Source organism: Hymenobacter sp. BT18, from assembly GCF_012273015.1.
Classification (GTDB): domain Bacteria; phylum Bacteroidota; class Bacteroidia; order Cytophagales; family Hymenobacteraceae; genus Hymenobacter; species Hymenobacter lutimineralis.
Map to the genome: position 1 here is coordinate 3,807,737 of NZ_CP050954.1, position 115,343 is coordinate 3,923,079.

The window sequence follows — 115,343 nt, forward strand, 5'->3', positions numbered from 1 at the left end:
GCAGCGCCTGCTGCAGTATCCGTGGCTGTTCAACTTCGTGGCCAACCGTGCCGCCCGCAACCCCACCCTGGCTGAAACCATCAGCAACATGTTCCTGGACCTGGACCTGCGGGAACGGCTGCGCCGGCCCAGCTTCTACGTGAAGTTGCTGCTGGGGAAGTGAAAGGCTGTATAGTTGGATGGCTCAATGGTTTTCTGGTTGATTAGTTTTATCCGTCATGTAGGGGCGCAGCCGAAGCAGCTCGCGTGCTAACGTTGTAACAGTAATCCAGAGTCAGGATGCTAGCCGCTGCTTGTCTTTTTATGCAGCTGAAATGCATGATAGTCTAGACTCGTTCAGACCCTTCCCGAGCCGTTACCCAGCAAAAAGGCCCGCCTTAAGAGGCGGGCCTTTTTGTAATTTATCAGTTAGCCATTCAGGCCCTTACTTCTTGCCGTATTTGCGCAGGCTCTTGGCCGCGTCGGGGTTCAGCTTCACGGCCTGCTCCAGGTCGCGCTGGGCTTCCTTGGGCTTGTTGATGGACGCATAGCAGATACCCCGGTACTCGTAGGCATCGGCGTAGGCAGCATCCAGCGAAATGGTCTTGGCGAAGTCGCCGAGGGCCGATTTGAAGTTGCTCATCTGCATTTTGGCCACGCCGCGGGCAAAAAAGGCTTCCTTGTCGTCGGGGCGCAGGCGGAGCACCGACGAAAGGTCGTTCATGGCCAGCTTCGAGTCGTCGTTCTTCAGATAAGCCAGACCGCGGTTGTACAGCGCGTCCACATCACCGGGCTTTAGCTTGAGGGCCGCAGAGTAGTCTTTGATAGCCTCATCGTAAGACTTCAGCTGCAGGTGCGCTTTGGCGCGCGTCATCAGGGCCTCCACGTTCTTGGGGTCGGCCGTGAGAACTTTCGTGGACGTGACAATCTGCGCTTTGTAGTCGGAAGAGGTGAGCTTTTTGGGCGGCAACACCGCCGGATCGACCTTGGTGGGGGCTGCAGCCGGAGCAGCCGACGCGGCTACGGGCGTGGCAACCGGAGCTGTGGTTTGGGCTTGGGCGCCAAAGGCAAGCAAACCTACCAAGGAGCTGGTCAGGAACAGTGGGAACAGGTGCTTCATAGGGCGAGAACGGAAAAACTGAAAATCCAGAAAAATGGTACTTAAGGGAGGAGCGCGGGCGAGAGGGCAATTTTTACGCCAGTTATTTGGCCGGTGCGGAGATTAGCCGGATAACTTTCCCTCTTTATCTTTACCCCGGGTTTGCGAGCAGATGCTTTCAGCCCATTGTCTGTCTTTTTTCAGGAAGACAGTTTTCCTCAAAAGTACGGCAAGAAGGTCTTCTTCCGCAAGCAAATTTCCAACATATGGCATTGCAATTCGACGTGGTCGTGATTGGCAGCGGCCCGGGCGGCTACGTAGCCGCTATCCGGGCTTCGCAGCTAGGTTTGAAAGTAGGCGTGGTGGAGCGGGAGTCGCTCGGCGGCATCTGCCTCAACTGGGGCTGCATTCCCACCAAGGCCCTGCTCAAAAGTGCGCAGGTGTTTGAGTACCTCAACCACGCCGGCGACTACGGCCTGAAGGCTGAAGGCGTGGGCTACGACTTCGGCGCCGTGATTCAGCGCAGCCGCGGCGTGGCCGATGGCATGAGCAAGGGCATCAACTTCCTGTTCAAGAAAAACAAGATTGAGGTGGTGTCCGGCACGGGCAAATTGGTGGCCCCGGGCAAAGTAGAAGTAACCAAGGAAGGCGGCGCCAAGGAAACCGTGGAGGCCAAGCACATCATTCTGGCCACCGGCGCCCGTTCCCGCGAGCTGCCCGCCCTGCCCATCGACGGCAAGAAAATCATTGGCTACCGCCAAGCCATGGTGCTGCCCGAGCTGCCCAAGCGCCTCGTGGTAGTAGGCTCCGGCGCCATCGGCGTAGAGTTTGCCTACTTCTACCGCACCATGGGCTCGGAGGTGACGCTGGTGGAGTATCTGCCGCGCATTGTGCCCGTGGAAGACGAAGAAGTGTCTCGCCAGATGGAGAAATCCTTCAAGAAAATCGGGGTGAACGTGCTGACTTCGGCCGAGGTAACCAAGGTGGATACCAGCGGCGCCGGCTGCACCGTAACCATCAAAACCGCGAAGGGCGACCAGCAAATCGAGTGCGACGTGGTGCTGAGCGCCGCCGGGGTGGTTACCAACCTTGAGAACCTGGGCCTGGAGGAGCTGGGCATCAAGGTGGAGAAAGGCCGCATTATCGTGGACGACTTCTACCAGACCAACGTGCCCGGCGTGTACGCCATCGGCGACATCGTGCCTGGCCCCGCGCTGGCCCACGTGGCTTCGGCTGAGGGCATCATCTGCGTGGAGAAAATTGCCGGCCATCATCCCGAGCCGCTCAACTACCAGAACATTCCCGGCTGCACCTACGCCTCGCCCGAAATTGCCTCCGTGGGCCTCACCGAAGCCGAAGCCAAAAAGCAGGGCTACGACGTGCTGGTGGGCAAGTTCCCCTTCTCGGCCTCGGGCAAAGCCTCGGCCGGCGGCGTGAAGGACGGCTTCGTGAAAGTTATCTTCGACAAGAAGTACGGCGAGTGGCTGGGCGCCCACATGATTGGGGCCAACGTGACGGAAATGATTGCCGAGGTGGTGGTAGCCCGCAAGCTCGAAACCACCGGCCACGAAATCATCAAAGCCGTGCACCCGCACCCCACCATGTCGGAAGCCATTATGGAAGCCGCCGCCGCCGCGTATGGCGAGGTGATTCACCTGTAAAAGTTGCCTCCGCTTAAAACAAGAAGCCCCAACCGTTGCTGCGGTTGGGGCTTCTTCTTGTTTGGGCCGATAAGGGCAGGCCGGCACCTGGCAGCGAGCTTACTGCACCTGGTACTTCTGCTTGATGAAGTCGAGCATTTCCCGCACGTTCTCGTCGGTTTTGTTGGCCTCGATTTTCCAGAGGGCTTCTACCAGAATCAGCAGCAGTTTAGCTTCTTTCTCGGGCTCGGCGTAGCCCAGCTTCTCGAAGGCCTGGCGCAGCAAAGCCGGCACGGGCCGCATAAACCGCTCGTGCTGGCGGCGGGCCATGTCGGAGTCGGCCAGGCGGTACTGCAGCTTCCAGAAGAAGGGTTCTTCTTTCACCAGCTTGTAGGGCAGCTCAATTACGCTGTGGATGAAGGTGAGGGGGTCGGGCTCGTTCAGGCCGCCGCGGTTATCCTCGATAATGCGCTTATAGCCATTCTTCACCACGAACTCCAGTAATTGGTCCTTGGAGCCGAAATGCTTGAAAATAAGGGCTTCCGAAACGCCGGCTGCCTTTGCAATCAGCTGCGTGGACGCATTTTCGAAGCCTTTTTCTCCGAATAGCTGCAAAGCCACCTGAGCAATATGCTGTTTGCGGGTGCTCATGAAAAAATTCAGGTAAGTAAAACGTAATGGTCGAGCTTGGCCGCGGCATTCCGGGGCGTAATAAGCCCGCAAGTTCGGGCTTATCTGCCAAATACGACAGATTTTTTAATCGCAGAGACTTCTCTAGGCGTGAGGTGAGTAAACGCTTGTTAGGAACTATTAGTACAATTGCCGTTAGCCGGTAGGTAGGACAGCCTGCGGTTAGTGCCCGAGCCGCTTATCCCATAAGCCGGCTACCGGCGCGGAAAGCAGCCACCTTCGCCTGGATTTCCTCCAGCCCCAGGTTGTGCACGCTGCCCAGGTGGGTGGTCTGGAACTCCTTGTGCGGGACGTAGGAGCCATCTTCCACGGCCAAACCCACCTGCTTGTAGGCTGTGCGGAAGGGCGTACCGGTCTGGATCAGCTGGTTGATGTTTTCCACCGTGAACACGGCGTCATACTTGGGCTGGTTGAGCAGATTGGGCTTGATGCGCAGCTGGGGCAGGGCAAACAGCACGATGTCGAGGATGTCCAGAAACTGCGTCATCGGCTCGAACAGGATTTCCTTCAGAATCTGGAAGTCGCGGTGGTAGCCGCTGGGCAGGTTGCCGGTGGCCAGCATGAGCGTGTTGGGCAGGGCCTGCAGGGCGTTGCAGCGCGCCCGGATCAGCTCAAACACGTCGGGGTTTTTCTTGTGGGGCATGATGCTGGAGCCGGTGGTGAATTCCTTGGGCAGCTCCACAAAGGCCATGTCCTGCCCGTTGTAGAGCACCAGGTCGTAGCTCATCTTGGCCAGGGTGGCGGCCATGCCGGCCAGGGCAAAGGCCACGGTTTTCTCGGTTTTGCCGCGCAGCATCTGAGCCCCCACGCTGCTGACGGCCAGCTGGCCGAAGCCCATTTCCCGGGTAGTCTGCAGCCGGTCGATGGGGAAGGAAGAGCCGAAGCCCGCGCCCGAGCCCAGGGGGTTTTGGTCGGCTACGGTGTGGGCCGCTTCAAACAACGCCAGGTCCAGCAATAGGTGCTCGGCATAGGCCGAAAACCACAGGCCGAACGAGCTGGGCATGGCCGCCTGAAAGTGCGTGTAGCCCGGCATCAGGTCGGTTTTGTGCACTTCGGCTTTCTGCAACAGCACCTCCACCAACTCCAGGGTTTTGGCCGCCGCGCGCCGGGTGTAGTCTTTCAGAAACAGTTGAATGGCGGTCAGCACCTGGTCGTTGCGGGAGCGGGCGGTGTGGATTTTCTTGCCCGCGTCGCCGTAGTGCTCGGTCAGGTAGGATTCGATTTTGGAGTGCACGTCCTCGAAATCCTCGCCGATGGTGAACGTACCGGCTTCCAGCTGAGCGGCCAGCTCCTGCAGGCCCTGTTGGAGCTGCTGGTTTTCCTCGACAGAAATCAGGCCCGCGCCGACTAGCATGTTGGCCTGGGCCCGGGAGGCCTGCACGTCGAACTGCGCCAGGTACATATCCAGCTCCCGGTCACGGCCTACGGTGAACTGTTCAATCTTCTTATCGACGGCAATGCCTTTGTCCCAGATTTTCATGGTTGAATTAAGCTGTTAGCTGACAGCTGTTCGCTGTTCGCTTATGTTCTCGAAACGTATGCCCAAGGCCTTGCAGGGCGGTTCAGGAGGGTTTTGCGGAAATTTGCGGAAGGAGCCGCACAGCGGCGGAGAAAGTCTTGAAACGGAAGGAGAGCCAACAGCTAATAGCTACCAGCCATCAGCTAACCAATCACAGCTCCAGCCCGTCCAGCAGCTCCACGTACCCTTGCACGCCGGCCCGGATTTCGCTGAGCAGGATGTACTCGTTGGGGGTGTGGGAGCGGGCCGAGTCGCCGGGGCCGATTTTGACGGTGGTGAAGGGCATCATGCTCTGGTCGGAGAGGGTAACGGAGCCGAAGGTACGGCGGCCCAGCGCCATGCCGCGCTGCACCAGCGGGTGCGTGAGCGGAATGCGGGAGGAATTCAGGTGGGTGGAGCGCGGCGTCACGTCGGCCTTAATCTGACCGCGTACAATATCCACGACTTCCTCATTGGTATACAGCTCGTTGGTTCGCACGTCGGCCACGAAGGTGCAGCGGTCGGGCACCACGTTGTGCTGGGTGCCGGCCTGGATCTGCGTAACCGTCAGCTTTACCGGCCCCAGCAGCTCCGACACCCGCTCGAACCGGAACGCACGCAGGCGCTGCACATCGTCGAGGGCTGTATAGAGGGCATTTTCGCCTTCTTCGCGGGCGGCGTGCCCGGTGCGGCCGTGGGCCACGCAGTCGAGCACCACCAAGCCCTTTTCAGCTACGGCCAGGTCCATCTGCGTCGGCTCGCCCACAATGCCCAGGTCAATTTTCGGCAGCAGCGGCAGCAGCCGTCGGATACCGTTCGCGCCCGACACTTCCTCCTCGGCCGTGATGGCGCAGATGAGGTTGTAAGGCAGATTTTCCTGCTCGTGAAAGTGCAGAAACGTGGCCAACAGACTCACCGCCGAAGCCCCGGCATCGTTGCTGCCCAGGCCGGTCAGCTGGTCGCCTTCCACCACCGCGCCGAACGGGTCGTAAGTCCAGGACGCGCCGGGCTTCACGGTGTCGTGGTGGGAGTTGAGCAGGATGGTGGGCTTGGCCGGGTCGAAGTGCTTGGATACGGCCCACACGTTGTTGGCGTCGCGCTGCGGGGTGGCGCCATACTGCGTCAGAAAATCCACCAGCAAATCGGCCGTGCGGTCTTCTTCCCGCGAAAAGGAAGGCGTGCGGATAAGCTCCTGCAGCAGCCCAATGGCCGCCTCGGCCAGCTGTTCGGTTAGCTGCGGCATAGAATCGTTTTTACCGGCTCGTTGATGCGCAGGGCGTTTTCGATAACGACCCGCTCGACGCCGGCTTCCAGGGCGGCAAAGGCATTGTCCAGCTTGGGCACCATCCCGGCCGCAATGACGCCCTCGGCTTTGAGCTGTTGATACTCAGCGGCGGTGATTTGGGGAATGACGGAGGCGTCATCGTTGACATCTCGCAGCACGCCGTCTTTCTCAAAGCAGAAGTGCAGCTCCACCTCGTACTGCGCAGCCAGGGCCTGGGCCAGGGTACTGGCAATGGTGTCGGCGTTGGTGTTGAGCAGCTGGCCCGCGCCGTCGTGGGTGATGGCGCAAAACACGGGCGTTAGGTGCATTTCCAGTAGCTGACCTACGAATGCGGCGTTTACTGCATCGGCCGGCAGGTCGCCCACGAAGCCGTAGTCGATGTCCTTAACGGGGCGCTTCACGGCTTGAATGACGTTGCCATCGGCCCCGGAAAGGCCCAGGGCATTTATGCCTTCTGCCTGCAGGCCGGCCACCACCTGCTTGTTGGTTTTGCCGGCGTAGAACATGGTCACGATGTCGAGCGTGGCGGCGTCGGTGATGCGGCGGCCCTGCACCATCTGGGGCTCAATGCCCAGGTCGCGGAGCATCTGGCTGGCGCCTTTGCCCCCGCCGTGGACCAGCAGCTTGCGGCCCGGCACCTGGGCTAGCTCCCGCAGAAACTGCCGCAGCTGGCGTTCATCGTCAATGATTCCGCCGCCGATTTTAAAAATTTTCAGGCCTTCACGCATACAGTAGGAGGGAGAGGAAAATGGCCATAACGGTACTTTTTTGGCCTAAATCAGTGACTTTTCTGAAGAAAGATTTCAGGAAATACCGCCGGTAGGAATAATCTTTTTTGCCCCAGGAGCGGTAAAGTTTCCAAAAAAAAACATCTAGTATTGCAACGAATTCACGGTTTAAACGATTTAAACCGCGAAACACTCCCTCGCCGCTCCGCGGTAACCGTCATGATTCAACTCTCTGCTATTGCGCTTCTGCGACGACCTTGTCTGGTCGTGCGAATCATGCCAGCTTAACCGCTGGCTGCAATAGTACGTCCGGGTTCCGCCTCTACCGCGAACCGACGCCGGGTCCTCCCTCCGGAGCCCACCCCAAGAGACTCCTCACGAATCAACCGACCTTAGTCCGAGTGTAACTTCTAGTGTGACTTCTTCCGGCCTCCGGCCGGAACGCCCCGCTCCCTGGCCTGCCTGGCCCACCGCCCTTCCGGGTTTTTTCCTGCTTCCGGCCCTGCCGCCGGAGCCCTCAGCAGCCTCGCCTGCATCCTCCTTTTTTCGTCTTTCCGAGTCTGTAGCCGTATAACCCCGGCCACTAACCGAGTCCTGACCATGATTTTACGAGTCGCCAGTGCTGCCGATGCGCAGTATGTGGAAACCCTCTGTCAATGGTATGCCGAGTCCGCCAAAGCGCGGGGTGTGGGTATTGCCAAGCGTGACCCTAACTATCTGATAAAGAAGATGGAAAAGGGTGATTCCATCATCGCCTTTATCGATGACCAGCTAGCCGGTTTCTGCTACATCGAAACCTTCGAGGATGCCAAGTTCGTGGTCAACTCGGGCCTCATTGTGAACACCGAGCTGCGCAAGGAGGGCCTGGGCCGCGCCATCAAGCACCGCGTGTTTGAACTGTCGCGCACCAAATACCCTGCCGCTAAAATCTTCGGTATCACCACCTCCGCGGCCGTGATGAAGATCAACAACGAGCTGGGCTACCGCCCCGTCACCTTCCCCGAGCTTACCCAGTCAGACGACTTCTGGAAGGGCTGCTCCAGCTGCAAAAACTACGGCATTCTGATGGAGAATGAGCGCAAGATGTGCCTGTGCACCGGCATGGTGTACGACAACCTGGACGATAGTTTCAGCCAGCATACCATCGAAATTCTGTCGCAGGAGCGGTAGGGCACCTAGAAGTGAGAAGTCAGAGCTAAGCGTCGTGCTAACGAGCTGCTCTTACGCTCATGTCCGCCTTTCAACTTCTGCTTTCTAAGCTCTAACATCTCAGTTCTAAGCTCTCATTTGATGAAAAAAAAGGTAGTTCTCGCCTATAGCGGCGGTTTGGATACGTCCTATTGCGTTGTGTATCTGACGAAAGAGCTGGGCCTGGAGGTCCACACGGTCATCGTCAACTCGGGTGGCTTCTCGCAGGAGGAGTTGGCCGGCATCGAAAAGCGTGCCTACGAAATGGGCTCCAAGCGCCACGAAGTAATCGATGTGACCGAGCGGTTCTACCAGGAATGCCTGCGCTACCTGCTGGCGGGAAATATTCTGAAAAACGACACGTACCCGCTGAGTGTGAGTGCCGAGCGGATGTTCCAGAGCCTGGCCCTGGCCGAGTACGCCCGCGAAAACAAAGCCGACTACATTGCCCACGGCAGCACCGGGGCCGGCAACGACCAGGTGCGCTTCGACGTGGCATTTTCGGTGATTTCGCCCGACACGGAAATCATTACACCCATCCGCGACCTGGGCCTGTCGCGCCAGCAGGAGATTGAGTACCTGCAGCAGAATGGGGTGGAAATGAGCTGGGAAAAGGCCAAATACTCCATCAACAAGGGCATTTGGGGGACCAGCGTGGGCGGGGTAGAAACGCTGACTTCGCGCCAGGGCTTGCCGGAATCGGCCTGGCCGACCCAGCTGAGCAAGACCGAGCCCCAGGAAATCAGCATCACCTTTGAAGAAGGCGAGCCGGTGGCTTTGAACGGCAAGCAAATGAACCCCGTGGACCTGATTATCGCCCTCAACGAGCTGGCCGGTCAGTACGCCATCGGGCGCGACACCCACGTGGGCGACACGATTCTGGGCATCAAGGGCCGCGTGGGCTTCGAGGCACCCGCACCGCTGATTCTCATTAAAGGCCACCACTTGCTAGAAAAGCACGTTTCCTCGCGCTGGCAGCTGCTGCACAAAGACTACATCGCCAACTGGTATGGCACCTTGCTGCACGAGGCGCAATACCTCGACCCGGTGATGCGCGACATGGAAGCTTTCCTGGAGTCGTCGCAGGCGCGGGTGTCGGGGACGGTATACGTGACCCTGAAGCCTTACCAATTCGAATTGGTGGGTATTGAGTCGGACTTCGACATGATGCAGTCGAAGGTGGCCACCTACGGCGAGGAAAACAATGCCTGGGACTCGCGCGACGCGAAAGGCTTCATCAAGATCTTCAGCAACCAGCTGCGGATTCACGGCTCGTTCAACGATGAACATTAAGGTTGGCATCGTCGGCGGAGCCGGCTACACTGCGGGGGAGCTGATCCGCATTCTGCTGCACCATGCGTACGCGGAGCTGGGCGCCATCGTCAGCTCCTCCAACGCCGGCAACTCGATCTACCAGGTCCACGACGACCTGGTAGGGGAGACGGACCTGGTATTTACCTCGGAGCTGGCTGGTGATGAAGACGTAGTGTTTCTGTGCCTGGGCCACGGCAACTCCAAAGCCTGGCTGACTCAGCACGAACTACCCGAAACGACGCACATCATCGACCTCAGCAACGACTTCCGGTTGGAAGCTGACGCGGAGTTTGAAGGCCGGGAGTTTGTGTACGGGTTGCCGGAGCTGAACCGGAGCCGCATTCAGCAGGCCCAGAGCATTGCCAACCCCGGCTGCTTCGCTACGGCTATCCAGTTGGCCTTGCTGCCGCTGGCCCAGGCGGGTAAGCTGACGGATGATGTGCACGTATCGGCCATTACGGGCAGCACGGGCGCGGGCCAGAGCTTGTCGGAGACAGTGCACTTCTCGTGGCGCACCAACAACGTGTCTATCTACAAGCCGTTCACTCACCAGCATTTGGGCGAGATAGGGGAGAGCCTGGCGCAGCTACAGCCGCAGCTGGAAAGCGCCATGCACTTCATCCCGTACCGCGGCAACTTCTCGCGCGGCATCTTCGCCAGCGTCTATACGCCGTCGGATTTGACCCAGGAGGAAGCGCGGGAGCTGTACCAGCAGTTCTACGCCGATGCGCCTTTCACCACGGTTTCGGATAAGGAAATTCACCTCAAGCAGGTAGTCAACACGAATAAGTGCCTGCTGCACGTGCAGAAATTCGGTAAGCAGCTGCTCATCACTTCGGTTATCGACAACCTGGTGAAGGGCGCTTCGGGCCAGGCAGTGCAGAACTTGAACCTGCTGTTTGGTCTGCCGGAAACGACGGGGCTGAATTTGAAAGCGGGACTGTTTTAACCCATCAGAACGTCATTCCGAGCGTAGCGCAGCGAAGTCGAGGAATCTCGCCTGCTCTGACGTCCAGAATAGCATTGCAACATCAGCACGCGAGATTCCTCGGCAAGCTCGGAATGACGTACTTCTTCTGAGTTATGCCGAGCGTCTCTAAGTTCTAACCTCTCAGCTCTCACTTCTACAAACCATGGAGCTTTTCAACGTATATCCGCTCGTCAACATCACGCCGGTAAAGGCGCTGGGGGCGAAACTATGGGACGATAAGGGCCAGGAGTACCTGGATTTCTACGGCGGCCACGCCGTTATTTCCATCGGCCACAGCCACCCGCACTACGTGCAGCGCCTCACCGGGCAGCTGCAGAACATCGGTTTCTACTCCAACTCGGTGCAGATTCCGATTCAGCAGGAGCTGGCACGTAAGCTGGGCCAAGTGTCGGGCTACGAGGACTACTCGCTGTTTCTGTGCAACTCCGGGGCCGAGGCCAACGAGAATGCGTTGAAGCTGGCCTCCTTCCACACTGGCAAAAAGCGTGTATTGGCCTTCAAAGGCGCTTTTCACGGGCGTACGTCCGGCGCGGTAGCGGCTACCGACAACCCGAAAATTGTGGCTCCCTTCAACGCCGACCACGCCATTTCCTTCGTGGAGTACGACCTGGCGGCGGTGGAGCAGGTGCTGCAAGGCGGCGACGTGTGCGCGGCCATTATCGAGCCTATCCAGGGCGTGGGCGGCATCATCATGCCATCCGATGAGTTCCTGACTGGCCTAGCCGCGCTGTGCAAACAATACGGCGCGCTGCTGATTGCCGACGAGGTGCAGAGCGGCTACGGCCGCAGCGGCAGGTTCTTCGCCCACCAGCACGCTGGCATCCGGCCCGACGTTATTTCGGTAGCCAAGGGCATGGGCAACGGCTTCCCCATCGGTGGTATCCTGATTGCGCCGGAGCTGAAGGCGTCCTATGGTCTGCTGGGCACTACGTTCGGCGGCAACCACCTCGCCTGTGCCGCGGCGCTGGCCGTGCTGGAAGTTATTGAGCAGGAAGATCTGCTGCACCATGCTGCCGAGCTAGGCGCTTACCTGCGGCAGGAGTTGGTAGCCAACGCCGGGGCTGAGGAAATACGCGGCCGCGGCCTGATGGTGGGCATTAAGTACGACTTCCCCATTAAAGACGTGCGCGACAAGCTGCTCTCGGACTTCCACATCTTCGTAGGCAACGCCTCCGACCCAACGGTACTGCGCTTGCTCCCCCCACTGAACATCACGAAGGCTGAAGTTGACCGGTTCCTGCAGGCGCTATATGCCCTGACGGAGAAATCGGTAAACGTCATTCAGCAGGCCTCCGCGCTGGACTAAGGCGGTGTAGAGGCGCGACACTTCGCGTCTCGTCGGTGAACGGCCCGCTCTAATCCGCTGGCTTGTCTTCGTCAGCAACGATAGAGACGCGAAAAGTCGCTTCTCTACATCCCAAACACTATAGATGAACCAAGTAAAACTGATTCTGGAAGACGGCACCGAACTCGAAGGCGAGTCCTTCGGCGCGTATACCTCCGCGGCCGGGGAGGTGGTCTTCAGCACGGCCATGACGGGCTACCCTGAGAACCTGACCGATCCGTCCTTTGCCGGGCAGATCCTGGTGCTGACCTACCCGATGGTGGGCAACTACGGCGTGCCGGGCGAGGAACTCTACGAGTCCATTTCCCGCATCTTCGAGTCGGACAAGGTGCACGTGGCCGGTCTGGTGGTCAACTACTACTCCCAGGAGCACAGCCACTGGCACGCGGCCAAGAGCCTGGGCGACTGGCTCAAGGAGTACAACATTCCCGGCATCTGCGGGGTGGACACGCGCCTTTTGACCAAGAAGCTGCGCGAGAAGGGCGCCCTGCTGGGCAAAATCGTGGCCGAGGAAGATATTCCGATGCACGACCCGAACCTGGAGAACCTGGTGGCGCAGGTCAGCCCCGCGGGCGTGCAGCACTACGGCCACGGCCAGCACAAGATCGTGCTGGTGGACTGCGGCACCAAGACCAATATTATCCGCTGCTTTCTGGAGCGCGACGTGGAACTGATCCGCGTGCCCTGGGACTACGACTTCACCCAGCTCGACTACGACGGCCTGTTTCTCTCGAACGGCCCCGGCGACCCGAAGATGTGCCAGGCCACCATCAAGCACCTGCAGAAAGCCCTGCAACAGGACAAGCCCATCTTCGGCATCTGCCTGGGCTCCCAGCTCATGGGCCTGGCCGCGGGCGGGGACACGTTCAAGCTCAAGTACGGGCACCGCAGCCACAACCAGCCGGTCAAGCTGACCGGCACCCAGCGCAGCTACATCACCAGCCAGAACCACGGCTATGCGGTGGACCCCACCACGCTGCCGAGCGAGTGGACCATGCTGTTTGAGAACCTGAACGACGGCACCTGCGAAGGCATCCAGCACCAGACCAAGCCCTTCTTCTCCACCCAGTTCCACCCCGAAGCCGCCGGCGGCCCCCAGGACACGGAGTTTCTCTTTGATGACTTTCTCAAAGCGGTGGCCGCGTACAAGGCCGCCCAGTAGCATCACCCGATACCCGACAGCGCTTTTTTAACACGACCCTTCTCCCGGTCTGTTACCCAACCCCTAGAATGCACAAACCCAACAAAGTACTGATCCTCGGTTCCGGCGCCCTGAAAATCGGGGAGGCCGGCGAGTTCGATTACTCCGGCTCGCAGGCCCTGAAGGCCCTGAAAGAGGAAGGCATCCGCACGATCCTGATCAACCCCAACATTGCCACCGTGCAGACGTCCGAGGGCCTGGCCGACGACGTGTACTTTTTGCCCGTGACGCCCTACTTCGTGGAGGAAGTCATCCAGAAGGAGCAGCCCGACGGCATCCTGGTGGCCTTCGGCGGGCAGACGGCCCTGAACTGCGCCGTGGCCCTGTACCGCGCCGGCATCTTCGACAAGTACCAGGTGCGCGTGCTCGGCACGCCCGTGCAGAGCATCATCGACACGGAGGACCGCGACATCTTCAAGGACAAGCTCGACCAGATCGGCGTGCTCACCGCCCGCAGCGAAGCCGTGACGACGATGGAGGACGCGCTGGCGGCCGGGGAGCGGATTGGCTTCCCGATCATCGTGCGCGCCGCCTTCGCCCTGGGCGGGCTGGGCAGCGGCTTTGCCAACAACCCCGACGAGCTGCGCGCCCTGGCCCAGAAGGCCTTCTCCACCTCCGACCAGATTCTGGTGGAAGAGTCCTTGAAAGGCTGGAAGGAAGTCGAGTACGAGGTGGTGCGGGATGCTTATGACAACTGCATCACCGTCTGCAACATGGAGAACTTCGACCCCATCGGCATCCACACCGGCGAGAGCATCGTGGTGGCCCCGTCGCAGACCTTGAGCAACCGCGAGTACCATAAGCTGCGCAGCATCGGCATCCAGACCATCCGCCACCTGGGCATCGTGGGCGAGTGCAACATTCAGTACGCGCTGGACCCCTACTCGGAGGAATACCGCGTCATTGAGGTGAATGCCCGCCTCTCCCGCTCCTCGGCCCTGGCCTCCAAGGCCACGGGCTACCCGCTGGCCTTCGTGGCCGCCAAGCTCAGCCTGGGCTACTCGCTGGCCGAGCTCAAGAACAGCGTCACGCAAACCACCTCGGCCTTCTTCGAGCCCGCCCTGGACTACCTGGTGGTCAAGCTGCCGCGCTGGGACCTGGGCAAGTTCTCGGGCGTGCAGCGCCAGATCGGCTCGGCCATGAAGAGCGTGGGCGAGGTCATGGCCATCGGCAAAACGTTCGAGGAAGCCATTCAGAAGGGCCTGCGCATGCTCGACACGGGCCGGCGCGGCTTCGTGGCCAACAAAGCCGAGTCGCAGCTCGACCACGCCAGCCTGGACCAGCTGCTGAGCGAGCCCAACGAGGAGCGCATCTTCGCCATCAACGAAGCTTTCCAGGCCGGCTACGACGTGGACCGCGTGCACGCGCTCACGCGCATCGACCGCTGGTTTCTGCAGCGCCTCTACGGCATCTTCCAGCTGGGCCAAACGCTCGGCGAGAAGCGCCACAACGGCGGCCTTGACGCCCTGGATACGGCCCTGCTGCGCCAGGCCAAGAAGCAGGGCTTTTCGGACCAGCAGCTGGCCGTGCTGCTGCTGGGCCCGGCCGAGGTGAAGGCCAACGAGCTGCTCGTGCGCGCTCGCCGCCAGGCCCTGGGCGTGCGGCCCGTCGTCAAGCAGATTGACACGCTGGCGGCCGAATTCCCGGCCCAGACCAACTACCTGTACCTGACCTACCACGGCACCGAGCACGACCTGGAACCGGAAACCGACAAGTCGGTGGTGGTGCTGGGCTCGGGCGTGTACCGCATCGGCTCGTCGGTGGAGTTTGACTGGTGCGGGGTGAATGCGGCCCAGACCGTGAACGAGGAGGGCTACAAGTCCATCATCATCAACTACAACCCCGAAACCGTGAGCACCGACTACGACGTGTCGGACCGCCTCTACTTCGAGGAATTGAGCTACGAGCGGGTGATGGACATCCTGGACTTTGAGGCGCCGCAGGGCGTGATCCTGAGCACCGGCGGGCAGATTCCCAACAACATTGCCACCCGCCTGGAAGCGGCCGGCGCGCCCATCCTGGGCACGGCCGCCGCCCGCATCGACGAGGCCGAAAACCGCCACAAGTTCAGCTCCATCCTCGACGAGCTGGGCATTGCCCAGCCGCGCTGGAGCGAGCTGACCACCCTGGAGGCCATCTACGCCTTCGTCAAGCAGGTGGGCTTCCCGGTGCTGATCCGGCCGAGCTACGTGCTGTCGGGGGCGGCCATGAACGTGGTCTCGAACGTGCCGGAGCTGGAGGAGTACCTGAAGCTGGCCGTGGACGTCAGCGCCGAGTACCCGGTGGTGGTGTCCGAGTTCATCCAGGAGGCGAAGGAAATCGAGCTGGACGCGGTGGCCGACAAGGGGGAAATTGTTTCCTATGCTATTTCCGAGCACGTGGAGTTTGCCGGGGTGCACTCGGGGGATGCGACCATGTACTACCCGCCCCAGCGCGTGTACGTGGGCACGGTGCGCAAGCTCAAGGTCATTGCCGAGAAGATTGCCCGGCGCTTCCAGATCAGCGGGCCGTTCAACATCCAGTTCCTGGAGAAGAACCGCGAAATCCGGGTGATTGAGTGCAACCTGCGGGCCTCGCGCTCCTTCCCGTTCGTGAGCAAGGTCTCGGGCCACAACCTGATCAGGAAGGCCACGCAGGTGCTGCTGGGCGTGCCCGTGGCGCGCGACGCGAGCGAGCTGGTCTACGATTTGCCCTTCGTGGGGGTGAAGGCCTCGCAGTTCTCCTTCACGCGCCTGCAGGGGGCGGACCCGGTGCTGCGCGTGGACATGACCAGCACCGGGGAGGTGGGCTGCCTGGGCGACACGGCCGAGGAAGCGCTGCTGAAGTCCTTGCTGAGCGTGGGCTACCGGATTCCGGAGAAGACGGTGCTCATCTCCAGCGGCCCGCTGACCTCGAAGGTGGCGCTGCTGGAATCGGCGCAGGTGCTGGTGCAGAAGGGTTACCAGCTCTACGCCACGCACGGCACGCACAGCTTCTTTGCCGAGCACGGGGTGGCCAGCACCCTGGTGTACTGGCCCGACGAGCTGCAGGAGCCCAACGCGCTGAGCCTGCTGCGCGCGCGCCAGATTGACCTGGTCATCAACATTCCGAAGAACACGAGCAAGGGCGAGCTGGACAACGACTACAACATCCGGCGCACGGCCGTGGACTTCAACAGCCCGCTCATCACCAACGCCCGCCTCGCGAAAGCCTTCATCCACGCCTTCACTTCCCTCTCGCTCGAGGACCTGAAGATCAAAAGCTGGAACGAGTACAAGGCCCTGTAGACAGTTGACCGATTCCAAAGGGACGCCATGCGGATAAGCTCCGCATGGCGTCCCTTTGGAATCGTTCGTGTTGGGTCACGGAGCACTTACCAATCCCACTGGCGCGAGTTTAGCGTAGCGTAACTCGTGACCAGCCATGAGGTGGGGGTGTCCTTGCACTGCCGCACTAGCGGCAAGGCGGTTGATGGTTATCCACCTCGTTCAACAACTTCGTTCTACTGCGCGGCACAGCCTCGCCCGCATGATCGGCACGAGGTACGCTGCGCTAAACTCGCGCCAGGCTACATACCCTTTTCTCATGAAAAAATTCACCTCGTTCGCCGACGTACCCGACTACCGCGCCCTGCTGCACCAAGCGCTGGAGATTAAGCAGAACCCCTACGGCTACCAGCACGTTGGGCGCAACAAAACCGTAGGGCTTATCTTCTTTAATCCCAGCCTGCGCACCCGGCTCAGCTCCATCAAGGCGGCCTACAACCTGGGGGCGCAAGCCTGGGTGCTCAACGCCGGCGCCGACTCCTGGACCCTGGAAATGGCCGATGGCGCCGTGATGAACGGCGGCACGCAGGAGCACATCAAGGACGCCATTGCGGTGATGAGCCAGTACTGCGACGTGCTGGGCGTGCGCACCTTCCCCACGCTCAAGGACCGGGCCGAGGATTACGGTGAAGTAGTCTTCAACAAGATTCTGCAGTACGCCACCGTGCCCGTCATTAGCCTGGAAAGCGCCACGCTGCATCCGCTGCAAAGCTTCGCCGACCTGATTACGGTGGCCGAAACCAAAAAGAAAGAGCGGGTGAAAGTGGTGCTGACCTGGGCCCCGCACGTGCGCGCCTTGCCTCAGTGCGTGCCCAACTCGTTCTGCGACTGGTTCTCGGAAATCGACTGGGTGGATTTCGTCATCACCCACCCCGAGGGCTACGAACTGGACCCCAGGTTCACGAAAGGGGCGCGAATCGAATACGACCAGAAGAAGGCCCTGGAAGGCGCCGACTACGTGCAGGCCAAGAACTGGAGCAGCTACCAGCAGTACGGCCAGGTGCTGCAGAACGACCCGGCCTGGATGCTCACGCCCGAGCATATGGCCCTGACCGACAACGCTAAATTCCTGCATTGCCTACCCGTGCGCCGCAACGTAGAAGTAGCGGATGCGGTGCTGGATGCGCCCGGCTCACTCATCATTCAGGAGGCCGGCAACCGGGTATTTTCCATGCAAACGGTGCTGCACGAGCTGCTGAAGGAAAGTGTATAATTCGGGCACGGTATAACAATGGAAAGAAACCTGCGTTCAAGGCGAGGTCGAAATGGCCAGCGGGTCATTTCGGAAAGTTCACCTTAACCCTTACCCATGAAGAAGGTATTTGTCCTCGCCGCACTCCTCGTAACCGGTGCCACCGCTGCTAACGCACAAACCAGCACCACCACGACCACGACGGCACCCCAGCCTACGCAGAGCACAACCGTGCAAACCCAGACCGGGACAACTGTACCAGCCACCACGGGCACCGTGAATACCACCGTGACGACCACTCCGGCCCCCACCACGGCGCCAGCTCCGGCTCCGGCTACTACCGTAGAAACGCAGGCCGGTACGGGCGTTACCCAGTCGGGCGCTACCATGACGGATAAGCCAGCCGACGTGAAAGCCAAGGACAAGAAGAAGAAGTCGAAAGTGAAGGCTGACTAAGCTGCTTCACGCCACCTATTGCCGCACCGCCCAGCTGCCTTCCGGTAGCTGGGCGGTGTTGTTTTCCGGTGTCTGGAAAAGCGGCGGCCGATCTGCCAGGTCAGAATAGAAAGGCCAGTTGCTTGCCCACCGCTTCCTCCAGGGTTTCGAGGTTGGAAAGCGTAAGGCCCAGCAGGCGTACCCCTTTGGCTAGGGGCAGCACGCTGGCCGTTAGCTCCCGGCTTAGTTGCTCGGCCATGGCCTGGCTGCTAATCGGAGCCAGCAGCGTGCGGCTGCGGGTAATCTGCTGGAAGTCGGCGTACTTGACCTTAAGCGTGAGCGTGCGGCCCCGCACCTCCGCCCGCTGGCAGTAGCTCCACACCGAGTCCAGGCAGGGCTGCAGTCCTGAGAGTAGTTCCTCCGGCGTAGTCAAGTCCTGCTCGAAGGTGGTTTCCGAGCCCACAGACTTGCGCTGCCGGTCGGGGCGCACGGGGCGGTGGTCGATGGCGCGGGCAATGTGGTAGTAGTAGGAGCCGGCCTTGCCGAAGTGCTGGCGCAGGAACGTTTCCGTCTGCTGGCGCAGGTCGAGGCCCGAGAAGATGCCCAGTTGGTTTAGCCGCGCCGCCGTAGCCGGCCCGATGCCGTGAAACTCGCCCACCCGCAGCTGCTCCACAAAGGCCAGCCCCTGTGCGGGCTTAATCACAAACTGCCCGTTGGGCTTGCGGTAGTCGGAAGCCAGCTTGGCCAGAAACTTATTGTAGCTGATGCCGGCCGAGGCCGTCAGCTGAGTGTGGTGCAGGATGGCCGCCCTGATTTCCTGGGCTATCTGCGTGGCCGACTCAATGCCCTTCAGGTTTTCCGTCACGTCCAGGTAGGCCTCATCCAGGGAAAGCGGCTCTATCAGCGGCGTGTATTCCGCAAATATTTCCCGGATCTGCCGGGACACAGCTTTGTACACCTCAAACCGGGGCTTCACGAAAATCAGGTACGGGCACTTGCGCAGGGCCGTGCTGGAGGGCATGGCCGAGCGCACCCCAAACTGCCGGGCCTCGTAGGAAGCCGCTGCTACCACACCCCGGGCCTGGGAGCCGCCGACGGCCACGGGCTTCCCGCGCAGCGCGGGGTTGTCGCGCTGCTCCACGGAGGCGTAGAACGCGTCCATGTCGAGGTGAATAATTTTGCGGATAGCGGCGTCCAAACGAGCAGGGAAGAAGACCAGCCGCAAAGGTCGGCACCGGGCACACAGATGCCAAGCCACCGCCCGGCCTAGTGAGGGATGGTAGTGAATGCTTCCTGGTACAGCTTCTGGTCTTCGGTGCCCAGGCGCGCATCCAGAACTGCTTTTTCGCTCAGAAAGCGCGGGGCGTTGGGTTGCGCGAAGTCCCATTTGCCCACGTACTGCAGCTGACCCGGCTGCAGGGTAAACGAGTAGCGCCGGTCGGTAAGCGCGCCGCGTGCCGCTTTACGTAGCGCTTCGGTGCCGTAGGAATACTCATACCACTGCAGCACGTAGCGGCCCGGTGGTAGCGCTACGCAAAACTCGTTTTCAGGGCGGGTGCGCACGATGGGCTTCACGCTAATGCGGTAGAACTTGCCAGTGGTGAGGTTCAGCAGCCGCACGTATTGCGGCAGGCCCCCACTGCTAAACCCCAGCCGTTGGAGGCAATGGCCGTAGATAACGCCTTTGCCCGCGGGGATTTCGCCCTGATTGGTGCTCCAGCTTCGGGAAGGAAGCACAAGGGCCGGGCCCGGAAATAAATCCAGCGAATCGGCCGGCATACCAGCGGAGATATTATCAATGGAAAAGGTGACCGGTACGGTGAAAAAGACATTAACCGGCCGGCGGTTCTGGGTGCCCGGCTGCCACTGCACGGCTTGCAGGCGTTGGGCGGCCCGCAGAGCTTCGGCATCCAGGTCGGGCCGTAGGCCTTGCTTGATGGTGATGTTGGTGACGTGCCCGGTGGAATCAACCACAAAGGCCAACAGAACTTTGCCCTGAATACCGTCGCGCAGGGCTGTAGGCGGGTAGCGCAGGCTGTCCGTTACCAGCTTAAACAGGGCTTTGGGGCCTCCTGGAAATACGGGCATGGTTTCCTGGTAGCCCACACGGCGCCGCGTAGTATCAGCAGACTGCGCCAGGGTAGAGTAGCTGATCAGCAGCCCCAGAAAAAGGAAGTAGAAACGCATATAGCCCGCAAGATACCTCAATCCTGCACCGGCTCCAGGGGTATGGCGGCCGAATCGGGGGTAGCGCGCGGCTTGCGGCTCACCAGGAACACGCCCCCAAAAATGAGCAGGGCTTGCAGGGCCTTTACCAGGGTGAGGGTGTCTTTGCCAAGAGCCACGGCAATGCCCACTGCCAGGGCCGGCTGCAGGTAGATGTAGGCACCCAGCAGGGCAGGGGAAGCGTACTTCAGGGCCCAGTTATTCAGCAAGTAGGCCATAATGGTCAGGCAGATAACCATGTAGGCAATGGCTGCCCAGATGCCCGGCGGAAAGCTGGCGTAGTCGGGGGCCAGCACCTGTTGCCAGCCGGCCGGCACGGCAATGAAGGCACCAACCAGGAATATGCGCGCCAGCACCGTGAAGGGGTGGTACTTGCGCATCAGGGGCATTACCACGACCAGGTAGATGCCGAAGGCCGTGGCGTTGAGCAGAATGTATACGTTGCCGAGTAAGCCATCCTGCCCATTGGCCGCCACCGGGCCCCGGCTCAGAATGATGCTGGCCGCGCCCACAGCGGCCAGCGCAATGCCCAGCAGCCGGGGCAGCGTAATCTTTTCGCCCAGCAGCACCACCGAGGCCAGTACCGTAACGACCGGGGCAATGGTTTGAATTAGCGAGGCGTTGATGGGCGAGGTGAGATTCAAGCCCGAGAAGAACAGCAGCTGATTCAGGCCAATGCCCAGGATGCCGCTGGCCAGGGCCCGCAGGTTATCGGCGCGACCTTGGATACGGTCCTGCGGGGCTACAAGGCGGCTGAGCACCCCAAAAAACACGGCCGCGCCTACGATGCGCAGCACCACCAGCCCAAACGGGCCCATGTAGCGCGGCATCACGTCTTTGGAGATGCTGTAGTTGGCGGCGTAGATCAGGGCCACCACAAACAGGGCCGCGTGCACCTTCACTGAGTTTTTCATGCACAACGAAGGTAGCAGCCCGAACGGTAGCTTTGCTGACCTTTGCGCCCTGTTCGCGTATAGGAAGGCCCTGCAAGTACTTTTTCCTGTGTGGTTCCAGGCCCCATACCCAGACCGCGCTATTTCCTTGCCCTATGAGTACCGGTTCTCTTTTCGATGCGGATGCCCAGTCTGCCCCCCACGCCCGCATGGCTGCTCCCGCCCCGGGAGCCCCGCTGGCGGAACGTATGCGCCCCCGCACCCTCGACGACTACGCCGGCCAGCAGCACCTGATTGGGCCCGAGGGCGTACTGCGGCGCTACCTGCAGGCCGGCCGCCTGCCCAGCCTCATCTTGTGGGGGCCGCCCGGCGTGGGCAAAACCACCCTCGCTAACCTGCTGGCCCAGGAGCTGGGCAAGCCCTTTGCCTCGCTCAGCGCCGTGAATGCCGGCGTGAAGGACGTGCGGGAAGTGATAGAGCGGGCCAAAAAGCAGCGGGGCACCGTGCTGTTTATCGATGAAATTCACCGCTTCAGCAAAAGCCAGCAGGATGCCCTGTTGGGTGCCGTGGAGCAAGGCATCGTCACGCTCATTGGGGCCACCACCGAAAACCCCTCGTTTGAGGTTATTCCGGCCGTGCTGAGCCGGGCCCAGGTGTACGTGCTGGAGTCCCTGGGCAAGGATATCCTGATCGGCATCGTGGACAAAGCCCTGGCCGAAGACGAAGTGCTTGAGCAGCGGAACGTGCGCATGCAGGACTACGGGGCCCTACTCACCATTTCTGGGGGCGACGCGCGCAAGCTGCTCAACCTGCTGGAAATCGTGGTGGAAGCCAGCCGCCCCGACCCCGAAACCGGCCAGGTCGTCATCACCGACGAGGTAGTACAACAGCTGGCCCAGCAGCACCTGGCGCGCTACGACAAAGGCGGGGAAATGCACTACGACGTCATTTCGGCCTTTATCAAAAGCATCCGCGGCTCTGACCCCAACGCGGCCCTCTACTACTTGGCCATCATGCTGGAAGGGGGCGAGGACCCCAAGTTCATTGCCCGCCGCCTGCTCATTCTGTCCTCCGAAGATGTAGGCCTGGCCAACCCCAACGCGCTTATGCTGGCGCAAAGCTGCTTTCAGGCCGTGGCCGTGATTGGCATGCCCGAGTCGGATATTATTCTGGGCCAGACAGTGGTGTACTTGGCTACCTCGCCCAAGAGCAACGCTAGCTACAAGGCTATTCGGGAGGCCCGGGCCTTCGTGCGCCAAAACGGGCCCCAGCCGGTGCCCATTCCCCTGCGCAACGCGCCTACCAAGCTCATGAAGGAGCTGGGCTACGGCAATGAATACCAATACTCCCATGACTACCCCGGCAACTTCGCCTTCCAGGAGTTTCTGCCGGAAGCCCTCAGCGGCCGGCGCTTCTACGAGCCCGGCCACAACCCCGCCGAAGCCAAAGCCCAGGAGCGCCTGCGCCAGCTCTGGGGCGAGAAGTACGGATATTAGGTGAAGTAGTGAAATTGTGAAGTCCAGCATGCCCCTGGCGGCAGTAGTAGGCACCTGGCGGCAGACTTAGCCCGCGCAGCGGGCTAAGTCTGCCCGCCGAAGGATAAAAGCCAATCTCCAGACTGGCGGCCGCGCCAGCGGCCATCCGGCATCCTAAGGCGGGTTATTCAGCGGGGGAGACGCAACTGTGGGTCTCTGTGCCGTTTACAAACCCGCTATAATGGAGGTTAAATCTAATGTTAAATTCATGAAAGAGTTAATAAAAGATAGTGTGCTGCGCTATGCTCATGGGTTTTTATTGGGAAGTTTGACGGTATTGGTAATTGTAATTGGTCAATATTGCTTTGCTTTATTAGATCTGACGCCAACTGCTGGCTTTACTGTTGGTCTATTTTTTACTTATTTATTAAAAACATTGGCAGTTGCTTTTTTCGAAGAGTACTTGTTTAGAGTAGTCTTATTGAAGTACATTGGTATAATATTCAATAATGTATATTTTTCAGTCCTATCTGCTAGTATTATCTTTTCCATAGCGCATATTGGTAACGAGTATTACACAATAGCTGCATTTATATCTCATTTCCTTGGAGGTATCATGTATTGCTGTGCGTACGTTAAGACCAAAAATATTTGGCTGCCTTTTGGCCTGCATTCTGGTTGGAATCTTGCGCAGGTGATATTAGGAATGACCATGAATGGGTCTGATTATAGGGGTTTATTCAAAATAGATTTTTATCTAAGGGAGATATACCAAGGTGGTGATTATGGATTTGAGGGCGGTATTGTAGCTATAGTAGCCAGGCTTTTTATACTAGGGTATTTGCTATTTGTATACAAGGTGAAAGCAGTCAGCTCAAAGCCCATCTAGTGTAAAGATCTGTGGACGCTTGGCCAGGGATGACCCGGCCCACCCCAACAAACCTAGAGAGGCGCTGGTTGCCATCCACTCATGCTGCCCATTACCCGCCGCCTGCCCGCGTTGACCCGCCGAAACGGCCCGTTGGTTGATTTGCCAGAATCAGGGCCGCAAAGCCGCTACTTTTGTTAGCGTACCGAACTCGCTAACTTTTCCGATGAGACAATTCTTAAAGTATGTCCTGGCCACGCTCACGGGCCTTGTGCTGTTTGGCGTCGTAGCCTTTGTGCTGCTCCTGGGCTTCATTGTAGCCGCCGCTTCCTCCGAAAAAGATGTAACCGTAGCCAGCAACTCCGTGCTGGAGCTCAAGCTCGATAAGCCCATTGCCGAGCGGGGCTTCGAGAATCCGTTGTCCTCGATTACGGGGGGGCAGGCCACCACGGGCCTGGACGAGTTGAAAGCTGCCATCCGCCGCGCTAAAACCGATGACGACATCAAAGGCATCTTCCTGAACCTGGAGATGGTACAGGGGGGCATGGCCACGATGGAGGAAATCCGCCACGAGCTGGTCGAGTTCAAACAGGGCGGCAAGTTTGTGGTGAGCTACACCGACGCGCAGTCGGAGAAAAGCTACTACCTGGCTTCCGTGGCCGATAAGCTCTACCTGAACCCCCAAGGTACCCTGGAGTTCAATGGCCTCAGCTCCGAGACCATGTACTACAAAAACCTGTTCGACAAGCTGGGCATTCAGGCCCAGATTTTCCGGGTAGGCTCGTTTAAAAGTGCCGTGGAGCCGTTTTTCCGCACCAACATGTCGGATTCGGCCCGCCTGCAAACCTCGTCCTTCCTGAACTCCCTCAACGGCGCTATGCTGGCCGACGTGGCCAAGGCCCGCAAAATTGCTCCCAACCGCCTCAAAGTCATCAGCGACTCGATGCTGGTGCACAACGCCGACGACGCCAAGCGCCTGGGCCTGGTAACGGACCTGGGCTACTACGACCAGGCCACCGACTACATAAAGGGGAAGCTGGGCGTGGAGAAAGACGAGAAGCTGAGCCTGGTGTCTTTGAGCGACTACCTGAAAGCCGAGGATGAGGACGAAAACAGCAGCGGCAACCGCATTGCCGTGGTGTACGCCGATGGCGACATCGTGACGGGCAAGGGCGGCAACGAAAACATTGGCAGCACGCGCTTCGCCGAGGCCATCCGCAAGGCCCGCCTCGACAAGAAAGTGAAAGCCGTGGTGTTGCGCATCAACTCGCCCGGGGGCTCGTCCCTGGCTTCCGACATCATCTACCGCGAGGTGATGCTCACCAAGAAAGTGAAGCCCATCATTGCCAGCATGTCGGACGTGGCGGCCTCGGGCGGCTACTTTATTGCCATGGGCTGCGACACCATCGTGGCCAACCCCACTACCATCACCGGCTCCATCGGCGTGTTTGGGGTGCTGCCTAACATCGAGCCGTTCCTGCGCGACAAGCTCGGCATCACCACCGACCGGGTAACCACCGGCAAGTTCTCGGACTTCCCCACCGTGACGCGCGCCCTCACGCCCTTCGAGCAGCAGCAGTTCCAGAAAGAGGTAGACCGCATCTACGCCGACTTTACCACTAAGGCCGCCGCCGGCCGCCGCATGCCGGTAGAGCGCCTGCGCGGGTTTGCCTCGGGCCGGGTATGGTCGGGCACCGAAGCCAAAGCCCGCGGCTTGGTAGACGTGCTGGGTTCTTTCGACGATGCCCTGCGCATTGCCGCCCGCCGCGCCAACCTCAAAGCCGATGACTACCGCATTCAGAAGCTGCCCCGCCAGAAAACCTTTGCCGAAAACCTGTTCAGCTCCTTTAACGAGGAAGCCCGCCTGCGCATGGTGAAGTCGGAAATGGGCCCGCTCTACCCCATGTTCGAGCAGTACAAGCAGCTCTCGGAAATGAAAGGGGTACAAATGCGCGCCCCCTTCGTGCTGAACGTGGAATAGGTTTCTAGTTGCTGGTTGTCAGGAGGCGCCCCGACTGTCATCCTGAGCAAAGTGAAGGACCTTCTTTCGCCGGAACAATAGTTGTTCTTGCGGGAGAAGGTCCTTCGCTTTGCTCAGGATGACATACTTTTTCTCAACCTTGCGGTTTCTTGCCTGCGCCTGAATAACCAGCAACTAAAAACCAGAAACCCGAAACCCGAAACTCCCTTTGTGATGCAAGACCTCCTCGAAGCCGCCGAATACCTCCGCCAGCGCCTGCCCGATTTTCAACCTGAAGCCGGCATTATCTTGGGTACGGGCCTGGGCGCTCTGGCTAAAGAAGTGGCTGTGCAGCACCGTTTCAGCTACGCCGAGATTCCGCACTTCCCAATTTCTACGGTGGAAAGCCACGCTGGCGAGCTGCTGGTGGGCACCCTGGCCGGCAAGCGGGTGCTGGTCATGCGCGGGCGGTTTCACTACTACGAGGGCTATACCATGCAGCAGGTGGTGTTTCCGGTGCGCGTAATGAAGCTGCTGGGCATCCGGCACCTGTTCGTGAGCAACGCCAGCGGCGGCCTCAACCCCGACTACGACTACTCCGACTTGATGCTGCTGGAAGACCACATCAACCTGCAGCCCACCAACCCACTCATCGGCCCGAACCTCGACGAGCTAGGCCCGCGCTTTCCCGATATGATGGAGCCCTACGACCAGAGCCTGCTCGCGCTGGCCGAGGAGGCCGCGCAGGAGCTGGGCTTCACGCAGTATCTGCGCCGGGGCGTATACGCCTCCTTGCCTGGTCCCATGCTCGAAACGCCTGCCGAATACCGCTACCTGCGCACCATCGGGGCCGATGCGGTGGGCATGAGCACCGTGCCCGAGGTCATTGCCGCCGTGCACATGGGCCTGCCCGTGCTGGCTGTATCCGTCATCACCGACCTGTGCGCCCCTGGCAAACTTAAGAAGGTAGACATTGCCGACATCCTGCGCACCGCCGCCGTAGCCGAGCCCCGCCTTACTGCCCTGCTACAGCAGGTGCTGGAAAAGCTGTGATTTAATGTGCTGGGCTTCGCGAATGTGAGAAATGTGAAGAATGTGCTGATGTGAGGGAATAGGCTGCGCTAATGGGGAATGGGCGGAGGTGCACTCCGATGCTGGTGTGCACCAACGGAGCGTGAGGGCGCTGCCTTGTGGGCGGCTCACAACTCAATTGCAGGCCTTGCGCAACCGGGTTATGAGCCGGCTGCAAGTAGAGTTACAGGCGGCCTGTGACTCTACTTGCAGCCGGCTCATAACCAGATTTACAGGCCGCTGAGGAGCACCGCCCCGCTGTAGCCCCTTGGCGCAGCCTATTCCCTCACATCAGCACATTGCCCACATTCCCTTGACAGTAGCACATTCTCCACATTTCTCACATTAGCGAAGCCCAGCACATTAACCCCCTATTGCCGGGAGAAAATATGCTGCTCCAGCAACTGGTCTTTGTTGATGAAGCTGTATACCAGCGTGGTATTGTCAACGGTGCCCAGGTTATAGGTAGCCGTAGCGCCTTTGTGGTCGGTGATTTCCAGCAGCATGTTGTTCTGGCCCGTAAGCTTCCAGGTGCCGGTGGTGGTCGAGTTGTCGTCCAGCTGCGTTTGGGTGTAGGTACCGTCGCTCTTGAACTGTCGCTTGTAGCGGTCCTTGATATCGTTGCCTTTGGAGCTTGATTGGCCGCCTACGGCTACTTCATCCAGCCGCCAGGTGTAAAGCAGGGCGCTGGCCGAATAAGAAGGTGCCGGGTCGCAGCCGCAGGAAGTGTTTTCGCAGCTGCTCACCAGCCCAAATACAAAAAGAAAAACCAGCGCGAGGGAAAACGTACGGCTCATAGCTGCTACAAGGAAAAGGTGGATGCTACCTGCTAAGAGTCCGCCCGGCGTGGCTACGTTGCACCCCAGGCTATTTTATCACCACCGTGCGGCGCTGGTAGCTCAGCACGGTGAACACGCCCAAGCCGCCCTGTACCGTGCTTTTGATGCCGGCGGGCTGAGCAAAAGGGTTGCCGTTGGCCCCGCGCGCATCATCTACCGACTGCATAAAGTCGGCGTAGGCCTTATCCAGGTGGTAGAGCGTGACGACGAGCGTATCGTTGGGCGCAAACTCATAGCTGGTGCCCAGCGTAAATTCCCGCCCATTGTTCAGGCGGTCCTGCGGGTTGTAATCTACTTCCGGGTCTTTGGACACACTGTCGCGGTGAATCTGGAAGCGGTAGTAGTTGCCAGCCTCGGGCGGGTCCTGAAATCGTACGAGTACGTAGGCCTTGCGCTGCGCCTCGGGCTGGTCGTTGAACTTCCACTCCACCGTGTCGATGGGCACAATGGCGGGCATCGTGGCCGTGCCCGTAAGGTGGCGGCCCTGCTCATCCGTAACGTCGAGCGTGAATACGTCGCCGGGCCGGGCTTGCAGCGGCGCGCGGCCGCGGTGGGTATAGGCTTTCTGAGTGATTGGGTCGAGGGCAGGGGCGAACCGCAGCGTGTCGCGCCACCCCGCTGGCCCCCCTAGTATCACTTGCACCTGCTGGGGCAGGCTGGGGCTGGGGTCGGCCAGGTATTCCGTCGTTTCCGTCACGGTCAGTTGGGGCACTTTGCCGGGCTCCAGGTAGCACTCCACCACCAGCTGGGCGGGGTAGGCGGGAAGCTCCACGTCGATATCCTGCTGCAGGCCGCAGCTGCTGAGCAGGGCGCACAAGCCCAGCACGCCGAGGCCCCGCTGACCGCAGTGCGCCGTCCCTAAAATCCGTGAAATCTGCATAATCCGCATGAATCCGTGGTTCAGAATTTGAAATTATACGTCACCGAAGGAATAACCGGAAACAACGACACCTGCCGGGCCCGGTAGCCGATAACCTGGCTTTCGTCCTCGTTTTTCACTTGGTCGAAAAACACGAAGTAGGGGTTGCGGCGGTTGTAGGCGTTGTAGATGCTGAACGTGAGGTCTGATTCCGTGAACCAGCGTGTGGGCTTCATCTTCCAGACCACGCCCAGGTCCATACGGTGGTAGGCCGCCAGGCGGTAACCGTTGCGGTTGGGGTACACCGGCACGGCCGAGGCATCGTCGCCATAAATATCCTGAAAGATGAAACGCGCCAGCGGCAGGGTGGTGGGGTTGCCGGAGCTCAGGGTAAAGGAGCCCGTCAGGTTCACGCGTTTACTAAGCTGGTGCAGGCCGACCACCGTCAGGTTGTGGCGCCGGTCGTAGGTGGGATAGAATAGCTCCCCGTTGTTGATGCCCGACGTGCCGCGCTGGGCCGGGAAGCGCCGCTTGGTCCAGGAAAGCGTGTAGCCTACCCAGCCGGTGGTGCGGCCGGTTTTCTTTTCCAGGTAGATTTCGTTGCCGTAGGCGAAGCCTTTCCCAAACAGAAACTCCGCGTCCAGGTCGGGGTTCACGAACAGCTGCGCCCCGTCGCGGAAGTCAACCTGGTTTTTCGCCCACTTGTAGTACACCTCGTTGGTGAGTAGCCACTGGCCTCCCGCAAATAGAAAGCTCGCCCCGGCCGACACCTGCTGGCTGCGCTGGGGCTTCACGGACAGGCGCGAGGGGTACCAGATATCCGTGGGCAGGGAGGCGCCGGAGTTTGTAACCAGGTGCAGGTATTGGTACATCAGGGCGTAGTTGGCCTTGAGCGTGAGCTTGGGCGAAAGGGTGTAGCGGGCCGCCGCGCGCGGCTCCAGGCCGGCGTAGGCGTCGGTACCGCTGCGGAAGCCCGTCAGGCGCAGGCCGCCTTCCAGCTGCCACCGGTCGGAAGCCCGGAAGTTGTCGGTGGCGTAGAGGGCGCCTTCCTGCCCATCGTAGCCCACGTCGTCGCCGAAGCTCAGGCGCCCATCGGTGGAGCCGGCCTTCAGGCGGCCTACTCCAAAGCGGTGCTGGGTGCCCATGGCCCCAAAGCGCACGGTGTGCCGCTCGTTAGGCGTGTACTCAAAGTCCGTTTTGAGGGTGTAGTCCCGGATAGTGGACGAGAGGTTGAAGCTGAACTGGTCGAGCTTGTTGGCAATTTCGTACTTGTAGTGCGTGAACGAGGCCGAGGTGTTGGCGTACAGGCGTGGGCTGAACACGTGGTTCCAGCGGGCTGAGGCCACAGCATTTCCCCAGTTGAAATTGAAGTTGAAGCCACCCGTAGAGTTGAAGCCAAACTTATCCTGCCCGTAGTAGCCGCTCAAATACACCCGGTCTTTTTCGCCCAGGGTGTAGTTGGCCTTGGCGTTGAAGTCGTAGAAGTAGTAGTCGGGAATGGGGTTGAAGTCCGGGTCGCCCTCGTTGAGCTGGTTGATCCGGCGGGTAAAGATGTCGAAGTAGGTGCGCCGCCCCGACACCAGAAATGCGCCTTTGTTTTTCTTGAGCGGGCCCTCCACCGTAAGGCGGGAAGAAATAAGGCCCAGGCCGCCCGTCACGCCCAGCTTCTGGTTGTTGCCCTCGCGCAGCTTCACATCCACTACCGAGGAGAGACGCCCCCCGAACTGCGCCGGAAAGCCTCCTTTGTAGAGGTCCACGCTCTGCACGGCATCGGAGTTGAACACCGAAAACAGCCCGAATAAGTGATTGGGGTTGTACACCACCGCATCGTCTACCAGTACCAGGTTCTGGTCGGCCGAGCCCCCGCGCACGAACAGGCCGCTGGTACCCTCGCCGCCGTTTTGCACGCCCGGCTTCAGCTGCAGGGTTTTCAGGATATCCACTTCCCCAAACAAGGCGGGGAGTAGCTTGGCCTCGGTAGCCGTGAGCCGCTCCACGCTCATCTGGGTGCTTTGCTGTTTCTGCTCCAGGGTGCCGCTGGCTTCCACCACCACCTCGCCCAGTTCGTTGCCGGCCGGGGCCAAGCGAAAGTCCAGCTGCTGGCTATTGCGCAGGTTCAGGTCGCGCTTCACCGTCTGGTAGCCGATGAAGGATACCACCACCTGGTAGCGTCCGGCGGGCAAAGAAAGCGAATAGTTGCCCTGCTCATCGGCCGTGACGCCAGCGCTTAGCACCGGCACCGCCACGGTGGCGCCCGGCAGGATGCCGGCCTCACCCAGCACCCGGCCGCTCAGGGTAACCATGCGCTGCTGTCCCGTTGCCGGGCCAGCCCAAAAAGAAAGAAATCCAAAAAGAAGTGTTCCAAGAAGTAACGAAATCCGCATCAGCCCTAAGCTATAACCCACCAAACAGCCACAAAGGTAAACGCCTGGGCGGGGGTGGTTAGTATAGCAAACCCGGTTCCCCGGAAAAAGTCTACAAATACGGCTGCATGGCCTGCTGCAGCTGCTGAGCGGGCACTACGCCGGCCTGCCGCCACACGGGCTGCCCTTTATGGAACAGAATAAGCGTTGGAATGCTCTGCACCCGAAACTGCTGCGCGGCGGCCTGGTTACGGTCCACGTCTACTTTAATCACCTTGAGCTTGCCCTGGTAACTGGCCGCAACCTGCTGGAGAATCGGGGCCATGGTTTTACAGGGGCCGCACCAGTCGGCGTAGAAATCCACCAGCACGGGCATACCGGGGGAGTTGATAAGGTCGGCAAAGGATTTTTTAGGCATGGCAGGAAGATTTAAAACGAAAAAGCGTCCGGGGCTACGGCCCCAGACGCTTTGTTACGAGAAAAGTGAATAGTTATTTTCGATTTTTTTCCACCACGGTTACGTCATTAGCGGTTACGGGAAACTCAAACCGCCCACTCACCACGCGCTTACCAGCTACCTGGCACTCCCACACGTAGCGCCCGGGCTGGGCTTTGGCGGCTTCACCGGCCTCCGACTTAAAATAGTCTCCATTGGTGGGGTCGGCCGGGTACATCACGTCGGCCCCATTCTGGCCTTTTTCAATTTCCTTGGTGAGGATGTACACCTTGCCCGTAGCCTGGTTGGTGACCATGAATTTGGCAGTGTACGTTCCCAGAATTCCAAATTTATCCATGACACCCAGGCGGATGTAAGCGTCGGTAGATACCATCCAGGTTTGGGCCTGGGCCGTAGCCGGGCGCATAGCCAACATAACCAGCAAAAGGCCGGCTACGCGCAGCAGCTGCTGGAGCCGCGAAGAAAAGGCAAAAGTAGAGGTGTGCATGCTGAACGGAAGTATATGAGTGAAACCGCGAGGAAGAAAACAGAGCGTAGAAAAGAAGCTAAATCAGGTAAGACACGTTTGATTGGTGGGTGGATATCATCTCGTGTAATCAAATATAAACAGGAAGCGCGGGAATTATATCAACCACTCACTATTCTTTTTTGTGACGCAGGCGTATGGGGAGCCAAGAAAACCCCATTGCGGAAGCTGTTAACACGTAGTGCGTTGTGAAAAAAATGCGTTCAAATAACGTACCAGAAATAGTTGTGCCGGTCCGCCCGCATTCCGCCGAGGCCGTATGCCAGCTTTGCGAGCGGGAAGTGCAGCGCACTTCGCGGCATCATCTGGTGCCGCGGGAAGAGGGTGGGCGCCATGGGCCCACGGTAGCCCTCTGCCAACCCTGCCACAGCACCGTGCACACGCTGCTGCACAACAAGGTGCTGGCCCGGCGTTATCACTCCATCGACCTGCTGCGCCAAGCGGAAGAGCTGCAAACCTACCTGCAGTGGATTCGGCGCAGCCGGGTGGAGCGCATTCGCAACCGCCGCAAAAAGTGAAGTACGACGCGCCGTTGCCGCGCCTAGCCGCTATTTTAGCGGCTTACACGCCCGAAGTCCCTTGAACAACTACTTCGTTTCTTTTCAGCAGTTGCGCCGGCAGCCCACGATTGTGGTAGACAGCACAGGATTGGGCGCCGCCCTCACGCTGGCCCACTGGCGCGGAGCCGCTACGCCCCCCACCCTGCGCGACGATACCAGTGCCGGCTCGGTGCTCCGTGCTCTGCGGGCCGATAAAACGCTTGCTCAGGCGGGCCTGGCTGTTACCGCCAACCACTTCGACATAGATGGCTTTGTGGGCGTGTGGGCCCTGCTGAACCCGACGCTGGCCTTGCAGCACGGGGAACTGCTGCGCCTGGTAGCTACCCTCGGCGACTTCCGGGAGCTGGACTGGCAGCACCCGCTGGCCGACCACGCCCTGCAACTGGTGTGCTGGCTGAATGCTGAGGAAGAAACCCGGTTTTATGAGCCCTTCGGGGCCCCGGCCCGCCGCCGTCGGGAAGATGAAGCCTCGGCCGAGAAGTTTGCCTGGTTTCTGCCCCGCTTTGCCGAGCTACTCCAAAACCCCGAAGCGGGCCAGGCCATCTGGGAGCCGGAATACCAGCGGGTAAAGCAGGCCCGGGCCGTGGTGCACGGCCCGGCTACCACGGTAAGGCGCTACCCCGACGTTGGCCTGACGGTGGTGACCACGCCCGAACCCCTGCCGTACTACGCCCTGTTTGCGCCAAGCATCGGCACCGATATGGTGCTAAGCCTGTATGACGGGCAGCGCTACGAGTTCGAGTACAAGTACACCACCTGGATAGACCTGGAAAGCCGCCCCACGCTGCCCCGCCTGCCCCTCGATGGCCTGGCCAGCCAGCTGAATGCCCGCGAGCAAACGCCCCGCCGCTGGACCTTCGACGGCATTACGGATACGGGGCCGCTCCTGCGCCTGAGTGGCAAAGGCCTCACCAAGCCCCAGCGCTACGCCAACCCCACTCAGCGGCCCATCTATTCCTCGTCTATTCAGCCCGGGGCGCTTGAACAGGAAGTAGTGGCCTTTTTCCGGGCAGGCTACGCGGGCATTGAGCCGAAGCGGTACTGGACCTGGGCCGAAATCAGAACGGTAGGGCAGTAAGCACTACGCTACACTTCCTCCCCAAACCCCAGTACCTGCAGGGAGCTGATGCCGCCCGCGCCCTTGCGCACGCTGATTTGGGTGGTGACGCGCTCCTTCAGGGCCTCCACGTGGGAGATGATGCCGATGGTTTTGCCGGTGCCCTGCAGCATTTCCAAAGCCGAGAGGGCCACATCCAGCGTGTCGGGGTCGAGCGTGCCAAAGCCTTCGTCGATGAAGAGCGTGTCAATCTGCGTTTTGCGGCCCGCCAGTTCCGAAAGACCCAGGGCCAGGGCCAGACTCACTAGAAAACTCTCCCCTCCCGACAACGAGTTCATGGAGCGCACGGACCCGCCCTGGTACTCGTCTTGGATAAGTAAGTCCAGGTGCTGCTCGGGGCTGCGCTGGATGCGGTAGCGGTCGGTGAAGCGGTGCAGGTGGCGGTTGGCCAGGTCTACGAGGCGGGCCAGGGTGAGGCCCTGGGCAAACTCACTGAACTTCTTGCCATCGGCCGAGCCAATAAGCTCCGCCAGCTGCCGCCAGCGGCGAGCTTCCAGCTGCTGCTTTTCCAGAGCCGCCGCCAGCGCGGCGTGGCGCTCCTGCCCGGCGTGGTGGCTGCTCAGGCGCTCCTGGCGCTGACCCAGCTGTTGGTTGAGTCGCGCCAGGTGCTGATTGTGAGCCGTAAGCTGCTGGTCGATGCTTTCCAGGGGCTCCGGGGTGAGGGTGCGGCCTTCCTCGTGCTGCAGCAGCGCGGTGGTTTCCTGGAGAGTTTGTTCGGCCAGCGCGACGTCCTGCTCGTGGCGGTGCAACTGGTTGAGTAGGGTGCTGGCTTCGGCTTCGGCTAGCAGCAGCGCCGGCAGGGCGGCCGGGTCGGGGGTGAGGCCGGCGGCAGCAAGGGCCGCGGCCAGCGCCTGCTGTTGCTGCTGTTGCGCCTGCTGTTGCTGCTGGGTTTCCTGCTGGCGCTGCTGCAAGCTGTTGGCGGCCACTGTGCGGGCCGTTTCGTGGTGGTTTAGCAGCTGCTCGGCTTCCTGGCGCTGTTGCTCGGCCTCGCGCACGGCCGCCTCCAGCTGCTGCCGTACCCGGGCTACATCGGCATCGGGGAGCAACTCCTGACGCTGCTGCTGCTGCTGCTGGATGGCAGCGTGCTGGTCTACCAGGCCTTGCTTGCGAACCTTGAGCCACGCTTGCAGCTCCAGCTGATCGGCTTCGGCTTTGGCCGCTTCCACGCTCACGCCGCCCAGCGCCTGTTTAGCTTCATGGAGCTGTTTCGTTTTTTGGTCGAACTCGGCCATGCGCTGGCGCGCCAGCTCCATCAGGGCCTGCCCGTTTTCGGTGGTGAACGGTAAGCCGAAGTACTGGGCGTGGCTTTGGATGGTGGCCCGCACGGGGTGGACCTGGTCTTCGGCATCGGCCAGCTCCTGGGCCAGCTTACCAGCTTCCTCGCTGTAGGCCAGGTGCTGGCGGGCCGCGGCTTCCTGGTGCAGCTGGGCCTGCTGCACGCGCTGCTCGGCGGTCGTCTGCTGGTCGCGCAGGGTGCGCAGCGTCTGCACCAGGGCCTTGACGTGCTCGGCGGCGCTTTTCTCCGCCGTTTCGGGCAGCAGCTGAATGGTGGCAGCGGCAGCAGCTACCGGCTCGGGCCCGGTCTGCTCCAGCATAGTCACGTAAGTATTAAGCCGGTTGAAACGCGCCCCCAGAGCCCTGACCTGTTGGCTAAGTTTTTCCTCCCGCTCCCGGTCGCGCTGAAAAGCGTCTTCGCTTACGCCCAGCACGCCGGCCAGGTACGGGTGCTCGGTGGCCCCGCACACCGGGCAGGGCTGACCCGCTTCCAGCAGCAGGCGCGTATCGGCGTGGGAGAGGATAAGCTGCTGCATGTGCAGGCTGCGGCGCAGGTCGTCCCAATGCAGCTGCTCGCGCTCCTGCTCCTGCTGCAGGCTGGCCACGTGGTAGCGCAGGCGCCGTAGCCACTCGTCGCGGTCCTGGCTGGCTTCGGCCAAACGGCTGGTATGCGTTAGCAGCTCCTGGCGGGCCACCTCAGCAGCTTGCTGCTGGGTGGCGGCTTCGGTGGCGGCCTGTTGCTGCCGGAGCCGGGCTTCGTGCAGGCGCTGGCTTAGCTGGCCCAGGGCCGATTTCAAGCCGGCCCACTGCTGCAGGTTGGCCGAAAGCTCGGGCAGGTCGGTGGCCAGCTCACCGGCTACGGCGTTCAACAGCAGCCACTTTTCGGCTTCCCTGACTTGCTCCCCCAAAATGGCCGCCCGTTGGCTGGTCACTTCAGCCGCCGCTTTCAGGCGTTTGCACTGCTCGTTTCTCTCTTCGTATTCGGCCTTGCCCAGTAGCAGCTGCCGCCGGGCCTCGGCCATCAGCAGGTCCAGCTGCTCGGCTTCGCGCAGGCGGGGCTCCTGGTGTTTTTGCGCGGCGGTGGCTTGCTCATGTGCCTGACGGGCGGCATTGCGGGCGGTTTCGGCGGCGGTGCGGCGCGCCTCCAGCAGGGGCAGTTGCTCCCGGAGCTGCGCCGTTTCCCGCTCCAGGCCGGCCAGTTGCTCGGTGGCGCGGCGTAGCAGGGCGTAGTCGGTGGCGAAAGGAGCGGCCTGCTGATGCAAAGCCAGGCGCTGGCGCAGCGGAGCGAGGGCATCGGCCTGAGCCGTCAACTGCTGGCGGCGCTGGTGCGTGGTGTGCAGCTTCTCGCGCAGCTCCCGCAGGCGCAAGTGCCACTGGCGCGCCGCCAGCAGGTGCTCTTGGGTGGCCGTGGCGGCCGTGAGCTGCCGGGTAAGGTCCTCAACCTCCGCCTCCAGAAGCCCTACTTCCTCGGCCGACAGCAGTAGCACGCCCGCCAGGCCGGTGCGCAGCTGCTCTATCTGCTGGGTTTCGTGCTTGGCTCGCTCGAAGGCGGCGCGGGAAATATCGGAGTACTTCCGGGTGTCAGTGATTTTCTCCAGGAGCTGGGCCCGCTCCCCGGCCGGGGCTTTCAGAAAGCGGGTGAAGTCGCCCTGGGCCAGCAAGACCGAGCGCAGGAACTGCCGGTACTCCAGGCCGCTCAGCTCGGCTATTTTCGCCGGAACCTTCGACTTGTAGGTTTCCAGGAACTCCCAGGTTTCGGGACCGTCGGCGGCCGGTTTCCGTTCGCTCAGCTCCATGCGCGGGTCCTGCAGCTTGCCCTCAGGGCGCTTGCGGGCGCGGTACTGGCCCCACTTGCTGCGGTACTCCCGGCCATTGACCTCAAACTCCACTTCGGCCCAGCTTTCGCCCGTGCCGTGGCTCATTACCTGCTCGGGGCCGGTGCTTTCGTGGCGGGGTACCTGCCCGTAGAGGGCCAGGGTAATAGCGTCGAGAATGGTGGTTTTGCCGGCGCCGGTAGGCCCCGTAATGGCAAACAGGCCCGCATCTACCAAAGGGCTCTGACTGAAATCAACGGTATGTTCGCCGCGCAGGGAGTTGAGGTTGAAGAAGCGGACGCGGAGAATTTTCATGCAGGCAAAACGGCCGGGGAGAGTAGCCGGGGAAAAGGAGAAAAGTGTGGCGGGTAGGCTCCGGGTGGCGGCCGGGCATACCGCCCACGAAGTTACGCCGAAGACGGGGTTCCACGGCCTTTCCAGGTCATTAAGAAAGCAAACAGCAGCAACGTCAACTACAGCTTCCTATATTCCCGGCTTCAACGCTGTGCAAAAGCTTATGAGTCGCTACCGCGCTGCGCTCCTTCTCCTCAGTTTTCCAGTTCCTGACCCGGGCCCAAACACCCGACCTCGCCGGTCGGGTGAATCCGCTGCTGGGCACGGACTCCAAGCCCAGTCATGGCTCCGCCCAGGGCATGAGTTGCTAGCTGCCGCAGATGGGGGAGATGGATAGCAGGCATATCAGCACCGGGCCGGTAATCCCAACGCAACACAAAAGAATTAAGCTATGAAAAACTGGTATGCGCTTCTGAGCGGTGTAGCCGTGCTGGCCGCCTGTGCCACTACAAAACCTATTGCCCCGGTTGCGGCAGTAGCCGCCAAGCCCATTGATGCGGCCCTTTACCGCACCATTGCCCGGCAGGATAGTCTGATGTTTGTGGCCTTCAACCGGCACGATGTGGAACGGCTTCAAACCTTCTTCGCCGAAGACCTGGAATTCTACCACGACAAAGGTGGGCTGGCCAACTTCCAGCAAACCATGCAAGGCTTCCGGAACATGTTCGACCAGAACAAAACCACCGGCCTGAACCGCCAGCTAGTGCCCGGCACGTTGGAGGTATTCCCCATCAAGGGCTATGGGGCCGTAGAAACCTACCAGCACCGCTTCTGCCACGTGGAAAACGGCAAAGACGACTGCGGTACCTTTAAGAACATGATGGTGTGGCGCCTGAAAGACGGGCAGTGGAAAGTAACCCGCGTCGTCAGCTACGACCACTAACAAGCGGTTTGGGCAGCTGAAAACCATCAATAGGGAGTAGAAACGCCGCCTGGTACTCTTACGAGCTATTGAGCAAGCGTCTTAAAAATTACCTCAGGAGCTTTTAGGTTGCTACTGCTTCACCACCTTTAGATGGTAAGCAGCCTTGCCGATGGTTGCCTGCACGAAGTAGATGCCGGGGGCCAATGCTTGAGCGGGTTTGATAGCCAGCTCATGTTTCCCAGCGGGCAATTGGCCGTACTCCACCAGGCTTAGCTGGCGGCCCGTTACGTCCAGCACGCGCACCCGCACCGAGGCGCGGGCCGTGAGCGTGGTGCGCAGGGTAAGCGCCGACCCAAAGGGGTTAGGAAATACGTCGGTAGCGGTGGCCGGGCCGGCTGGCTGGGCCGCCGTTACGTTGCCGCAGCTGCCGGGCATGTTGGCATCCAGCCAGGCAAAGCGCCCCTTTATCCATTTTTTCAGGGCCGCAATTTCGCCCGGATAATCGGCCGGGATGGGGGAGGGGTTGGGCCACGTGTAGGTACCCAGAATAGGCCAACGCTGGAAGTGCCGCGTCTGAGCTTCGTCGAGGTGGGTGGCGGTGGAGTCGATGTAGGTGTTGAGGCGGTCCAGGCTGAGGGTACGCTGGCGCAGTTCTTTCCAGCGGCACTGCAGGGCAGCGGTGAAAGCCGGGTCCTGGAGCAGGCGGGTCCACCAGAAGGGAATCTGCGACGGGTCATCCCGGCACACGCTGTTGAAGTTGTAGGCCCAGCCGGTTTCCGAGTCGCCGCCGCAGTAGTCGGCATTCCACCAGGCCAGGTTGTAGTCCCAGGCGGGCCCAGCGTAGATCTTGCCCCCGTCGCTGCGGCGCTTTTTGTGTAGGTAGGTGCTTAGACGAAAGCCGTCTACGTTCTTGCTGATTTCATTCAGGATAAAGTAATCCACGAAGGAGCTGACGTCGATATACTTCGCGTAGCCGGTTTTGGGGTCGGCAAAGTCGGCCGAAGCCAGGGCCGTTTCCATTGAGTCGACGTAGGCCTGCAGGTACTTGGCCTGCTGGGGCTGAATCTCATCGGCCTTGGGGTACTCGTAGAGGAAGCGTGGGGTGCGGCCCGTGGAAGTGCGCTGCTTGGAGTCCCAGCCTTCGTTGCCGCCCGAGCCCGTGGGCTTGTCAATCTTGAAGATGTAGCCGCCCGTGAGCTTGTTGCCGGAAATATCCACCGGGTCAATCTTCTTGATGTTGACCCGGTTGGCGTCGCGCTTGATCTTTTCCATCATCACGTAGATGCCCTGGTACTGCCCGTTGAGCACCAGCTCGCAGTAGCGGGTGCGGGAGGCGTAGTGGCCCGTGTGGTTGGCTATATCATAGCTCAGCACGTTGCGCATGCCGGTTTTGTCGTTGTAGGGCGCGTAGAGCACCCAGGCATTTTCCTCGGGCATGCCCAGCACCACGGTGTCGTTTTCGGCGTTGGCCGTGTTGCGGGTTTCAATGCTGTAGGACTTCTGCGGAAACATCTGCGAGGAGCTGCCGCGCAGCTCAATGCCAATCTTGTTGTGGAAGTCGTTGTAGGGGTCGGCTAGGCGGTTGCGCTTGCCCGGACCGTTGTTGATGATGCCCATGTAGGCATCCACCTTGGGCTCGTCGGGGATAGTGCGGCCGTCGGTGTTAATCACCACAATGGGCAGATTGGACGATACAAAGCCGGGGGGCGTGGCGGGCTGGTTGCCGAACGTGAGCGTCCAGGACGTGACGCTGCCTACACTGCCGCTTTGCGCGTCGCGCACGCGCAGGCTCCAGGTACCATTGCCTTGCCGGTTGTTGTTGAACTGACCCAGTACACCCTCGGGCCGGAAGCTGTTCGTGAACGGTGGCGACCCCGCCTTCACGGAGTATGGCGCCGTAGCGGAAAAGCACGTGTTGGTATAGTTGGCCCCGCTGCCCCCGTTGCGCACCGATAAGTCCACCACCGTGCCATCGGGTCCCTGCAGCTGCACCACCAGGTTGCCCACGCTGGGGTGGGCAATGGTCACGCACACCGACTCCAGGCCAAACAGGTCGTTGAGGGAGGCGGCTGCTAGGTCGCTCACCGGCAGCGGAAAGCTCGTGGTGACGTTGTCGTCGGGGATGCTCCCGCCACTGGCGGTAAAGGTTTGCGCCGGGGCCGTCAGGCAGGCGGACAGCAGGCAAACCAGGAATAAGAGTTTTTTCATAGCGCAGAACAAGGCGAGAAAGATACGCCACGCCTGGTAAACACCCGTGATAATCAGCACAATTCCCGGTAGAAAGTCCCCCGGACCTTCGACAACCGCGGGAGGGCCGGGGCAACCTGCATGAGGAATGCCCCTTATCTTCGGTAGCGTAATTGGGCGATGGTAGCCGCCGCAAAAAGGCCTGACCGCCTGCCTGTGTTTCAACAGAGGTATTGTGGTCAGGCTTCGATTGTGCCCAACCTGGCCTTTCCACGCCCCGAAAGCAAGTACATGCCCATTACCGAAATAGCGGCTGCGCTGGAGGCGCTGGAAGCCAATCCGGCGCTTACCCACAAGTCCAGCTTTTCTAGCCGGGCCGAAGCCCAGGATGAACTGGAAATACGTGTCCTCGACCGGCTGGCTGACTTGCGGGCAGTTGGCGCAACAGCCGACATACGCCGCCTGAAAAGCCGGGCCAAAGCCCTGCAAGCCCGCTTTTGGGCCCTCGACCAAGAGATATTTGCAACGCTTCGGGCCACTATCCGGGCCGGGAGCTACTTCCCGGCCAGCCTGCGGGCTCAACTGCTGACCCTGGCCGGGAACATCAGCCAGGACGGCGCACCTGCCACCCACTACGACAGCCTCGATGTGCTGACTAATGGCCTGTTTCCGGTGCCCGCCCAGCTGCCGGCGCCCGAAGAGCGCGACCCGGAAATGGTATATTACCAGAAAACCCCGGCCCGCATTATCCTGGAACTGGCCGCCAAACTCACCCCGAAGGACGTGCTTTATGACCTGGGCTCGGGCCTGGGCCAGGTGCCACTGCTGGTGCAGCTGCTTAGTGGGGCCACTGCCCGCGGCATTGAAATTGAGCCTACCTACTGCCGCCACGCCCAGGCCTGCGCCCACGACTTAAACCTGCCGCAAGTGCAGTTTCAGTGCGCCGATGTCCGCACCGCCGACTACGCCGACGCCACCGCGTTTTACCTGTTTACGCCCTTCACGGGCCATATTATGCAGCAGGTGCTGGCCCAGCTGCAGGCCCTGGCCCGGCAACGGCCGCTGCGGCTCTTTTCCTACGGGCCGAGCACCGAGGCACTGCGGCAACAAGCGTGGCTGCAGCGGTTAGATTTGGGTACGCATTTGTACCAGCTAGCTGAGTTTCAAAGCACCCAGTAAAGACGCATACTGGCGGCTTAGCTGTTGCTGATATTTGTTCTATTATTTGACGGTGGTTTCTATCTTTTCAAGTCTATGAATCTGATAGCTGGTTTTGTACTAGTGACGATTTTAAGTAGCTGGACTGCCGGATCATCTACCGGATCCTATCCTGCTTGGCTGCGTCAGCACTACAGCTGCCAACATAAGTGGCAATATGTCTATCTTAATCCTGATACACAGGGGACGGTGGTTTATCATGCCAATGCTGATTTTTGTGTGGCTTAGAACCTACGGCATCCGTTACGCTCATCCGAATCACTACGGGTGATACCGTTAGAATAGTAGAGCCATGTAACACCCAGAGGAAGTTTACTGTCGGGCAGAGAATTATGGTTAAGTCGGAGCCTGGCAACGATTTCAGTTCTTTTCATACACCTGATGACCCCTAGGCTTGTACACTCAAGGCGACTTGCTACGGTACCGTAAAAGCAAAGTAGCAACTACTGTTGCGTTGAGCCGCTGTTGGGCTTGCAACAGCAGTTTGCACCAAATTATCTCATAGCAATGAATCCAAACGAAACTCCTGCTAACCAGTTGCTTTACCACGGCACCAAGGCCAAGCTGCAGCCTGGCGACCTGATTCAAGCCGGCTTTCATTCCAACTATGGGGCGCGGAAGCAGGCGGCCTACGTTTACCTGTCGGCCACTCTGGATGCGGCTACGTGGGGCGCAGAGCTGGCCGTGGGCGAAGGGCGCGGTCATATTTACCTGGTAGAGCCCACCGGCCCGTTCGAAGACGACCCCAACCTGACGGATAAGAAGTTTCCGGGCAACCCTACTAAATCCTACCGCACGCGGCACCCGCTGCGGGTAACCGGCGAAGTCACGGAATGGCAAGGTCATTCACCTGAACAGCTCCACGCCATGCGAACGAACCTGGAGCGGCTCAAGCAACAGGGAATCGAGGCTATTGAGGATTGATGCGTTAAGTAAGGGAAAACGGTATATCCTCACTTCTGTCATCTTGAGCGAAATGAAGGGGCTTGTCGGATCTGAGTACTTTGTTTAGGAGGTAATAAGGTCCTTCGCTTCGTTCAGGATGACAGACGGCGATAATCAACTTGCCAAGAATCGTTAGAAAAGGCTTTCTGAATAAGTTGCTGAGGCAATAATACTCTACCACGGTTCCTACCTTGCCAGCTTCAACGCCCTTCCTGAAGCCGATGAAACTACTGCCGCTCGCCGTCCTTCTCCTGGCCGCCCTGCCTTCCTTCGCCCAGAAGAACCAGCCAAAAGCAGCCAAGCCCACCCAAAACCTCGTGCAGTACGCCAAGCCCATCGTGGGGACGGCCAAGATGGGGCATACCTTTCCGGGCGCCACGGTGCCCTTCGGCATGGTGCAGCTCTCGCCCGATACCGACACGCTCAGCTACGAGCAGGACGGCAAGTACAACCCCGACGTGTACAAGTACTGCGCCGGCTACCAGTACCAGGACCCCACCATCGTCGGCTTCAGCCACACCCACTTCAGCGGCACCGGCCACTCCGACCTCGGTGACTTCCTCCTGATGCCCACCGCCGGCCCGCTGCAACTCAACCCCGGCACCGCCACCCAGCCCGAGCGCGGCTACCGCTCCCGCTTCAGCCACGCCACCGAAGTGGCCGAGCCCGGCTACTACCGCGTGAAGCTGGAAGACCACGGCATCATGGCCGAAATGACGGCCACCAACCGGGTGGGCCTGCACCAGTACACCTTCCCGCAGGCTACCGACCAGGCCCACCTCATCCTGGATTTGATGCACGGCATCTACAACTACCCGGATAAGAACGTGTGGACCTTCGTGCGGGTGGAAAACGACACGCTCGTCACCGGCTACCGCCAGACCAACGGCTGGGCCCGCACCCGCACGGTGTACTTCGCCCTGAGCTTCTCGCGGCCCTTCACCGACTACGGCAGCCGCAACTACGCCAAAAAACAGGCCTACCGCGGCTTTTGGGGCAAGTTCGATCAGACCAAGAACTTCCCCGACCTGGCCGGCGAACAGCTGCGCATGTACTTTAACTTTAAGACCACCGCGCCGGGGGAGAAGGTCAAAGTCAAATTCGCCCTCTCGCCGGTGAGCACCGCGGGCGCCCTGCAGAACCTGCGCACCGAAGCCCCCAGCTGGGACTTTGACAAGGTGAAGGCCCAGGCCCAGCAGCTCTGGCAGCAGGGGCTGAGCAAGGTGGTCATCGAGTCGCCGAAGCGGGAGGACAAGGAGAACTTCTACACGGCCCTGTACCACGCCTTCCTGAGCCCGACCACTTACATGGATGCCGACGGGCAGTACCGCGGCCTCGACCAGAACAACCATAAGGCCGAGGGCTTCACCAACTACACCACCTTCTCGCTCTGGGACACCTACCGCGCCCTGCACCCGCTCTTCAATGTGCTCCAGCCCAGGCGCAATGCCGACATGGTGCGCAGCATGCTGGCCCACTTCGAGCAGAGCGCCGAGCACATGCTGCCCATCTGGAGCCACTACGCCAACGAAAACTGGTGCATGATCGGCTACCACTCGGTGCCCGTGGTGGCCGACGCCGTGCTCAAAGGCAACGCGCCCTTCGACGCCAACAAGGCCCTCGACGCCTGCGTGACCACCGCCCGTACCCAGCGCTACGACGGTATCGGCTATTACCTGCAGCTGGGCTACGTGCCCGAGGACAAAAGCGGCTCCAGCGTCTCCAAAACCCTGGAATACGCCTACGACGACTGGTGCATCGCCCAGATGGCCCAGAAGCTCGGCCGCCAGGATATTTACCAGGAGTTCAGCAAGCGCGCCCAGAACTGGCAGAACGTGTACGATGCGAGCATCTCCTTCATGCGCCCACGCCTCGCCGACGGTTCCTTCCGCCCCAGCTTCGACGTGCTGAGCACCCACAACCAGGGATTCATCGAGGGCAACGCCTGGAACTACAGCCTCTACGTGCCCCAGGACCCCGCGGCACTCATCACCAAGATGGGCGGCAACCGCCGCTTCACCGAGCACCTCGACTCGCTGTTCACCATGCACCTGCCCGATAAGTTCTTCGCCGAAACCGAGGACATCACCCGCGAGGGCATCATCGGCAACTACGTGCACGGCAACGAGCCCGCCCACCACGTGGCCTACCTCTACAACTGGACCGACCAGCCCTGGAAGACGCAGGCCCGCGTGCGCATGATCCTGCCCAAGATGTACCGCCCCACGCCCGACGGCCTCGGCGGCAACGACGACTGCGGGCAGATGTCGGCCTGGTACATCTTCTCCGCCCTGGGCTTCTATCCCGTCGCGCCCGGCTCCCCGGAGTACGCCCTGGGCAGCCCCGCCGTGCACGGGGCCACGCTCAACCTGGAAAACGGCAAAACCTTCCGCATCACGGTGAAAAACCAGAGCGACAAAAACGTCTACGTGAAGGAAGCCCGCCTCAACGGCCAGAAACTCACCCGCCCCTTCCTCGCCCACGAAGCCATTATGAACGGCGGGGAGCTGGTGTTTACAATGGCGGCGCGGCCGTGAAGTAGAAACTTATTCAGTAATGACGACACATGAGGTATCATCAATTATTCATTTCCTTCGAAAATAGTACTAAAACGTACGCAGCAGTGACGGCACTGCTTGGTAAAACGCCTACTCCTAAAAAGACAAGTAAGTTCTCTCTCAATAATTATGACCTATGGCATTATCAAGTAGATACAAGTGATGAAGAGGAGCCATTTGACTTTGTTAATACTTTCTTGGATATACTTGAAGGTAAATACGATGCGCTGGTCGATTTAGGAATTCAGAGGAAGGATATTATTTTTTGGTTAGTTTATGAATATGATCAGCAATGCGCAATAGAATTCCATCCCCAAGAAATGATGCGTTTAGGTGTAAACGGTATTCACTTGAATGTAGATTGTTACCGAGTCAGTGCGAATTTAGTTCAGTGATTCTTATGCGCTTATATGGCGTGATTTAGCGCATCGTAACATGTGGATAAGCCTGTTCTCTCTAAAACCCTAATAGTATGACAACGCCTTATAAAATCTTTGTTCGCAAAACCAAGTGGCTGTGTGTTTCCTGGGCTGTTACGCTATTTTTTATTGGAGTTACGCTCTCATTCTTACTGCTGTATGAATGTGCTCTTAGCAATGAGTTTGATGGGCAGCTCAAAGTGTACCTTGAGTGGATCAGCTCAGCCGGTCTATTTATATCTGCAACACTAAGCATTAGCTTTTATCTATTTCGAAAAAAACATGAGAGACTGGGTACTTGGTGAAAGTAGGCATAGTACCAATTCATCAAATAGCCCCGCTGGTATCTGTTTAATGCATCGTGACTTTCAACCGTAAATTGTAACCGCTATAACGTGCTTCAAAAAAGCGTCATGAAGAAAATAGGTTTGGTGGGCGGCATTAGCTGGGTGTCGACTTTGGATTACTATAAATACATCAATGAAGAAGTAAACCTGAGACTGGGCGGCCTCAACGCTGCGGAGCTTATTATCTATTCGCTCAACTTCGCCGATGTGCAGAAAAAGACCTGGGAAGGGGCGTATGAGTTATTGCTTGGGGCCTGCCAGAGCTTAAAGGCGAGTGGGGTAGAGGCTATTGTGCTCGGCGCTAATACGGCCCACTTGTATGCTGACGAATTAGAGCAAGCGGTTCAATTGCCTTTGATCAGCATTGTGTCGGAAACTGCCCGGTATATAAAGTTGCAAGGCTTAAACACAGTCGGGCTGCTCGGGACCAAGTTTACGATGGAGAAGGATTTCTACAGGACGAAGCTAGAGCAACTGGGCCTGCAGGTAGTGGTGCCTTCGCTTCATGAAACCAGGGAGTATATCCAGCACGTGGTAAAAGAAGAGCTGGGACGCGGCGAAATAAAGCCGGAGTCTAAGGCAAGATTTATCGACATAGCCAACGAGCTGATGCAAGAAGGCGCGGAGGGTATTATTCTGGGCTGTACCGAAATTCCGCTCTTGATCAGTCAGGTTGATTTTGTGGTTCCGGTTTTTGACACGACGAAAATACATGCAGCGGCTATTGTGGACTATATGCTGTCTTAGCTGCGCCTGTCTGCTGCCCAAGGGACTTGGGTTTGAGCCAACCGAATTCGTGACCCGGTAGCAGGTGATGACTGGGCCTGCACAGCTGCTCACGCGAACGGCACATGAGTTGCCATCCTGACGGAAACACCCGCCTTACGAGTGAGCAAGCATTGCGCAGCCCTACATCCTTACCGCGCGTAGTTGGGTGCCAAGTGGCGAAGTGTCGTGCATCTTTGCTCTCTGTTTCCCGCTTTTTCCTGCCGCCATGGAGCACCCCCTGGATAACCCGATTTGGAATGCCCTGATAACGGGTAATCAGCCCCTGGCTATCGGCGGCGAGCTGGCTCGGGTGCTCCCGCGCGACGTGGGCGCTTTTGCAGGTCTGGCCGAGTACTCGCCCCGGGCCTTTGCCCGCTTGCACGAGCTGAGCCCAGCTGGCGCCCCTACCATTCTGTTCACGGCGGAGCCCATTACGCTTCCGCCGGGCTGGCAGCAGCGGCTACACCGGGAGCTGTTGCAGCTGGTGTATCCGCACGCGGAGGCTCCCGTAGTGGAGAGCAGCCACCTGGTGGCTTTGCAGGAAGAGCATATTCCCGCCATGCTGGCTTTAACGGCACTAACCAGCCCGGGGCCGTTTCTGGCCCGCACTATTGCTTTCGGCGACTACTACGGCATCTTCCGGGATGGGCAGTTAGTGGCTATGACCGGGCAGCGGCTACAACCTTCGCCCTACACCGAAATCAGCGCGGTGTGCACCCACCCGGCCTACCTCGGCCACGGGTACGCCAACCAGCTGGTGCGGCACCAGATTGGCCGCATCCTGGCAGCGGGGCACACGCCGTTTCTGCACGTGTATGAGGACAATTTGCCCGCTTACCCCTTGTATCAGAAGCTTGGTTTTCAGCTCCGCAAGCGCCTGCGCGTGTACGTCCTCGAGAAGCAGGCCCCGTAGCGGCCATAGCAGGCCTCAGGGCTTGCACGCCAGCACGTATTGCCGACCTGGGTTTACAGTCAGGCCTTTCCAAGCTGCGTTCCTGCATACTATTCAACCAGGCACCCTGTGTTCAGGGCTTGGTACGTCTCATGCCTTGGCTTGGCGGCAAGCGTAGATGAAACCGTATAGCTTGGCGTTGTCAACATTTGTCGAACATGGAAATCAATAAAATCGAGGACGTCATCCTTCCACGGCGGGTAATCGGGGTGGACGCGGGCTGGGAAGAAGAACTAGCGCCCATCATCGCAGCCTACGCCTACAACGGGTACGAGGAGCCAGCCGCGCCAGCCTCGGCGGCTGAAATCAACGCCTGTGAGCAGCGGCTGGGTACCACCCTGCCGGCAGACCTGAAGCTGTTCTACCAACGCTTCGGAGCCGCCAAGCTGACGGAAATCCTGTGTCCTCTCTCGGAGTTTGTAGCGGCTGGCGACAATGCTGCTTGGCTGGCAAATTACCCGGCTGAGGAGCAAGAAGTGCTAAGAGAACTGGTGGTATTCGGAGAATACCTGGGCAACGGCAATCTGTGGTGCTTTCACAAGCAAACCAAGGAAATCTACTACTTCGACCACGATACCCAGCCCAACGTCAACCGCATGTTTGCCACGTTCTTCGAGTACCTGCAGTGCCTGCTGATTCTTACCCAAGGTGAGCTAGGCAGCCACGTGGAAGGAGTGGAAAAGAAATGCGAAGAAATGGTTGTGGCGCTGATTGGGCGGGAGCGGGTGCAAAAGTGGCTGTACTATGGAGGCTGGGGGTGAGGTCCCTGCCATAGCTCACCGAAAAAACCTGCTTTCCGAAGCTCCGCTTTTCAGAGTAGCAAGTGCGTAATGCGGCCAGCCTCTGGCGCCTGCTACTTAGGATGGGTTTCGGTAGTGGGCTGCTTGTGTGCTTGGAATGAAACACGCAAAAGACCCGCCTCTGGCCCAGAATGGCTAAAGGCGGGGCTTGCAGGTCGTCAGGCGTGAGGCCTAACGGGTGGGGAAGAAGCCAGGGGCGCTGGTGGCTTTGTTCTTGTTGCGGTTGTAGAGGTAAGCAGCCCCGGCAGCCAGCAGGGCCCCGCCCAGCAACTTGCGGTTCATCCCTCCGGGCCGAGCGGAGGCGTCGTATGTTCCAGTGGCGGGATTTACGGCGGTGCGTCCGCCAAACAGGCCGGAGAGCAGGCCCCCCAGATTACCGCTCGGGCGGTCAGATCCGAATATGCTCATGATTGACAAGGGAAATGGTGGAAGCCTTATAACGCAGTCCACAACGGAGGGGTTATGGCAACTGCGCCGTCCGAAAGCCGCTTTCGGGTTTAAGGAAGCTAAGCGTAGAGCCCGTTAGGAGTACGGCCGGTAAATTGCCCAGCACAGACATGGTTTTGCTTGCAACCTGCCGAACTCCCAGTAGATTTAGCGCCGAAACTTCTGCTCAGCCCGATACTACCTATGAAAACCCACCTGCTGCTGGCTCTTCTGGCCTGCGCTACCGCTGCCTACGCCCAAACCGGCCCCGTCAAAGTAGAAGTAAAGCAGGCCGACGGCCGCTACGAGCTGCGGCGCGGGGGCCAGCCCTATTTCATTAAGGGAGCCGGCGGCGGGCAGTTTCCGGAGCGGGTGAAAGCCTACGGCGGCAACTCCCTGCGCACCTGGAGCACCGACAATGCCGATAAGGTGCTGGCCGAAGCCAACAAAAATGGCCTCACCGTGATGCTGGGCCTCGACGTGGCCCGGGAGCGGCACGGCTTCAACTACGACGACCCTCAGGCCGTGGCAGCCCAGCTGCAGAAGGTGCGGGCCGAGGTCATCAAGTACAAAGACGACCCCGCCGTGCTGTTCTGGGGCATCGGCAATGAGCTGAACCTGGAATACAAAAACCCCAAGGTGTGGGACGCCGTGGAGCAGATTGCCCGCATGATTCACGAGGTGGACCCCAACCACCCTACCAGCACCGTGCTGGCTGGCATTGAGCAGCCCGAAGTCGACTATATCAAGGCCAAGTGCCCCTCGGTGGATATTCTGAGTATCAACACCTACGCCGGGCTGGCGGCCATTCCGCAGCAGGTGCGCTCTATGGGCTGGACGGGGCCCTACGTGGTGGCCGAGTGGGGCCCCACCGGGCACTGGGAAAGCCCCGTGACGCCCTGGGAAGCCTCGGTAGAGGAAACCAGCAGCCAGAAAGCCGCCGTGTACCAGAGCCGCTACCAGGCCTCGGTGCAGAAAGACAAAACCCAGTGCCTGGGCACCTACGTGTTTTTGTGGGGGCAGAAGCAGGAGCGCACCCCCACCTGGTACGGCATCTTCACCGAAGACGGCAAGGAGTCGGAAGTGGTGGACGTGATGCAGTACCTCTGGAGCGGACAGTGGCCCAAAAACCGCGCCCCGCACCTGGCCTCGTTCACGCTCAATGGCAAGCAAGCTACCGACAGGGTATACCTGAGCCCCGGGAAAACCTACCCCGTAAAAGCCGCCGTAACGGACCCCGACAAGGACAAGCTGACCTACCGCTACGAGCTGCTGCCCGAAAGCACCGACCTCAAAACCGGCGGCGACCGGGAAAGCCGCCCGGCGCCCATAGCCGGCCTGATTCCCGCCGGGGCCAAAGCCGAAACTACCCTTACGGCCCCGCGCAAGGAAGGCGCCTTCCGCCTGTTCATCTACGCCTATGATGGCAAGGACAATGTAGCCACGGCTAATATCCCGTTTTACGTGAGCGGGAAGTAAGGTTGACAGAATTCATTAGGTCAGGCTTCATCTAGCGGACGCTGGGTGGAGCCTGACGTTTTTCTCGAAGATTACTCGTCTGAAACTCAGTTATCCTGGTTGATCAGGTTCACTACCAGTGTTACCATCGTGTCTTTGTCTTCGGGCTTGCTTTCCGCAATAAGCAGCGTAAGTGCGACCAAGGCGTTGTCGGCGAGGCGGCGGGAGCCGTCGGGGTGGTAGAGGCAGCGGTTTCGGTCGAGAAACCACACAAACAAGAAAGCCGCAATGCGCTTGTTACCATCCGAAAAGGAGTGGTTCTTCACCACGAAGTAAAGCAGGTTAGCCGCCTTTTCCTCCACGCTCGGGTATAGGTCTTCGCCGCCGAAGCTCTGGTAAATGCTGCGCACCGAGCTTTGAAAAGACGCATCTTTCTCGCGGCCGAACAGTACGCTGCCGCCAAACTGCTGACGCAGGCTGTGCACGGCTTCCAGGCCTGCTTCATAGGTTAGCTCAAAGGGCTCTTCCGTAGCAGTGCCGCGTACCTGCAGGCGCTGGTGGTCGTACTGGTCGAGCACGTCGAGGGCGCGGGCGTAGTCGCCCAGCACCCGCAGCAGCGCATCCGACTGGTCAGAGGTTAACTCCTGGTTGGTGGCTACTTCGCCTTGCAGCTGCACCAGCCGCTTGAGGTCGGCCAGCTGGCGGGCACTCTCACGCAGGCGCTGCTCGTTCAGCACGTAGCCCTGCACCAGATACTGGCGCAACACACCGGTAGCCCACTGCCGGAAGTGCGTCCCCCGCAGCGACTTCACCCGGTACCCGACCGATATAATCACGTCGAGGTTATAGTGCTTCACCCGGTAGTTTTTGCCATCGGCGGCAGTTGTCAAGGATTCCTTGACAACTGTTGTTTCAGCAAGCTCACCATCTCGGAAGGCGTTACGCGTGTGCAGGCTGACGTTTTGCTTGGTCGTATCAAACAGCTCCGCCATCTGGGCTTGCGTGAGCCATACGGTTTCGTTTTGCAGCTGCACTTCCAGCTGCGTTTCCCCGCTGGGTGATTGGTAAAGAAGGATATCAGAAGTAGCGGACATCTATAAAGTTGGCTAAGGTGATTGTCGAAAATAAAAAGTAAGCGCAGCCAAGCCGGCAACTAACAAGCTGATAACCGCTTGCCTGCTACAGGAACCGCACTGACTACGCCAGATTACATCTGCTCCAGCAGCTCGTCGAACGTGCGCAGCAACTCGGCGCGGCTGTCCTCCGGTTCGGCTTCGAGGCGCTGCTCAAATACTTCGCGCTCCGTGAAATCGTGCAGGCTCCGGGTGAGGGGCTCTTGCGTTTCGTCCTCCTCCTGGCCAAGGGCGCGTAGTTTCACTAAGCGGAAGTGGCGGCGGGCCAGCACTTCCAGCTGATGGCGGTCCAGGGCCTGAATAACCTTCAGCAGGGCATCGGCTACTTCCAGCTGCGTCAGCTCCGAGTGAATCTGCACATCGGCCCAGGCCGGCAGCAGAAACCCCGTGTTGTCGTAGGTGGTGAGTCCCAGCGTGACTTCCTCCAGGCTGCCATGAAACCGCACCAGGCGGCGGGCACCTGGTACCGGCAGGCTTTGCAGCTCGGCCAGCTTACCCTCCCGGAACTCCAGCAGCAGCACCTCTTTCGGGTGGTCGATTTCGGAAAATGAGAGCGGGATAGGCGAGCCGGAATACCGGATATGCTCGTTGCTGCCCACGCGCTGGGGGCGGTGAATGTGCCCTAGGGCTACGTAGTCGAAGATGCGGGGGAAGTGCTCGGCCGTGACCTGCCCCAGGTTACCCACGTGGATGGTGCGTTCCGAGTCGGAGGGGGCAGCACCGGCGGCGTACAGGTGCCCGGTGGCCAGCACGGGCAGGCCCATTTCCTTGAGCTGCCACACTTGCTCTACCTCGGCCAAGCGGGCGTAGTGGTCAGCAATGCCCTGCTTGATGCGGGCTTCGCGCTCCTCCGCCGTTTCGCCCGGCACGGAAAGGCGCACGTCCCGGTCGCGCAGAAAGGGCACGGCGCATACCACCAGGCCGGGTTTGCCGGCGGCATCGTCCAGCACCAGCACCTGATCCTCAAAGCAGTCGGGCACGCAGCCCACCACGTGCACGCGCAGGTGGCGCAGCAGCCGGGCCGGGGCATTGAGCGTGGCGGGGGAATCGTGGTTGCCGCCCACCACCACAATATCGCGGCAGCCCGTGCCGCGCATGTTCAGCAGGAAGGAATAGTACAGCTCCAGGGCTTGGTTGGAGGGCGAGCTGGTATCGAACACGTCACCGGCTACCACTAGCACGTCCACCCGTTGCGCGCGCACCGTTTCCACCAGCCAGTCCAGGAAATGGCGGTGCTCCTCGGTTCGTTCGTGGCCGCTGATAAAACGCTGACCCAGGTGCCAGTCGGCGGTGTGTAGTACGCGCATAGTCGGCAAAGATACAGCAGCTGCCTCTGGTTTCGCCCGTCTGGTGAAAAGCAAAAAGCCGGTCCGCAGGAGAATACCCGCAGACCGGCTCCAGTGCTGGTGTAGCTACCCGTTAGTGAACGGGTTGTGGCTGAAACGTGCTGATGGCCTCGCCCAGATCATACACGGGCACGGTGGCCGGTAGCGTGGCCTGCACAATGCTACTGCCCGCCGCCGAGCGGTAGCCGCCGGCGCAGTGAATCAGGACGGGCTTGTCGGTCGGAATTTCGTGGGCCCGCTCCCGCAGCTCAGGCAGCGGAATGAGCAGGCTGTTGTCGAAGACGGGCTGCTGGGCCTCGGTGCGGTTGCGGATATCCACGATGGTGAAGTCCTGGGGCTGGCGGCGCACGTGCTCCACGTCGGTGGCGGGGGAGGTGGCGGGCAGCTCCCGGGGCGTGAGCAGGGCGCCTTTGATGTTGCCCTCGTAGCCAATCTTAGCCGCTTTACGGATAACGGTGTCGAGGGCAATCTGCGAATCGGCAATCAGGTAGAACGGCTCTTGCGGGCCGACCACCGAGCCAAGCCAGGTTTCAAACTTGCCCCCATCCATGAGGTTGATGGCGCCTGGCAAATGGCCCACGCGGAACTGCGCGGCCGGCCGGGTGTCAATGAGTACAATGCCCGGCTCTAATGCCGCTCCCGCCTGCAGGCGCGGCACGGCCCGTACGCTGTCTTCGAAGGGCAGGGCGCCCTGCTTGTTCAGGAGCACGTCGTGGCCGAAGTACTTGGGTACAAATGGCTGATCTTCCAGCAGCACCCGGATAAACTCCTCCTCCGACATGGGCTGGAGGGCGTAGTTGGTTTTCACTTCCTTGCCGATGGTGCTGTCGAGGTCGGTGCTGGTAGTTTTGCCGCACAGCGAGCCAGGGCCGTGCGCCGGATACACCCGCGTAGTGGCGGGCAGCGTCATCAGCTTCTGGCGGGTGCTGTGGTAGAGCTGGGCCGCCAGCTTCTCGCGGCTGTGGCCACCTACCAGGTCGGCTTCGCGCAGGTCGGGGCGGCCTACGTCGCCCACAAACAGGGTGTCGCCGGTGAATACGGCGCGGTGCTGGGCAAACTCGTCGATGAGCAGGACGCTGATGGAGTCGGGCGAGTGACCAGGGGTATTGATGGCGTGCAGCTCCACCGAGCCGATGCAGATACGCTGTCCGTCGTCGAAAGTCTGGTGCGGGTACGTGGCTTTCAGCAGCTTGCTCACGTAAATGGTGCCACCGGTTTCCTGGGCTATTTCCAGGTGGCTGCTCACAAAGTCGGCGTGGGGGTGGGTTTCAATGATGGCTACGATCTTGGCATCGTGCTCATCGGCGAAATCGTAGTAGGGTTGGGGGTCGCGGGCCGGGTCGATAATGGCTACCTGGCGGCCGCTGCGGATGGCGTAGCTGGCGTGGGCTAGGCCTTTGTCGTAAAACTGCTGAATTTGTACCGAGGTGGTACTACTGGGCAGAGGACTCATGGAGTGTTGGATGTGGTGGATGGCCCGTGGCCGGCGAGGCATAGCTGGGGCATATGTTCAAATATAAGCAAGTGTGGTTTTGTTTGCACAGCCTAAACCTATTCCCGAGCAAAAGAAGGTGCTAGCATCCCCTCGACCTAAGAGACGGAAGAGGTCAAAAAATATTTTTTAATGGTTGTACATACAATTAATAAATGCCTGCTATCTTTGGCCTATAATGAACGACCAGAAGGATTCACCACACTGCAACTGTCTGTTCTTTTCGGCCAATGCTTTGGGTCGGTTGCTTACGGGCTTGGCCGATCAAGCATTCAGCACCACGGGCCTGGCTCCCAGCCTGGCTTTTGTCGTAATGAATGTCAACCGACAGCCCGGGATTCAGCCTTCGCAGTTGAGTGATATAATGAAGCTGACGCCTTCTACGGTTTCGCGGCTGGTAGAGAAGCTGGAATACCAGGGTTATCTGCGCCGCGAGGCGACGGGCCGCACCACTCAAGTGCAGCCCACCGATAAAGGACAAGCCATACAGCCGCAGTTGCAGGCTGCTTGGCGCAACCTCTATACCCGCTACTCTGATTTGATAGGAGTGGAAGCGGCCAAGCTGCTTACTCAACAGTCAAACGCAGCTATTCAAGCTCTGGAGAAAACGGAATAGTTTTTTGTTCTAAAACTTGTATGTACAACCAAACAAAAAATTTCACTCTTTTCCCTGTGTTCTCATGAAAATTGGAATTCTAGGTACCGGCGCTGTAGGACAGACGCTGGGTGCCAAACTACTCTCCTTAGGCCACGAAGTGATGTTGGGCGCACGCCAAGCGGGCAACGAAAAGGCCATAACTTGGGTGCAGCAGCATGGTGGTAACGCGAGCGAAGGAGCCTTCGAAGATGCTGCCCAATTTGGGGAGCTACTGATCGTGGCTACGCTGGGCACGGGCACCGTGGCCGCCGTAACGCAGGCTGGTGCAGCAAATGCGGCTGGCAAACCTGTTATTGACCTGACCAACCCGCTGGACTTTTCCCAGGGAATGCCTCCGCAGCTGTTCGTAGGGCTTACCGACTCGTTGGGGGAGCAGGTACAGCGGGCTTTGCCGGGGGCCTACGTGGTGAAGACCTTGAATCTGGTCAACGTAGCCCAGATGATAGACCCAGCCTCGGCTAATGGGGGCGGGGAGCCAACGATGTTTTTATGTGGAGACAATGCAGCGGCCAAACAACAGGTAACGGCGGTGCTACAGCAACTGGGCTGGCGCCGTATTACCGATCTGGGTGGTATCAAGGAAGCACGCGCTACTGAGCCTTTTGTCCTCCTGTGGGTGCGCTACGGTATTGTTCACAATACTTGGACACACGCCCTGACGTTCTAAAAAACTCTACTAAGCCTAGTACGCAAAACCCCTCCGATCCTTGTGGTTCGGAGGGGTTTTGCACGATTGAGGATAGGCGCACCCCTTGGCTACGATTGCGTTTTGCTCTTGGTCTTGCCCGCTTTCATTTTCTCCCGGCGCTGCTGTTGCTGCTCGTCACGGAGCTGGGCGTATTTAATATGCTGCTCAGAGGTCAGCACGGCCTTCAGTTGCGTGTCGTATTTCTCCTTGGCTGCCTTCAGTTCGGGCAGGGCTGCCCGGCGGTCAGTGCTGGTGGCATACTTCGTGCGGATAGCCTCGTTTTCTTGGCTTTGCGCCAGCAGGATGCCTTGTACTCTCGTGGCCTGCTCGGTGGAGAGAGCAAGCTCCCGGGTGAGGCGCTCCGTCATTCGCTGCGCCCGTAGCTCCGGGGTCAGGCGGCCGTGGTCCTGCCCACGGCCACCAGGGTAGCTGTTTTGAGCGGCGGGGGTGGGCGTGGAGGTGGTTTGCGCGGAGGCGGCCGCCACTGTGAGGGCCAGGGTGGTCAGCAAAACAAGCATCTTTTTCATGGAAGCGGAGTCTGTGGTTAGGTTTGTTGGCCGGTTAGAAGGCCCCGGCGCTGCCGGGTTTAATCCAGCCGGTCCGAAAATCCGGCTACTGGGCCTGCTCAAGTACAAAGCAGTCGGGGGAAACGGCTATATTCGGGCCATCTAGCCGTTTGCAGACGGCTTTTTCTGCTGATTTCATCATCTCTCACTCACCTCTTCTCTTTCTTTTCTCTTCTTTTCTATGGCAAATATTTTCGCCAAAAAGCCGCTGGCCATTCTGTTGGGCGAGGCCAACTCCTCCGGGGAAGGCACGCTGAAACGGACGCTGGGAGCGGCCAACCTGGTAGCCCTCGGCGTAGGCGCCATCATCGGGGCCGGCTTGTTTGTACGCACCGCCGCGGCTGCGGCGCAGGCATCGGGTCCGGGCGTCACGCTGGCTTTCATTGTCGCCGCTATTGGCTGCGCCTTTGCCGGGCTGTGCTACGCCGAGTTTGCGGCCATGATTCCCATTGCCGGCTCGGCCTACACCTACGCCTACACCACCATGGGCGAGTTTGTAGCTTGGGTTATCGGCTGGGCGCTTATTATGGAATATGCCCTGGGCGCCGCTACGGTGGCTATTGCCTGGAGTGAGTACCTGAACAAGCTCTTACAGGTCTTTGGCACCAGTATACCCTACGCCTGGAGCCATTCTCCGCTGGAGAGTGCCGCCGTAAATGGCGTAATGGAGCACGGCATCATCAACCTGCCCGCCCTTTTCATCATTGTGATGCTGAGCTTGCTGCTGATTAAAGGCACGCAGGAATCGGCTACGTTCAACTCCATTATTGTTGTGGTAAAGGTGGCGATTGTGCTGATCTTTATTGCCGTGGGCTGGCAGTTCATCGACCCCGTCAACCACACACCTTACCTGATTCCTGAAAATGCCGAGCCCGTGAAAAACGCGGCGGGCGAAGTGGTACGCTCCTACGAGGCCTGGAACAAGCACGGCTGGGGTGGTATCCTGGGCGGGGCAGCCATTGTATTCTTCGCCTTCATTGGCTTCGACGCTGTGTCGACGGCAGCGCAGGAAGCCAAAAACCCCAAGCGGGATATGCCCATCGGCATCCTTGGTTCGCTGGCGGTGTGCACCGTGCTGTATATCCTGTTTGGCCACGTGCTGACTGGCGTTGCCAGCTGGCGCGAGTTTGCCGACCCGGCCAAGGGCGGCGAGGCTTCGGTAGCGTATGCCATTAAAGAGCACATGCCCGGTTTCGAGTGGCTGAGCACGGCCGTGACGGTGGCCATCTTGGCGGGTTTCTCCTCGGTTATTCTAGTAATGTTGATGGGGCAAAGCCGCGTGTTCTTCTCCATGGCCAACGACGGGCTTATGCCGAAGGCCTTTTCGGAGCTGCACCCCAAGTTTCACACGCCTTACAAGTCGAACCTGGCCCTGCTGGTGTTCGTGGGGGCCTTCGCGGCTTTCGTGCCCGGCTCCCTGGCGGGTGATTTGACCTCGTTTGGCACCCTGCTGGCGTTTGTGCTGGTAAGCATTGGCGTCTGGCTCATGCGCCGCTCCGACCCCAACCAGCCCCGGCCGTTCCGTTCCCCGCTTTCATCGGCCAGCTTCCCGCTCGTGCCTATTCTGGGCGCCGTTATCTGCCTGGGCATGATTGCAGCCCTCGACTACAACACGCTCAAACTAGCATTTATCTGGATGCTGCTGGGCTTTGTGGTGTATTTCCTCTACGGCAAGCGTAACTCCAAGCTGCAGCAGGGCATTGTGGTAGTGCCCACCGAGATGGAGGAGCAAGCCTTAATCGAGCCCGATGTGAACAACAAGTAACCGCTTGGGGCGCTGCCCCGCAATAAAAGCCCCGGCCAAATCTTTGGTCGGGGCTTTTTTATGGTTGCTACCCAGCGGCGGCGTTGAATTTATTTGATCTGCGCCCGGGATTAGTGTGCAAGCAGGCGGAATAGTACATTGATGCAGATTTGACCTTTTCCCTTGAAAATCCTGCCCGTCCTTTTTGTACTGCTCCTGAGCGGGGTTGTGCGTGCCGGGGCCCAAAGGCTGAGTGCCCGCACCGACAGCCTGCAGCAACTCCTGGCCAAGTCCCGGCCCGATACCAATCGGGTGCGCCTGCTCACGCTGCTGGCTTGGAACCGCACCGACGATAATCCCCTGCTGGCCGTAGAATACGGCCAGCAAAGCCTGGCGCTGGCCCGCCAGCTGTCCTTCAAGCCGGGCGAGTGCCGGGCCCTGCTGATGATGGGCTGGGCCTTTCTGCGCAGCGGCAACTACCCCACGGCTGTGCAAACCCATCTGCAGGCCCGCAAGCTCGCCGAGTCTATTTCCTACCAGGGCGGTATTGTGCACGCCGATAATGGCCTGGGATATGCCCACCTCGAGCAGGGAAACTACGCCCTGGCCCTGCGCTATTTCTTTCGGGCTACGGCCCTGGCGCAGAAAATCCACGACGATGTGCTGCTGACGCCTATACCCGGTAATATTGGCTACGCCTACCTGCAAACCAACCAGCTCGACTCGGCCCTCTACTATACCCAGTGGGGCTATGCCCTCGACCAGCGGTTGCACGACTGGCACAGCGAAATCGGCGACTTATCTATTCTGGGCGACATCAAGGCCCGGCAGAACGACGAAGCCGCTGCTCGGGCTTTCTACCAGAAGTCCATTACCCGGGCCCAGGGCATGCCGGTTTCGTATGCCCTCTGCCGGTCGTACCTGGGGCTGGCTCGTTTGGCGCGCACCCGCGGGCAGATAAATCTGGCTAGCACCTACGCGCAACAAGCCCTGCAGGCCAGCAAGAAGGGGGGGTACGCCAAAGGCGTGTCGGAGGCCAGTAGCTACCTGGCCGCCATTTACGCAGCCCAGGGCAACAGCACCCAGGCCTACACCTTCCTGGCGGCTGCCAGCACCATTCGCGACAGTTTATTCAGCCAGGCGAAAGTGATGCAGGTGCAGGCACTCAACTTTAGCGAGCAGCTGCGGCAGCTGGAGCTCGGTGAGCAGCGCAAGCGGGCCCAGGTCGAGCTGCGTCAGCGTCTGTTGCAGGCTGCCTTGGCCGGGGTGCTGCTGCTGGCGGGGCTGGGGTACCTGCTCATCAGCCGCCGGCACCTGCGCCGGGAAGTAGAGTTTGCGGCAGAGCGGCAGCGCCTGATTCGGCAGCGCGCCGTAGCGGTGCTGGCTGCCGAAGAAAAAGAGCGCCAGCGCGTGGGAGCCGAGCTGCACGACGGGGTAGGCCAGCTACTCAGTGCTACCAAAATGAATCTGCTGGCCCTGGAACACCGGGTGGACCTGGTAACCGCCACCCACCGGGAGCTGTTTGCCAACGCGTTGCAGTATCTGGACGAATCGGTGCGCGAGGTGCGCAGCATTTCCCATAACCTGCTGCCAACGGCTCTGCTGCAAGCCGGCCTGATGCCAGCCGTAAAGAACTTGCTTAGCAATATCGCCAAGATTGATAGTCAGCTGCAGGTGCGCATGCAGGTATTTGGGGTAGAGCAAGGCCGACTGGATGTACTGGTGGAGGCCGTTCTGTTCCGGGCTATCCAAGAAGCCATCCAGAATATTCTAAAGCACGCCCAGGCCACCGAGATTGAAGTGCAACTCATCCAGACGGAGCAGGAACTGACGGTGATGATAGAAGATAATGGTGTCGGCTACAACGTGGCGGCCACCAGTCATCTGGCCGGCGTGGGGCTGCAGAACATTAGTACCCGGATGGCTTACCTGGGCGGCCGTGCTGATTTTGACACGGTACCCGGCCGCGGCACCACCGTAACGCTGGTAGTACCCACCCAGCAAAGCAAAGGCCATCAACGCGAGGTTCCCGTTCACGAAGTGGGCGCAAATGCAGCCAGCTAGGGAAGTACCTCTTGCGCAAAGGGGCGGCCGCCTGATACGCATGGAAATAAGGAAGCTGTAAGAGGTTTATTGACAAGGCATAAAATAGCCAACGAGTGGTATGCTTTTTCTGCTTCGGGAGTGGCAGCTGAAAGCCCTATGCAGTTCCGGCAGGTACCTGGGCATTAGAAATTTTCCCGCATTTCTCTGCCAAAAAGAGGTATATATACTTAGATGAATTAAAAAAATATTGATTTATATTAGCATTGTTCCAAAAGCAGCCGGCCCCTGGGTATTCGGCAGCGGCCTCTCATCCACACCTATTTCTGCTCTGTTATGGCCTCGAAAATTCTGTCTTTCCTTTGCCATGTGCCTGGGCTTACACCCGGCGCCTTTCCCTCGGTACCCGCACCTAAGTCGGCCGCCGAGCACCCGTCCCGCCGCTCTGGCACCCAACTACCGGCCGCCGGCCCGGTACACCGCAGCTCCACGGCCGGAGGCCACTTTGCCGCTATTTATGAGAATGAGCGGTTTGTACGCTTTAAGTACATGCAGGAACTGGGCGGCGAAACCCCGCTTCCCGGGTAAGCCGGCGCCTTTTATTCTCAGCGGCAAACGGGCCATTACGCTTCGCTTTGAAGGGAATGGCCCGTTTGCTTAAGCCAGGGTTTGACCGCGGCGCAGGGAAATCGGCTAACTTGGGGCCGATAATCAGGTTTGTGTGCACATGATTCGATTGATAGGCAGCCTGCTGGTTTGGCTCAGCGCGGTAACCGCAGCGTGGGCGCAGGCGGCACCCTTAGGCCCGGCCAGCAACGTCTGGTATGGGGTAGTATCGCGTAGCAGTGGTCGGGCCCTGGATATTGCCAGTGCCTCGCCCGAAAATGGCAGCCGGGGTGTTCAGTGGGAATTTACCCAGGCGCAAAGTCAGCAGTGGCGCTTTACGCCCGTTACGGCCAACAGCAGCTACTACCGCATAGAAGCCCGGCACAGCGGCAAAGCCCTGACGCTAGAGGGACCTGGAGATAACGCCGCCGTCGTGCAGCAGCCTTGGTCGGGGAGCTTATACCAGCAATGGCGCATAGTGGCGGCCGGGCCCGCAGGTTCATTTCAGCTGGTGTGCCGCGGTAACGACTTCAGCCTGGCGCTGGCCGCCGCCGATAAAGCCAACGCCACCCCAGTAGTGGGCCAGCGGGCCCTGGGCCGCGCCAGCCAGCAGTGGTGGCTGTTTCCGCTGAAGCTGACCGTAGCCACGGATCAAACCGCGTTGGGCGCGCCTCAGGCATTGGGCGCAGGCGTGAACAGCGCAGGCAATGAGCTGCAGCCGGTGCTCACCCCGGACGGCCTGACCCTGTATTTCGCCCGCAACCGTTTCGCCGGCAATACCGAGGGCAACACCGAATCGGCCGATATATGGGTAAGCCGCTCCACCGATGGGGGCGAAACCTGGGGGCTGGCGCAAAGGCTGGATGTGCTGAATACTCCGCAAAACAACGGCGTAATGGCCCTTGTGGAAAGCGGCAAAGCCGTGCTGGTGCGGGGGCGCTACGAGCGGGACGGCAGCTTCCGCGACGACGGCGTGTCGCGCGCCCCGCTGGCGGGCAAGCAGGCCCTCAAGCCCGAGCCCCTCGAAATCAGCAACTACTACTCCAACGGCACCTCCACCACCTTTTTCGCCCCGGCCGATGAGAAAGTGCTGCTGCTTTCCCTGGAGCGCCCCGATGCCTACGGGGCCAACGACCTATACGTGAGCCTGCCCGCCGGCAATGGAACCTGGGGGGAGCCCCGCAACCTGGGCAACGTTATCAACTCGCCCGGCTTCGAGTTTGCACCCTGGCTCACGCCCGATGGCCGCACGCTGTATTTCGCCTCGTATGGCCATGCCGGCTACGGCAGCTCAGATATTTTCGTGAGTCACCGCCTTGATGACTCCTGGACGGCTTGGAGTGCGCCCCAAAACCTGGGCCCTGGCATCAACGGCCCCGGCTTCGAGGCCTATTTCCTGTTGACGCCCGATGGCAAGCAGGCGTATTTCGCCAAGGCCCGCACCCCCAACGGGCCGGCCGACATCGTCCGCACGCAAGTTGGGGTGGTGCCCCCGCCCGACAGTACTTCCGTAGCGCCGCCCGCCCCGGAATTGGCGCGTGCTACGCTTACCGGCCGCGTATTGGATGCCAAAACCCGCAAGCCCATTACCGCCGCCATCAGAGCCGAGCGGCTGGATGGCCCCACGGCCGTGCTGGTGCAGGCCCGCAGTGAAGCCAACGGTGGCACGTTTCAGCTGTTGGTGCCCGCCGGGCGCTACCGGGTAGCCGCCACCGCCGGCGGCTTTCTAACGGCTACCGATACGCTTACCCTGACCACCAACCAAACCCGCGACTTTCTGGTAATGCCCGCCAGCGTAGGCTCTAGGTTAGAGCTGCCTACCCTCATTTTCGCCCAAGGGAAATACACGATGCTGCCCGCCTCCTTTACGGAACTGAACCGCTTGGCCGGGACGCTGCTGGATAACCCTACGGTGAATATCCGGCTGGAAGGTCACACGGATAATGTGGGCAATGCCGCCCTGAACGTGAAGCTCTCCGAGGAGCGGGTGCAGGAAGTGAAACGCTATTTGGTGCGGCGGGGCGTGGCCGAAAACCGGATCAGCACCATCGGCTACGGGGGCTCCAAGCCACGGGCCAGCAACGAGCGGGAAGAAACCCGGCGCCTGAACCGGCGCGTAGAATTCACGATTGTGAAATAGCAGACAACGTATAGCCTTAGCCCGACTGCCTATTGTGTCGGGCTATACAGCCTTTTCCTGCTTAAGTCCCTCTTTTCTACGACTGATGCGTGCTACCATTCTTCAGGAAATTTCGTTGCCCGACTTGCCTTCCGCCTCGGGGGTTGAAATAATTGGCGACGTTGCCTACGTCATCGGCGACGATTCCCCTTTTCTCTACCAACTCGCCTCCGCTTCGCTGACTGCCGGTGCAAGGCTTACCCTGTTTGAAACGGCGCACTTCAGCACCGGGCGCATCCCCAAGGAAATAAAGTTGGACCTGGAATGCCTCACGGCGCTGACCACCCCGGCGGGGGAAGCAGGACTTCTCGTGCTGGGCTCGGGAGCTACGGTAGCCCGTGAGCAGGGGTTCTGGGTGCCGTTACCGGGAGCATCGGGGGCAACCGCCAGCGTTTATCCACTCTCGTTAAGTGGTTTATATGCGGCCCTACGCCGGGAACTTCCAACGGGCATCAGCCTGAACTTAGAAGCCGCCGCCGCTAGCGCTACTGAGTTGCTGTTGTTCCAGCGGACCGTTGGCTCAGCCGCGGGTAATCTGCTGTTTCGGATGCCGCTGGCCGCTACCCTGGACTATTTACAGCACCGCGCCACTCAGTTACCCGACATCCAACGGCAGCACTACTTGCTTCCTTCTATTGACGGAAAACCTGCGGGTTTCTCAGGCGGCACTTGGTTCGCAAACCGATTATTTATAACGGCCTCGGTGGAAGATACCCAGGATGCCGTTCTCGACGGAGCTGTTTTAGGCTCGTTTGTAGGCATCCTCGACCTGACGAACAGAAGTGCGGACCCTCTGCCGCTGGTCTTGGCAAAACTACAGTTGCCTGATGGCATACCCTACCGGGGCAAAGTGGAAAGTGTGGCCGTACGTCGTCGGATTGCTGAGAATCGGTACGAACTGGTACTAGTAACGGATGATGATGCCGGGGGCTCTACGGCGGTGCTGGTAGAAATACAGCTGTAGGCAGAGCGCCGCCACAAGGGGTGAGCGGCTACGGGCACTACCGCACCATCTACTCACCCGAGTATGGCGTCGTTGTCGAAGCTCTGGCTGCCGCAGTTTCAGGGCCCTTAGCTGATGTAGCCTGGCGCCGCGTTAAACACAAAACCTTATGGCTGAAGGTTTATCTGTTTGAATTTAAAGAACTTGCCGTTGTTTGGATGCTTCAGGAGTTACGCCGCCAGATAAAGCCGTCCAGCACATAGTGGGTAGCTTGTGGCAGCGCCAATAAGGGCACCAGCAGGCTGAGGGCCAACGAATCGGACACGGGGGGCAGCTGCTGAAAAAGGCCGAACGCTCCCGCATGCTCGCGCCACACCAGGCCGTCCCAGATGCCTTCTTCCAGGTAAGCCAGCCCAAACAATAGTCCCAGCGCTAGGGCTATACCGTAGCGGCGCTGCCACCAGCTTTGGGCCCTGGCAGGCGTGTGGGAGGCTGGCTGGCTGGTAGCCCAGATAAGCGCTAGGTACGGAATGCCGTGTGCCACCACATTGAGCAGGGTGAAAGCCAGGTCGCCGTTGAAGAGCACGATACCGACGTACCACGAAGCCGCCGTACCCAATAGCAGCAGATTGCGCGGCCGGTTGAATTGCCGGGTGTGGTGCCACCGGCGGATTTCCTTCACCAGATACGCTACCAGCAACGCGACATACAGCGCGGTCAGTAGCCCGCGCGCCGCTGGCCAGTCGTACTGCACAAAGTCGCTGGTCACAAACCAGTTGAAGTTACGGGGGGGCGACAGATGCCACCAAAGCAACGGGTAAAGCGTGGCCGCATACACCAGCACCGTATCGAGGCGGCGGCTGAAGAGTGAAGTGGTTTCGTGGCGGGAATAGAGGCGCAGGAATCCGTACTGCTGCCGTACGAAATGGAAAACGGCCGCGTATGCCAGCACCCGCCAAAACCACAACCCCGCCACCCAATGCAGTGCCACGCCTGTTGCGTAGCAGGTCAGTGGCACCAACCAGAGCAGCGTACGGAAGCGCCGCCGCCGTACCGGGTCGAAGTAGGTGCGAAACAGGGTGCTGTAAACGTGGGCCACGTCAATAAACACTACCAGGATTACCCAGGCCCACACAGGCATCTGGGCAGACGTGCGAAAAACGGGCGGCACGAGCACCACGGCCAGCAATGCCAGAAACGGCGGCCCCAGAATCCAGAGCCCATCAAACGCCGCCGACCGAATCCAGGGCTGGCGGCTGGCAGCTGGGGCTTTAGGTGTCAGGAGGGCTGATTTCATACGGCAGCTAGCATTTCGCGGGTGGCGCGTAGCCCTTGGTAGAAGGCTTCCTCGAAGATAGACATGCCACTGTAATCGGAGTGAGCAAAGAAAATGCGTTGCCGCAAAGGCTGAGCGAGAGCAGCCCGTTCGGGGCCCCACAGGAAACCCGGAATAGGCGCAACCATGCCGTGACCCCATACCCAGACTTCCACGCGCTGCACGTAAGGAGTAGCGCCAGGGTGCAGGTGCTCCAGCTCGGCCAGAACGCGGGGCAGCCACTCGGCGTAGGTGGTCTGGTAGGCTTGGCGGCGCGCCACATCAGGCGGCGCGTCGGAAAGAGGCCAGTATACCGTAATTACCTTGGGCCCGTCGGCGGAAAGGCTGAGGTGCTGATGATTAGCATTCACATAGCCCACCGAAGCTCCCCCATAGCCTACATTGTCCCAGCTCAATGGCTGGCCGGGGCCCTGCGGCAATCCAGTAACGGTGAGGTTGGCTACCAACCATGGCGCATGATGCAGTGGCTGTGCGGGGTGCACGGCGCCCTGTACGCCGGCCAGTAAGCGTTGCGCCACAAACTGTGGAACGGCCAGCAGTACCTGCCGTGCCCGAATGCGCACGGTGCGCTGAGCTGCTGCATTGTAGGCCAGCACTTCTACCCCTGTCGGCGTTTCCTGCAGCTGGCAGGCCACGATGCGCGATAAAATAGTGCCCTGGCCCTGCTGGCGGAGCTGTTCAACCAAAAAACCATTGCCTTCCGGCCACGCTAGCACATCGGCGGCGGTGGCATTGTGGGCGCGACCTTTGCGGGCGGCGAAGTAGTGCAGCCCTGCCCACGCCGACACCTGCGCCGCCGTGGCCCCGTAGTCGTCCCGGCAGCTGTAGTCGAGGTACCAGCGCAAGTAAGGCGACGTGAAGCCTTCCTGATCGAGGTAGGCGGCAAAGCTTTGCTGGTCAAGGCGGCGGAACTGCGCATCGGTGGAGGAGTGGTCGAGCGGAATGGCAAAGGCGTCGCGTCCGTCGGTGCCCCGGGCCTGCTTCAACTCGCCAATAAGCTGGAAGAAACGCGCAATCTGAGCCCGGTCGGCGGCCGGGACGCCCACCTCCGGTACTAGTCCCTGTTGCCAGTGGCCATTCAGCAGCAGCCGTTCTTCGGGGTCGTGGCAAAGGTGGTACTCATTGTAGATGGGTAGGCCGGAAGTACCATCGAAGCCCGTAACCACCCCCGATTCTCGAAGAAAACCCAGTAAGTCGTGGTTGCGCGCATCGGGTACGGGCAGGTAATGAGCGCCCCACGGGTAGGCCGAAACCTGATTCTGGCCGCTGGCTGCGTTGCCACCGGTCCGGGCTTCCAGCTCCAGTAGTAGCGGCTCGTGGCCGTGCCGGGCTAGCTCGCGCCGGGCCGCTAAGCCGGCCACGCCGCCGCCCACAATCAGGAGGTCAGTGCTTAGCTCCTGGCTGGGAGCAGGCAAGCGGCCGGGCGTCCGCAGCAAGTGCCCCACGGCATGGTCGGCACCCCGCAAGCCGCCCTGGATGTGGTTGGTGGCGGAGCCGGCCGGGCTGCAGCTTTCCAACAGCACACCTGGCCCCAGCACCAGCCCCGCCACCCCCACGCCCGTTCGTGCCAGGAATTCCCGACGGCTAGGGTTAGTTAGGCTGGACGAGGGGGAGGGCTTGGGCGGCATCGTATAAGAAGGTAATCTGAAAAGGCTGCCCTGCCGGGGCGCAGCCAAAGTATGACGGAACTATCTAGCAGTCTGATCAGTGCACGTAGGGGCCCCAGTCTTCCTCAAAATAACGCACCAAGGCCTGATTATTGAGCTGGTTGATATCGGTGGGCACTTCGGCCATATCGGGCGGAAAGTCCAGCATCTGGCGGATGGTGACGGGCGTGACGTAGCGCAGGTCGCGCGGCAGCGGCCCGGCATTGGGGCGCCAGTGGCCGTTTTCGCCGGCCAGCACGAAGCCCCATTCGCCAAATGACGGCACGTAGCAGTGGTACGGAATGGTGTGGAACCCAGCGGCCTGCAGCGTATGCGCAACACACCAAAACGACTGCCGCGCCACGTATGGCGAGGTACTCTGCACCACCAGTTTGCCACCTGGGGCTAGCAGCCGGTGCAGCTCCTGGTAAAATGCCGCTGAGTACAACTTGCCAATAGAATAGTTGGCCGGGTCCGGGAAATCCACAATCAGGCAGTCGTAGCGGGTCGTATCCTGGCGTACCCATTGGTAGGCGTCGCCGTTGATAACCTGCACCTTCGGGTTGAAAAAGGAGCGTTGGTTGAGGGAAGTGAGCAGCTGGTTTTGCTTGAACAGCTCAGTCATGCCCGCGTCGAGGTCTACCAGCCGAATCTGCTGCAGCTGCGGGTATTTCAGCAGCTCGCGCACGGCCAGCCCGTCGCCGCCGCCCAGCACCAGCACGCGGCGCGCATGCGGGAGAGCCTGCATGGCAGGGTGTACCAGGGCTTCGTGGTAGCGGTACTCGTCCTGGGAGCTAAACTGCAGGTTGCCGTTCAGGAACAGGCGCAGCTCGCGCTGGTTTTTGGTGAGTACAATACGCTGGTAGATGGTGCTTTTGGCATAAATCACCTGGTCCTGAAAAGCCAGCGTTTCGGTATAGCGCTGGATGCGGCCGGCGTAGCCAAACGTAACAGCCAAGGCCAGCAGCGCCGCGCCCATCAGGCTGGCGAAGGCCCGACGGTAGGGCCGGGTTTCCGGAAAGCGGTACAGCGCCACGGCAGCCACTACCACGTTCAGGGTTCCAAACAGGAGCGAAGTCCGCATCAGGCCCAACTGGGGTACCAGCACCAGTGGGAAAATGAGGGAAGCCAGCAGCGCCCCAATGTAATCGACAGTGAAAACTTTGGAGACCAGGTCTTTGAACTCGAAGCGGTTTTCCAGAATCCGCATCAGTAGCGGAATTTCCAGTCCCACCAAGATGCCCGTCAGGCCCACTAGCGCATACAGAATCAGGCGGAAAGAGGCCACGTACTCGAACAACACGAAAAGCAGCGGCGCTGAAAAGCCACCAACTAGGCCCACCAGAATTTCGAGCCAGATAAACCATTTCAGCAGCGGCCCGCCCAAGTAGCGCGACAGCCACGATCCTACCCCCATCGAGAACAGGTAGGCCCCGATGATCGTGGAAAACTGCGTGACCGAGTCGCCGAGCAGATAGGAGGCCAGCGTGCCCGCAATCAGCTCGTAAATCAGCCCGCAGGTGGCAATAACAAACACCGACCCCAGCAGCAGCACCGACTGGGCTTCCTGCCGCGCCGCGCCGCGCCTGGCCCGCTCCGGTGTGCCGGGTGAAGCAGGCGCCGGAGCTTCGGCGGCGGCATTAGCCATGAATAGCGGAGCTGATAATCAGAGCCACGGCAATCATGAAAGCGGCCGCCACAATAGCCAGGGCGGTGTTGTGCTCTTCCACGATTTCCTTCCAGAGCATGCGGGGGGTGAGCTTTTCGATGATAATGAACGACACGACCAGAATCACGATGCCCAGCACCGAGTAGATGATGGAGGCAGCAATGAGCTTAAAGTTGAGGTATTCCATACGAGTGGGGAAATTCACTATTTATGATAGAAGCGGGCGTGGCCGCTCCGTGCCGTAGACGTGCGGGCACCTTCCGGATTTTCGTTGTCGTCGCCGAGCAGGCGCCGGCCTTGGAGGCCAGCCCACACAAACACGCCGTAGGCGAAGAGCGCCACCAGCACGTAATAGCGGATGGAAAGTAAGGAGCGCAGATAATTCATGCAGCGGTGCTGTTTGAGAGCTAAGATTCGTCTTGAGGACCGTAGTTGCTGTTGGCCCAGCGGTTATGCTCGTGCGAGTGGCGACGCAGGTACTGAATGACGGGGTACACCGCCAGCAGCAGCAGCAGTACCACCGCATTCGACTGCAGCGGCGTGTGCTGGCTGACGCCGAGATGCAGGGGCAGGTCCTGGCCGTTTTCGGAGACGGGGTAAAGCGTAAGATGATACCTGCCCGTTGGAATGTTTGCCAGCGTGGCATCCTGGTCCTGCGAGCCTTCACTCCAGCTTTCGCCGTCTTCCACGCCCGAGTAATACTCCAGGCTTTTCGTGAATTCGTAGCGCTGGCCGGTGCGCTCGTTCACCAGCGTCACGGGCACCTCCAGCCACTGGTTGGCCAGCGACGATGTTAGCGCAAACTGCAGTGCCGCCGGCCCCTCTATCTCAAACGCCTTCGAAACCAGCACCCGGTTGCTGCCCGCGGCCACTGCCTCCGCGTTGGCGCCGGTCGGCACAGTTTCGCGGCCGGTAGAGAAGTCCTGCAGTAGTACCTGTTTTTCGGGTTTGATGAACAGGAGCGCCAACTGCGTAATAATCACCAGCAGTGCCATGTTCAGGCTGAATGAACGCAGCGCCGGCCACGAATTCTGAGCCGGCGCCGGCTGGATGGCGCCCACCCCCGTGCGGAAGGGCATGCGTTGGTTGGGCACCTGAAAACCTTCGGCTACTTCCGAGGGCTCTATGTGCAGGGCTCTGTACCAGTGCGCGGCCTGGTGGCCCTGCTTCTCGCGCACCAGCATGTGGGGCGGTGCAATGTATTCGGTGACGGTGAGCTTACTGTCCTCATGGATTTCCCAGTCAAACTCACCTTCTGCATAGAGCGTAACCGGCGAGTAAGAGTTGTAGATGTCGTAGCTGGTATCCTCATCGAGGATTTGGGCCCCGCGGCTGGTGGCTCGTCCAGAAACTTTGTAATCACGGCCGGCAGGGCCCACCAGCATCCAATGGCCCTCGTACATGGCCAGTTGAGCTTGAATACCGGTTTCCTCGTGGCGCAGCATGTATTCGTGCCACTGGTAGATAGCCTGCTTTTCCTTGCGCAGCATCCAGCCCAGCACGCGGTACTGCTGCCCGCGCAGCGTACCCACGGCCCCTAACGGGAGCACTGGCTTCTGATTACCCTCAAATTTGCCCAGGCTTACCGGCGCGTTGTCGTCCTCCGCTTTGAAATAGGCGTGGCAAGCAGGGCATACAAAAAAGGTGCTGTTCTCCTGGTCGAAGTACGGCACTTGGTGGTGGCATTTCGGGCAGGGCACATGGGCCGGGGCAGCGGAGGTAGCGGGTACATGGCTCATCGGCGCACTTCGGTTTTACTTTGCTCGACTCCGCCGAAAAAGTCCAGCGTGGCGGCATACAACTCCCGTGCCCGGTCGGCATTGTCGCGGCGGTAGTTAGATAGAAACACGTCGAAGGTGGCCTGCCCATGCTCCGGCCAGGTATGAATGCTCAGGTGTGACTCAGTGAGGCCAATAACGGCCGTGAACGAGCCATTGGGAAACGTGTGGTACACTTCACCCACCTTGGTCAGACCCAGTGCGGCAATCTGCTCATCGAAGAAGCGCTGGCAGGCCGCCGCATTGGTCAGCACACCGGCGGGGGCAGCAAAAGTGGCCAGCACGTGCAGGCCCGGCGAATAAACAGACATTCAGGATACCACAGCTACAATAGAGAGGCCGCCCGCATGAGCCGACTGGCACCCGACAATATTACACTGATGCCGGCCAACCACGCAATGACCGGGAGTGTATTTGTTCAGCTATCCAGCGTCCGGCCGAGCGGCCAGCACCCTCAAACAAGGATTTTCACCTGGGCCGTTACCTTTCCGCCCCAACGCATTTGCCCAAGCCGCTTTCCTAGGAAAATTATCCGAATTGAAGACGATTTTCTCGGCTAATGAGCTGTTTTCGAAAGTATTTACTGCGGCACCCAGATGCAGCAGATTATAGAAAATTTCAGCTGTTATATACAATCGGGGCGGATTTGCCGGCAGCCATAGCCGCCGAATGCGGACAACTGCAACTGAATGTTATGAACCCGATGGTCGGCTTTGCGCTGTTCACGAGTGGCTCCTATGAGACCAATGCCTGCCGTACCCTGCGCGAAAATTTCATAGCAGGTAGCACGGCTAATGCCCAGCGCAGAGAAAAAACATCGTCACGCAGGTCAACCCTGTGCTGGGTTACGAAGGCTCGGTCAGAATTGTAAATTATACCGTAATAATCAGTTTATGAATGAAATGTGTTGCTATAACAGAGCTGCAACTGCTGGCCCAAGCTTAGTGAAATGAGACCTGCACACGCAAGAACTTGGTCCACCTCGACTTTATTTAGTTTCCTAGATCCAGGGTACAGTAAAAAAGCTCTTAGCGTAAACCAAGAGCTTCTTTATTGTACCCGGAGCCGGGGTAGCCTCGGGCCTCAAAACCGAGATACTAACCCGTTGATTTACTGCGAGTATCTTCTGAATTACGTTAAGTCATTTTCAAATAGGTGGCGTACCAGGTGGCGTAAGGTCTTTACATCCATTTTTTACCCGCCACCGGGTGGCGTTTACTGCAGCCGGTACTGCTCGCTTGAACGGCTGCCAATGCGGTCCATCATTTCCACGAGTCGGCCGCGCACGTCGCTCGAATCCCGGGCCATAACTTCCAGCAGCCCCGCCACCCGATCAAACGCTTCTTCCCGGTTGGCCGGTACCCGCGTCGTCAGAATCCCGCGCACCTCCCAGATTTCCCAGATGGTTTCGCGTGGGATAAGGTGCGGCGAGAAGTAGGAGTTATCCGACAGTAGCTCCACTTCCTGGTCATTTTCGCTGATGGGGCGGGGAATGCGCTTTACCATCACCGAGTCCTCCGTGACCACCACGTACACGTGGCGGGGCTTAACCATGCGCCAGTCGTCCATGCAGCGCGCAATGACCACGTCGCTGGTCCACAACGTCGGCTCCATGCTCGAGCCTTCCACTTCAAAGGCCCGGTGCGACTTGCCCGAGAACTGCGGCAGGGCCAACAGCTCCAGGTCCATTTCCTGCAGCACCTGAGGCTTTTCCCGCGACAGCTGGTAGCCGGCCTGAGCAGGAGTAGGCACGAGCATAATGCCCTCGTCGCCGGCCATGTTCAGCGTGACCACCGCCGGGGCATTCGGTCCCCCGTGGCGGTAGCTGTGCTTGGCCGCAGCCGGCTCCTTCTCAACTGCTGATACTGGTTCTTCCTGGTCTTCCAGCGCCGTTTTCAGCATCTCGCCCTCACCAAGTAACAGCCAGCCGGGGTTGATTTCCGGGTAGGTCTCCAGCACCTCTACCAGCGTATCGAACCCGGGCTTGAACTTGTGTCCAATAAAGTTGTATAGTTTCGTTGGGCGGTCATGTCCAAGTTTCTTTGCAGCGCCGTACACAGAGTCGCCATAATGCTCTATTATCGCCGATAGACGGTCACCAATCTGCTTTTGCTCTTCCATTATGCTGCTCGGTGCTATTAAAACTTATTTGCTAGGTCAAACTTATTTTTGTAAACTTGTTTGCCTTTAAGACCAAAGATAAACAAATAGCAAACAAAATGGAACATGTAGCAAAGAAAATTTCAGAGCAGCGTCACCTGTTCGGCAAGCGCAGCAATTACACGGCCCGCATCCTGGCCAACTTGGAAGCCAAGGGCAAAGTGTTCACGCGCCAGCAGGTCTACAATGTGGTGTCCGGGCGCTACTTCAACCTAGACGTGGCCGAGGCCTTTTTCGAGGAGCTGGAGGCCGAGTTAAAGCGCCGCGCCGACCTCGAAGCCCTGGCCAACCGCCAGATTCCCACTTCCAACCGCGCGCAGATGCCTGCTTAAGCTATGCAAGTAGCCCTGCTAGTCCCCGAACAGGAGTGGCGGCAGCTGCTCTCCGACGTGCAGCGCCTCAAGGAAACCGAGGCTGCCCCCAAACTCCCCGCGGCTGCGCCCGCCCCGCCCGACCGCATCCTCACGGTGCGCGAGGCTGCCCACTACATGCGCCTCAAGCCCGAGGGCGTGCGCAACGCCCGCCGCGCCGGCCGCCTTACTGGCTTGCGTCTCAACGAAAAGGAGTGGGGCTTCCGCCAGTCGGAGCTCGACCGCTACCTGTCCCGCTACAACCGCCGACCGCTCGACGCACCCTCCGCCGGCTAACCGCCCCTGTCATGTCTCTGCTATTCTCCATTGTTGGGCCCGACGCCACGTCGGCCCGCTCGCTTATTCGTGTCCACAAAGCTCGGGTCCGCTACCAGCAGCTTACCTGCGAGTTCACCGAGCAGCGGGCCGACGACACCCCGCCCCGGGCCTTTTCCCTTACCTGCCAGGAGCTCGTGCACCCCGACTTGCTTCACCGCCTGGCCCACTTGGTGCCGCACCTGTGCCTGCTTACCGAGCAGCTAACCGAAACCCCCGACTACTGGCCCGGCGACGAAGCCGAGCCCCTGCCCGCGCACTTCAGCGCTTTCACGGTCGTTGGCTTTACCATCGGCAACGGTGGGGGAGGCGTCACGCTCGTTGGCCAGCGCCAGCTCGCCGGCGGCAAGGTGCTCAACCTCACGTCCCCTTACGTGGCCTTTCACGACGAGCAGGCCGGCTACGCCTACGCCGGCCTGCTGGAAAGTACCCTGGAGCAAGCCCTGCAGGAAGTGGAAGCGGCCCTGCGCGGCAAGTGCACCGACTACCGCCAGCTCGATTTGTTCGCCCCGCCGGCCTCCCCTTTGCGCATCTGCTAAGCATGAAAGCCCCCGCGTTTCTGTTCTACACGGGTGACTTTCTCAGCTCGCCCGACGTGCAGCTGATGGAAGCCCACGAGGTGGGGGCCTACTGCCTGCTGCTGTTCAACTCCTGGCAGTCCGACCACCCTGGCTACCTTCCCGCCGACGAAGGGCGCCTGCGCCGCACCGCCCGCCTCTCCGTCGCGCAGTGGGCCGAAAGCCGCGAGCTGCTGCTCAGCAAGTTTCCCGCGGTGCCCCACGACCCCACGCTGCGCTACAATCCGCGGCTGCTCAAGGAAGCCGAAAAGCAGCGCCACCACCGCGAGCTGAAGTCCCTGGCCGGCCAGGCCTCCGCCGCGAAGCGCGCCGCCCAGCCAACATCCGCTGCCCGTAACGCAACACCTGTTCAACCGCTGTTGCCCTCCCGCACTGCATCGACCGTCTCGCAAACCTTACAAGCAACAGCCGCACCTGATAAGTCAACACCTGTTACCTCTCTCGCCGGCACTTGTTCCGAAACAGCCCAACAGCCGCCCAACCTTTCAATTTCACTTTCAACCCTCTCTCCACTACGTTCCGAGAGGGCGGCAGGGGCCGCCGCGCGCACGCCCAAACCGGGAAATAAGTTGTCAGGTACTTCGGTTCAGAAGAAGGGCACGGCGACCAAGTCGGAAGTTCCGCCCGCACTAGCAGCTGTGCAGGACTATGCGGCCGCGCAACATCCGGCAAGTCCCGGGGCGGGGGAGGAGGCTGCGGCTTTTTTCGACCACTTCCAAAGCAATGGCTGGCGCGTGGGCGGCAAAACCCCCATGGTTGATTGGCGCGCCGCTTTTCGCAATTGGATGCGCCGCCGTGCCCACTTCCAGGCGCCCGCTGGCACTGCGCCAGCTACGCCCACCCGGGCCCGCACCGCCCCCAAAGCTGCCGATCCTTCCCGCTGGAGCTAACCCGCTATGCCTGCCACTTCCAAGACTCTTCCAGCATCCGCGCTGCCTGCTGAGCAGCCCAACAGTGAGGCCCTGCACGATCTAGCGCTAGAAGCCGCCGTGCTCGGGGCAGCCCTGCTCGAAATGCCCGTGCAGCGCACCCTGCTGACTACCCTGCCCGATGAGCAGGTTTTCTTTTCCTTCGCTCACCAGCAAGTGTACCTGGCTATCCGCGACCTGACGCAGGCCGGCCTGCACGCCGACCTGCTCACCGTCGTCCAGCAGCTGCGCACCCGCGGCACCCTCCGCCGGGTCGGCGGCCCGGCCTTTGTCGTTGGCCTGACGCAGAAAATCAACTCCGCCGCCCACTTCGAAACGCACTGCCGCATCCTGCAGCAGCACCACGCCCGCCGCGTTGTTATCCGCGCCGGCACCGAGCTGGCGGCCTACGCCCACGACCCCAGCCGCGACCCCCTGGAGTTGCTCAGCACGGCCCAGTCTCACCTAACCGGCCTGCACCGGGCCCTCGAAACCCGCCCCGGCCAAACCGCCGCCGCTGCCTTCGACACTACCTTTGAGCACCTGGCCCAGGCCGTGCAGCAGCCCGGTGGCCTTACCGGCATTCCCACCGGCCTCGCTCAGCTCGACGGCCTGACCGGTGGTTGGCAGCCCTCCGACCTCATCATCCTGGCCGCGCGGCCGGCTATGGGCAAAACGGCTGCTCTGCTGCACTTTGCCCGCACCGCTGCTCTCGACCACGGTTACCCTACCGCCATCTTCTCGCTTGAAATGCCCACCCTGCAACTCATGCAGCGCCTTATTGCCAGTGAAGTACCGGGCTACAGCAATTCCGACCTGCGCCGGGGCCACTTACCCGGCGGCTTAGCCCAGGTTGCCCACGTGCAAACCCAGGCCCAGCGCCTGCGCACCCACGGCCACCTGCTTCACCTCGACGACACGCCTGGCCTGAGCCTGCAGCAGCTGCGCGCCAAGTGTGCCCGTCTCCACGCCCAGCAGCCGCTGGGTCTGGTGCTGGTCGACTACCTGCAGCTCATGCGCGGCGACACCCGCGGCAACCGCGAGCAGGAAATCAGCAGCATCAGCCGCGGTCTGAAGCAGCTGGCCAAGGAACTTAATGCCCCAGTCATTGCCCTGTCCCAGCTCAGCCGCGATGTGGAGAAGCGGGGAGGGGAGAAGCGACCTATCCTTTCGGATTTGCGGGAGTCCGGCAGCCTGGAGCAGGACGCCGATTGCATCATCTTTCTGTGGCGCGGCGAGTACTATAACATCGCCGAATACCAGGACGGCACGCCTACCCGGGACACTGTCTTGTTTGATGTTGCTAAGCATCGCAATGGCCCCACCGACGAATTGATTGCTGGATGTATACTTCGACGGGGACTGTTTAAAGATTTACTCAGCACTTAGTAAGTCAGGGGTTGTTTATTAACTAATATCTATAATATTAAAAGTCTAAATATGGAAATTCATGAGCAACAGATTATATCCAACTTGGGAACAACTAGAGGCTGTACACAACCCTTTGACCCCAGGAGAAAAGGCGCTAATTCGCTATTTAGACAAGTATTTGCCCGTTGATAAACAATGGAACGAAGATAAGCCATTAGCTCATTATAGCGGCTGGCTCATTTTTGCACAGCCATACTTCAACGGTACCAGGCCCGACGTTGTGATTCTAAATCCTTCCATTGGCATGATGATTTTTGAAGTTAAGGACTGGGAATTATCAAATTACGCTTGGTGCGAGGGCAATTTTTGCGTTGATACCGCTCATGGTTATCAGCGGATAAAAAGCCCCATCAAGCAGGTAAGGCATTATCGTGAGAAGCTCATAAGCCAATTGGTCCCCGCCATTGGCGAACAGATTGACCGCGAACAGGACAAAGAAAATCAGCCCAGCTTTGGGCTCATTAAAACAGCTGTTTACTTTCATAAAAGCACAACAGCTACTGCCCAAAGCCTTTTCGGGCCCAAAAAGCGAAAAGGACAGACAGATCAACAGTTTGTATCTGAGAAAGTAAACTATTTCAAATATGAGCCTGTGTTTGGGTTCGATAGCCTCAGGGCCGGATTACTTGAAGATATTGTGCCCGATGTTTACCGTAAGGGTAGCTACTTCTGGCAGCCAAAATGGAATGAGGAAATCCTCTTCTGGATGCGCCCTCCCCATCACAGTATTGAACAGGGTACGCCGCTTAGCCTGCGAGGGAATCAATTTAAAGTGGCGGAACCGCGGTCTGGGCATCACAGGGTTAGGGGAGTAGCTGGCAGTGGAAAAACGCAAGCATTAGCGTATCGTGCGGGTAAATTGGCTTCCCAGGGCTACAATGTGTTAATTATTACTTACAATATCACGTTGTGGCATTACATCCACGATATGATCAAACGCGCTCCGTTTTCCTTCTCAATGGAACGGTTTACGTTGGTGCACTTTCACGGCTTTTGTAAAGATCGGCTTAACGAACTAGAGCAGGACTGGCCTAGCTCAGATGGGTTTAAAGACTTGCAGGTATTCTTTCAAACCGGTGTGCCTGATGCTGTCATTCAAGCTATAAACTCTGTTGCGCAAAGAGGAGGCGCTGCTTTACCCAAATACGATGCAATCCTAATCGATGAAGGGCAAGATTATCATTTCGAATGGTACGACATGCTCACCAGTCATTTCCTCAGTGACCGTGACGAATTATTAGTGGTTTGCGACAAAAAACAAAACATTTACCAGCGTGAACTGCTCTGGCTGGATAAGCGAGTTAACCGTGTAGGGCTAGAAAAATTTTCCGAGGAATACATTGATCTAAAATCTTCGCACCGTCTTCCCCCATCGGTTGCAGAAATCACCAACGAGTTCAGCGAAACCTTCAACCTAAACCAAGACCTTCGTGCCGTCAAGCTAACCGATAAGCCCAGGTTGCTTGATAATCAGCACATTATTTGGCTTAATATCGAGGGGCAACGGTGGTTAGAATACATTCATTTTGCTTTTCTGCGTCTAAAGCGCGCCCAGTACCATCCTTCCGATACCGTCATCCTGCTGCCTTCCCACGAAAAAGGTTTTGAGGCCGTAATGTTCTTTGAGAACCTGAAGGTGGGCGTGAATCACGTGTTCGAAAACGAAATGGAAAAAGGCTACCATCCCAACAAAAAGGCTTTTTGGCCTGGGGACGGTCGCCTTAAAATGTCTACCATTCACAGCTTTAAAGGGTGGGAGGCAAAGAATGTTGTACTGTTTATCGACCACACGTCCGAGCCCGAATCCCAGCTTAACGCTATTGTTTATACAGCTCTTACCCGCACTCGTGAAAACCTCATTGTGTTGAACAACCACCCGCGGTATATAGAGTTTGGGGAGCGGTTACCGAAGCATTGGGAGAAACAGCAGTAATAGTGTGGCCTTTGTCATGTGTACCTTGGAAGCCAAGCACTTTTTAGCTAATGATTGGAGCGGCATCACGGCACACGAATTACATCAACGTAGGCACCCTTTTACGTCATAGTAGTAAAGCAAACTCGGTATCTTAGAGCACATTAAGCAGAGAGTTTTTCTTTAGGCGTGGCCAGTAATTTACTTTTTCGACTATAAAGGCCTCGCCACCACCCGCGACACCTCTTCTTTATTGCCAGTTAACGCCCTTGTTAGCACCGAATCGGTGCTAACAAGGGCGTTAACTGGCAATAATCTGCGCAATGGAAGCTTAATTAGTTTTCGTTAGGTATTAATATTAAGACTTACACGATTTCTAAACCTCGAAATTGAGTACAGTGCCGTTGTCCTCAGATAATTGCAAATTTTTGTCGGTGAGATGAGTAATTTTAAATGAAGATAAATTATTCTCAATTTCGATATGCAAACGGCTTGAATCACCTTGTGGATGCTGCCACCTGCCTATTTGTCTAATATCGCTATCTTTTTGCTCTCGAATTAATGTGTTTAGTTGGGAGCCGCTGTTCTGAAAATAATATATTTCAGGAGATGTGCTATTCTTTAAATGCCATTTTCTTCCAAATATAGATGGCGAGATATCGCTAATGTTCATTGGGTCAAGTGAGGAATTACTAACGTGTTCAGTTTTTGTTTGTGTAATATTTGGTACTCCAACATTGCTCTGTTCAGTATTTGCAGCGCTTTGAATATTTTTAGTGGACTCCTCGTCATTCAAAGCAGCGCTATATGCTTGTGGTGAACTTTGTATAGTATTAGTACTTGCATTGTTGTAATTTAATGAATTTGTGGGATTGTTAATAACAGTGTTTTGAGTTGGTGCTACAGATAGATTAGATGTAAAGCTTATGTTGGCCAAGGTTTTTTGTTTGTCTTTTTCTGACTTATGCCAATCATTTAGCATTTGCTTGGCCAAGCTGTTTTGAATAGCGGCAGTCTGTTCAAGTATCTTCTGCCCAAGTTCAATTTCCTTATCTTTTCTTATCTGCTCAAGCTGAGTTGCAATGTTTAATTCAGCTTGCTCTCTAACTAGCTCTCTGTCTTTTAAAATATTTAAATTAGTCTTTAATGCTAAAGCAAACATTTGCTCATGCGTGTAAAGCTGGTGGTCATATTCTCCAATAGGAGTTGCGAGTTTGACTATTGTGGGAAGAATTTCGATTACGAAAAACAATATTCTGATAAACCACAAAAAGAATAGCATTGACATGTTGTCCTTGTCATGAGCTGCATTTTCCATAGAAACAAACTGGCTGATAAAGCCGCGTTTGTTCAGTTGCTTGTCATAAACAGAGTTAATGGAGTCGTTGCGTGCTTGAATTTTTTCACGCTCTATTTCAGCTTTCTGGCTGGCTGTTAGAGCGTCGTTCTGATTTTTTGCAGCATCAGCTCGAAAATTGTCCGCTTTTTTCCGCGCCTCAGATCGTAATTGACCTGCCTTGTTGCGGGCAAGGTTAGCTGCGACGTTTATCTTGTTATATACGGCTTTAGCTTCTTGGTATTTCCTTGCAGCTGGACCTTTGCGCGAGAAGTAACCCTCAATCCATTTTCCTGTTGAAGCATCCGTATGAGGTTGTACGTATGTTTTAGCCCTAGCTCTATCTACCACTGTAGCTTGATTCTGGCCTTCTTTTTCTTTGTCTCTGGCAATAGATTCTTGCGTTTCCGCTTCGGCTATTAGTGCAGGTACTCCAGGCACCTGCGAATCTGCCATGCTTAGTTGTTGATTAGCAAGTTTTGCCCGCTCAGCCTCGGCTTTCTTCCTTGCTTCAGCATCATTAATACCAGAATTCTTCTCGACCGTACCGCCATATTTCAGTTTTGAATTCTGAATATCTTCTAATGCCTGCTTTTCAATCTCAGGTTCAAATATTTTTAATTCGAGAGGAATAGAAATCATAAAAGCTAGCAACCCTGCCAAAAGCATTCGGGTGACTAGGGGAATAAAGAAAGGCTGTTTGGTGACGGTCGGATTCTTTTTCAACGTAACAACCATGCTGCGGTCGATACTGAAAACAAGCAACCCCCACACCAAACCAAAAATTACGCTTGCAACCCAATTGCCTTCATGTGTTGTAGGGTCAAGAGTGAAAGTCCAGGCTGCAAATCCTCCAGACAATGCAGCCAGTAGGCAAGTCATAAATATGGTGAATCCAATACTAGCTTGCCGGTTGTAGTCAGTTGGACATTCTTTTAGAAGCGAGATTTCAGCCCCAGAAAAGAGCCAACACAAATATTGGAGAGCAGAGTAATTCATCAGAATTTTTAATTTTAAGCTAAGAGTGTATCCAATTCACTGCGCGTAGCAATAGCCAAAGCGTAACTACCACGTCGTGCAGCAATTATTCCATAAAGCGGCACCAGGAGAAGCAAGGCAATGACGCAGCGTAGTGCCCAGTGAAGGATGCTGATAGAGCTGGAGCTAGCAATGGATTCAACCGCAACAGTATGAAACAAGGCACGCCCTAATGGCCATTCTATAAGACCAGATAGCAGTAACAAGATGAGTCCTGCTACGCTAGCTCTGCGACCAAAATGCAACCCGGTATTCACCCAACGTAAAGCCTTGCGAAAATACATTACAGCAATCAGTAGCGTTACAGGAAGTATTACCATTCCCCATCTCCCGATTATAAATCCACAAGCTACGGCTGCGGCAATTCCTGTTACAAGAGCGGCACCCAATACGCTAAGCCCTAGGCTAGCATAGCGGGCCCGGTCTGTGTAGGCATGAGCCAATAGAGTAGGTTCCGCACCAGCTAGCCATGCTAATGCCAAGGAAGGGGGAGGCAGGCTACGCATTTGCGTCTGACTTTTCTGACTGAGAAAGCATGCGGTTTACGGCAGCGCCGAGTGCTTTACGCAACCTCGCATATACATTACCCACCGGCCAAGTAGATGCTCCAACTGGAGCCGGTGGCAGTACTTGCTCCTCAAAAATTAGGCGCCGAGCTTGTGTTGGGTCATGAGTTTGCCAGTGACCCAGGATTGGTGGAGGAGAAAGGCTGATGCGTGGAATTTCAGGCAGAGTCATCCCCTCAAAACGCGGGAGCCCCTGCACCTGAATGCTCAGGGGAATGCTGCGCGTTTCAGATACTGCGTTCCGCGCAACCAGTTCATAAATGGTAGAATGACCAGGGCTTACGTCACAATAGGTCTGACCAGTTACGTCTCGACCTTCTGGGTGTAAAATAAGCTGTTCAGCATGACTGACTTGCCAGCTAAGGCGCACGATTACCGACGCCATGGTTGATACTTTGTCGCTGGTAAACCGCTGAATTTTTACCAAAGGGACCACTTCTACCGTTGCTTGCGCTGCCAGTCGAGTTCGTCCATCCAGCGCAATAATTTCCAGTTCATAAGTACTGGTACGAGTAGGGCGTATGTCAAAAGCCGTCTTACCCGTTACGTCACGCGTTGAGCCATCAATTCGTAGTAATAACTTCTGATAGTGCTGTACCGACCAGCGTAGCTCTGTAGGTTGTCCGGGCTTAATCTTCGCGTGTGCTGGCCCAAAACCATTCAATACCGGTCTAGGATAAACCTGTACCTCACAACTACTCTGTGCCGCCACACCAAAGGCAGAGTCAGCCCTAATTATATAGCGAGTCGCGCTGTTGGGGTTGCAGTCTATGTACGACGCAGTCTGCGCCAGTAATTGCCCTGGGCTGTCACCAACATAAATAGTTGCAGCTCGGTCTACTACCCAACTTAATCTAACAGGTTCGCCGGCCAGTACAGTGGATGGCTCAGCAGTAAACCGCTTGATATCCGGCGGACGTTGATCTGTGCGAACTGTAAACGACTGCGAGGTCTTATGTCCTGTAAAGCTCGTCGCCTCCAGGGTAAACATCGTGTCTCGAGTGACACGTACAGATACATCTTGCTTGCCCGTTACTTCCCCATAGGGGGAGAGCTTTAAGGAAATAGCATTGCTTACCTGCCACTGAATGCGTACCGGAGAGGCATCATTCACTACTTGTGGCGTCACTATAAACGATGTAATAACAGGGGCAGCAGTCAGTAACTCATGCAGAGCCAGAAACCATTCCTCAGCCGAAGGCCTAAGATCTGGTTGATGTATTCCTGCTTCAAAGCATCGATTGAATAAATCAGCTACTACTGCAGGATAATCATGCAGCCCACGGTGTGGGTGCGGTACCACTGCAAAGGCCGCACGTTGCTGTCCATGCGGGTATAGGCCATGCTGGATAGCCCCTGTAACATCGGTTATAGCCTGGTTATGAAAGCTCCCTGCAAAAGGGTGCAGTCCTACTAGCAGCCGATAAAGGATAACTGCCAGCGAAAAATTGTCCCAGCTTAGCTGCCGGATTTTTTCTTGACGTAGTGCTTCAGGAGGGGTGTATTCTGGAGTGCACAGCTTACCTGCATAAAGTAAATGCCCCCGCTCAGTGACCTGAACGGAGTCTAGGTCAATGATACTAACCAATCCCTGTTCGTTTACGAACACGTTTACCGGCTTCATATCTACAAGCACGTAGCACTTTTTGCGCTGCAGCGCGGCCACTGCGTGGCATAGGTTCCGGCAGATACTTAGTCGAAGTCGGCGGGCGTCAGCTGTACCATGCGCGAAACGTTGCCATTGGAAACCAAGTGAGCTGTCAAGCTTGCCAAGACACAGGGTTTCTAGTTCGACACCTTCTGCCCTAGGCATCACCAAGCCTGCAAAGTCCCCATCATCATATAAGGCCGCTGTCGGCCATATCAAGTAGGGGTGCCCGCTAGCCACGTCCGCCGTTGCTGGCGGGTTTGCAATCAGAAAATTTATCTTCTCCTCTTGCTGCTTTGTTCGCTTTTCGGGCTTGTACAATTTGCCCACTCTAGGGCCTTTTCCCGCACCCTGCTGCACCGAATGCACCACTCCCTCGCCGCCTCGCCCAATAGGTTTAACGGACAGCCGTACGGCGTTGCCATTTTTGAGGGTAATATTCATAATTTATCGACGGTGCTTCTTCGACTTGGCTTTTTTTGCCGAACTCGAGTTGGACTTGCCACCGCGTTGCACCTTAATGTTTCTAACTAGTTGCTTTGGAGCAGTAAAGCCAATTGGGCTATCTGTCTCAAGAATCATCGGGTGTACCGGCTGAGGTTGTATAGACTCACTCGAGACAACAACTTCCTTTACAGGCTCTGGTGCTTCCTGATCTATTCGTTCTTCTACTTCCGCTGGAGCTGGCGCAGTGCCAACCGTTCCAACCAGATCTAGATTGACTGCCAGAATAATAGTCTTGTCGTCTGGTTCATCAGCTAGCCGCTGTGTCCCACTCTTGAGTAATTGCTCCCAGAGCTGATTAATCTCAGCCGCGGTTTTCCCTTGTTTATGAAGGCCAATGAGGGCTTTTACATTGGGGTCGAAGAAAGGCGGGTAAGGTTCATTTAGTGCTTCGTAGCGGTTGGCCTGCTCATCAAAGCGAGAAAGTGCAAATGTGGCCATTTCACAGCCATCCGAAAGCAACGCAAAAGCTCGGAAGGTGCCGTTAAATACATTGGCTCCCACAAATTGCTCTACCCGATCAGCCCCCCAGATGTTAGAAGTAAGGAAGACGGTCGCATTTACTTCTTCCCCACGGTAGGGCGTCATAATTGCTTGCCAGCTCCCATCCGGTCGTTGAGCTGCAGCCCGACCATCCCCAACATTCGTTACGAGGAGTCCCTGGGGGCCAAAAACAACAACGATGATTGTGGCGCTTAGTGAATGAAAATCTAAGCTTTGTGATTCGGCATAGTAGCGCAAATCATCAACTACTTTCTTTAGTGTATCCTGGGCCATGCTAGCCCAGGCGGTTGCGTTAGGTAATTGCTTGCCATCCGCCCAACCCTGCTGCCGGATCAGGTCACAAAACAACTGACTCGCCTTCACGGCGATTCTAGCTGAGCCCCGATCTGAGTTGGCACATGAACCCGCACCATCCGACACTACTGCCACGCCCCACGCTGGATTTTCCGGCAGCAGTTGCAGCGCGTTAGCATCCTGACAGGGCAGGCCATGCTTGATGTGACCCTGTCCTATAACAGAGCCTTTCGCTACTAACCAAGGGCTAGTAGTTTCAGCCAAATTTGTCATCTAAACCGGCGTCTGCGAGAATGAGCCTCCCGACCATGCGTCTACCGGCGCGAACTGCACCTGCTGGCCGGTACCGGAACGTGATACTTCGCTAAGGCTGTTGCTTAGCCACTGAAAGAATGCACCAAAGTTCAGGCCATCTAACTTAAGGGGGTGAGATGGAGCACTGATCTTGTTGAGCACGGCCCCGTTGGCACCTTCAGTACCTACCGCGAAGAGAGTGAATTTTTTGCGGTTAAGGCCATCCTGTATTTCAGCGGCAAGGCCGTTGACATCCTGACCTGGATCAGGTCCTCCATCCGTCATCAAAACGATGAACGGACGATAGTATGGTAGCCCTTGTGCTTTATAATACTGTTTACGCTCGTCAGTCTTAGCAATAGCAGCTCGCATACCGTCTACTAGCTTAGTAGAGCCTTTGACAGACAAGCGTGGCATCTGCATTTCGCCAATGAGTGAGGGTTCCTGCACACAGGTAACTGTGCTATCAAAGGTGATGACACAGACTTCAACTCGATTTTTAGCTACTCCGTCTCTTTGTAGTTCTGCAGCAAAATCTTGTAAAGCCTTGTTCAGTGCGGTAATGGGTGCGCCCCCCATGGAGCCCGATGTGTCAAGACATAGTACACACAAGCATTTCTGCTCATAGTTAGAAGGTGTGTCACCACCGAAAGTAATGGGTTCGTTCATAGTTGAGTGTTTATGAAAATAGAAGTCTCAAGCAATATATTCAATTATTGGAAGTAGATATACTTATTTATGATCAATCAGTATGAGCACAATAGTGAAGCTGTTCGTTGATACTCATTAACAAGCCGAATTTTGAGGTGCGAACTAACGTAGACGGCTTTTGCTTGATAGTGTAATACCAGTTTCTTTTATAGTATGTAATTCCTTTTGTGATCTGTATCAGTTGCCCAGAATAGTATGAATGTTATAAAAATTATATCAATTTTTGTACAAATTAAAGATTAAGCTCTTGCTTATAAAGTGCAGAAGAATGCTCCTTGCCGTATAGAAACTATCTTATACATTAGGTGCTCGTTTCTATTCAAAAGTATCATGTTATCCAAGAAAGACCTCTCCGAGCGCGACATCTGTACCAAATTCATCACTCCCGCGCTTGAACAGGCTGGCTGGAATAAGCTAAGTCAATTCCTGGAGGAAGTCTCCTTCACCGACGGCAAAATCTACGTTAAGGGCAAGCTCACCGCTCGTGGCAAAGCCAAGCGCGCCGACTACATAATCTACTACAAGCCCAACATTCCCATAGCGGTAGTTGAGGCCAAGGATAACAAGCACTCCGTCAGTTCCGGCATGCAGCAGGCCATGGACTACGCGGCCATCCTGGACTTGCCCTTCGTCTTCAGCTCCAACGGCGACGGCTTCGCTTTTCACGACAAAACCGTCTCCGAAGGCCCCCTGGAAACCTCCCTAGGCCTCGACGAATTTCCTTCGCCCGAAACGTTGTGGGCGAAATACAAAAAGTACAAGGGCTTGGAGTCCCCACTCGCCGCCAAGATGGCCGAGCAGGCTTACTACTCAGATGGCAGCGGCCGGCGCCCCCGCTACTACCAGCAAATTGCCATCAACCGCACCATCGAGGCCATTGCCAAGGGTCAAGACCGCATTCTGCTGGTAATGGCTACTGGCACTGGCAAGACCTACACGGCCTTTCAAATCGTGCACCGGCTGTGGAAGTCAGGTGCCAAGAAGCGCATCCTGTTCTTGGCCGACCGCAACGCCCTCATCGACCAAACCAAGCGCGGCGACTTCAAGCACTTCAAGGACAAGATGACCGTGGTCCAGAACCACCAGGTAGACAAAAGCTACGAAATCTACCTGGCCCTCTACCAGGGGCTGTCCGGCTCCGAAGAAGCCAGCAACGTCTACAAGCAGTTCAGCCCGGATTTCTTCGACCTCATCATCGTCGACGAGTGCCACCGCGGCAGCGCCCGCGAAGACAGCAACTGGCGTGAGATTCTGCGCTACTTCAAGAAGGCTTCTCAGATCGGCCTCACCGCCACCCCGCGCGAAACCACCGAAGTCAGCAACATCGAGTACTTCGGCGACCCACTCTATACCTACTCGCTCAAGCAGGGCATCGACGACGGTTTCCTGGCACCCTATAAAGTCGTACGCATCGGCATGAACGTCGACTTCGACGGCTGGCGTCCCGAAGCCGGCAAAACCGATATTCACGGCAACGAGGTCCAGGACCAGGTCTACAACCTCAAAGACTTCGACCGCAAGCTCGTTATTGAGGAACGCACCCAGCTGGTGGCCCGCAAGGTGTCGGAGTTCCTCAAGGGCTTCAACCGCCTGGCCAAGACCATTGTGTTCTGTGTCGACATCGACCACGCCGAGCGTATGCGGAAGGCTCTCGTCAACGAGAACCCCGACCTGGTGAAAGCCGACCACCGCTACGTCATGCGCATCACGGGCGACAACGAAATCGGCAAAAAGGAGCTCGACAACTTCATCGACCCCGAGCAGAAATACCCCGTCATTGTCACCACGTCCGAGCTGATGACCACTGGCGTCGATGCTCAGACCTGCCAGTTGATTGTGCTCGACAGCAACATCAACTCGATGACCAAGTTCAAGCAAATCATCGGCCGGGGCACCCGCATCAATGAGGAGTACGGCAAGATGTTCTTCACCATCCTCGACTTCCGCCAGGCCACTAACCTGTTTGCTGACCCTGATTTCGACGGCGACCCCATCCGCATCAAAGAAGTTGACGAGGATGATAACCTCGAACCCGAAGGTGCCGGAGAAGGAGGGGAGGAAGATGATAACCAGCCAGTAATCGATATCGAAACCGGTGAGGTAGTTGACTTCCCGGAAGAGGAGGACGAGGAAGAAGAGGACGACCAGCTTGGCTCTGATGGCCCCGGCATCCGCCAGCCCGGTGGAGGTGGCCCCAATCCGCCCCCACCACCAGCCTACAAAATCTACGTCAACAACGTGGACGTGTCTGTGCTTATGGAGCGCGAACTCCACTTCGACCAGCACGGCAAGCCCATAACCGTCAAGCTCACCGACTACGCCCGCCAGCAGATCAAAGAGCAGTTCCCCACCCTCGAAGAGTTTCTCACCACCTGGCAGGCTACCGACCGCAAAGCGGCCATCCTACAGGAGTTGGAAGAACAGGGTGTGCCCGTTGAAAAGCTGCAGGCCGCAGTCAGCTACGACGTCGACCTGTTCGACCTCATCTGCCACGTAGCCTACGACCAGCCGCCCCTCACGCGCAAGGAACGCCTCAACAACGTGAAGAAGCGCAACTACTTCACTAAGTACGGCGAGCAGGCCCGCAAGGTCCTCGAAGCCCTGTCGGAGAAATACGCCGACAAAGGCCTGGAGGAGCTTGAGAGCATGGAAGTGCTCAAGGTTTACCCCCTCACCAAGCTTGGCTCGCCCCTGGAAATCGTGAAAGAGTTTGGTGGCAAAGCCAAATACCAGCAGGCTATTCAGGAGCTGGAACAAGAGCTATACCGCTTGGCCTAAGCACACTATATAAACCTCCATCTACGGCGATATAAGTAGTGTTAGCCGCCGGTGCTGAGTATTTGCCTTGGCCATGGTGTAGGTGACAAATACCCCATTTATATTCGGCAAATGTGCAGGCAGTTTGCCTGCCTTTCCTGCTCGACTTCTCTTCTTTTTTGCATGTCTAACTTATCCTCCCTCTACAAGTCCATTGAGAAAATCATGTGGACGGACACCGGCCTCAACGGTGACGCCCAGCGCATCGAGCAATTCGCCTGGATGCTGTTTTTCAAAATTTTCTCCGACAAAGACCAGGAGCTGGAGCTCATGGACGAAGCGTATCAGTCGCCCATCCCCGCCGAGTACCGCTGGGACGCCTGGGCCGCCAACGACGAAGGCATGACCGGCGACGACCTGCTCGAATTCATCGACCGCGACCTGTTTCCCACCCTGCGCGGCCTCGACGTGAGCACCGGCAACCGCCGCGCCCTCATCGTGCGCGAAGTATTCGCCGGCAACAACAACTACATGAAGTCGGGCGGCAACCTGCGCAAGGTGCTCAACAAGCTCAACGAAATTGACTTCAACCGCGCCAAGGACCGCCACGCCTTCGGCGACATCTACGAGAGTATCCTCAAGGGCCTGCAAAGCGCTGGTAAAAGCGGCGAGTTCTACACGCCCCGCGCCGTTACGCAGTTCATCTGCGACACGCTGGCCCCCAAGCTCGGCGAAACCATCCTCGACCCCGCCTGCGGTACCGGCGGTTTCCTCACCGCCGCCGTCGAAACCCTCAAGGCCCAGGCTACCTCCGTGGCCGACCAGCAGGAGCTACAAAAGGTGCAAGGGTGGGAGTATAAGCCGCTGCCGTTTCTGCTGGCTACCACCAACCTCATTCTGCACGACGTGGAAGTGCCGAATATTAAATTCGGCGACGTGCTGGGAAGGCCCCTGACCGACTACAAGCAAAAAGACCGGGTCGACGTAGTACTGGCCAACCCTCCCTTCGGTGGGGTGGTGGCTAACGGGAATGAAAAGAACTTCCCGGATAACTTCCGCACCAAGGAATCGGCCGACCTCTTCTTGGTCCTCATCATGCGCTTGCTTAAGGAGGGCGGCCGTGCTGGCATGGTACTGCCCGATGGCTCGCTCACCGGCGAGGGCGTGAAGCAGCGGGTGCGCAAAAAGCTGCTCGAAGACTGTAACCTGCACACCATCGTGCGCCTGCCCAACTCCGTGTTCCAGCCCTATGCCACGGTGGCCACTAACCTGCTGTTCTTTACCAAGGGCGCGCCCACCAAGGAAATCTGGTACTACCAGCACCGTTTGCCTGAGGGCCAGAAGTCTTACTCGAAAACCAAAACCATTCGCCGCGACGAGTTTCAGCCCATTGAGGATTGGTGGAACAACCGCGAAGAAAGTGAAATAGCTTGGCGCGTGCCCATCCAAACTATTATCGATAGAGGGTATGATTTGGACATTAAGAACCCACACCAAGCCGAGGAAACACACGAGTACACCAGTGCTGAGCTTTTAGAGCTGCTGGGCCAGAGTTTCGCCAAGAGTAAGGCGTTGTTGGACACTATAAAAAGTGCATTGTAATGACGGCTGCTGAGAGATACCGACAATTAGAAATCAGTCCGAGCGTACAGGTAGCCAGATGGATTTTCAACAACCGTTTGAATAATGCTCCCAAACTACCTTTGCGTGAGGTAGTTGAAGATATTAAAACGGGTAAGACGCCCTCAAAAAACGAGAATAAGTATTACGAGAATGGGGTTTTAGATTGGTTCAAGCCATCTGAAATAGGCGAAGGCAAGTATCTAAAGAGTGCCAAAGACAAGCTTTCACAGCTTGCCGTGGATACCAAACAGGCAACCATCTACCAGCCTGGCACCTTGTTGGTCACAGCTATTGGGGACATCGGGCGGCTGGCCATTACAACAGACGTTGCTTCATCCAATCAGCAGATAACAGGCATTGCGTTCAATAAGCAAGTACTGCCCGAGTATGCTTATTATTACTTTCTGGCTTTTCGAGCCTTCTTCTATACTGACGTTTCGCAAACGACTTTGCCAATTGTGAATCAGAAGAAAATCACCTCGATTCCTTTTATTCTTTGCAGTGTCAAAGAGCAGAAGGCAACTATCGATTTCCTTTCTGCAATTGAATTAATAACACTGCCAGAAGAGGTTGGGCAGTTGAATAATCTCACCAATGACAGTGAGCTTCTCGAAGTAGCGAAAGGAATTTTTGCTACCCACTTTGCATCGGCTAAGCTCGTTTCAGAGTTTGATAATCAAGAGTTGCACCTCAACCAACTCCGCCAAGCCCTGCTCCGCGAGGCCATGCAGGGCCAGCTGCTCCCCCAAGACCCCACCGACGAACCTGCCGCCGTGCTGCTGCAGAAGCTGCAAGCGGAAAAGGCGAAGTTGGGCAAAGCCGGCAAGCGGAAGCAGAAAGAGCTGTTTGCGGAGGAAACAGAGGCGGTGGAAGGACCGTTTGAAATTCCTTCCACTTGGTCATGGTGTACGCTGGGAGAGGCTACATCTAAAATCGGGTCTGGTAGTACACCCAAGAGTGGATATGTAGGGGAAGGAATACCCTTCTTCCGTTCCCAAAATATCTACGATGCAGGGTTGGAGCTATCAGATGTTGTTTACATCAGCAAAGAGGTCAACCAAACCATGCGCGGCACTCAAGTGCTGGTAAATGATGTCTTGCTGAACATCACCGGAGGGTCATTAGGTAGAGCAACCCTTGTAACTGATCTGCCCAACGGAGGTAATGTTAGTCAGCACGTTTGTATAGTGCGAGCGGAGCTTTTGGCTAGTTCATTTCTCCACAAGCTCATCCTGTCACCCTATTTTCAAAACCTGATTTTTGCCTCAACATCGGGTGCGGGCCGACAAGGATTGCCAAAATATAATCTAGAGCAGTTTCTCGTACCGGTTCCTCCGCTAGCTGAGCAGCACCGCATCGTAGCGAAGCTAGAGCAGCTGATGCAGCACTGCGACGCACTGGAGCAGCGGATACGGGAGAGCCGGCGGCTGGCCGAGCAACTGCTGCAAACAGCCCTGCGCGAGGCGCTGGCACCGCCAGCAGGTGCGGAAGTGTCGGAGGAGGAAGCAGAGCTGGAGCTGGTAGAAGCGGATGCCGAGCCAGCGGCAGCACCCCGGCGTCGTGGGCGGCCGGCGAAGAAAGCGTATCAGCCCGGAGACCACGTGGAATTCGGTGACCTATTTAGCCAGCCGGAAGCATGAGCTACCCTGCCCCGCAGTTCTGCAGCGCCACCGGTACGGAAGTGTTTGACCTCACGTACTGTGCCCAAACCGGCCCAACGGTAACGCGCTGCGTGGCAGGGGCCAAGCCGGGTTTTAAAGGCTCAGCAGCGTCCCGCGCAGGCTACAAAATATACGTGGCCCTCAATGCCGACGGCGTGCACTACGTGGGCTGTACCTGCACCCGTATGAGCAGCCGCCTGCGTTTGGGCTACCGCAGCAGTAAAGATGGCCAGAACGGCTACCACGGCTATAAGTGGCTATCTAAGCCCGGCCTACAGCTCTACGTCTTTCACTTACAAGGCCTCGTGCATCCTGCCCCCGATGATGACACCCGACTGGCGACGCAGAAAGTAGCCGAGCGCATTGAAGCAGAACTGGTGTACGCCGTGCGGGCCGCCACCGGGCAATGGCCGCTTAGCCAGCACGAAATCCACTTCCACAACCTCGCCGAGAACAAGGAACTGGCTCAGCTGACAACTCGCATAGCCCATCAGTTGTACGAGCAACTACCGTTCACTTACTCCCTGACGCCCGCAAACCCCTAGTTTTCCAGTATGCTAAAGCGCCTGCACATCCGCAACTTCACAGTCTTCGAGGATGCTGAGTTTGAGTTAAGCGAAGGTCTTAACGTGGTAGTTGGTACCAACGGATCCGGTAAAACGCATTTATTGAAGCTTGCTTACACAATTGAATCAGTAGGTGCCAAAATCCTTAACGATGAATGGCTTGTGCAGGACGCTCACAACTGGGCAAACGGTCTTTCACGTGGTTTGATGGGAAGGTTTCGGCCTGAAAGCATAGGACGTTTAGTGCGCGCGCAAGCAAAAAATGGAAGGAAACGTAATTCGCTTGCCGTAATTGAGGCTGAATTTCTGAAGGGAAATCAGGCTGCTGTAGAATTCAAGCTTGCTGCGAATGCTCAATTAACCCCGGATCATCGCAAGTTGCCCATTACGGTAAGCAAGTTCCCAAAGGGTAATGAGCTCATAATGCCGGTGCTCATGCCTGCGAAAGAAATGCTAGCAATGTTCACCGGCTTGACTAGCCTAGCTCGTGAAAGGGCTATCAGTATTGACCAAACTTATGTTGACTTAGCTGAACATCTTGAGGCCCCAGCGAAGAATAAGTTAGATGCATACGCCAAGAAGGCAATTGCTTCTTTAGAACACATCATGGGAGGAAAAATCCTCTTAGAAAATGGGCGTTTTTACTTCTACCCTCCTAAAGGAGAAAGACAAGCTATTGATATGGTAGCTGAAGGCTTCAGAAAGCTTGCTACTATAGTCCAATTACTCAGCAATGGCCGCTTGTCGCCTAATAATACTTTATACTGGGACGAACCTGAGGCTAACCTTAATCCAGCATTACTTAGAGAAGTGGCCGCATTATTAGTGACACTAGTGCAGGCGGGCATTCAAGTTGTTTTAGCTACTCACAGCCTATTTTTATTGAAAGAAATACACATACTGGCGTATAAGAAGAAAGCTTCTGTACGCTACTTCGGGCTCAGCGCCGAGACTGGCGAGGCGACCAGTGTGACTATGAGCGACAACCTCGAATTGTTGCCTGACATTGTAGCGCTGGATGCCGAGCTAGCTCAAACCGACCGTTTTCAGGAAGTACTGGATCGGAAACATGCCGAGTAAAAGAGAAAAAGGCATCTGGCTGGATTTTCCGGCAGGATGGGCTGTCGTCAAGTACGACGGTGACAGCCATGACGACAACGCCGGTTTTTATCGTGCATGCATCGAGCACAGGGTACAGCATGTGCGTGGGGTAGATGTGGTGAGTCTAGACAGAGCTCGAAACCGTCTGTTGCTCATTGAGGTCAAGGATTTTCGTATCAGCTCTAGCACAGCAGATAAGCAAGCAAACAAGCTCCGACAAACGATTATACAAAAGGCGCTCAACACAGTAAGCGGCTTGTATAGTGCAGCTCGTGCCGGCGACGAGGAATTGCGACCGGTAGTGGAACGCATCTTCCGACCTGAACTGATTATCGAGGTCGTATTACTATTGGAGCAGCCACCCCTCACAACTGCACCGACTACCACAGCCGCCAAGTTTCGGATACAGAATCCAAAAACTGGTATTCAAGATCTGCAAATCAAGCTACCCAGTGTTTTTGCTGCTTTAGGCTTTGATTTTCACCTGCGCAGCAGCACAACCATGCAGACACAGGACGGCTGGCGGGTGCGATTACACTAGTCCAAGCAGCAACCAACAGAGAAAGTATATAGCTCAACCTTTACCAGGTATTTCGTTCATGCCTCTTCCTAAAGCTCCAACAGCATCGGCTGCCAAGGTCCGAGTTTCTCCTGGGCATGATTTCGTATTGGATTCATTCAGCTCGTTGCCTGCATACCGTCGTGGGGGAGTTGCTTGTTACCTATGTCATGCCCGTAAAAAGCTCATCAAGTCAACCCCAGAAGAAGTAGTTAGGCAGGCGTTCATCAGGTTCCTGTTGAACGAAGTGAAGGTACCTGCCGATTGCCTGGAAGCAGAGGTGCCCATGTCCGATTTCCGAAAAGGAGCTGCAGGCCGCGCCGATATCGTTATCTACGCCCGACAGTCAGACGTTGAGCTGGTACCGATTGCCATTGTGGAATGTAAAGAGCCTAGTCAACCCATCATAGACCAGCACCTCCGTCAAGCCGAGCGCTACGATGCAATTGTTGATACCGGCCTGGTGATTATCACCAACGGTTGTGAAGCAATAGCACGTAGCCGGCGAGGCGGTCAGTACCATAATTTGGTCAACATTCCCACCTACCAGCAGATGGTAAAGAGGACCAAAACCACCCTGGAAGCTGAGCTTGGGGTATGGGTTTATGACCGAATTGCTCACAAACCTGTTTCAGAAGAGCTAATCCAAAGCTACGAGGACGATGGTATTATAGGAAAAGACACTCCCGCACACCTGCATTCCTTCTTAGTAAATCTTATAGGCCTTCTCGACGACGACACCCAGCTACTGCCGCGGTTTTCAACAGCGGAGTTTCCCGTCATTCAAGACCAAGGACTACGTTTCACGAACTTTGGAAATGCGGCTGGCGGCTCCTGGCCTGGGAATTACCGCTATTACTTGGTTAAGCACAACGACGATGACTGCATTGTCAGCATAAGCGTTATGGGCAAAGCCAAGTTCATCAATGATCCGGTGTTTGGCAACAGCGTCGCTACAACCATGCTTTGCATAGCTGTCGACGACTATGATAAGAGCCATCTTTCTCTGGAGCTAGCCTTAGACCGCTTCACTGTTCAAGACGGGGAGAGCATTACTGTTTGGCACAATGGCACCCTTACCAATGGTAAAAAAGGCGCAGTGAAGCCCAAGGAAGTAGTTGATTTCGTAGCCACTCATGCTCCCGATCTAGTGGACGAAGAGGGTTATATCATCCTCGGTCAGCTAAATAACAAGCAGCTGCTTACGTGGAAACAAGCAGCCTCAAAAGCTTTCATCACCAACCTCATCCGCTATGCGTTGCTGCGCGACGATTTCCGGCGCTACAAGAATAGTCTAGCAAAGCCGCCAGCTAAGGCAAAGAAACGCTAGTCAGCCAACTTCTCAGTCGAAATCCTACTGCTATTTATGTCCAAGTTCGTCACCGGCAAAGAGCTAGAAGAAGTCGTGTATGACATCCTCTTCGAAGCCAAACGCCAGCTGCTGCTGGTGTCCCCTTATATCAAGCTCGATACCTACTTCCGCGAGATTCTCGACCGCCACGCCCGGAACCCCGAGCTGGAAATCATAGTGGTGTTCGGCAAGAACGAAGGCAAAGTAACCCGCAGCGTCAGCCGCGCCGACCTGGAATACTTCACCAAGTTTCCCAACGTCACGCTCATCTACGCGCCCAGCCTCCACGCCAAGTACTATGGCAATGAAGTGAAGGGCGTCGTCACGTCCATCAACCTCTACGATTATTCCTTCCGCAACAACATCGAATTCGGCGTGTACAGCGAGAATGCGCCCATTATGGAGAAGTTGTTGGAAGCTGTGAACCGGAAGAGCCTCGAAGACCAATCTTTCGAGCAGGCCATGCGGGTAGCCTCTTCGCACGATGTGGTATTCGCAAAGCGTCCCATCTACAAACAACGGGGCGGGCTGATGTCAAAGATTGTAGGTTCGGCCATGGCTAAAGATTGCCTAGGGGCAGAAATAGTGTTCGATGCGGTAGATGAGTTGCTGAGCAATCGTCCCTACCCGTCCAAGCGCTTGGCCGACATACCTAAAGAGTTGGAGTATCAGCAGATGGTACCGCAGGTGCGTCCCAGCCGCCAGGAGGTAGAAGCCAAACCAGCTCCATTGCCTAGCAACCCCGCTATTGCTCACGGTTCTCATCCCGACCAAAAGGCAGCGCCACTTCAACCTACTGTTCCGGTTCAAGCGCATTTGCAGCCGGATCCTGCTTCTGCAAAGCCAGAAGAAGTACACCAGCACCTTCGCGACTATATAGTCAGCCAAAAGCAAGTGGCAGCTCCTACATCTATTACTACTGCCCCGCAACCTGTTCCTACAGCTGTTGCTCAAGATGCACAGCCCCGTACATTACCAGTAACCCCAGTTGCTTCTCCTGCACCTCAGGCATCCAGGTCCGCGTACCCAGCACGTGCCCGCTCTACTGAGCAGGGCTTCTGCATCCGTACTGGCACCCCCATTCCCTTCAATTTAGAACGGCCCTTTTCTTATCCCGCTTATAAGAGCTGGGCAAGGTTTAGCAACGACGACTACCCGGAGCGCTACTGCCACAAAACCGGCAAGGAGTCCAATGGCAAGACTAGCAAACGAAATCCGATACTAGCATCCGCCTAGTACGCGTGGTCCTCAGAACATAAAGTAGGTATTCTATTCCCTGCCGCCCTCAACATTGTAACCAGAAGTGCATGATCCTGCCACTAATTGAAGTGGCATATCCTGAGCTATTCCTTGATTTATGACAGTATCCGAAGTCAAAGAGCTTGTCCGTACCTGCGGACTTTCCTACAAAGCAGCCACCACAACCCGTAAGACGGATTTTGATAAAGTATTTATAGAGCAGAAAGGCTGGCTCTGCAATCTGGAGGATAAGCTACAGCTGCTTCCCAGCGACGCAGCAGCCCAAGTGCATAGAGTTATAGCTAAGCTCAAAAGCGCTGAATTGCTATTCGCTGAGGATGATGTTGCAGACCTCTCGCGCTTTATAAGTAGCATCAATAATATTGTGTTGGTAGGCAACCGACTCAACAACTTCCGGCAAGGCACGAAGCTCGATGACGGGACTGCCTTGCAACTCCCCAACTTATTCAACCACATTAAGCAAGCAGGTCAGTTACTGGATTGCGCTATTGTGCTGAACAAAAACCTGAAAGCCTTCCTGCCTCACCTTTATTCGGTGGTCAAGCACTGCCAGGATCCGCAGCGTTACCCCATCTTCTATAAGTATTGGCGCAATATCATGCGGGAAGTATATGGCCTTTCCGATGCATATGACGCCATGACTCAGTTCTACCAAGAGCTACCCGAGCAAGACCGGCATCTGTGTTTCGGCAGCTACATGGGCGTTACCGGTATAAACGTAGCAGAAGTTCTTGCGAAAGAACCACTGCAAAACACCGAGAGCGAAGCTGCCATCCGCTACCTACGCGAAGAAGTTCTTAATCTTCACCAATATCAAAAGTTGCTACCCGCTCTGAATACCGCTCCTCGTTACTTCGTTATCGGCTCCAAATATGGAGACAATGCCAATGAGAGTATTCTGCCCCAAATGCTGGAGCGCCGGGTTATTGCTACAGGCTTCGCCCGCCATTTAGACCTTTCAGCGTATTATGGTGAAGAAGAACAGCTCATCGACGAGTATTTAAAAGAGGCAGGGGAAAAGCCCAATGCCAGACAGGCCTTGAAGCGTTTCCTTTCTATCAAGCCTGGAGATTTAATAGCTGTTAAAGCCGACGGCAGCCCCAAGCAAAGCAAGCCTTTCCTATCTATCGTCGGGCTCGCAAAAGTGGTGGAACGAGACGGGAAGGTATACCAGCATGACCCAGGAAAACTCGGGCATGTAATTAATGTCGAGTTCTACAAGTCAGATATATACAAGGAATTTGCGTTAGGAGGATACGGTAGCACGGTGCATGAACTAAAAAAAACCGAGGCTATTGAGACCATTTTCAATGCCGACTATTCCAAGCCAGGAGGAAAAACGGGCCTAGTCACACCACCATTACCACCAGCCGTGCAGCATCCCCTTAACCAGATCTTGTTTGGCCCTCCTGGTACGGGCAAAACCTACCAGACCTTACGCCTCGCTTATGAAATCATCAAAGGCCATGCGCCAGGTAGCTACGATGAAGCAAGCAAGTTCTTCAAGGAAAACCTGTACGATCAAATTGAGCTGGTAACATTTCACCAAAGCTTCACCTACGAAGATTTTGTGCAAGGTATTCGCCCGATGGTAGGCGAGGAAGGCAAGCTGACGTTCACCGAGCACAAAGGAATATTCTATCAAATAACACAACGTGCCCGCGCAAACTGGGAAAGCAACCAACAAAGCCACCTAGCGCACGTCCCATTTGAGACGGTATTTGAAGAGTTTATTCGGCCGCTACGCGAGGAAGAAAGCGTCATTGCCTTAGCAATGCAGTGGCAGGGGTTTTCGTACACCATAACGGGCCTATCCGAGTATAGTATTCGCTACATCAGGAATGGTCAGCAAACGCCTATGGCCACTGGTAGCGTCGAGTACCAGAGCTTTGATAGCTTCGCTTTCGATCCAGCAGCGGAGAAGACACTCAGCCTGGCCACGCTACAGAAGTATTACGAACAAGGCTATGGAGGAAACGCAATAGCGCTTGCTTCCTATTATAAACCCTTGGTTGAAGCGCTGCATGCACGGGCAAAGACCATTACTGTACCTAAGCAACAGCTCAAAAACTATGTACTCATCATCGATGAAATCAACCGGGCCAACATATCGAAAGTATTCGGGGAGCTGATTACCTTATTGGAGCCAGATAAGCGCGTTGGCGGCAAACACGAGCTTACGGTGCGATTATCGTCAGGGGAGAGGGACTTTGGTATTCCCCGCAACCTGTATGTCATTGGCACCATGAACACCGCCGATAAGTCGATTGCGCTGCTGGACATTGCGCTACGCCGCCGGTTTGAGTTCAAGGCTCTGTATCCTGTGTATGCCCAGGACGGCAAGCGCTTCACCCATTCGGATGTCTTCGAGAAGCTCAACGAGCGAATTATCAAGCTCAAGTCCCGCGATTTTCAGATCGGTCATGCCTACTTCATGAATGAGGACGAATCCCTCAGCACAATCCTGGATAAAAAGGTAATACCCCTGCTCTACGAATACTTCCTTAACGATGACAAGAAAGTGGAAGAGGTATTCAAGGGTACAGGCATAGTCTTGGCCATCAATTCAGAAACCGGCCTTTTGCACTACAAGCAAGGGTAAAAGTCATGGACTTCTACCTATACGAATACCGCACCCGTCTTCCACTCGCTACCTTAGCTGAGTACGGCATTTCAGCTTCAGACCTGCAAGCTCATTTGCAGCAGCTGTGGGTTAACCGTCCACGGGTTCCTTTTTGGCGTGCCCCTAATGATGATGGCTCAACCAAGCAGCGCTTCCTGCGCTTCCATGGTGAGGATGGCACAATTAGCGCCCGGAATTACGTGGGCCAAATTCAGATTAACGGGCATACCCTACACCTGTTGCCGAAGGTGTTCTGGCCTGGCAGCGCACCTGCTACCACCGAGCCAAGTGAGCTTAGTTTGCAAGCAATGCACGCGCACCTTTTCTGGTGGTTGCGTTACTCGCATAAGTTGCGTTTTCCCCGAGCACTGGCAAGCTTCGAGGCAGTGCCTACTAGCTTGTATGAAGTACTTATCCTGCTTTTCGCGCAGTACACGCACGAGTTGCTTAGCCGCGCCCACTACCAATACTACCAAGAGGTTAGTGAAGATTTGAACACATTGCGTGGGCAGGTAAATTTTACGGCGTATGCAAGGTATTTCGGTACTGGGCGCGGGCACTATCTACCCTGTACCTACGATTCCTTCCAGCCGGATAACCGCTTCAACCGAATACTCCGATACGTAACAAGCCAACTACTCAATCGAACTACCCAGGACCATACCCGGCACCTACTCCAGGAAATTCACTTCCAACTCGATGAGGTAGCTGATCAGACAGCTACCCTTGCCGATTGCGACCAGGTGCAGCTCTCGCCTTTATTCGATGACTTCAGGGTCGTACTCGATTATTGCCGTCTTTTCTTAGCTGATAATGGTCCTTTGGCTAGTCATACTCCAGATGTCCGGGTGTTTGCTATTCTGCTACCAACAGAAGTTCTCTTTGAAGACTTTATAGAGGGCTTCGTACGCACACATCTAGCTACCCAGTTTCAAGTTCGCTCTCAAACCCGCGACTTGTATCTGGCTGAGGTTACACCCAATGACACCAAGAAGCCCCAAAAGCTTTTTCAACTCCGACACGACCTATTGCTAAGAGCTAAGCCCAGCAAAAAGCACCAGGATTATCCCATCGTAGTAGATACCAAATACAAGCTCCTGCCTATTGACAGTGGCTCTATTGAAGCCAGCAGTGTTGCCCAAGCGGACATGTATCAGCTCGTGAGTTACGCCTTAAGGCGTGGTACACCTTACACCCATCTATTCTATCCAGATTCACTCCGACATCCGGCCTCAGATCCGTTGGATAACCGCTTAGATTACTCAGTCAAAAGTAAGTTGGCAGGTGCCGAAACATTCATAACGATATCAGCTCACCGTTTGCCCATCGTCCTAACCGCTGCTTTTTCTGAGAACTACTCTGCAAGTGGCTTTGGGGAAATACTTCCTGACCATGAGCAAGCTCTACAAGCACGTTTACTAAGTGCTCTTTCAACGGTTTCTTAGCTATACCTCTCTAGACATAGTATTCCTAGGCGAGCCTTTTCTATACCGAAAGTTAGTAACTCCCAAGAATGGAAAGTTAAACCCGGTACAACTTGTTGTGCTAGATGAAACAAGGATGGATAGGAGGGGAATCATCCCCATTAAACGACTCCTCTAGCGCCGTTCGCACCAGCGCATACACTGTCTCCCAGCCCAACCGCACGCTTTCCGCCGGCAGATCCACCAGGTACTGAACCGTCACGTAGTCCACTAAAGCAGGCGTAACTGCTCCCCGGTCAAGGCACGCCGGCAGCGCTAAGCTCCAGGGCTCCTTGCCGGGGCGCAGCAGCTTGATGCTGCGGCCGCCTACCGCGCCCACAATGCGGGCCTCCATTAATAGTCGTGCATTAGCCATGACTGGTTTCTCCTAGCTTCGGGCGTCCTGCGGCTCAGCACCGCACGCCCCACAATTCTTTCCACTTCGTCGTAAACGCGGGGCTTTTCACGTCCCGCCGCATGGCCCACGCTTCGCCCCGCCCAGGAGCAGCCACCATCGAGCCTACCCGCACCATTCCCTTTCCGTAGCGCGTGTTCAACGCATCCATGGCCCGCATGAGCTCCGCCCGTGCCGGCGCAAACCGGCAGGGGTCCTCAAACAACGACCCCTGCCGGTTTGCGCCGGCCCGCTCCAGTCCATCTAGCACCACGCCTGCCTTCACGTAGCGCCGCCCCGGCCGCCAAATGCGCTCCAGCCCCCGCCGTGCCCACGCCGCCAGCACCAGTGTGTCGTCCGTGGCCACCGGTAAGGTCAGCTGCGCCGATAACGAGTAGGGGGGAGGCAGCTGGGCAAACCGGCTCGTCTCCACAAACACGGTGAGCAGCCGGGCCGCCAGGCCTTGCTGCCGCAGCTTCTCCCCGGCCCGCGCCGCGTGGCTGGCCACTGCGCCGGCTATGTCGGGCAGCTCCGTCAATGTCTGCCCAAACGAGCGGGTGCAGGCCATCGACTTGCGCGCCTCGTCTTCCACCACCACGCTCGAGCACGGAAAGCCCCGCAGCTCGTGCAGCAGCCGGGCGCCCACCACCCCGCCCAGGTTTTTGCGCGCCCAGGCGTCCCCTACGCCCGCCAGCTCCGCGGCCGTGCGCACCCCCACGGCGTGCAGCTTTGCCGCCGAGCGGTGGCCCACGCCCCACACGTCCTCTATGGCCACGCGCGCCAGTACCTCCCGGCGCTGGGCCTCATCCTCCAGCAGCAGCACGCCCGGCCCGCAGCCTGCCACCATATCCTGCTTGGCTACGCGGTTAGCCACCTTGGCCAGGGTTTTGGTGGGGGCCACGCCCACGCACACCGGTATGCCCGTCCGCTGCCGCACTTGCCCGCGTACCTCGCCCGCCCAGCGGCCAAGGTCAAAGTGCCGGGTCATGCCCGCCAAATCCAGGAAGGCCTCATCTACCGAATACACCTCCACGGCCGGCGCCACCTGCTGCAGGTACCACATCACGCGCCGGCTCATGTCCCCGTACAGCTCGTAGTTCGAGGAGCAGGCTACCACCCCGTGCTGCCGGATCAGCTCCTTCACCTGGAAGTAGGGCTCGCCCATTTTCAGCCCCAGCGCCTTGGCTTCCTGGGAGCGGGCCACAATGCACCCGTCGTTGTTGCTGAGCACCACCACCGGCCGCCCTTCCAGCTCCGGCCGAAAGACCCGCTCGCAGGAGGCGTAAAAGTTGTTGCAGTCGACCAGGCCGAACATAACGGAGTAGGGTAGGAGTAGATGGAAAAGAGAAGAGGAGATGCACCAGGGCAGGCACGGCAGAGAATGGCTCGGGCGTCTAGCTAACCGGGCGCACGTAGCTCAGGCCCCGGCGGCCTTCCCCCACCAGTGGGTGCAGCACGGCCACCACCACGCCCCAGATGTGTAAGTCGTCGGCATTGCGCACGACTATGGGTTGGTAGTCCGAGTTTTCAGCTACCAGCTCCACCCGGTTCGGGTATTTCTGCAGGCGCTTCACCGTATGCTCCCCCGCCACGCAGGCCACCACAATGTCTCCGTCCTGGGCGCGCATGCTTCGGTCAATGGCCAGCACGTCCCCGTCGTGGATGCCCGCGCCGGTCATGCTGTTGCCCATGGCCCGCGCCAGAAACGACGCGTCCGGGTGCCGCAGCATCAGCCGGTTCAGGTCCACCAGTTCCGATTCATAATCTGCTGCCGGCGAAGGGAAGCCGCACGAGAGCAGCGTTCCAAGAAAGGGAATAGGCGCCTGTCCCGGAGCCACTTCACCTAGTAAAATCACGTTTGCCATAAGCTGCTTGTTTGCTTGTTATGGCAATTATACGGTATTGCTAATAAAATTAGTTTATATAATGTCAAAAAAATTAGCAAATGTGAGCCTGCTGTGTCAAAATAGCTTGCTTATGTGCAAACTTGTTGAGCCCTTGTGCAAAGTCTGTAGCGCCTTCGCTGGGGCCTATGCCACTGCTATAGTCTTGTGCAGTGGACGCATTTAAGCGTGCCCAAGCTTTGCGCTCATTACCTACCACCAACTGGTCTATACCGGTAAGCTTAATCAGATGCTATGCCCGAAATCGAGTACCTGCCCCGTGTCATACGATTGCAGTTGCATCCGCAAACACTCATCAGGTTGCTCATTGCATTTGATTGCCTAGCAGCCTTAGCGGAGGAGGATTTGTGTTATATCATCTAAGTCGTGCAAATCACGAACATCAGTTGATAATCGCTCAAACACTTCTTTCGCAGCTTGTGCGTCCTTACGTGCTTCCAAACGATTTGAGCGCATGCCTGCTCGTTCAACATAGGCCCGTATTAGCCGCATATCATCGCTGCCGGCACGGTGAAGTTTTATCTGGTTACTGGCAATTTGGATAACTTCAGTAGCTACTTTATCCCCTAGACTTTCACGGCCCCAATCGTCTAAAGCACGACATTTGTTGAAGTACCATGTAGAGACGCTTGGCTCTTGCTGAATGCTACGGTCAAAATAGCTAATCGCCTCCTTGTAGTTTTTCAGACCACTAAGCGCTAAGCCTACTACGTTCCATACGTCAACATTGCGCAGCCCTAGCCCCTCGGCTTTATACCCGGCATCAACAGCTTCTTGTAGCTTGCCTGTGCGGTAGTACACACTTGCAAGTGCTAAATGAGCTTCGGCACCAGTAGGTTGAATACTCAGAGCTTGTCGGGCATAGTTCGTAGCATCGTTATATTCCTTTTGGCAATAAGCTGCGTCAGCAGCTTTAACTAATTGCTCATAAAGACCTACCTGCTTTGATTCTGCTTTTGCTTGCTCCCGTAACTGTAGTTCGATTTTGACTTGCTGCTCAATGACAGTACCAGAAGTGGGTGGGAAAGCAGCTACGGATTCTGCCACATTGATTACTTCTCGCCCTTGCTCAAGCAGTACCTCAAACTCCTGACGAAACACCCGTATCAGTTCAGGCTCCTGGCAGAGCAGTATATTCTCTCGGTTGCGCTGCGCCCCGTACGTCCAGTTATAAGATCCTGAAATCAATACTGAATTGTCGACAAGGCAGAACTTATGGTGCAAGGCGGGATGGTCAGCGGCAACGAATAGCGTAGCGCCTTTATTCAACAATTCTTGCCAAGGCAAGCTATGGGTTATATTGAAGTTGATAAGGTCATTACGGATAATGACCAGTACAATTATTTCAGCACTAGCTTTTGCCAACAAGGCATCAAATAGCTCCCGGTCGGTAAACCACGCAACGGCAACCCTAATACTGGTAGTTGCTTTCTCTATTTCGCTTTTAATCCGCGGGCTGATGTCTGTAAGGCAGGATTCTGTTGGCATATAATTCAGACAGTATTGAGCTAGCTTAAGATAGGCCTCGTATCCGCTCTGCACCAAATAACTTCCGCTGTTCACAGCCTATTAAAACAAGCAAAGAGGTTTGTCGGATAACAAGGCAGACGGTGTTTACATCATGGGCTTTGGTTAACAGAGCAAGGGCCAGCTATAGTTACGGCGCTACTAAAGTGCGGTCCTACGCACTCGCTGTACGCAAGATCAATGCTCGCAACTCCGGAAGACTGAGCATCTTCTTAGGATACCGATGCACCATGGAATGACAGTTGGCGCACAGTACAGTCATGTCCGTCAGTGGGTTGACTGCCAGCATGCCGCCCGTACTGGCTATTGGGTTCAAATGGTGTACATGGATGTATCCCCGACCATGCTCTCCATACACTTTTTCAAAATCAAAGCCACACCCTTTACAGATAGAGCCGTGTAGCTGCAGGGCCCGGGCCCGCAACCGAGGGTTACGTTCGTAACGGGTACCATAGACCTTGCGGCCCGTCCCATCTTCAACAATGGTTTCGTAGGCCTCTGCCGCCCCTTGCTTGTCATCATTCGTCTCGGTCGGCACTACGCTCGCTGGTAGTACCACTAACCCGCTGGCTGCAATGATTCGGTCAAATACTTCCTGGCTGCAGGGCCGTACGCCGTCCCGCCAAAAGTTGCTGGCCCTCGATTCTGGAATAAGCTCCAGCGTTTCTTTCGTGACTGGATTACTAGCGGGTACCGGGTGCTCAAAACTCCGGTAATGAAGGATTTCACAAAACTGGTCACCCTTCGTGCTATTGGCGTCCGGCGTAATCTTCCCTACTTCTGCCACCCCGAAGTAGTAAGGGTTCTTATCTAGTCTGACTTGGGCAAACCGACTGTCTCGCTGTTTTCCCTTGTAGTAAATGACCGGTGTGCCTGGCTGTAAATACTGCAGGTACCGTCTCGGAAAATGGTAACTTTCCCCAGTCGCATCATTCCATTCAGACTCGTCGTTTTCGACAATAATTACGGGCATCTTATTGCTAGATAAATGAGAAAGTGGCGGCCTGCGACAAGCTGACTACCACGATTGAAAATTGTGCCTGTGGCTTAAGCTGGGGAATTATCCTGATTAGGTGCTAACTCCGTAAGGCCTGCTGCAACCCCGGCCTTTTTAGCCGCTTGGTGTTCCTTTAAACTGGCTTCGTAGGCAGCTTTTTGAGCTGCTCTCTCGGCGCGTTTTGGCGCATAAACAGCATCCTTAAAATCTCGGACGTTTAGCACGAAGGCCGCTACCGCATCCAGCAGGGACTTCTTTTCTGGTAGCCGCAGATTATCTAGATAGGTAGTAGAAAGCCGAGGTTTATAGTCGGCACAGACCGTAGAATAATAACCCGACGGTCGTATATCCAAGCGAATATCAAACTGCTCACTTGTAAAGTGCTGCCCCCTAAGTTTCTCGAAAGCAGTTGCCTCTTCACCCGAGACAACTGCCGAGAGTGAAAGCCGATTTGCTCCTTTGTCTAAATGCAGATAGAAGGAGTTTTCCACCGATTGAATTTGGATGGCGTTGTTCTTGAAGAAAACCCGCGTACGGCTTTCGGTACAGCCTCCCAAGTAGTTCTCCAGCACTACCGTAAACTTTTCCTTGCTCAGGTACAGGTCGTCTTCATCTGGGCGCTCAGTCTGCTCCAGCGGTACGATGTATCGTTTAACGTAGTCCTTTAGCTCCTGCAGTTCAGCCTCCGTATCAAGCTTGCACCCAATTTCCAAGGATTGAGCATTCGAGCTGCTAAGTAAGTTCAGAGAGGAAATTAGGCCACCCGTTTCATTGAAGTAAAACTTGGCGTGCAGGTTGGCTATCAGGCGGGGCTTAATTCCTATTGCCTCTAGCTCTTCCCAACTGCTAGCGTTATCAGGGTCGTACCGCACAAAGGCCTTAATTTTCACCCCCCGGCGCTGTGCGCTGGTGAGCGCCGCTGTAAGACGTACCCATTGGGCCAGACTTACATAAGGCGAAACCAAAACCAGGTATTCATTAGCGGAATGAATAAGATTTAACAATTCACTGCTGATGCTATCAGGGGGTAGAATCTTCATGATAGGGGGCTGAAAAGCGTATAGATTCCTCTTGATAAGCGCTGCTACCGACAATGTGATAAATATACTTTTCCTGACAACGCTATGCGCATAAAAAAAGCCCCTGACGATGACGCAGTGGCTTTCATACTAACTAACCTAGCCCTGGAACGATGGCTGGGCTTGCTTGCCCTCTCAGCCTTCATCAAACGGGCAAAGGAACTGCTTTGATAGCAGGGCTCGAACCTGCGTCCACCCGGTCCTAGAGCCGGGCGCTCTTCCGCTGAGCTATACCAGAGTTTGGGATGAGGGCAGGGCTCGAACCTGCGACCAACCGGGTGAGAGCCGGAAATTCTTCCACTGAACTACCTCATCCTGTACGCGTCCACTTAGTTTAAATCGGGCCGGAGCGGTTGGACGTTCTTCCCAGAAAAATACCGGTGGCGTTTCAAGACCGCGGCAAGATACGGATTGCCCACGCTCACTCCGTGCACCAGCTCCGGGGTGGGTTGGAACGGCACGGTTCCGTGCGGCCGCGGGGCTATCCATCCCGACTTCTCCGGGTTCAGCCCGGCTTGTTGGCAGGCTGCTTCCACCTGCGCCTTGGTGCACGTCGCGGTGCCGGCAAATACTTCCCATGGCAGCGGTAGCGCCGCCCACACCTGCGTGTTCGGGTCAAGCCCCTGTCCGGCGCTGCGGTGCCAGGCGGCTACGTCACCCGCCATCAGGCGCAGGGCTTTGCCAAAGCACATGTCGTCCAGTACGAACTCCATGCCCAGCGCGTAGAGCAGGTTCATCCAGTTGTCCCGGGCCTTGTTCCACGAGCCGGCCGCGGCGTTCCAGGTAGAGGAGTCATCCCCCCGTTTAACAATCATCGATTCGCGCTGGAAGGTGTTCTGCGCCCATACTTGCCGGAGGTACTCCGCGAGTTCCTGCAGCAGCGTTGTCCACCGGCCCAGCAGCTGACCTTGCTGCTCACCGGATAGCTGCGAGAGTACCGTGGGAGCTGGGTACACGTGCGCAATAGCCCACCAGTTCGTCGTCGAGCTTGGCGGCACCGGCGCTGCGCCAAGCCAACGTGCCGCTCTGGAAGGCGAATGCCCCGCACACCGCTGAAACAGCATATCGGCCACTTCGTCGTAGGGGCGCTGCTGCCCACCGATGGTAAACTCGCTGCGCAGGTTGCAGCGGGCGGTGTAGTAGGCAATGAAGGCGGCGCTGTCCAAATCTTGGGAAAACGCCTCGTAGCTCAGGTGGTGGGCAAAGCCGTGCTTGGCTACCTGTTCTAGCTCCAGCTTGCGCCACTCCGCCAGCAGAGTGGCTAGCTTCTCTTCCAGGTGTCGCACCGTGCGAAACAGCTTGTTGTACTGCCGCTTCGACAAGTCCAGCCCCGCGGCTTGGCGCGCCGCCCGATCCAGCCGATCCGTGCGGTAGTTGTTTTGCCCGGGCTGCTTTCCGATCAGCGGGTTCACTTGCCGCAAAAAGGCTTCTACTTCTTCCGGAGCCTCGTAGCCCTGGGCAGGAGAGGGGGGCAGCTTAAACAGCTCCGCTGCCTTGTGTACCTGCTTGCCGGCGCCCACGGGCGAGCGAAAAGCCTGCAGCATGGCCGTATACTGCCACACGCTGCGCCGCACAGAATGGTTGGCGGCTTTGCGTAGCGTGGCCGTTTGCTGAGGCGATAAACGGTCCTGGAGTATGTCCAGGAGGAGGTCGGCCACGTCTTCGGGCCGGCGGCGCTGCCGCAGGGTGTGGTATAGCGGCTGTAAATCCAAAGGAAGCAACTCAGGCAATAGTGAAAGGTGGAGAAGTCAGGTAGCTTCTCCTTGACAACGTCAATAACGGGAATTACCACGTTCCAAGCCAGCCTTACCCGCTCGCTGAAAACGGGGTACGTTTGAAGTTTGAATTACTGCCTGTATCGAACATCCTGCTTACGCGGCGCTATATGAAAACCGCGCCGCCAAGTTTCAGCTGCAAGCCATGCCAGGCTGTTGCGCCGACCGTCAGAAGTGCCGGTAGCTTGGTCGGGACCACGTTGTTGCTTTTCAAGGCAGGCCAATAAGCAGGAAGCTGCCAACTGCGCCTGCCGTCCTTGATGAGCCTGTTGCTTCGCGCTGAAAGGGGAAGGTGCGTTGGTAGTACGTTACGCTACCATGTTTCCGGGCCCGTGGCGTCGAAATCATCGATGGCACGCTTGCGTAGGAACCGTCTGTAGGGCTTCGTATAGTCCTTTCGCCGGGTCTTCTCTTTGACTGGCGGAGGTGGCGGAGGGACTGGCTCCTCCTTGGTTTCTGAGGCTTTTGGCTGTCGGTAAACCTGCAGGGTGCTTTCCTCGGTAGGCTGGCCGTTCAGGTAATGGTGGTAGCGGACCAGGATAACTCCCGACATGTGGTCTGGGTGGTGAATGCCCAGGCCCTCGAAGTAGGTTTGCAGGCGGGAGCCGCCCCACAGGCCCCAGTTGTTGCGCAACCAGCGCCCGAGGCCCATGTGGTACTCACCCAGCCCCGAGTCAGTGTTGGCCTGCTTAAGCCGATACCGTACGCTGTCCGGTAGCATACGGTCTAATTCGGTAAAGCACTCCGCCAGGTTTCGGGGAATGTACACCCCGTCAATGGAGTCTGCCAGGAGGTTTCTTGCGTGGATTCGTTCTGCTTCTCGGGCCAGCGAGTCTCGCTTCGTGACAATCCGGCCCGCTTCCACCGCAATGTCAAAAGGCTGCTGATTCAGGTGGCGCCAATAGGAGAGCAGTACCAAATAATTACGGTCTTGCCACTCGGAATAATCCCACTCGTCGCTAGTCAGTCGCAAATGGCCGTTTAGGTACCGAACAAATCGGCTGGGGGTGCCGGCTGGGTCATCGTCCCATTCCCCAATCAGGAAGATGCCACTTACATGCTCAAAATCCCTTGGTGTAAGCCCCTTGAATTTAGCTTTTGCTTTCGCGCTCAATGCTTTGTCCAGCTGCTCGTTGGCCTCCGGCAAGTCCCGGGGTATATAGAACCCATGTTCGTTTACTGATGCCGACTGAGCCCGGCAGGTGCTGCTACCCACCAGGAAAACATAAATAAGTAGCAGGAGCGGGACCTGTTTCAGGTAAGGCATAAGGGAAGGAGAGGATGCCAGGTCAAGAAAGCAGGGTGACACGGCGTGCCATATAAGCTGTAAAGCTAAAAGACCAGCTCACACCTCAAAGTGCGGCCGGTCCTTAAAGCTTTTCCAGTCGCCTCCCCAGCGCACTTTTGAGCTGGCTGCCTTCATCAGCTGGGCAAACCGCCCCAATAGCTTTGCCGACCAGCTCACCTGTCCGTCTCTGAGCAGAAACGCTACGTCCACGGCCTGCGCGGGCACGGAGTTATGCCGCGACTCACCCCCGCGCTTATACGTCACTACCTTGCCCGGCTGCGTCCGCCCCTGGGCGTACAGCACCTCCTGCTCGGCCGAACTGCGGTAACCCGTGGTTACAATGGGCCGCCCCAGCTTCGCTAGCTCGGGCTGCAGCTGCCAGGCCAGCAACGCTTTAGCGAAGGCTGCGCGCAGTATCGGGTGCACCTTGGCCAGCCGGGCTGCCTGTTGGCTGGCCTGCGCATTACTGAGCCGTACCATGGCCCGCTCCCTTGGCAAGCTCCCCAGCCGTACCCAACGGCAACGCGTCCGCCGGCATCTTCACCACCGTTTCCGGCTTCTGCATAGCCTTGCGCACCGTGGCCCAAATCGTGACTATGGCCACCAGGGCCTGAATGATAAGATGACCGTACTTCTCCACGGTGCTTGGGTCCGGTGGTACTAACCCATTGTTCACAACCTGCCCCAGCACTGCCGCCGAAACGATGTGGGTAAGATGCCCTGCTTTTGAGCTACTAAACATGACGGTATTGCTTTGTTAAAACTTGTTTGACAAATATACTTTTATTCAAACTAATTATACAAAGGTTAGGCCGAGTCCAATAGGTTTATTTTTGCACTTAAAGAGGGTAAACGCTTTAAGGAGCTTCCGAAAACCTACACTTTGCTACGGGCTTGAGTCGGGCTGTGTAGGAAGCACTGTACTCCCGCCCTGACGCACTCCTTCCACTGGTCGCGCCGTTTCCAACCCTAGGCCGATTCTCCCGCAACGCCTGATGCTGCAACCCTCCCCACGCTGTCCGGCCCCACCTTTAGGGCGCCACCGAGCAGCTCCCAGGTCAGCGCCCGGCCCTTCGTTTCGCTCACCCCACCAACCCCCTCATGCTCCACGGCAGGCCCGGCCTCCACCGCCGCGCCGTTGCTCTTGGCTTCCACCGCTCCAACCGACGCTTGCCCTGCCCATAGCCTGCCGCACCGCTGCCAGGCCACGCCGGGGCCAAAATAGCCCCTGCGCCGCCTGTTCGCTGTCACCTATCCATCCGCCCCGGCGCCGGCTGCTGCCTGCCTCAGCACCTAGCCACCGCACGCAGCACCCCGCGCCTCTACCCACCACCCGATAAGGCCCGCTTCGCGGCGAGCCCATTGGGGAGGCCCCCAAACCCCCGTACTATGCTCCGCTTCGCTCTGCATGGCCTCGGGCTCCGCGGCCGAAAAAGCCGCTACCCCCTCATAAGGCCGGCTTCGCCGCGGTCTGTTGGGGCACTCAGGCCGTCCCCCAAGCCCCAGGCCAAGGCTTTTAGCGGGGCAGTAGGCGGCCGGCCGGGTCCATGGGGCGCCGCCGGTACGGGCCTAGTCCAGGGGCAGCAGCTCGTAGGGCTTGCCCAGCCGGCGCGCGGCGCGTAGGGCGCTCAGCGTGCCTTTGCTGCGGCCGTCCCATACGACCAGCACCAGGTCCGCCTGGCGCACTATTTCGACGTTGCGCACGTGCGGGGCTGCCGTAGGGCCGTGGGTGGCATAGTCCGGCCGCAGCTCCAGCAGCGGCACCCTGTTCGCTTGTGCCCAGGTGGCGGCCAAGCTATCTACGCCCGTCGCTCCGCCGCTAATCAGGCGCGCCGGCTCCAGTTCTACCAAGCGTTGTATCAGTGCCGTGCAGCTCCGGATGCTGCGGCTGCCTACCACGGCTATGTTTTTGTGTTTTATCATTATTTAAGATAAGGAATATATTGACTATTTGGAAGCAAATTAGTTTGTCAGAGTAGTTGTATAAGTGAAAAGTATTTTGCATATTAGGTGTGTAGTCGAGCAGCATTCGGCTACCCCCTTGAGCGAGTGCTCCGGGGCTCACGCCTAACCCATCCAGGTCATGCTTATCACCCAGTTTCAGCAGTTCGCCGCCCGTGCTTGGCGCGGCTTGCCTCTCGCCGGGCCGGCGCCCTTTGTAATAGCCCTAAGCGCTTTGCCGCACTGCCCGTCCGTGTATGGCGTCATCCTGCCCCAGTCGGGTGGGCAGGCCTATGTGGAGTTCGGGTCGTGCCCGTTTCAGGTGCTCGAGGCTGCCCTCATGCGCCTGAGTTGCCAACACCACGCGCAGCGCGATGAAAACCTGGCTGAACTGTATGCTGCGGAGCAGGCATACGCTAATGAGCCTTGCTATGCAGCGTAAGTCTCCTTCCGCTCCGGCTGCCCCGCTGCCGGGGCCCGCTCTGCCCGGGCTGGAGCCCGCAGCCTTGCGGCTGCTCGCTTGCTGCCGCCAGTACCACGGCCAGGCTATCGGCCTTTCCCAGCTGGCCCGCCGTGCCGGCCTGGGCCGCGAGGAGTGCGGCGAGCTGCTGCACGAGCTTTGGCTATGCGGCCTGGTCTGGTACCGCAGCGCCACCGAGCCACTGCTGGCCCCCGCGCTACGCGCTACCACGTGGCGCGCGGTGTTGCTGCATGCCACGGCCACGCCCTGGGCAGTAGCCCGCCAGTACCCGGTTTCCGCCGGCATCTGGCAAATGGAATCAGCCGCCACCGGCTTTGCGACCGAGAAAGCCGCTGCCCGGCATGCGGCTTCGCTCAACTACGCAGGCGGGCTTCCGCCTACTCCGCCCGCGGCCCCGCCTGCTATGCTAACCCAGGCAGCCTAGCGGCTTTCCCGCCCGCCGCGCCTGCGGTGGGCGGGAAAGCCGCTACGTCATCATTAACGCTATTCCTGATGAAAGCCACTAGCACTTTTCAACCCAAGCTACTTGATCCAAACAATCCGGTGCCGCAGCCCATTACGCCGCGCAACGGCCGCCATTTCAAGCTGGCCGAACTCTACGAGCTGCTGCAGTGCGACCTGGTCGACGTGATTCGCCTCTCCGAAGAGCTTATCCTCATTATCGACGATGAGGGCAAGTTTAAAGAGCCTTGTCAATACAATCTGCTGGCAACCTACCTCTGGTATCAACACCAGCCCGCTGCTCGTGGCCACGACTATGTTGTCGGCCGGGTGCTGCTTTGCCATACCAAGCAGTTCCGCTAAGCCTGCCCTCACGCCTAACCAGGCGAAGGGGCCGTCCACCCGCGCCAAATAGTCCCTGAAATCTACGGCAACCGGTTACGTCCGGGGCTCATCGGCGGCAGGAGTGGGGCGGGTCGGCTGGTCATCATCAAAGTAATCCGCCTTGAACCGACCCGCTAGTAGCTCATCTTTTGACTTCAGGTTGTAGCTGCGCCGGGCCACCCGCTCCCGGGCAAACATCACATCCATGGCCTCCTCGTTCTGGTTAAAGGCCAGCTTGTTGTCAATAGCCAGGGCCCCGGCAGCTTGCTCCACGTCGTGGTTGGCCCCAATGTAGGTGAACGTCCAGCCCTGGTCCTTGAGCTGCTCAATCAGCTGGCGGATAACAGGCCGGGTAAATTCCTTTGAGGCATTTTCTTCCCCGTCCGTGAGCACAGTTACCAACACCTGGTAGTCTGTTGCTCCGGTTGTAGTCAAGACATTGCGCAGCTTGCTTACGCTTTGGCCAATGGCATCGTGGAGCGGGGTCATCGAGTCCGGGCGGTAGTCGGCCAGCGTGAGCGGGTGGAGCGCGCTGGCCTCCTGCAGAAACAGCTTCTCGCGGATGCCCGCCCCGTTGAACGTGGTCAGGTTCACCACCTGCTTTTTGTCGGGCAGCTCCCGGGCCAGCCCCTGCACCGACTGTACCAGTTCATTAAAGCCCCGGATGGTGGCCTCGCGCACGACTTCCATCGAGCCGCTTTCATCCAGGATCAGCAAATTGTACACGGTAGATAAGGGCGTCTGTTGGGACATGCAAGTAGGGTTTAGGGTAAGAAAATACGACCATTTTACCAGGCCGCTACATGCTATAATTTACGCATTTATGGCCGCATACCCTAGGGATTGGGTTAGTTGTAAGGTGTTATTTTGCGCTGATTATCAAGGGTATAAAAGTATGCTCGCAAAAAATAGGCCCCAGGTAGGAAGCGGCTTTTTCGGGCTGCATCCAGGGGCTTAGCGCGGAGCTTAGATACGCTCACCCTGGTACGCCTTGACGCTCGCAGGCAATCAACTTCGCTGCCTGTTTGAGCGCCCGGCCCACCCGCGACTCGGCGGCTTTTTTCAGTAGCTTCACCCCGTTAATCTATAAACCTATGCCACACTCCACCGAAAGCCACGCCCGCACTACTGCGGCCCGCTCCCTGGCCCAGCTGAATACGCTTACCAAGTATCCTTCTATCCTCACGCTCCATGCCCTCGGCGACCGGGGCCGCCTCACCGCCGACTTCACTACCCCAGCCCTGTTCAGCCAGCCTCTAACCGCTACTGAGAAGATCGACGGCACCAGCGCCCGCCTGCTGGTCTTTGCCGATGGTTCGTACGTGGTGGGCTCCCGCGAAAACCTGCTTACCGTCAGCGGCGACCTGCTGTTTGACCCCGCCGTGGGCATCGTGGAAGGGCTGCACCGCCTGGTTTTCCCACACTATGCCGACGAGCAGGGCTACTTGCCCCGCCTGGCGCACGGCGCCGATGCGGGCCAGCCGGCGCCGCTGACGGTCCTGTTCGGCGAGTTCTACGGGGGCAAGGTGACGAGCAATTCCAAGCAGTACGGCCCACCCGACCAAGTCGGGTTTCGCGTCTTCGACGTGGCCGTGTTCACCGACGACGCTGCCTTGGCCACCCAGTTGCAGGCCGATGTGCGGGACCTATCCACCTGGCGCGAGTACGAAACCCCGACCGGCATGCGCTACGGCCAGCCCTTCCTCTCGGAAACGGCCTTGGCTGCTTACCTGGCCCAGGTAGGCTTGCCCGCCGTGCCCCCGCTGCCGTCCTACACTGCATCGGCCGACTCCTCCACGCACGAGAGCGTGCTGGCCTGGTTGCGGGAACATGTTCCCCATACCCAGGCAGCTCTGCCGGGCCAGCCTGCGCCCGGCCGCGCCGAAGGGGCCATCCTGCGCTCCGCCGACCGCTCCACGATTGTCAAAGTCCGCTTCGAGGATTACGAGCGCACCCTCAACCAGCGCGGGAAAGCCTAGTTCGGGGCGCGGCTGTTCCAGCGGTGGAATATGCTGCAAAACACTCCTATCTTGCCGACCTATTCACCGAAACGGACACAGCCTAGAAAAAGCCAGGTCAAGAGTTGCTTACTTCTCTTCCTGTCCCGAATCAGCAGCTCAATTACCTGGTTTTTTCTGGTGTTCCTTTCGAGCTGAATTAGGTCCTTCCGAAGCAGTAGCTCAGGGGTAGAGCATAAAAATCAGCCCTGGAATTACCCGAAAGGGTCAACCGGCGCTTACTTCCACACCTTTAGGGTCGCTGGTTCGAATCCAGCCTGCTTCACTATCCTCCTCAACCGCGGGCTGACAATCATAGGTTAGACCGCGTATCAATACTTATACTTCGTATCTGCCGCATGAACGAGTCATTAATCAAGGTGGGGCTGCGGCAGAAGGCAGTGTACGTACCCTCATTGCCGGCAGAGTCCACTACGGCTGCCCCGGCAGCCGATACGGTTCTACTGGTAGCCAACCTGGCGAAGCTGGGGTATGCCGCAGCCGAGCCCTTGCGGCAAGCCCTGATGAATACTACGACCGCGTTTCAGGCCCAGCTGCTAGCCGTGCTGCGCGAGGTAACCGGCACGGATAAGAACTGGACACCGCTGGTGAAGGGCTGGGATAAACCCACGGGCGAAGGCCGCCTCGACCACTTGGTAACCTGGCTGACCAATGTGTTTCAGGGCAAGGGCACCCGCCTGCCCTGCGGCCACCTCATCCCACCCAATACCTTCTCGCTGGAACGCTATAACGGCTGCCCCTTCTGCGGGACACCTTTCGAACAGGCCCCCATTGAATACACCGGGCAGGGAAGTAAGCTGAAAGAATTGGGCTTGTGGACCGATGTTGAGGTGGCCGGCTACCTGCGTGACCTGCTGGAATCAAAAACGGCCCTCGATGCTACCCAGCAGGACAGCCTGCAACGCTTGTTGGCCGTGCTGCCCCTGCCGGCCGACGTGGTCATTGCCATGAAGGAAACCCGCCTGGCAGTCATCGACGCCTACGTTCAGCTGGGGCAGCCTGACAAAGCCCAGGCATTCTTCACTTCGCCCACTGACATCCTGCGGTATCTGTGGTTCAAGAAAACCGGCTTTGCGCAGCTGGTCGAGCCCAAAACCATTATTCGCAAACAGCAGCGTAACGGCGCCCACGTCCATGCCCCGCTCGACCGCAGCGCCCAGGCTCGGGTGCAGGCCACGGCCGACCTAAAGCTCAAATACAGCCGTCCGGAAGCCGCCATGGTGGCCGACTGGCTTAATGCTTTGCCCCAGAGCCCGGCGCAGCTCTGCGAAATCATGCACCCCAAGCGGGGCATGTGGGTGCGCTTTATCCGGGCCCTGCGCCTAGCCGAGTACAGTAAGAAGGCCGGCCGCACCAAGCTGCGCGAAATGCTGGATCTGTTTTACAACCAAACCTACCCGGTATGGCAGGGCCGCGTCAACCATTTTCGACTGCGCGTGGATGCGCCCCAAACCTTTGCTCTGCTCCAGCAGCGGCCGGGGCTGTTCGCCCGGTCCCTGTTTGCCAACATGATTTGGTTTGGGGCCGAGCCCGCCGTTGCTGCATTTGCTCAGATCATTGACCAGGTGCCGGCCCGACTGGTGTTCACCCTGAACATGTACGCCGACACCTACTTTATCAAGAATGGGAAGCGCGCGGTCAAACCGTTGGGCGGCGCTAGCAAGCAGATTCCCACCAATCACCTGCTCGATATGTACGATGAGCGTGAGCTGGAAACCATGCAGGCGGCTGTTGCCAGCCTATGCCTGCTGGCTATGGAGCGGCGGTTTGCTGCTCAGCCCACCACGCACCGCACCATCTACATCGACCCGGCCCTCTACAAAATTCCCGTCGCCATTGGCGACCGTAGCGAAACGGTGCAGGACCTGCCCGCGGCCCTGATGGGCACCCGCTTCCCCGTCGAGGGTGATTCCGTGCGCCTGTTTATGCAATGGGGGGTGGGCCTGCCCGCCCAGCATCTGGACATGGATTTAAGCTGTACGGTGTCGTACGTAGGTAGCACGGAAAGATGCTCGTTCTCGCAGCTGGTTGCCACGGGCTGCAAGCACAGCGGAGACATCCAGTCTATTCCAAACCAGGTGGGTACGGCCGAATATATTGAGTTGGATCTGCCAGCGCTGCAGCAGGCGCAGGCCCAGTACGTCACTTTCACCTCCAACGCTTACAGCTACGGGGCTCTTTCGCCCAACCTGGTGGTGGGCTGGATGAGCAGCCAGCACCCGATGCGTATCTCCAGCAGCGGCGTCGCCTACGACCCTTCCTG

General features: G+C 57.7%; 97 protein-coding genes and 2 tRNA genes (2 of these 99 running past the window's edge). 54 read left to right on the top strand and 45 right to left on the bottom strand.

The window, feature by feature from the left end; translation table 11 throughout:
• On the top strand, positions 1 to 163 hold the end of the coding sequence (locus tag HER32_RS16375) for a geranylgeranyl reductase family protein (RefSeq protein WP_168682633.1). It extends 1,079 nt beyond the left edge of the window; the window shows 163 of its 1,242 coding nt (coding positions 1,080-1,242); the start codon falls outside the window, past its left edge; it ends in the stop codon at positions 161 to 163.
• A gap of 261 nt (positions 164 to 424) precedes the next feature.
• Here HER32_RS16375 and HER32_RS16380 read toward each other — a convergent pair whose 3' ends face one another.
• Positions 425 to 1,099: a tetratricopeptide repeat protein gene (locus HER32_RS16380; protein ID WP_168682634.1), complete on the bottom strand. Its 675-nt coding sequence runs from the start codon at positions 1,097 to 1,099 to the stop codon at positions 425 to 427.
• Between the two features lie 245 nt (positions 1,100 to 1,344).
• Here HER32_RS16380 and lpdA point away from each other — a divergent pair, with 245 nt between their 5' ends.
• Positions 1,345 to 2,739 (top strand): dihydrolipoyl dehydrogenase, encoded by a 1,395-nt coding sequence (lpdA, locus tag HER32_RS16385; protein ID WP_197748847.1) that lies wholly within the window; start codon positions 1,345 to 1,347, stop codon positions 2,737 to 2,739.
• Positions 2,740 to 2,838: 99 nt separating this feature from the next.
• Here lpdA and HER32_RS16390 read toward each other — a convergent pair whose 3' ends face one another.
• The 4 genes from HER32_RS16390 to argB form a co-directional block, all read right to left on the bottom strand.
• A complete protein-coding gene (locus HER32_RS16390; protein ID WP_149072457.1) occupies positions 2,839 to 3,369 on the bottom strand; it encodes a TetR/AcrR family transcriptional regulator in 531 nt (176 codons plus the stop codon).
• A gap of 217 nt (positions 3,370 to 3,586) precedes the next feature.
• The gene (argH, locus tag HER32_RS16395; RefSeq protein ID WP_168682635.1) at positions 3,587 to 4,888 is read right to left on the bottom strand and encodes an argininosuccinate lyase; all 1,302 of its coding nucleotides are present in this window, start codon (positions 4,886 to 4,888) and stop codon (positions 3,587 to 3,589) included.
• A gap of 190 nt (positions 4,889 to 5,078) precedes the next feature.
• Positions 5,079 to 6,149, bottom strand: coding sequence for a M20 family metallo-hydrolase (locus tag HER32_RS16400; protein ID WP_168682636.1), 1,071 nt, complete (start codon positions 6,147 to 6,149; stop codon positions 5,079 to 5,081).
• Positions 6,137 to 6,919 (bottom strand): acetylglutamate kinase, encoded by a 783-nt coding sequence (argB, locus tag HER32_RS16405; protein ID WP_168682637.1) that lies wholly within the window; start codon positions 6,917 to 6,919, stop codon positions 6,137 to 6,139. Before argB ends, HER32_RS16400 begins: the two co-directional genes overlap by 13 nt.
• 600 nt (positions 6,920 to 7,519) lie before the next feature.
• Here argB and HER32_RS16410 point away from each other — a divergent pair.
• The 8 genes from HER32_RS16410 to HER32_RS16445 all read left to right on the top strand — a co-directional run bounded on the left by HER32_RS16410 (position 7,520) and on the right by HER32_RS16445 (position 17,911).
• Positions 7,520 to 8,089: a GNAT family N-acetyltransferase gene (locus HER32_RS16410; RefSeq protein ID WP_168682638.1), complete on the top strand. Its 570-nt coding sequence runs from the start codon at positions 7,520 to 7,522 to the stop codon at positions 8,087 to 8,089.
• Positions 8,090 to 8,209: 120 nt separating this feature from the next.
• A complete protein-coding gene (gene argG / locus HER32_RS16415; RefSeq protein WP_168682639.1) occupies positions 8,210 to 9,400 on the top strand; it encodes an argininosuccinate synthase in 1,191 nt (396 codons plus the stop codon).
• On the top strand, positions 9,390 to 10,370 hold the full coding sequence (gene argC, locus HER32_RS16420; RefSeq protein ID WP_168682640.1) for an N-acetyl-gamma-glutamyl-phosphate reductase: 981 nt from the start codon (positions 9,390 to 9,392) through the stop codon (positions 10,368 to 10,370). Before argG ends, argC begins: the two co-directional genes overlap by 11 nt.
• A 184-nt stretch (positions 10,371 to 10,554) precedes the next feature.
• Entirely contained in the window at positions 10,555 to 11,718 is a 1,164-nt protein-coding gene (locus HER32_RS16425) for an aspartate aminotransferase family protein (RefSeq protein WP_168682641.1), read from the top strand.
• A 124-nt stretch (positions 11,719 to 11,842) separates the two neighbouring features.
• Entirely contained in the window at positions 11,843 to 12,919 is a 1,077-nt protein-coding gene (gene carA / locus HER32_RS16430; protein WP_168682642.1) for a glutamine-hydrolyzing carbamoyl-phosphate synthase small subunit, read from the top strand.
• 68 nt (positions 12,920 to 12,987) lie between these two features.
• Positions 12,988 to 16,224, top strand: coding sequence for a carbamoyl-phosphate synthase (glutamine-hydrolyzing) large subunit (gene carB, locus HER32_RS16435; protein WP_168682643.1), 3,237 nt, complete (start codon positions 12,988 to 12,990; stop codon positions 16,222 to 16,224).
• A gap of 298 nt (positions 16,225 to 16,522) precedes the next feature.
• Positions 16,523 to 17,476 (top strand): N-acetylornithine carbamoyltransferase, encoded by a 954-nt coding sequence (locus tag HER32_RS16440; protein WP_149071752.1) that lies wholly within the window; start codon positions 16,523 to 16,525, stop codon positions 17,474 to 17,476.
• A gap of 96 nt (positions 17,477 to 17,572) precedes the next feature.
• Entirely contained in the window at positions 17,573 to 17,911 is a 339-nt protein-coding gene (locus HER32_RS16445; protein ID WP_149071753.1) for a hypothetical protein, read from the top strand.
• A 100-nt stretch (positions 17,912 to 18,011) separates the two neighbouring features.
• Here HER32_RS16445 and dinB read toward each other — a convergent pair whose 3' ends face one another.
• The 3 genes from dinB to HER32_RS16455 all read right to left on the bottom strand — a co-directional run bounded on the left by dinB (position 18,012) and on the right by HER32_RS16455 (position 21,030).
• On the bottom strand, positions 18,012 to 19,052 hold the full coding sequence (gene dinB, locus HER32_RS16450) for a DNA polymerase IV (protein WP_232066494.1): 1,041 nt from the start codon (positions 19,050 to 19,052) through the stop codon (positions 18,012 to 18,014).
• A 104-nt stretch (positions 19,053 to 19,156) separates the two neighbouring features.
• Complete coding sequence (locus HER32_RS20255; protein ID WP_149071755.1) at positions 19,157 to 20,077, bottom strand: energy transducer TonB; 921 nt, start codon at positions 20,075 to 20,077, stop codon at positions 19,157 to 19,159.
• Positions 20,078 to 20,094: 17 nt separating this feature from the next.
• Entirely contained in the window at positions 20,095 to 21,030 is a 936-nt protein-coding gene (locus tag HER32_RS16455) for a DMT family transporter (RefSeq protein ID WP_168682645.1), read from the bottom strand.
• 188 nt (positions 21,031 to 21,218) lie between these two features.
• Between HER32_RS16455 and HER32_RS16460 the strand changes: the two genes are divergently transcribed.
• The 4 genes from HER32_RS16460 (at position 21,219) to HER32_RS16475 (ending at position 26,365) form a co-directional block, all read left to right on the top strand.
• Positions 21,219 to 22,505: a replication-associated recombination protein A gene (locus HER32_RS16460; RefSeq protein WP_168683316.1), complete on the top strand. Its 1,287-nt coding sequence runs from the start codon at positions 21,219 to 21,221 to the stop codon at positions 22,503 to 22,505.
• A gap of 247 nt (positions 22,506 to 22,752) precedes the next feature.
• A complete protein-coding gene (locus tag HER32_RS16465; protein WP_168682646.1) occupies positions 22,753 to 23,373 on the top strand; it encodes a CPBP family intramembrane glutamic endopeptidase in 621 nt (206 codons plus the stop codon).
• Positions 23,374 to 23,578: 205 nt separating this feature from the next.
• Positions 23,579 to 25,333: a signal peptide peptidase SppA gene (sppA, locus tag HER32_RS16470; protein WP_168682647.1), complete on the top strand. Its 1,755-nt coding sequence runs from the start codon at positions 23,579 to 23,581 to the stop codon at positions 25,331 to 25,333.
• 213 nt (positions 25,334 to 25,546) lie between these two features.
• The gene (locus tag HER32_RS16475; protein WP_168682648.1) at positions 25,547 to 26,365 is read left to right on the top strand and encodes a purine-nucleoside phosphorylase; all 819 of its coding nucleotides are present in this window, start codon (positions 25,547 to 25,549) and stop codon (positions 26,363 to 26,365) included.
• A gap of 389 nt (positions 26,366 to 26,754) precedes the next feature.
• Here HER32_RS16475 and HER32_RS16480 read toward each other — a convergent pair whose 3' ends face one another.
• The 5 genes from HER32_RS16480 to HER32_RS16500 form a co-directional block, all read right to left on the bottom strand.
• On the bottom strand, positions 26,755 to 27,180 hold the full coding sequence (locus tag HER32_RS16480) for a lipocalin family protein (RefSeq protein ID WP_168682649.1): 426 nt from the start codon (positions 27,178 to 27,180) through the stop codon (positions 26,755 to 26,757).
• A 70-nt stretch (positions 27,181 to 27,250) separates the two neighbouring features.
• Positions 27,251 to 28,102, bottom strand: a complete 852-nt coding sequence (locus HER32_RS16485) for a DUF4249 domain-containing protein (RefSeq protein ID WP_168682650.1) — start codon at positions 28,100 to 28,102, stop codon at positions 27,251 to 27,253.
• Positions 28,103 to 28,122: 20 nt separating this feature from the next.
• Complete coding sequence (locus HER32_RS16490) at positions 28,123 to 30,384, bottom strand: TonB-dependent receptor (protein ID WP_232066290.1); 2,262 nt, start codon at positions 30,382 to 30,384, stop codon at positions 28,123 to 28,125.
• A 172-nt stretch (positions 30,385 to 30,556) separates the two neighbouring features.
• Positions 30,557 to 30,862, bottom strand: a complete 306-nt coding sequence (trxA, locus tag HER32_RS16495) for a thioredoxin (RefSeq protein ID WP_149071762.1) — start codon at positions 30,860 to 30,862, stop codon at positions 30,557 to 30,559.
• Between the two features lie 73 nt (positions 30,863 to 30,935).
• Positions 30,936 to 31,388, bottom strand: coding sequence for a hypothetical protein (locus HER32_RS16500; RefSeq protein WP_168682652.1), 453 nt, complete (start codon positions 31,386 to 31,388; stop codon positions 30,936 to 30,938).
• Positions 31,389 to 31,654: 266 nt separating this feature from the next.
• Here HER32_RS16500 and HER32_RS16505 point away from each other — a divergent pair, with 266 nt between their 5' ends.
• Positions 31,655 to 31,945 (top strand): HNH endonuclease, encoded by a 291-nt coding sequence (locus HER32_RS16505; RefSeq protein ID WP_232066291.1) that lies wholly within the window; start codon positions 31,655 to 31,657, stop codon positions 31,943 to 31,945.
• A gap of 61 nt (positions 31,946 to 32,006) precedes the next feature.
• Positions 32,007 to 33,065 (top strand): DUF6687 family protein, encoded by a 1,059-nt coding sequence (locus tag HER32_RS16510; RefSeq protein ID WP_168682653.1) that lies wholly within the window; start codon positions 32,007 to 32,009, stop codon positions 33,063 to 33,065.
• Positions 33,066 to 33,073: 8 nt separating this feature from the next.
• On the opposite strand, the gene HER32_RS16515 is transcribed toward HER32_RS16510, so the two are convergent.
• Positions 33,074 to 36,508 carry an AAA family ATPase gene (locus tag HER32_RS16515; protein WP_168682654.1) on the bottom strand — a complete coding sequence of 1,145 codons (3,435 nt, stop codon included), beginning with the start codon at positions 36,506 to 36,508 and terminating at the stop codon, positions 33,074 to 33,076.
• 430 nt (positions 36,509 to 36,938) lie between these two features.
• Here HER32_RS16515 and HER32_RS16520 point away from each other — a divergent pair, with 430 nt between their 5' ends.
• Positions 36,939 to 37,430 carry a nuclear transport factor 2 family protein gene (locus tag HER32_RS16520; protein WP_149071767.1) on the top strand — a complete coding sequence of 164 codons (492 nt, stop codon included), beginning with the start codon at positions 36,939 to 36,941 and terminating at the stop codon, positions 37,428 to 37,430.
• A 111-nt stretch (positions 37,431 to 37,541) separates the two neighbouring features.
• Here the strand turns inward: HER32_RS16520 and HER32_RS16525 are convergent, their stop codons facing one another.
• Positions 37,542 to 39,620 carry a CotH kinase family protein gene (locus tag HER32_RS16525; protein ID WP_168682655.1) on the bottom strand — a complete coding sequence of 693 codons (2,079 nt, stop codon included), beginning with the start codon at positions 39,618 to 39,620 and terminating at the stop codon, positions 37,542 to 37,544.
• 231 nt (positions 39,621 to 39,851) lie between these two features.
• On the opposite strand from HER32_RS16525, the gene HER32_RS16530 reads away from it, so the two are divergent.
• The 7 genes from HER32_RS16530 (at position 39,852) to HER32_RS16560 (ending at position 47,567) form a co-directional block, all read left to right on the top strand.
• Complete coding sequence (locus HER32_RS16530; RefSeq protein WP_168682656.1) at positions 39,852 to 40,778, top strand: class I SAM-dependent methyltransferase; 927 nt, start codon at positions 39,852 to 39,854, stop codon at positions 40,776 to 40,778.
• A gap of 546 nt (positions 40,779 to 41,324) precedes the next feature.
• Positions 41,325 to 41,741 (top strand): NAD(+)--rifampin ADP-ribosyltransferase, encoded by a 417-nt coding sequence (gene arr / locus HER32_RS16535; protein ID WP_168682657.1) that lies wholly within the window; start codon positions 41,325 to 41,327, stop codon positions 41,739 to 41,741.
• A gap of 242 nt (positions 41,742 to 41,983) precedes the next feature.
• Complete coding sequence (locus tag HER32_RS16540) at positions 41,984 to 44,299, top strand: GH92 family glycosyl hydrolase (RefSeq protein ID WP_168682658.1); 2,316 nt, start codon at positions 41,984 to 41,986, stop codon at positions 44,297 to 44,299.
• Between the two features lie 86 nt (positions 44,300 to 44,385).
• Positions 44,386 to 44,715, top strand: coding sequence for a hypothetical protein (locus HER32_RS16545; RefSeq protein WP_168682659.1), 330 nt, complete (start codon positions 44,386 to 44,388; stop codon positions 44,713 to 44,715).
• A gap of 437 nt (positions 44,716 to 45,152) precedes the next feature.
• Positions 45,153 to 45,833, top strand: coding sequence for an aspartate/glutamate racemase family protein (locus tag HER32_RS16550; protein WP_168682660.1), 681 nt, complete (start codon positions 45,153 to 45,155; stop codon positions 45,831 to 45,833).
• 247 nt (positions 45,834 to 46,080) lie between these two features.
• On the top strand, positions 46,081 to 46,767 hold the full coding sequence (locus HER32_RS16555; RefSeq protein WP_168682661.1) for a GNAT family N-acetyltransferase: 687 nt from the start codon (positions 46,081 to 46,083) through the stop codon (positions 46,765 to 46,767).
• A 197-nt stretch (positions 46,768 to 46,964) separates the two neighbouring features.
• The gene (locus HER32_RS16560) at positions 46,965 to 47,567 is read left to right on the top strand and encodes an SMI1/KNR4 family protein (RefSeq protein WP_168682662.1); all 603 of its coding nucleotides are present in this window, start codon (positions 46,965 to 46,967) and stop codon (positions 47,565 to 47,567) included.
• Positions 47,568 to 47,777: 210 nt separating this feature from the next.
• On the opposite strand, the gene HER32_RS16565 is transcribed toward HER32_RS16560, so the two are convergent.
• Positions 47,778 to 48,014: a hypothetical protein gene (locus HER32_RS16565; RefSeq protein ID WP_168682663.1), complete on the bottom strand. Its 237-nt coding sequence runs from the start codon at positions 48,012 to 48,014 to the stop codon at positions 47,778 to 47,780.
• A gap of 222 nt (positions 48,015 to 48,236) precedes the next feature.
• On the opposite strand from HER32_RS16565, the gene HER32_RS16570 reads away from it, so the two are divergent.
• Positions 48,237 to 49,511 carry a glycoside hydrolase family 2 TIM barrel-domain containing protein gene (locus HER32_RS16570; RefSeq protein WP_168682664.1) on the top strand — a complete coding sequence of 425 codons (1,275 nt, stop codon included), beginning with the start codon at positions 48,237 to 48,239 and terminating at the stop codon, positions 49,509 to 49,511.
• 86 nt (positions 49,512 to 49,597) lie between these two features.
• Here the strand turns inward: HER32_RS16570 and rhuM are convergent, their stop codons facing one another.
• The 3 genes from rhuM to HER32_RS16585 all read right to left on the bottom strand — a co-directional run bounded on the left by rhuM (position 49,598) and on the right by HER32_RS16585 (position 53,464).
• Positions 49,598 to 50,584, bottom strand: a complete 987-nt coding sequence (gene rhuM / locus HER32_RS16575; protein WP_168682665.1) for a virulence protein RhuM/Fic/DOC family protein — start codon at positions 50,582 to 50,584, stop codon at positions 49,598 to 49,600.
• Between the two features lie 113 nt (positions 50,585 to 50,697).
• Positions 50,698 to 51,930 (bottom strand): exonuclease subunit SbcD, encoded by a 1,233-nt coding sequence (gene sbcD, locus HER32_RS16580; protein ID WP_168682666.1) that lies wholly within the window; start codon positions 51,928 to 51,930, stop codon positions 50,698 to 50,700.
• A 112-nt stretch (positions 51,931 to 52,042) separates the two neighbouring features.
• Complete coding sequence (locus HER32_RS16585) at positions 52,043 to 53,464, bottom strand: MBL fold metallo-hydrolase (protein ID WP_317169643.1); 1,422 nt, start codon at positions 53,462 to 53,464, stop codon at positions 52,043 to 52,045.
• Positions 53,465 to 53,639: 175 nt separating this feature from the next.
• Here HER32_RS16585 and HER32_RS16590 point away from each other — a divergent pair, with 175 nt between their 5' ends.
• Together HER32_RS16590 and HER32_RS16595 are read left to right on the top strand one after the other, a co-directional pair.
• A complete protein-coding gene (locus HER32_RS16590) occupies positions 53,640 to 54,077 on the top strand; it encodes a MarR family winged helix-turn-helix transcriptional regulator (RefSeq protein ID WP_149071782.1) in 438 nt (145 codons plus the stop codon).
• Positions 54,078 to 54,141: 64 nt separating this feature from the next.
• Positions 54,142 to 54,786 carry an NADPH-dependent F420 reductase gene (locus HER32_RS16595; RefSeq protein ID WP_168682667.1) on the top strand — a complete coding sequence of 215 codons (645 nt, stop codon included), beginning with the start codon at positions 54,142 to 54,144 and terminating at the stop codon, positions 54,784 to 54,786.
• A gap of 89 nt (positions 54,787 to 54,875) precedes the next feature.
• Here the strand turns inward: HER32_RS16595 and HER32_RS16600 are convergent, their stop codons facing one another.
• Positions 54,876 to 55,334, bottom strand: coding sequence for a hypothetical protein (locus HER32_RS16600; RefSeq protein WP_168682668.1), 459 nt, complete (start codon positions 55,332 to 55,334; stop codon positions 54,876 to 54,878).
• A gap of 220 nt (positions 55,335 to 55,554) precedes the next feature.
• On the opposite strand from HER32_RS16600, the gene HER32_RS16605 reads away from it, so the two are divergent.
• The 5 genes from HER32_RS16605 (at position 55,555) to HER32_RS16625 (ending at position 62,909) form a co-directional block, all read left to right on the top strand.
• Positions 55,555 to 57,138 carry an amino acid permease gene (locus HER32_RS16605; protein ID WP_168682669.1) on the top strand — a complete coding sequence of 528 codons (1,584 nt, stop codon included), beginning with the start codon at positions 55,555 to 55,557 and terminating at the stop codon, positions 57,136 to 57,138.
• Positions 57,139 to 57,300: 162 nt separating this feature from the next.
• Positions 57,301 to 59,181, top strand: a complete 1,881-nt coding sequence (locus tag HER32_RS16610) for a sensor histidine kinase (protein ID WP_168682670.1) — start codon at positions 57,301 to 57,303, stop codon at positions 59,179 to 59,181.
• A gap of 315 nt (positions 59,182 to 59,496) precedes the next feature.
• Positions 59,497 to 59,748: a hypothetical protein gene (locus tag HER32_RS16615; RefSeq protein WP_168682671.1), complete on the top strand. Its 252-nt coding sequence runs from the start codon at positions 59,497 to 59,499 to the stop codon at positions 59,746 to 59,748.
• 139 nt (positions 59,749 to 59,887) lie between these two features.
• A complete protein-coding gene (locus HER32_RS16620; protein WP_168682672.1) occupies positions 59,888 to 61,906 on the top strand; it encodes an RICIN domain-containing protein in 2,019 nt (672 codons plus the stop codon).
• An 85-nt stretch (positions 61,907 to 61,991) separates the two neighbouring features.
• Positions 61,992 to 62,909: a DUF6929 family protein gene (locus HER32_RS16625; RefSeq protein ID WP_168682673.1), complete on the top strand. Its 918-nt coding sequence runs from the start codon at positions 61,992 to 61,994 to the stop codon at positions 62,907 to 62,909.
• Between the two features lie 202 nt (positions 62,910 to 63,111).
• Here HER32_RS16625 and HER32_RS16630 read toward each other — a convergent pair whose 3' ends face one another.
• The 8 genes from HER32_RS16630 to HER32_RS16665 form a co-directional block, all read right to left on the bottom strand.
• Positions 63,112 to 64,185: a hypothetical protein gene (locus HER32_RS16630; RefSeq protein WP_149071790.1), complete on the bottom strand. Its 1,074-nt coding sequence runs from the start codon at positions 64,183 to 64,185 to the stop codon at positions 63,112 to 63,114.
• Positions 64,182 to 65,852, bottom strand: a complete 1,671-nt coding sequence (locus HER32_RS16635; RefSeq protein WP_168682674.1) for an FAD-dependent oxidoreductase — start codon at positions 65,850 to 65,852, stop codon at positions 64,182 to 64,184. The genes HER32_RS16630 and HER32_RS16635 overlap by 4 nt, the downstream gene beginning before the upstream one ends.
• Before the next feature lie 76 nt (positions 65,853 to 65,928).
• The gene (locus HER32_RS16640; RefSeq protein ID WP_168682675.1) at positions 65,929 to 67,518 is read right to left on the bottom strand and encodes a polyamine aminopropyltransferase; all 1,590 of its coding nucleotides are present in this window, start codon (positions 67,516 to 67,518) and stop codon (positions 65,929 to 65,931) included.
• A complete protein-coding gene (locus HER32_RS16645; RefSeq protein WP_149071793.1) occupies positions 67,511 to 67,726 on the bottom strand; it encodes a DUF350 domain-containing protein in 216 nt (71 codons plus the stop codon). The genes HER32_RS16640 and HER32_RS16645 overlap by 8 nt, the downstream gene beginning before the upstream one ends.
• A gap of 17 nt (positions 67,727 to 67,743) precedes the next feature.
• Positions 67,744 to 67,926, bottom strand: coding sequence for a hypothetical protein (locus tag HER32_RS16650; protein WP_168682676.1), 183 nt, complete (start codon positions 67,924 to 67,926; stop codon positions 67,744 to 67,746).
• A gap of 20 nt (positions 67,927 to 67,946) precedes the next feature.
• Positions 67,947 to 69,278, bottom strand: coding sequence for a DUF4178 domain-containing protein (locus HER32_RS16655; RefSeq protein WP_168682677.1), 1,332 nt, complete (start codon positions 69,276 to 69,278; stop codon positions 67,947 to 67,949).
• Positions 69,275 to 69,628 carry an S-adenosylmethionine decarboxylase family protein gene (locus HER32_RS16660; RefSeq protein ID WP_168682678.1) on the bottom strand — a complete coding sequence of 118 codons (354 nt, stop codon included), beginning with the start codon at positions 69,626 to 69,628 and terminating at the stop codon, positions 69,275 to 69,277. The genes HER32_RS16655 and HER32_RS16660 overlap by 4 nt, the downstream gene beginning before the upstream one ends.
• A 904-nt stretch (positions 69,629 to 70,532) precedes the next feature.
• On the bottom strand, positions 70,533 to 71,276 hold the full coding sequence (locus HER32_RS16665; RefSeq protein ID WP_168682679.1) for a helix-turn-helix transcriptional regulator: 744 nt from the start codon (positions 71,274 to 71,276) through the stop codon (positions 70,533 to 70,535).
• Positions 71,277 to 71,536: 260 nt separating this feature from the next.
• Between HER32_RS16665 and HER32_RS16670 the strand changes: the two genes are divergently transcribed.
• The 6 genes from HER32_RS16670 (at position 71,537) to HER32_RS16695 (ending at position 77,013) form a co-directional block, all read left to right on the top strand.
• Positions 71,537 to 71,809, top strand: a complete 273-nt coding sequence (locus HER32_RS16670; protein ID WP_168682680.1) for a hypothetical protein — start codon at positions 71,537 to 71,539, stop codon at positions 71,807 to 71,809.
• A gap of 3 nt (positions 71,810 to 71,812) precedes the next feature.
• On the top strand, positions 71,813 to 72,124 hold the full coding sequence (locus HER32_RS16675; RefSeq protein WP_168682681.1) for a helix-turn-helix domain-containing protein: 312 nt from the start codon (positions 71,813 to 71,815) through the stop codon (positions 72,122 to 72,124).
• 11 nt (positions 72,125 to 72,135) lie between these two features.
• Complete coding sequence (locus HER32_RS16680; protein WP_168682682.1) at positions 72,136 to 72,702, top strand: hypothetical protein; 567 nt, start codon at positions 72,136 to 72,138, stop codon at positions 72,700 to 72,702.
• Positions 72,703 to 72,704: 2 nt separating this feature from the next.
• Positions 72,705 to 73,631, top strand: a complete 927-nt coding sequence (locus tag HER32_RS16685) for a DUF1376 domain-containing protein (protein ID WP_168682683.1) — start codon at positions 72,705 to 72,707, stop codon at positions 73,629 to 73,631.
• Between the two features lie 6 nt (positions 73,632 to 73,637).
• Positions 73,638 to 75,038, top strand: coding sequence for a replicative DNA helicase (gene dnaB / locus HER32_RS16690; RefSeq protein ID WP_168682684.1), 1,401 nt, complete (start codon positions 73,638 to 73,640; stop codon positions 75,036 to 75,038).
• Between the two features lie 61 nt (positions 75,039 to 75,099).
• The gene (locus HER32_RS16695; protein WP_168682685.1) at positions 75,100 to 77,013 is read left to right on the top strand and encodes a nuclease-related domain-containing DEAD/DEAH box helicase; all 1,914 of its coding nucleotides are present in this window, start codon (positions 75,100 to 75,102) and stop codon (positions 77,011 to 77,013) included.
• Between the two features lie 355 nt (positions 77,014 to 77,368).
• Here the strand turns inward: HER32_RS16695 and HER32_RS16700 are convergent, their stop codons facing one another.
• From HER32_RS16700 to HER32_RS16715, 4 genes are all read right to left on the bottom strand, one after another.
• Positions 77,369 to 79,327, bottom strand: a complete 1,959-nt coding sequence (locus HER32_RS16700) for a DUF4407 domain-containing protein (protein ID WP_168682686.1) — start codon at positions 79,325 to 79,327, stop codon at positions 77,369 to 77,371.
• Positions 79,328 to 79,864: 537 nt separating this feature from the next.
• Positions 79,865 to 82,024 carry a protein kinase domain-containing protein gene (locus HER32_RS16705; RefSeq protein WP_168682687.1) on the bottom strand — a complete coding sequence of 720 codons (2,160 nt, stop codon included), beginning with the start codon at positions 82,022 to 82,024 and terminating at the stop codon, positions 79,865 to 79,867.
• 3 nt (positions 82,025 to 82,027) lie between these two features.
• Complete coding sequence (locus HER32_RS16710) at positions 82,028 to 83,146, bottom strand: PP2C family serine/threonine-protein phosphatase (protein WP_168682688.1); 1,119 nt, start codon at positions 83,144 to 83,146, stop codon at positions 82,028 to 82,030.
• A 9-nt stretch (positions 83,147 to 83,155) separates the two neighbouring features.
• Complete coding sequence (locus HER32_RS16715) at positions 83,156 to 83,845, bottom strand: vWA domain-containing protein (protein ID WP_168682689.1); 690 nt, start codon at positions 83,843 to 83,845, stop codon at positions 83,156 to 83,158.
• Between the two features lie 372 nt (positions 83,846 to 84,217).
• Here HER32_RS16715 and hsdR point away from each other — a divergent pair, with 372 nt between their 5' ends.
• From hsdR to HER32_RS16765, 10 genes are all read left to right on the top strand, one after another.
• The gene (gene hsdR / locus HER32_RS16720) at positions 84,218 to 86,665 is read left to right on the top strand and encodes an EcoAI/FtnUII family type I restriction enzme subunit R (protein WP_168682690.1); all 2,448 of its coding nucleotides are present in this window, start codon (positions 84,218 to 84,220) and stop codon (positions 86,663 to 86,665) included.
• A gap of 162 nt (positions 86,666 to 86,827) precedes the next feature.
• Complete coding sequence (locus HER32_RS16725) at positions 86,828 to 88,246, top strand: class I SAM-dependent DNA methyltransferase (RefSeq protein ID WP_168682691.1); 1,419 nt, start codon at positions 86,828 to 86,830, stop codon at positions 88,244 to 88,246.
• A gap of 101 nt (positions 88,247 to 88,347) precedes the next feature.
• Positions 88,348 to 89,907, top strand: a complete 1,560-nt coding sequence (locus HER32_RS16730; RefSeq protein ID WP_168682692.1) for a restriction endonuclease subunit S — start codon at positions 88,348 to 88,350, stop codon at positions 89,905 to 89,907.
• On the top strand, positions 89,904 to 90,473 hold the full coding sequence (locus HER32_RS16735; protein WP_168682693.1) for a hypothetical protein: 570 nt from the start codon (positions 89,904 to 89,906) through the stop codon (positions 90,471 to 90,473). Before HER32_RS16730 ends, HER32_RS16735 begins: the two co-directional genes overlap by 4 nt.
• A 9-nt stretch (positions 90,474 to 90,482) precedes the next feature.
• On the top strand, positions 90,483 to 91,574 hold the full coding sequence (locus HER32_RS16740; protein WP_168682694.1) for an AAA family ATPase: 1,092 nt from the start codon (positions 90,483 to 90,485) through the stop codon (positions 91,572 to 91,574).
• Positions 91,564 to 92,136 carry a hypothetical protein gene (locus tag HER32_RS16745; protein WP_168682695.1) on the top strand — a complete coding sequence of 191 codons (573 nt, stop codon included), beginning with the start codon at positions 91,564 to 91,566 and terminating at the stop codon, positions 92,134 to 92,136. The genes HER32_RS16740 and HER32_RS16745 overlap by 11 nt, the downstream gene beginning before the upstream one ends.
• Before the next feature lie 58 nt (positions 92,137 to 92,194).
• Positions 92,195 to 93,484 carry a type I restriction enzyme HsdR N-terminal domain-containing protein gene (locus tag HER32_RS16750; protein ID WP_168682696.1) on the top strand — a complete coding sequence of 430 codons (1,290 nt, stop codon included), beginning with the start codon at positions 92,195 to 92,197 and terminating at the stop codon, positions 93,482 to 93,484.
• A gap of 36 nt (positions 93,485 to 93,520) precedes the next feature.
• Positions 93,521 to 94,741: a phospholipase D family protein gene (locus HER32_RS16755; protein ID WP_168682697.1), complete on the top strand. Its 1,221-nt coding sequence runs from the start codon at positions 93,521 to 93,523 to the stop codon at positions 94,739 to 94,741.
• Positions 94,742 to 94,862: 121 nt separating this feature from the next.
• Complete coding sequence (locus tag HER32_RS16760; RefSeq protein WP_168682698.1) at positions 94,863 to 97,367, top strand: McrB family protein; 2,505 nt, start codon at positions 94,863 to 94,865, stop codon at positions 97,365 to 97,367.
• A 5-nt stretch (positions 97,368 to 97,372) separates the two neighbouring features.
• The gene (locus HER32_RS16765) at positions 97,373 to 98,833 is read left to right on the top strand and encodes an McrC family protein (protein ID WP_168682699.1); all 1,461 of its coding nucleotides are present in this window, start codon (positions 97,373 to 97,375) and stop codon (positions 98,831 to 98,833) included.
• Positions 98,834 to 98,933: 100 nt separating this feature from the next.
• Here HER32_RS16765 and HER32_RS16770 read toward each other — a convergent pair whose 3' ends face one another.
• The 12 genes from HER32_RS16770 to HER32_RS16825 all read right to left on the bottom strand — a co-directional run bounded on the left by HER32_RS16770 (position 98,934) and on the right by HER32_RS16825 (position 109,738).
• Positions 98,934 to 99,227, bottom strand: a complete 294-nt coding sequence (locus HER32_RS16770; protein ID WP_168682700.1) for a hypothetical protein — start codon at positions 99,225 to 99,227, stop codon at positions 98,934 to 98,936.
• Between the two features lie 34 nt (positions 99,228 to 99,261).
• Entirely contained in the window at positions 99,262 to 100,560 is a 1,299-nt protein-coding gene (locus HER32_RS16775; protein ID WP_168682701.1) for a Y-family DNA polymerase, read from the bottom strand.
• 79 nt (positions 100,561 to 100,639) lie between these two features.
• A complete protein-coding gene (locus HER32_RS16780; RefSeq protein ID WP_168682702.1) occupies positions 100,640 to 101,110 on the bottom strand; it encodes a LexA family protein in 471 nt (156 codons plus the stop codon).
• Positions 101,111 to 101,479: 369 nt separating this feature from the next.
• A complete protein-coding gene (locus HER32_RS16785; RefSeq protein WP_168682703.1) occupies positions 101,480 to 102,637 on the bottom strand; it encodes a phospholipase D-like domain-containing protein in 1,158 nt (385 codons plus the stop codon).
• A 193-nt stretch (positions 102,638 to 102,830) separates the two neighbouring features.
• Positions 102,831 to 103,649 carry an HNH endonuclease gene (locus HER32_RS16790; RefSeq protein ID WP_168682704.1) on the bottom strand — a complete coding sequence of 273 codons (819 nt, stop codon included), beginning with the start codon at positions 103,647 to 103,649 and terminating at the stop codon, positions 102,831 to 102,833.
• Positions 103,650 to 103,723: 74 nt separating this feature from the next.
• Positions 103,724 to 104,713, bottom strand: a complete 990-nt coding sequence (locus HER32_RS16795) for a phospholipase D-like domain-containing protein (RefSeq protein WP_168682705.1) — start codon at positions 104,711 to 104,713, stop codon at positions 103,724 to 103,726.
• A 282-nt stretch (positions 104,714 to 104,995) separates the two neighbouring features.
• A tRNA-Glu gene (locus tag HER32_RS16800) sits at positions 104,996 to 105,067 on the bottom strand.
• Between the two features lie 14 nt (positions 105,068 to 105,081).
• Entirely contained in the window at positions 105,082 to 106,464 is a 1,383-nt protein-coding gene (locus HER32_RS16805) for a hypothetical protein (RefSeq protein ID WP_168682706.1), read from the bottom strand.
• A gap of 376 nt (positions 106,465 to 106,840) precedes the next feature.
• Positions 106,841 to 107,794: a DUF6794 domain-containing protein gene (locus HER32_RS16810; RefSeq protein WP_168682707.1), complete on the bottom strand. Its 954-nt coding sequence runs from the start codon at positions 107,792 to 107,794 to the stop codon at positions 106,841 to 106,843.
• 78 nt (positions 107,795 to 107,872) lie between these two features.
• Positions 107,873 to 108,295 carry a M15 family metallopeptidase gene (locus tag HER32_RS16815; RefSeq protein WP_168682708.1) on the bottom strand — a complete coding sequence of 141 codons (423 nt, stop codon included), beginning with the start codon at positions 108,293 to 108,295 and terminating at the stop codon, positions 107,873 to 107,875.
• Positions 108,279 to 108,557 carry a hypothetical protein gene (locus HER32_RS16820; protein ID WP_168682709.1) on the bottom strand — a complete coding sequence of 93 codons (279 nt, stop codon included), beginning with the start codon at positions 108,555 to 108,557 and terminating at the stop codon, positions 108,279 to 108,281. Before HER32_RS16820 ends, HER32_RS16815 begins: the two co-directional genes overlap by 17 nt.
• Before the next feature lie 827 nt (positions 108,558 to 109,384).
• The gene (locus HER32_RS16825) at positions 109,385 to 109,738 is read right to left on the bottom strand and encodes an SLOG family protein (RefSeq protein WP_168682710.1); all 354 of its coding nucleotides are present in this window, start codon (positions 109,736 to 109,738) and stop codon (positions 109,385 to 109,387) included.
• A 160-nt stretch (positions 109,739 to 109,898) separates the two neighbouring features.
• Between HER32_RS16825 and HER32_RS16830 the strand changes: the two genes are divergently transcribed.
• The 3 genes from HER32_RS16830 to HER32_RS16840 all read left to right on the top strand — a co-directional run bounded on the left by HER32_RS16830 (position 109,899) and on the right by HER32_RS16840 (position 111,041).
• On the top strand, positions 109,899 to 110,198 hold the full coding sequence (locus HER32_RS16830; RefSeq protein ID WP_168682711.1) for a hypothetical protein: 300 nt from the start codon (positions 109,899 to 109,901) through the stop codon (positions 110,196 to 110,198).
• On the top strand, positions 110,188 to 110,661 hold the full coding sequence (locus HER32_RS16835; protein ID WP_168682712.1) for a hypothetical protein: 474 nt from the start codon (positions 110,188 to 110,190) through the stop codon (positions 110,659 to 110,661). Before HER32_RS16830 ends, HER32_RS16835 begins: the two co-directional genes overlap by 11 nt.
• Positions 110,662 to 110,729: 68 nt before the next feature.
• Positions 110,730 to 111,041, top strand: coding sequence for a DUF3846 domain-containing protein (locus HER32_RS16840; protein WP_168682713.1), 312 nt, complete (start codon positions 110,730 to 110,732; stop codon positions 111,039 to 111,041).
• A 75-nt stretch (positions 111,042 to 111,116) separates the two neighbouring features.
• Here the strand turns inward: HER32_RS16840 and HER32_RS16845 are convergent, their stop codons facing one another.
• Complete coding sequence (locus tag HER32_RS16845; protein WP_168682714.1) at positions 111,117 to 111,815, bottom strand: vWA domain-containing protein; 699 nt, start codon at positions 111,813 to 111,815, stop codon at positions 111,117 to 111,119.
• 341 nt (positions 111,816 to 112,156) lie between these two features.
• On the opposite strand from HER32_RS16845, the gene HER32_RS16850 reads away from it, so the two are divergent.
• From HER32_RS16850 to HER32_RS16860, 3 genes are all read left to right on the top strand, one after another.
• Entirely contained in the window at positions 112,157 to 113,041 is an 885-nt protein-coding gene (locus tag HER32_RS16850) for an RNA ligase family protein (RefSeq protein ID WP_168682715.1), read from the top strand.
• Positions 113,042 to 113,231: 190 nt separating this feature from the next.
• Positions 113,232 to 113,345, top strand: a tRNA-OTHER gene (locus HER32_RS16855).
• Between the two features lie 73 nt (positions 113,346 to 113,418).
• Positions 113,419 to 115,343, top strand: the 5' portion of a protein-coding gene (locus HER32_RS16860) for a hypothetical protein (RefSeq protein ID WP_168682716.1). 310 nt of this gene lie beyond the right edge of the window; 1,925 of the gene's 2,235 nt are visible here — the first part of the coding sequence; its start codon is at positions 113,419 to 113,421; its stop codon lies off the right edge, out of view.

Bases quoted from the DNA above. Each gene is read 5' to 3' on its own strand.
- HER32_RS16380 (WP_168682634.1), bottom strand. From the start codon at position 1,099: ATGAAGCACCTGTTCCCACTGTTCCTGACCAGCTCCTTGGTAGGTTTG.
- lpdA (WP_197748847.1), top strand. From the start codon at position 1,345: ATGGCATTGCAATTCGACGTGGTCGTGATTGGCAGCGGCCCGGGCGGC.
- HER32_RS16390 (WP_149072457.1), bottom strand. From the start codon at position 3,369: ATGAGCACCCGCAAACAGCATATTGCTCAGGTGGCTTTGCAGCTATTC.
- argH (WP_168682635.1), bottom strand. From the start codon at position 4,888: ATGAAAATCTGGGACAAAGGCATTGCCGTCGATAAGAAGATTGAACAG.
- HER32_RS16400 (WP_168682636.1), bottom strand. From the start codon at position 6,149: ATGCCGCAGCTAACCGAACAGCTGGCCGAGGCGGCCATTGGGCTGCTG.
- argB (WP_168682637.1), bottom strand. From the start codon at position 6,919: ATGCGTGAAGGCCTGAAAATTTTTAAAATCGGCGGCGGAATCATTGAC.
- HER32_RS16410 (WP_168682638.1), top strand. From the start codon at position 7,520: ATGATTTTACGAGTCGCCAGTGCTGCCGATGCGCAGTATGTGGAAACC.
- argG (WP_168682639.1), top strand. From the start codon at position 8,210: ATGAAAAAAAAGGTAGTTCTCGCCTATAGCGGCGGTTTGGATACGTCC.
- argC (WP_168682640.1), top strand. From the start codon at position 9,390: ATGAACATTAAGGTTGGCATCGTCGGCGGAGCCGGCTACACTGCGGGG.
- HER32_RS16425 (WP_168682641.1), top strand. From the start codon at position 10,555: ATGGAGCTTTTCAACGTATATCCGCTCGTCAACATCACGCCGGTAAAG.
- carA (WP_168682642.1), top strand. From the start codon at position 11,843: ATGAACCAAGTAAAACTGATTCTGGAAGACGGCACCGAACTCGAAGGC.
- carB (WP_168682643.1), top strand. From the start codon at position 12,988: ATGCACAAACCCAACAAAGTACTGATCCTCGGTTCCGGCGCCCTGAAA.
- HER32_RS16440 (WP_149071752.1), top strand. From the start codon at position 16,523: ATGAAAAAATTCACCTCGTTCGCCGACGTACCCGACTACCGCGCCCTG.
- HER32_RS16445 (WP_149071753.1), top strand. From the start codon at position 17,573: ATGAAGAAGGTATTTGTCCTCGCCGCACTCCTCGTAACCGGTGCCACC.
- dinB (WP_232066494.1), bottom strand. From the start codon at position 19,052: ATGGACGCGTTCTACGCCTCCGTGGAGCAGCGCGACAACCCCGCGCTG.
- HER32_RS20255 (WP_149071755.1), bottom strand. From the start codon at position 20,077: ATGCGTTTCTACTTCCTTTTTCTGGGGCTGCTGATCAGCTACTCTACC.
- HER32_RS16455 (WP_168682645.1), bottom strand. From the start codon at position 21,030: ATGAAAAACTCAGTGAAGGTGCACGCGGCCCTGTTTGTGGTGGCCCTG.
- HER32_RS16460 (WP_168683316.1), top strand. From the start codon at position 21,219: ATGGCTGCTCCCGCCCCGGGAGCCCCGCTGGCGGAACGTATGCGCCCC.
- HER32_RS16465 (WP_168682646.1), top strand. From the start codon at position 22,753: ATGAAAGAGTTAATAAAAGATAGTGTGCTGCGCTATGCTCATGGGTTT.
- sppA (WP_168682647.1), top strand. From the start codon at position 23,579: ATGAGACAATTCTTAAAGTATGTCCTGGCCACGCTCACGGGCCTTGTG.
- HER32_RS16475 (WP_168682648.1), top strand. From the start codon at position 25,547: ATGCAAGACCTCCTCGAAGCCGCCGAATACCTCCGCCAGCGCCTGCCC.
- HER32_RS16480 (WP_168682649.1), bottom strand. From the start codon at position 27,180: ATGAGCCGTACGTTTTCCCTCGCGCTGGTTTTTCTTTTTGTATTTGGG.
- HER32_RS16485 (WP_168682650.1), bottom strand. From the start codon at position 28,102: ATGCAGATTTCACGGATTTTAGGGACGGCGCACTGCGGTCAGCGGGGC.
- HER32_RS16490 (WP_232066290.1), bottom strand. From the start codon at position 30,384: ATGGTTACCCTGAGCGGCCGGGTGCTGGGTGAGGCCGGCATCCTGCCG.
- trxA (WP_149071762.1), bottom strand. From the start codon at position 30,862: ATGCCTAAAAAATCCTTTGCCGACCTTATCAACTCCCCCGGTATGCCC.
- HER32_RS16500 (WP_168682652.1), bottom strand. From the start codon at position 31,388: ATGCACACCTCTACTTTTGCCTTTTCTTCGCGGCTCCAGCAGCTGCTG.
- HER32_RS16515 (WP_168682654.1), bottom strand. From the start codon at position 36,508: ATGAAAATTCTCCGCGTCCGCTTCTTCAACCTCAACTCCCTGCGCGGC.
- HER32_RS16520 (WP_149071767.1), top strand. From the start codon at position 36,939: ATGAAAAACTGGTATGCGCTTCTGAGCGGTGTAGCCGTGCTGGCCGCC.
- HER32_RS16525 (WP_168682655.1), bottom strand. From the start codon at position 39,620: ATGAAAAAACTCTTATTCCTGGTTTGCCTGCTGTCCGCCTGCCTGACG.
- arr (WP_168682657.1), top strand. From the start codon at position 41,325: ATGAATCCAAACGAAACTCCTGCTAACCAGTTGCTTTACCACGGCACC.
- HER32_RS16540 (WP_168682658.1), top strand. From the start codon at position 41,984: ATGAAACTACTGCCGCTCGCCGTCCTTCTCCTGGCCGCCCTGCCTTCC.
- HER32_RS16550 (WP_168682660.1), top strand. From the start codon at position 45,153: ATGAAGAAAATAGGTTTGGTGGGCGGCATTAGCTGGGTGTCGACTTTG.
- HER32_RS16555 (WP_168682661.1), top strand. From the start codon at position 46,081: ATGGAGCACCCCCTGGATAACCCGATTTGGAATGCCCTGATAACGGGT.
- HER32_RS16560 (WP_168682662.1), top strand. From the start codon at position 46,965: ATGGAAATCAATAAAATCGAGGACGTCATCCTTCCACGGCGGGTAATC.
- HER32_RS16565 (WP_168682663.1), bottom strand. From the start codon at position 48,014: ATGAGCATATTCGGATCTGACCGCCCGAGCGGTAATCTGGGGGGCCTG.
- HER32_RS16570 (WP_168682664.1), top strand. From the start codon at position 48,237: ATGAAAACCCACCTGCTGCTGGCTCTTCTGGCCTGCGCTACCGCTGCC.
- rhuM (WP_168682665.1), bottom strand. From the start codon at position 50,584: ATGTCCGCTACTTCTGATATCCTTCTTTACCAATCACCCAGCGGGGAA.
- sbcD (WP_168682666.1), bottom strand. From the start codon at position 51,930: ATGCGCGTACTACACACCGCCGACTGGCACCTGGGTCAGCGTTTTATC.
- HER32_RS16585 (WP_317169643.1), bottom strand. From the start codon at position 53,464: ATGCCTCGCCGGCCACGGGCCATCCACCACATCCAACACTCCATGAGT.
- HER32_RS16590 (WP_149071782.1), top strand. From the start codon at position 53,640: ATGAACGACCAGAAGGATTCACCACACTGCAACTGTCTGTTCTTTTCG.
- HER32_RS16595 (WP_168682667.1), top strand. From the start codon at position 54,142: ATGAAAATTGGAATTCTAGGTACCGGCGCTGTAGGACAGACGCTGGGT.
- HER32_RS16600 (WP_168682668.1), bottom strand. From the start codon at position 55,334: ATGAAAAAGATGCTTGTTTTGCTGACCACCCTGGCCCTCACAGTGGCG.
- HER32_RS16605 (WP_168682669.1), top strand. From the start codon at position 55,555: ATGGCAAATATTTTCGCCAAAAAGCCGCTGGCCATTCTGTTGGGCGAG.
- HER32_RS16615 (WP_168682671.1), top strand. From the start codon at position 59,497: ATGGCCTCGAAAATTCTGTCTTTCCTTTGCCATGTGCCTGGGCTTACA.
- HER32_RS16620 (WP_168682672.1), top strand. From the start codon at position 59,888: ATGATTCGATTGATAGGCAGCCTGCTGGTTTGGCTCAGCGCGGTAACC.
- HER32_RS16625 (WP_168682673.1), top strand. From the start codon at position 61,992: ATGCGTGCTACCATTCTTCAGGAAATTTCGTTGCCCGACTTGCCTTCC.
- HER32_RS16630 (WP_149071790.1), bottom strand. From the start codon at position 64,185: ATGAAATCAGCCCTCCTGACACCTAAAGCCCCAGCTGCCAGCCGCCAG.
- HER32_RS16635 (WP_168682674.1), bottom strand. From the start codon at position 65,852: ATGCCGCCCAAGCCCTCCCCCTCGTCCAGCCTAACTAACCCTAGCCGT.
- HER32_RS16640 (WP_168682675.1), bottom strand. From the start codon at position 67,518: ATGGCTAATGCCGCCGCCGAAGCTCCGGCGCCTGCTTCACCCGGCACA.
- HER32_RS16645 (WP_149071793.1), bottom strand. From the start codon at position 67,726: ATGGAATACCTCAACTTTAAGCTCATTGCTGCCTCCATCATCTACTCG.
- HER32_RS16650 (WP_168682676.1), bottom strand. From the start codon at position 67,926: ATGAATTATCTGCGCTCCTTACTTTCCATCCGCTATTACGTGCTGGTG.
- HER32_RS16655 (WP_168682677.1), bottom strand. From the start codon at position 69,278: ATGAGCCATGTACCCGCTACCTCCGCTGCCCCGGCCCATGTGCCCTGC.
- HER32_RS16660 (WP_168682678.1), bottom strand. From the start codon at position 69,628: ATGTCTGTTTATTCGCCGGGCCTGCACGTGCTGGCCACTTTTGCTGCC.
- HER32_RS16670 (WP_168682680.1), top strand. From the start codon at position 71,537: ATGGAACATGTAGCAAAGAAAATTTCAGAGCAGCGTCACCTGTTCGGC.
- HER32_RS16675 (WP_168682681.1), top strand. From the start codon at position 71,813: ATGCAAGTAGCCCTGCTAGTCCCCGAACAGGAGTGGCGGCAGCTGCTC.
- HER32_RS16680 (WP_168682682.1), top strand. From the start codon at position 72,136: ATGTCTCTGCTATTCTCCATTGTTGGGCCCGACGCCACGTCGGCCCGC.
- HER32_RS16685 (WP_168682683.1), top strand. From the start codon at position 72,705: ATGAAAGCCCCCGCGTTTCTGTTCTACACGGGTGACTTTCTCAGCTCG.
- dnaB (WP_168682684.1), top strand. From the start codon at position 73,638: ATGCCTGCCACTTCCAAGACTCTTCCAGCATCCGCGCTGCCTGCTGAG.
- HER32_RS16695 (WP_168682685.1), top strand. From the start codon at position 75,100: ATGAGCAACAGATTATATCCAACTTGGGAACAACTAGAGGCTGTACAC.
- HER32_RS16700 (WP_168682686.1), bottom strand. From the start codon at position 79,327: ATGAATTACTCTGCTCTCCAATATTTGTGTTGGCTCTTTTCTGGGGCT.
- HER32_RS16705 (WP_168682687.1), bottom strand. From the start codon at position 82,024: ATGAATATTACCCTCAAAAATGGCAACGCCGTACGGCTGTCCGTTAAA.
- HER32_RS16715 (WP_168682689.1), bottom strand. From the start codon at position 83,845: ATGAACGAACCCATTACTTTCGGTGGTGACACACCTTCTAACTATGAG.
- hsdR (WP_168682690.1), top strand. From the start codon at position 84,218: ATGTTATCCAAGAAAGACCTCTCCGAGCGCGACATCTGTACCAAATTC.
- HER32_RS16725 (WP_168682691.1), top strand. From the start codon at position 86,828: ATGTCTAACTTATCCTCCCTCTACAAGTCCATTGAGAAAATCATGTGG.
- HER32_RS16735 (WP_168682693.1), top strand. From the start codon at position 89,904: ATGAGCTACCCTGCCCCGCAGTTCTGCAGCGCCACCGGTACGGAAGTG.
- HER32_RS16740 (WP_168682694.1), top strand. From the start codon at position 90,483: ATGCTAAAGCGCCTGCACATCCGCAACTTCACAGTCTTCGAGGATGCT.
- HER32_RS16745 (WP_168682695.1), top strand. From the start codon at position 91,564: ATGCCGAGTAAAAGAGAAAAAGGCATCTGGCTGGATTTTCCGGCAGGA.
- HER32_RS16750 (WP_168682696.1), top strand. From the start codon at position 92,195: ATGCCTCTTCCTAAAGCTCCAACAGCATCGGCTGCCAAGGTCCGAGTT.
- HER32_RS16755 (WP_168682697.1), top strand. From the start codon at position 93,521: ATGTCCAAGTTCGTCACCGGCAAAGAGCTAGAAGAAGTCGTGTATGAC.
- HER32_RS16760 (WP_168682698.1), top strand. From the start codon at position 94,863: ATGACAGTATCCGAAGTCAAAGAGCTTGTCCGTACCTGCGGACTTTCC.
- HER32_RS16765 (WP_168682699.1), top strand. From the start codon at position 97,373: ATGGACTTCTACCTATACGAATACCGCACCCGTCTTCCACTCGCTACC.
- HER32_RS16770 (WP_168682700.1), bottom strand. From the start codon at position 99,227: ATGGCTAATGCACGACTATTAATGGAGGCCCGCATTGTGGGCGCGGTA.
- HER32_RS16775 (WP_168682701.1), bottom strand. From the start codon at position 100,560: ATGTTCGGCCTGGTCGACTGCAACAACTTTTACGCCTCCTGCGAGCGG.
- HER32_RS16780 (WP_168682702.1), bottom strand. From the start codon at position 101,110: ATGGCAAACGTGATTTTACTAGGTGAAGTGGCTCCGGGACAGGCGCCT.
- HER32_RS16785 (WP_168682703.1), bottom strand. From the start codon at position 102,637: ATGCCAACAGAATCCTGCCTTACAGACATCAGCCCGCGGATTAAAAGC.
- HER32_RS16790 (WP_168682704.1), bottom strand. From the start codon at position 103,649: ATGCCCGTAATTATTGTCGAAAACGACGAGTCTGAATGGAATGATGCG.
- HER32_RS16795 (WP_168682705.1), bottom strand. From the start codon at position 104,713: ATGAAGATTCTACCCCCTGATAGCATCAGCAGTGAATTGTTAAATCTT.
- HER32_RS16810 (WP_168682707.1), bottom strand. From the start codon at position 107,794: ATGCCTTACCTGAAACAGGTCCCGCTCCTGCTACTTATTTATGTTTTC.
- HER32_RS16815 (WP_168682708.1), bottom strand. From the start codon at position 108,295: ATGGTACGGCTCAGTAATGCGCAGGCCAGCCAACAGGCAGCCCGGCTG.
- HER32_RS16820 (WP_168682709.1), bottom strand. From the start codon at position 108,557: ATGTTTAGTAGCTCAAAAGCAGGGCATCTTACCCACATCGTTTCGGCG.
- HER32_RS16825 (WP_168682710.1), bottom strand. From the start codon at position 109,738: ATGATAAAACACAAAAACATAGCCGTGGTAGGCAGCCGCAGCATCCGG.
- HER32_RS16830 (WP_168682711.1), top strand. From the start codon at position 109,899: ATGCTTATCACCCAGTTTCAGCAGTTCGCCGCCCGTGCTTGGCGCGGC.
- HER32_RS16835 (WP_168682712.1), top strand. From the start codon at position 110,188: ATGCAGCGTAAGTCTCCTTCCGCTCCGGCTGCCCCGCTGCCGGGGCCC.
- HER32_RS16840 (WP_168682713.1), top strand. From the start codon at position 110,730: ATGAAAGCCACTAGCACTTTTCAACCCAAGCTACTTGATCCAAACAAT.
- HER32_RS16845 (WP_168682714.1), bottom strand. From the start codon at position 111,815: ATGTCCCAACAGACGCCCTTATCTACCGTGTACAATTTGCTGATCCTG.
- HER32_RS16850 (WP_168682715.1), top strand. From the start codon at position 112,157: ATGCCACACTCCACCGAAAGCCACGCCCGCACTACTGCGGCCCGCTCC.